Origin of the sequence: Helicobacter sp. NHP19-012, assembly GCF_019703325.1 — a bacterium.
Lineage (GTDB): Bacteria > Campylobacterota > Campylobacteria > Campylobacterales > Helicobacteraceae > Helicobacter > Helicobacter gastrofelis.
Genome location: NZ_AP024819.1, coordinates 115,343 through 227,723, shown reverse-complemented (window position 1 = coordinate 227,723; position 112,381 = coordinate 115,343). Strand labels below are relative to the sequence as shown.

General features: G+C 47.6%; 118 protein-coding genes, 2 tRNA genes and 5 pseudogenes (2 of these 125 cut by a window edge). 62 read left to right on the top strand and 63 right to left on the bottom strand.

Annotation, left to right across the window (positions count from 1 at the left end):
- Positions 1-497, top strand: the 3' portion of a protein-coding gene (gene corA / locus K6J74_RS01145; RefSeq protein WP_221272111.1) for a magnesium/cobalt transporter CorA. It extends 457 nt beyond the left edge of the window; the window shows 497 of its 954 coding nt (coding positions 458-954); its start codon lies off the left edge, out of view; the stop codon is at positions 495-497.
- Here the strand turns inward: corA and K6J74_RS01140 are convergent.
- From K6J74_RS01140 to K6J74_RS01130, 3 genes are read right to left on the bottom strand one after another with little or no spacing between them, the layout of a single operon-like run.
- Positions 494-1,018 (bottom strand): PepSY domain-containing protein, encoded by a 525-nt coding sequence (locus K6J74_RS01140; RefSeq protein ID WP_221272110.1) that lies wholly within the window; start codon positions 1,016-1,018, stop codon positions 494-496. The two genes, corA and K6J74_RS01140, sit on opposite strands and share 4 nt — an antisense overlap.
- A complete protein-coding gene (locus K6J74_RS01135) occupies positions 1,018-2,190 on the bottom strand; it encodes a glutathionylspermidine synthase family protein (protein ID WP_221272109.1) in 1,173 nt (390 codons plus the stop codon). The genes K6J74_RS01140 and K6J74_RS01135 overlap by 1 nt, the downstream gene beginning before the upstream one ends.
- Positions 2,191-2,199: 9 nt before the next feature.
- Positions 2,200-2,922: a UPF0323 family lipoprotein gene (locus K6J74_RS01130; protein WP_221272108.1), complete on the bottom strand. Its 723-nt coding sequence runs from the start codon at positions 2,920-2,922 to the stop codon at positions 2,200-2,202.
- Between the two features lie 54 nt (positions 2,923-2,976).
- On the opposite strand from K6J74_RS01130, the gene rnhB reads away from it, so the two are divergent.
- On the top strand, positions 2,977-3,552 hold the full coding sequence (gene rnhB / locus K6J74_RS01125) for a ribonuclease HII (protein ID WP_221272107.1): 576 nt from the start codon (positions 2,977-2,979) through the stop codon (positions 3,550-3,552).
- Here rnhB and K6J74_RS01120 read toward each other — a convergent pair.
- Positions 3,530-4,243: a sulfite exporter TauE/SafE family protein gene (locus tag K6J74_RS01120; protein ID WP_260321623.1), complete on the bottom strand. Its 714-nt coding sequence runs from the start codon at positions 4,241-4,243 to the stop codon at positions 3,530-3,532. The two genes, rnhB and K6J74_RS01120, sit on opposite strands and share 23 nt — an antisense overlap.
- A gap of 119 nt (positions 4,244-4,362) precedes the next feature.
- Here K6J74_RS01120 and K6J74_RS01115 point away from each other — a divergent pair, with 119 nt between their 5' ends.
- The 3 genes from K6J74_RS01115 (at position 4,363) to rpe (ending at position 6,191) form a co-directional block, all read left to right on the top strand.
- Positions 4,363-5,499, top strand: coding sequence for an FtsW/RodA/SpoVE family cell cycle protein (locus K6J74_RS01115; protein ID WP_221272539.1), 1,137 nt, complete (start codon positions 4,363-4,365; stop codon positions 5,497-5,499).
- Positions 5,461-5,537, top strand: a tRNA-Ile gene (locus tag K6J74_RS01110). Before K6J74_RS01115 ends, K6J74_RS01110 begins: the two co-directional genes overlap by 39 nt.
- 21 nt (positions 5,538-5,558) lie before the next feature.
- A complete protein-coding gene (rpe, locus tag K6J74_RS01105; RefSeq protein WP_221272106.1) occupies positions 5,559-6,191 on the top strand; it encodes a ribulose-phosphate 3-epimerase in 633 nt (210 codons plus the stop codon).
- A 384-nt stretch (positions 6,192-6,575) separates the two neighbouring features.
- On the opposite strand, the gene K6J74_RS01100 is transcribed toward rpe, so the two are convergent.
- Together K6J74_RS01100 and K6J74_RS01095 are read right to left on the bottom strand one after the other, a co-directional pair.
- Positions 6,576-6,746 (bottom strand): methyl-accepting chemotaxis protein, encoded by a 171-nt coding sequence (locus tag K6J74_RS01100; protein WP_221272105.1) that lies wholly within the window; start codon positions 6,744-6,746, stop codon positions 6,576-6,578.
- A gap of 45 nt (positions 6,747-6,791) precedes the next feature.
- A complete protein-coding gene (locus K6J74_RS01095; RefSeq protein ID WP_221272104.1) occupies positions 6,792-9,452 on the bottom strand; it encodes an ATP-dependent Clp protease ATP-binding subunit in 2,661 nt (886 codons plus the stop codon).
- 193 nt (positions 9,453-9,645) lie between these two features.
- Here K6J74_RS01095 and K6J74_RS01090 point away from each other — a divergent pair, with 193 nt between their 5' ends.
- The 10 genes from K6J74_RS01090 (at position 9,646) to K6J74_RS01045 (ending at position 18,571) form a co-directional block, all read left to right on the top strand.
- Positions 9,646-10,686, top strand: a complete 1,041-nt coding sequence (locus tag K6J74_RS01090) for a SurA N-terminal domain-containing protein (RefSeq protein ID WP_260321622.1) — start codon at positions 9,646-9,648, stop codon at positions 10,684-10,686.
- A gap of 12 nt (positions 10,687-10,698) precedes the next feature.
- On the top strand, positions 10,699-11,745 hold the full coding sequence (locus tag K6J74_RS01085) for a tetratricopeptide repeat protein (protein ID WP_221272103.1): 1,047 nt from the start codon (positions 10,699-10,701) through the stop codon (positions 11,743-11,745).
- A 9-nt stretch (positions 11,746-11,754) separates the two neighbouring features.
- Entirely contained in the window at positions 11,755-12,192 is a 438-nt protein-coding gene (rnhA, locus tag K6J74_RS01080; protein WP_221272102.1) for a ribonuclease HI, read from the top strand.
- A complete protein-coding gene (gene rnc, locus K6J74_RS01075) occupies positions 12,186-12,854 on the top strand; it encodes a ribonuclease III (protein WP_221272101.1) in 669 nt (222 codons plus the stop codon). The genes rnhA and rnc overlap by 7 nt, the downstream gene beginning before the upstream one ends.
- Positions 12,851-13,927 (top strand): chorismate synthase, encoded by a 1,077-nt coding sequence (gene aroC / locus K6J74_RS01070; protein WP_221272100.1) that lies wholly within the window; start codon positions 12,851-12,853, stop codon positions 13,925-13,927. Before rnc ends, aroC begins: the two co-directional genes overlap by 4 nt.
- A gap of 35 nt (positions 13,928-13,962) precedes the next feature.
- Complete coding sequence (locus K6J74_RS01065) at positions 13,963-14,463, top strand: DUF2603 domain-containing protein (RefSeq protein WP_221272099.1); 501 nt, start codon at positions 13,963-13,965, stop codon at positions 14,461-14,463.
- Between the two features lie 2 nt (positions 14,464-14,465).
- On the top strand, positions 14,466-15,833 hold the full coding sequence (hemN, locus tag K6J74_RS01060; protein WP_221272098.1) for an oxygen-independent coproporphyrinogen III oxidase: 1,368 nt from the start codon (positions 14,466-14,468) through the stop codon (positions 15,831-15,833).
- Positions 15,834-15,843: 10 nt separating this feature from the next.
- Positions 15,844-17,142, top strand: coding sequence for a (Fe-S)-binding protein (locus K6J74_RS01055; RefSeq protein WP_221272537.1), 1,299 nt, complete (start codon positions 15,844-15,846; stop codon positions 17,140-17,142).
- Between the two features lie 80 nt (positions 17,143-17,222).
- The gene (locus K6J74_RS01050) at positions 17,223-17,951 is read left to right on the top strand and encodes an outer membrane protein (protein ID WP_221272097.1); all 729 of its coding nucleotides are present in this window, start codon (positions 17,223-17,225) and stop codon (positions 17,949-17,951) included.
- A 32-nt stretch (positions 17,952-17,983) separates the two neighbouring features.
- Positions 17,984-18,571 carry a hypothetical protein gene (locus K6J74_RS01045; protein ID WP_221272096.1) on the top strand — a complete coding sequence of 196 codons (588 nt, stop codon included), beginning with the start codon at positions 17,984-17,986 and terminating at the stop codon, positions 18,569-18,571.
- A 70-nt stretch (positions 18,572-18,641) separates the two neighbouring features.
- On the opposite strand, the gene ccoG is transcribed toward K6J74_RS01045, so the two are convergent.
- Positions 18,642-20,075 (bottom strand): cytochrome c oxidase accessory protein CcoG, encoded by a 1,434-nt coding sequence (gene ccoG / locus K6J74_RS01040; RefSeq protein ID WP_221272095.1) that lies wholly within the window; start codon positions 20,073-20,075, stop codon positions 18,642-18,644.
- A gap of 159 nt (positions 20,076-20,234) precedes the next feature.
- Between ccoG and K6J74_RS01035 the strand changes: the two genes are divergently transcribed.
- The 4 genes from K6J74_RS01035 (at position 20,235) to K6J74_RS01020 (ending at position 25,077) form a co-directional block, all read left to right on the top strand.
- Complete coding sequence (locus tag K6J74_RS01035) at positions 20,235-21,404, top strand: MFS transporter (protein ID WP_221272094.1); 1,170 nt, start codon at positions 20,235-20,237, stop codon at positions 21,402-21,404.
- Between the two features lie 35 nt (positions 21,405-21,439).
- Complete coding sequence (locus K6J74_RS01030; protein WP_221272093.1) at positions 21,440-23,044, top strand: ABC-F family ATP-binding cassette domain-containing protein; 1,605 nt, start codon at positions 21,440-21,442, stop codon at positions 23,042-23,044.
- A 12-nt stretch (positions 23,045-23,056) separates the two neighbouring features.
- Complete coding sequence (locus tag K6J74_RS01025) at positions 23,057-24,172, top strand: metallophosphoesterase (protein WP_221272092.1); 1,116 nt, start codon at positions 23,057-23,059, stop codon at positions 24,170-24,172.
- Positions 24,173-24,282: 110 nt separating this feature from the next.
- Positions 24,283-25,077, top strand: a complete 795-nt coding sequence (locus K6J74_RS01020; RefSeq protein WP_221272091.1) for an HpaA family protein — start codon at positions 24,283-24,285, stop codon at positions 25,075-25,077.
- A 531-nt stretch (positions 25,078-25,608) separates the two neighbouring features.
- Here K6J74_RS01020 and K6J74_RS01015 read toward each other — a convergent pair.
- From K6J74_RS01015 to K6J74_RS00955, 13 genes and pseudogenes are all read right to left on the bottom strand, one after another.
- Complete coding sequence (locus K6J74_RS01015; RefSeq protein WP_221272090.1) at positions 25,609-26,061, bottom strand: DMT family transporter; 453 nt, start codon at positions 26,059-26,061, stop codon at positions 25,609-25,611.
- 62 nt (positions 26,062-26,123) lie between these two features.
- On the bottom strand, positions 26,124-26,444 hold the full coding sequence (locus K6J74_RS01010) for a single-stranded-DNA-specific exonuclease (protein ID WP_221272089.1): 321 nt from the start codon (positions 26,442-26,444) through the stop codon (positions 26,124-26,126).
- Complete coding sequence (locus tag K6J74_RS01005; RefSeq protein WP_221272088.1) at positions 26,441-27,745, bottom strand: DHH family phosphoesterase; 1,305 nt, start codon at positions 27,743-27,745, stop codon at positions 26,441-26,443. The genes K6J74_RS01010 and K6J74_RS01005 overlap by 4 nt, the downstream gene beginning before the upstream one ends.
- Complete coding sequence (locus K6J74_RS01000; RefSeq protein ID WP_221272087.1) at positions 27,745-28,473, bottom strand: 7-carboxy-7-deazaguanine synthase QueE; 729 nt, start codon at positions 28,471-28,473, stop codon at positions 27,745-27,747. The genes K6J74_RS01005 and K6J74_RS01000 overlap by 1 nt, the downstream gene beginning before the upstream one ends.
- Positions 28,470-29,096: a 6-pyruvoyl trahydropterin synthase family protein gene (locus tag K6J74_RS00995; RefSeq protein WP_221272086.1), complete on the bottom strand. Its 627-nt coding sequence runs from the start codon at positions 29,094-29,096 to the stop codon at positions 28,470-28,472. Before K6J74_RS00995 ends, K6J74_RS01000 begins: the two co-directional genes overlap by 4 nt.
- Before the next feature lies 1 nt (position 29,097).
- Positions 29,098-29,748 carry a hypothetical protein gene (locus K6J74_RS00990; RefSeq protein WP_221272085.1) on the bottom strand — a complete coding sequence of 217 codons (651 nt, stop codon included), beginning with the start codon at positions 29,746-29,748 and terminating at the stop codon, positions 29,098-29,100.
- 21 nt (positions 29,749-29,769) lie between these two features.
- On the bottom strand, positions 29,770-30,534 hold the full coding sequence (surE, locus tag K6J74_RS00985) for a 5'/3'-nucleotidase SurE (protein ID WP_221272084.1): 765 nt from the start codon (positions 30,532-30,534) through the stop codon (positions 29,770-29,772).
- A pseudogene (locus K6J74_RS08945) lies at positions 30,531-31,444 on the bottom strand (polyprenyl synthetase family protein). The gene surE and the pseudogene K6J74_RS08945 overlap by 4 nt, the downstream one beginning before the upstream one ends.
- Positions 31,431-32,465 (bottom strand): DUF7488 domain-containing protein, encoded by a 1,035-nt coding sequence (locus K6J74_RS00975; protein ID WP_221272083.1) that lies wholly within the window; start codon positions 32,463-32,465, stop codon positions 31,431-31,433. The pseudogene K6J74_RS08945 and the gene K6J74_RS00975 overlap by 14 nt, the downstream one beginning before the upstream one ends.
- Before the next feature lie 27 nt (positions 32,466-32,492).
- Positions 32,493-32,795 carry a YbaB/EbfC family nucleoid-associated protein gene (locus K6J74_RS00970; RefSeq protein WP_221272082.1) on the bottom strand — a complete coding sequence of 101 codons (303 nt, stop codon included), beginning with the start codon at positions 32,793-32,795 and terminating at the stop codon, positions 32,493-32,495.
- On the bottom strand, positions 32,789-33,148 hold the full coding sequence (gene panD / locus K6J74_RS00965) for an aspartate 1-decarboxylase (RefSeq protein ID WP_221272081.1): 360 nt from the start codon (positions 33,146-33,148) through the stop codon (positions 32,789-32,791). The genes K6J74_RS00970 and panD overlap by 7 nt, the downstream gene beginning before the upstream one ends.
- Positions 33,148-35,375 (bottom strand): annotated as a pseudogene (locus tag K6J74_RS00960) (AAA family ATPase). Before K6J74_RS00960 ends, panD begins: the two are co-directional and overlap by 1 nt.
- Positions 35,375-35,791 carry a universal stress protein gene (locus K6J74_RS00955; RefSeq protein WP_221272080.1) on the bottom strand — a complete coding sequence of 139 codons (417 nt, stop codon included), beginning with the start codon at positions 35,789-35,791 and terminating at the stop codon, positions 35,375-35,377. Before K6J74_RS00955 ends, K6J74_RS00960 begins: the two are co-directional and overlap by 1 nt.
- 114 nt (positions 35,792-35,905) lie before the next feature.
- Between K6J74_RS00955 and bioD the strand changes: the two genes are divergently transcribed.
- The 4 genes from bioD (at position 35,906) to cmoA (ending at position 38,752) form a co-directional block, all read left to right on the top strand.
- Positions 35,906-36,565, top strand: coding sequence for a dethiobiotin synthase (gene bioD, locus K6J74_RS00950; protein WP_221272079.1), 660 nt, complete (start codon positions 35,906-35,908; stop codon positions 36,563-36,565).
- Between the two features lie 71 nt (positions 36,566-36,636).
- Positions 36,637-37,278 (top strand): superoxide dismutase [Fe], encoded by a 642-nt coding sequence (gene sodB / locus K6J74_RS00945; protein WP_221272078.1) that lies wholly within the window; start codon positions 36,637-36,639, stop codon positions 37,276-37,278.
- A 2-nt stretch (positions 37,279-37,280) separates the two neighbouring features.
- Positions 37,281-38,057 (top strand): thiazole synthase, encoded by a 777-nt coding sequence (locus K6J74_RS00940; RefSeq protein WP_221272077.1) that lies wholly within the window; start codon positions 37,281-37,283, stop codon positions 38,055-38,057.
- A complete protein-coding gene (gene cmoA, locus K6J74_RS00935; RefSeq protein WP_221272076.1) occupies positions 38,054-38,752 on the top strand; it encodes a carboxy-S-adenosyl-L-methionine synthase CmoA in 699 nt (232 codons plus the stop codon). The genes K6J74_RS00940 and cmoA overlap by 4 nt, the downstream gene beginning before the upstream one ends.
- Here cmoA and K6J74_RS00930 read toward each other — a convergent pair.
- Positions 38,749-39,780: a bifunctional 3,4-dihydroxy-2-butanone 4-phosphate synthase/GTP cyclohydrolase II gene (locus K6J74_RS00930; protein WP_221272075.1), complete on the bottom strand. Its 1,032-nt coding sequence runs from the start codon at positions 39,778-39,780 to the stop codon at positions 38,749-38,751. The genes cmoA and K6J74_RS00930 overlap by 4 nt on opposite strands.
- A gap of 99 nt (positions 39,781-39,879) precedes the next feature.
- Here K6J74_RS00930 and modA point away from each other — a divergent pair, with 99 nt between their 5' ends.
- From modA to K6J74_RS00885, 9 genes are all read left to right on the top strand, one after another.
- A complete protein-coding gene (gene modA, locus K6J74_RS00925) occupies positions 39,880-40,602 on the top strand; it encodes a molybdate ABC transporter substrate-binding protein (RefSeq protein WP_221272074.1) in 723 nt (240 codons plus the stop codon).
- A complete protein-coding gene (gene modB / locus K6J74_RS00920) occupies positions 40,592-41,269 on the top strand; it encodes a molybdate ABC transporter permease subunit (protein WP_221272073.1) in 678 nt (225 codons plus the stop codon). The genes modA and modB overlap by 11 nt, the downstream gene beginning before the upstream one ends.
- 47 nt (positions 41,270-41,316) lie before the next feature.
- Positions 41,317-41,988 (top strand): LPP20 family lipoprotein, encoded by a 672-nt coding sequence (locus tag K6J74_RS00915; RefSeq protein ID WP_221272072.1) that lies wholly within the window; start codon positions 41,317-41,319, stop codon positions 41,986-41,988.
- A gap of 16 nt (positions 41,989-42,004) precedes the next feature.
- A complete protein-coding gene (locus K6J74_RS00910; protein ID WP_260321618.1) occupies positions 42,005-42,628 on the top strand; it encodes an HP0838 family lipoprotein in 624 nt (207 codons plus the stop codon).
- 9 nt (positions 42,629-42,637) lie between these two features.
- Positions 42,638-44,356, top strand: coding sequence for an OmpP1/FadL family transporter (locus tag K6J74_RS00905; protein ID WP_221272071.1), 1,719 nt, complete (start codon positions 42,638-42,640; stop codon positions 44,354-44,356).
- Between the two features lie 66 nt (positions 44,357-44,422).
- Positions 44,423-44,593 (top strand): hypothetical protein, encoded by a 171-nt coding sequence (locus K6J74_RS00900; RefSeq protein WP_221272070.1) that lies wholly within the window; start codon positions 44,423-44,425, stop codon positions 44,591-44,593.
- Between the two features lie 148 nt (positions 44,594-44,741).
- Complete coding sequence (locus K6J74_RS00895; RefSeq protein ID WP_221272069.1) at positions 44,742-45,533, top strand: phosphatidate cytidylyltransferase; 792 nt, start codon at positions 44,742-44,744, stop codon at positions 45,531-45,533.
- Positions 45,530-46,627 (top strand): 1-deoxy-D-xylulose-5-phosphate reductoisomerase, encoded by a 1,098-nt coding sequence (gene dxr / locus K6J74_RS00890; protein WP_221272068.1) that lies wholly within the window; start codon positions 45,530-45,532, stop codon positions 46,625-46,627. Before K6J74_RS00895 ends, dxr begins: the two co-directional genes overlap by 4 nt.
- A gap of 33 nt (positions 46,628-46,660) precedes the next feature.
- Positions 46,661-46,738: transfer RNA gene (locus tag K6J74_RS00885), tRNA-Pro, on the top strand.
- A gap of 97 nt (positions 46,739-46,835) precedes the next feature.
- Here K6J74_RS00885 and K6J74_RS00880 read toward each other — a convergent pair.
- The 4 genes from K6J74_RS00880 to K6J74_RS00870 form a co-directional block, all read right to left on the bottom strand.
- On the bottom strand, positions 46,836-47,042 hold the full coding sequence (locus K6J74_RS00880) for a hypothetical protein (RefSeq protein ID WP_221272067.1): 207 nt from the start codon (positions 47,040-47,042) through the stop codon (positions 46,836-46,838).
- Positions 47,043-47,193: 151 nt separating this feature from the next.
- Positions 47,194-47,328, bottom strand: a complete 135-nt coding sequence (locus K6J74_RS08315) for a hypothetical protein (protein ID WP_260321617.1) — start codon at positions 47,326-47,328, stop codon at positions 47,194-47,196.
- 238 nt (positions 47,329-47,566) lie between these two features.
- Entirely contained in the window at positions 47,567-47,749 is a 183-nt protein-coding gene (locus K6J74_RS00875) for a hypothetical protein (protein WP_015107440.1), read from the bottom strand.
- On the bottom strand, positions 47,725-48,600 hold the full coding sequence (locus tag K6J74_RS00870; protein ID WP_221272066.1) for a class 1 fructose-bisphosphatase: 876 nt from the start codon (positions 48,598-48,600) through the stop codon (positions 47,725-47,727). The genes K6J74_RS00875 and K6J74_RS00870 overlap by 25 nt, the downstream gene beginning before the upstream one ends.
- Positions 48,601-48,637: 37 nt before the next feature.
- Here K6J74_RS00870 and K6J74_RS00865 point away from each other — a divergent pair.
- The 4 genes and pseudogenes from K6J74_RS00865 (at position 48,638) to K6J74_RS00850 (ending at position 52,218) form a co-directional block, all read left to right on the top strand.
- A pseudogene (locus tag K6J74_RS00865) lies at positions 48,638-49,416 on the top strand (LamB/YcsF family protein).
- Positions 49,417-49,441: 25 nt separating this feature from the next.
- Positions 49,442-50,578 (top strand): NRAMP family divalent metal transporter, encoded by a 1,137-nt coding sequence (locus tag K6J74_RS00860; protein ID WP_221272065.1) that lies wholly within the window; start codon positions 49,442-49,444, stop codon positions 50,576-50,578.
- A 1-nt stretch (position 50,579) separates the two neighbouring features.
- Positions 50,580-51,287: a 5-oxoprolinase subunit PxpB gene (gene pxpB / locus K6J74_RS00855; RefSeq protein ID WP_221272064.1), complete on the top strand. Its 708-nt coding sequence runs from the start codon at positions 50,580-50,582 to the stop codon at positions 51,285-51,287.
- Positions 51,280-52,218 (top strand): 5-oxoprolinase subunit C family protein, encoded by a 939-nt coding sequence (locus tag K6J74_RS00850; protein ID WP_221272063.1) that lies wholly within the window; start codon positions 51,280-51,282, stop codon positions 52,216-52,218. Before pxpB ends, K6J74_RS00850 begins: the two co-directional genes overlap by 8 nt.
- On the opposite strand, the gene gpmI is transcribed toward K6J74_RS00850, so the two are convergent.
- Both gpmI and K6J74_RS00840 read right to left on the bottom strand, forming a co-directional pair.
- Positions 52,210-53,679: a 2,3-bisphosphoglycerate-independent phosphoglycerate mutase gene (gene gpmI, locus K6J74_RS00845; RefSeq protein ID WP_221272062.1), complete on the bottom strand. Its 1,470-nt coding sequence runs from the start codon at positions 53,677-53,679 to the stop codon at positions 52,210-52,212. The two genes, K6J74_RS00850 and gpmI, sit on opposite strands and share 9 nt — an antisense overlap.
- A 134-nt stretch (positions 53,680-53,813) precedes the next feature.
- Positions 53,814-54,455 (bottom strand): hypothetical protein, encoded by a 642-nt coding sequence (locus K6J74_RS00840; protein WP_260321616.1) that lies wholly within the window; start codon positions 54,453-54,455, stop codon positions 53,814-53,816.
- A 215-nt stretch (positions 54,456-54,670) separates the two neighbouring features.
- Between K6J74_RS00840 and glyS the strand changes: the two genes are divergently transcribed.
- From glyS to miaA, 16 genes are read left to right on the top strand one after another with little or no spacing between them, the layout of a single operon-like run.
- The gene (gene glyS, locus K6J74_RS00835; RefSeq protein WP_221272061.1) at positions 54,671-56,731 is read left to right on the top strand and encodes a glycine--tRNA ligase subunit beta; all 2,061 of its coding nucleotides are present in this window, start codon (positions 54,671-54,673) and stop codon (positions 56,729-56,731) included.
- Positions 56,732-56,733: 2 nt separating this feature from the next.
- A complete protein-coding gene (locus K6J74_RS00830) occupies positions 56,734-57,993 on the top strand; it encodes a TolC family protein (protein WP_221272060.1) in 1,260 nt (419 codons plus the stop codon).
- Positions 57,990-59,054, top strand: a complete 1,065-nt coding sequence (locus tag K6J74_RS00825; RefSeq protein ID WP_221272059.1) for an efflux RND transporter periplasmic adaptor subunit — start codon at positions 57,990-57,992, stop codon at positions 59,052-59,054. The genes K6J74_RS00830 and K6J74_RS00825 overlap by 4 nt, the downstream gene beginning before the upstream one ends.
- The gene (locus K6J74_RS00820; protein ID WP_221272535.1) at positions 59,054-62,116 is read left to right on the top strand and encodes an efflux RND transporter permease subunit; all 3,063 of its coding nucleotides are present in this window, start codon (positions 59,054-59,056) and stop codon (positions 62,114-62,116) included. The genes K6J74_RS00825 and K6J74_RS00820 overlap by 1 nt, the downstream gene beginning before the upstream one ends.
- A complete protein-coding gene (locus K6J74_RS00815) occupies positions 62,116-62,406 on the top strand; it encodes a DUF3240 domain-containing protein (RefSeq protein WP_221272058.1) in 291 nt (96 codons plus the stop codon). The genes K6J74_RS00820 and K6J74_RS00815 overlap by 1 nt, the downstream gene beginning before the upstream one ends.
- A gap of 35 nt (positions 62,407-62,441) precedes the next feature.
- Entirely contained in the window at positions 62,442-63,374 is a 933-nt protein-coding gene (locus K6J74_RS00810) for an NAD(P)H-dependent glycerol-3-phosphate dehydrogenase (RefSeq protein ID WP_221272057.1), read from the top strand.
- Between the two features lie 10 nt (positions 63,375-63,384).
- Positions 63,385-64,266, top strand: coding sequence for a glycine--tRNA ligase subunit alpha (glyQ, locus tag K6J74_RS00805; RefSeq protein ID WP_221272056.1), 882 nt, complete (start codon positions 63,385-63,387; stop codon positions 64,264-64,266).
- On the top strand, positions 64,259-65,014 hold the full coding sequence (locus K6J74_RS00800; RefSeq protein ID WP_221272055.1) for a Nif3-like dinuclear metal center hexameric protein: 756 nt from the start codon (positions 64,259-64,261) through the stop codon (positions 65,012-65,014). The genes glyQ and K6J74_RS00800 overlap by 8 nt, the downstream gene beginning before the upstream one ends.
- A gap of 1 nt (position 65,015) precedes the next feature.
- On the top strand, positions 65,016-65,732 hold the full coding sequence (locus K6J74_RS00795) for a zinc ribbon domain-containing protein (RefSeq protein ID WP_221272054.1): 717 nt from the start codon (positions 65,016-65,018) through the stop codon (positions 65,730-65,732).
- Between the two features lie 3 nt (positions 65,733-65,735).
- The gene (waaA, locus tag K6J74_RS00790) at positions 65,736-66,920 is read left to right on the top strand and encodes a lipid IV(A) 3-deoxy-D-manno-octulosonic acid transferase (protein WP_221272053.1); all 1,185 of its coding nucleotides are present in this window, start codon (positions 65,736-65,738) and stop codon (positions 66,918-66,920) included.
- On the top strand, positions 66,904-67,662 hold the full coding sequence (locus K6J74_RS00785; RefSeq protein WP_221272052.1) for an RluA family pseudouridine synthase: 759 nt from the start codon (positions 66,904-66,906) through the stop codon (positions 67,660-67,662). Before waaA ends, K6J74_RS00785 begins: the two co-directional genes overlap by 17 nt.
- Positions 67,637-68,482: a prolipoprotein diacylglyceryl transferase gene (lgt, locus tag K6J74_RS00780; protein ID WP_221272051.1), complete on the top strand. Its 846-nt coding sequence runs from the start codon at positions 67,637-67,639 to the stop codon at positions 68,480-68,482. The genes K6J74_RS00785 and lgt overlap by 26 nt, the downstream gene beginning before the upstream one ends.
- Positions 68,483-68,505: 23 nt before the next feature.
- Positions 68,506-68,949 (top strand): nickel-responsive transcriptional regulator NikR, encoded by a 444-nt coding sequence (gene nikR, locus K6J74_RS00775; protein WP_221272050.1) that lies wholly within the window; start codon positions 68,506-68,508, stop codon positions 68,947-68,949.
- On the top strand, positions 68,933-69,532 hold the full coding sequence (gene nadD / locus K6J74_RS00770; protein ID WP_221272049.1) for a nicotinate (nicotinamide) nucleotide adenylyltransferase: 600 nt from the start codon (positions 68,933-68,935) through the stop codon (positions 69,530-69,532). Before nikR ends, nadD begins: the two co-directional genes overlap by 17 nt.
- Complete coding sequence (gene rsfS, locus K6J74_RS00765; protein WP_221272048.1) at positions 69,519-69,839, top strand: ribosome silencing factor; 321 nt, start codon at positions 69,519-69,521, stop codon at positions 69,837-69,839. Before nadD ends, rsfS begins: the two co-directional genes overlap by 14 nt.
- Positions 69,836-70,717 carry a tRNA (adenosine(37)-N6)-dimethylallyltransferase MiaA gene (gene miaA / locus K6J74_RS00760; protein WP_221272047.1) on the top strand — a complete coding sequence of 294 codons (882 nt, stop codon included), beginning with the start codon at positions 69,836-69,838 and terminating at the stop codon, positions 70,715-70,717. Before rsfS ends, miaA begins: the two co-directional genes overlap by 4 nt.
- Here miaA and K6J74_RS00755 read toward each other — a convergent pair.
- From K6J74_RS00755 to K6J74_RS08310, 14 genes are read right to left on the bottom strand one after another with little or no spacing between them, the layout of a single operon-like run.
- Complete coding sequence (locus K6J74_RS00755) at positions 70,698-71,447, bottom strand: carbonic anhydrase (RefSeq protein WP_221272046.1); 750 nt, start codon at positions 71,445-71,447, stop codon at positions 70,698-70,700. The genes miaA and K6J74_RS00755 overlap by 20 nt on opposite strands.
- Entirely contained in the window at positions 71,444-72,010 is a 567-nt protein-coding gene (gene tmk / locus K6J74_RS00750; RefSeq protein ID WP_221272045.1) for a dTMP kinase, read from the bottom strand. The genes K6J74_RS00755 and tmk overlap by 4 nt, the downstream gene beginning before the upstream one ends.
- Entirely contained in the window at positions 72,011-72,484 is a 474-nt protein-coding gene (gene coaD, locus K6J74_RS00745; RefSeq protein ID WP_221272044.1) for a pantetheine-phosphate adenylyltransferase, read from the bottom strand.
- On the bottom strand, positions 72,484-73,044 hold the full coding sequence (locus K6J74_RS00740; RefSeq protein ID WP_221272043.1) for a UbiX family flavin prenyltransferase: 561 nt from the start codon (positions 73,042-73,044) through the stop codon (positions 72,484-72,486). The genes coaD and K6J74_RS00740 overlap by 1 nt, the downstream gene beginning before the upstream one ends.
- The gene (flgA, locus tag K6J74_RS00735) at positions 73,041-73,715 is read right to left on the bottom strand and encodes a flagellar basal body P-ring formation chaperone FlgA (RefSeq protein WP_260321615.1); all 675 of its coding nucleotides are present in this window, start codon (positions 73,713-73,715) and stop codon (positions 73,041-73,043) included. Before flgA ends, K6J74_RS00740 begins: the two co-directional genes overlap by 4 nt.
- Positions 73,712-75,766: an ATP-dependent helicase gene (locus K6J74_RS00730; RefSeq protein WP_221272042.1), complete on the bottom strand. Its 2,055-nt coding sequence runs from the start codon at positions 75,764-75,766 to the stop codon at positions 73,712-73,714. Before K6J74_RS00730 ends, flgA begins: the two co-directional genes overlap by 4 nt.
- Positions 75,763-78,303 carry a tetratricopeptide repeat protein gene (locus tag K6J74_RS00725; protein WP_221272041.1) on the bottom strand — a complete coding sequence of 847 codons (2,541 nt, stop codon included), beginning with the start codon at positions 78,301-78,303 and terminating at the stop codon, positions 75,763-75,765. Before K6J74_RS00725 ends, K6J74_RS00730 begins: the two co-directional genes overlap by 4 nt.
- A 9-nt stretch (positions 78,304-78,312) precedes the next feature.
- A complete protein-coding gene (gene serS / locus K6J74_RS00720; RefSeq protein WP_221272040.1) occupies positions 78,313-79,569 on the bottom strand; it encodes a serine--tRNA ligase in 1,257 nt (418 codons plus the stop codon).
- Positions 79,570-79,578: 9 nt separating this feature from the next.
- Positions 79,579-80,352: a carbon-nitrogen hydrolase family protein gene (locus tag K6J74_RS00715; protein ID WP_221272039.1), complete on the bottom strand. Its 774-nt coding sequence runs from the start codon at positions 80,350-80,352 to the stop codon at positions 79,579-79,581.
- On the bottom strand, positions 80,352-81,113 hold the full coding sequence (gene ubiE, locus K6J74_RS00710) for a bifunctional demethylmenaquinone methyltransferase/2-methoxy-6-polyprenyl-1,4-benzoquinol methylase UbiE (RefSeq protein WP_221272038.1): 762 nt from the start codon (positions 81,111-81,113) through the stop codon (positions 80,352-80,354). Before ubiE ends, K6J74_RS00715 begins: the two co-directional genes overlap by 1 nt.
- Positions 81,113-81,553, bottom strand: a complete 441-nt coding sequence (gene hemJ, locus K6J74_RS00705; RefSeq protein WP_221272037.1) for a protoporphyrinogen oxidase HemJ — start codon at positions 81,551-81,553, stop codon at positions 81,113-81,115. The genes ubiE and hemJ overlap by 1 nt, the downstream gene beginning before the upstream one ends.
- Position 81,554: 1 nt before the next feature.
- On the bottom strand, positions 81,555-82,100 hold the full coding sequence (locus K6J74_RS00700; protein ID WP_221272036.1) for a YigZ family protein: 546 nt from the start codon (positions 82,098-82,100) through the stop codon (positions 81,555-81,557).
- Positions 82,100-82,516: an META domain-containing protein gene (locus K6J74_RS00695; protein ID WP_260321614.1), complete on the bottom strand. Its 417-nt coding sequence runs from the start codon at positions 82,514-82,516 to the stop codon at positions 82,100-82,102. The genes K6J74_RS00700 and K6J74_RS00695 overlap by 1 nt, the downstream gene beginning before the upstream one ends.
- On the bottom strand, positions 82,488-82,769 hold the full coding sequence (locus K6J74_RS08310) for a hypothetical protein (protein WP_260321613.1): 282 nt from the start codon (positions 82,767-82,769) through the stop codon (positions 82,488-82,490). Before K6J74_RS08310 ends, K6J74_RS00695 begins: the two co-directional genes overlap by 29 nt.
- 100 nt (positions 82,770-82,869) lie before the next feature.
- Here K6J74_RS08310 and mraY point away from each other — a divergent pair, with 100 nt between their 5' ends.
- The 4 genes and pseudogenes from mraY to K6J74_RS08840 all read left to right on the top strand — a co-directional run bounded on the left by mraY (position 82,870) and on the right by K6J74_RS08840 (position 89,231).
- A complete protein-coding gene (gene mraY / locus K6J74_RS00690; protein ID WP_221272035.1) occupies positions 82,870-83,931 on the top strand; it encodes a phospho-N-acetylmuramoyl-pentapeptide-transferase in 1,062 nt (353 codons plus the stop codon).
- A 68-nt stretch (positions 83,932-83,999) separates the two neighbouring features.
- Positions 84,000-85,250 (top strand): UDP-N-acetylmuramoyl-L-alanine--D-glutamate ligase, encoded by a 1,251-nt coding sequence (murD, locus tag K6J74_RS00685; protein ID WP_221272034.1) that lies wholly within the window; start codon positions 84,000-84,002, stop codon positions 85,248-85,250.
- A gap of 2 nt (positions 85,251-85,252) precedes the next feature.
- Positions 85,253-87,138, top strand: a pseudogene (locus K6J74_RS00680) (mechanosensitive ion channel family protein).
- Positions 87,139-87,164: 26 nt separating this feature from the next.
- Positions 87,165-89,231, top strand: a complete 2,067-nt coding sequence (locus tag K6J74_RS08840; protein ID WP_221272033.1) for a methyl-accepting chemotaxis protein — start codon at positions 87,165-87,167, stop codon at positions 89,229-89,231.
- 57 nt (positions 89,232-89,288) lie between these two features.
- Here K6J74_RS08840 and rplS read toward each other — a convergent pair whose 3' ends face one another.
- The 5 genes from rplS to rpsP are packed head-to-tail and all read right to left on the bottom strand — an operon-like array spanning position 89,289 to position 91,529.
- On the bottom strand, positions 89,289-89,648 hold the full coding sequence (gene rplS, locus K6J74_RS00670) for a 50S ribosomal protein L19 (protein WP_221272032.1): 360 nt from the start codon (positions 89,646-89,648) through the stop codon (positions 89,289-89,291).
- On the bottom strand, positions 89,645-90,379 hold the full coding sequence (gene trmD, locus K6J74_RS00665) for a tRNA (guanosine(37)-N1)-methyltransferase TrmD (RefSeq protein WP_221272031.1): 735 nt from the start codon (positions 90,377-90,379) through the stop codon (positions 89,645-89,647). Before trmD ends, rplS begins: the two co-directional genes overlap by 4 nt.
- On the bottom strand, positions 90,379-90,942 hold the full coding sequence (gene rimM, locus K6J74_RS00660) for a ribosome maturation factor RimM (protein ID WP_260321612.1): 564 nt from the start codon (positions 90,940-90,942) through the stop codon (positions 90,379-90,381). Before rimM ends, trmD begins: the two co-directional genes overlap by 1 nt.
- On the bottom strand, positions 90,887-91,276 hold the full coding sequence (locus K6J74_RS00655) for a KH domain-containing protein (protein WP_221272030.1): 390 nt from the start codon (positions 91,274-91,276) through the stop codon (positions 90,887-90,889). The genes rimM and K6J74_RS00655 overlap by 56 nt, the downstream gene beginning before the upstream one ends.
- Positions 91,277-91,295: 19 nt before the next feature.
- Positions 91,296-91,529 carry a 30S ribosomal protein S16 gene (rpsP, locus tag K6J74_RS00650; RefSeq protein ID WP_221272029.1) on the bottom strand — a complete coding sequence of 78 codons (234 nt, stop codon included), beginning with the start codon at positions 91,527-91,529 and terminating at the stop codon, positions 91,296-91,298.
- 131 nt (positions 91,530-91,660) lie between these two features.
- Between rpsP and K6J74_RS00645 the strand changes: the two genes are divergently transcribed.
- Entirely contained in the window at positions 91,661-92,713 is a 1,053-nt protein-coding gene (locus K6J74_RS00645) for an NAD(P)-dependent alcohol dehydrogenase (protein ID WP_221272028.1), read from the top strand.
- Between the two features lie 31 nt (positions 92,714-92,744).
- On the opposite strand, the gene K6J74_RS00640 is transcribed toward K6J74_RS00645, so the two are convergent.
- Positions 92,745-93,167, bottom strand: a complete 423-nt coding sequence (locus tag K6J74_RS00640) for a hypothetical protein (protein WP_221272027.1) — start codon at positions 93,165-93,167, stop codon at positions 92,745-92,747.
- A gap of 243 nt (positions 93,168-93,410) precedes the next feature.
- Between K6J74_RS00640 and K6J74_RS00635 the strand changes: the two genes are divergently transcribed.
- The 5 genes from K6J74_RS00635 to K6J74_RS00615 all read left to right on the top strand — a co-directional run bounded on the left by K6J74_RS00635 (position 93,411) and on the right by K6J74_RS00615 (position 96,663).
- The gene (locus K6J74_RS00635; protein ID WP_221272636.1) at positions 93,411-93,719 is read left to right on the top strand and encodes a hypothetical protein; all 309 of its coding nucleotides are present in this window, start codon (positions 93,411-93,413) and stop codon (positions 93,717-93,719) included.
- Positions 93,720-94,152: 433 nt separating this feature from the next.
- Positions 94,153-94,707, top strand: coding sequence for a YceI family protein (locus K6J74_RS00630; RefSeq protein ID WP_053829318.1), 555 nt, complete (start codon positions 94,153-94,155; stop codon positions 94,705-94,707).
- 6 nt (positions 94,708-94,713) lie between these two features.
- Positions 94,714-96,027, top strand: a complete 1,314-nt coding sequence (hemL, locus tag K6J74_RS00625) for a glutamate-1-semialdehyde 2,1-aminomutase (RefSeq protein ID WP_221272026.1) — start codon at positions 94,714-94,716, stop codon at positions 96,025-96,027.
- Positions 96,005-96,277 carry an AtpZ/AtpI family protein gene (locus K6J74_RS00620; protein ID WP_221272025.1) on the top strand — a complete coding sequence of 91 codons (273 nt, stop codon included), beginning with the start codon at positions 96,005-96,007 and terminating at the stop codon, positions 96,275-96,277. Before hemL ends, K6J74_RS00620 begins: the two co-directional genes overlap by 23 nt.
- Positions 96,277-96,663 (top strand): hypothetical protein, encoded by a 387-nt coding sequence (locus K6J74_RS00615; RefSeq protein WP_221272024.1) that lies wholly within the window; start codon positions 96,277-96,279, stop codon positions 96,661-96,663. The genes K6J74_RS00620 and K6J74_RS00615 overlap by 1 nt, the downstream gene beginning before the upstream one ends.
- Here K6J74_RS00615 and K6J74_RS00610 read toward each other — a convergent pair.
- The 16 genes and pseudogenes from K6J74_RS00610 to nuoI form a co-directional block, all read right to left on the bottom strand.
- Positions 96,644-97,483 carry a thiamine-phosphate kinase gene (locus K6J74_RS00610; protein WP_221272023.1) on the bottom strand — a complete coding sequence of 280 codons (840 nt, stop codon included), beginning with the start codon at positions 97,481-97,483 and terminating at the stop codon, positions 96,644-96,646. The two genes, K6J74_RS00615 and K6J74_RS00610, sit on opposite strands and share 20 nt — an antisense overlap.
- Positions 97,483-98,307, bottom strand: coding sequence for a carboxylating nicotinate-nucleotide diphosphorylase (gene nadC, locus K6J74_RS00605; protein WP_221272022.1), 825 nt, complete (start codon positions 98,305-98,307; stop codon positions 97,483-97,485). Before nadC ends, K6J74_RS00610 begins: the two co-directional genes overlap by 1 nt.
- Positions 98,304-98,432: a hypothetical protein gene (locus tag K6J74_RS08300; RefSeq protein WP_260321611.1), complete on the bottom strand. Its 129-nt coding sequence runs from the start codon at positions 98,430-98,432 to the stop codon at positions 98,304-98,306. Before K6J74_RS08300 ends, nadC begins: the two co-directional genes overlap by 4 nt.
- Positions 98,425-99,222 (bottom strand): phosphatidylserine decarboxylase, encoded by a 798-nt coding sequence (locus K6J74_RS00600; RefSeq protein WP_221272021.1) that lies wholly within the window; start codon positions 99,220-99,222, stop codon positions 98,425-98,427. Before K6J74_RS00600 ends, K6J74_RS08300 begins: the two co-directional genes overlap by 8 nt.
- Positions 99,222-99,743 (bottom strand): helix-turn-helix domain-containing protein, encoded by a 522-nt coding sequence (locus K6J74_RS00595; RefSeq protein WP_221272020.1) that lies wholly within the window; start codon positions 99,741-99,743, stop codon positions 99,222-99,224. Before K6J74_RS00595 ends, K6J74_RS00600 begins: the two co-directional genes overlap by 1 nt.
- Positions 99,727-100,275, bottom strand: coding sequence for a hypothetical protein (locus tag K6J74_RS00590; RefSeq protein ID WP_221272019.1), 549 nt, complete (start codon positions 100,273-100,275; stop codon positions 99,727-99,729). Before K6J74_RS00590 ends, K6J74_RS00595 begins: the two co-directional genes overlap by 17 nt.
- Positions 100,266-101,138 carry a menaquinone biosynthesis prenyltransferase MqnP gene (mqnP, locus tag K6J74_RS00585; protein WP_221272018.1) on the bottom strand — a complete coding sequence of 291 codons (873 nt, stop codon included), beginning with the start codon at positions 101,136-101,138 and terminating at the stop codon, positions 100,266-100,268. Before mqnP ends, K6J74_RS00590 begins: the two co-directional genes overlap by 10 nt.
- Positions 101,139-101,174: 36 nt before the next feature.
- Complete coding sequence (locus K6J74_RS00580) at positions 101,175-102,431, bottom strand: ComEC/Rec2 family competence protein (protein ID WP_221272017.1); 1,257 nt, start codon at positions 102,429-102,431, stop codon at positions 101,175-101,177.
- A complete protein-coding gene (dnaB, locus tag K6J74_RS00575) occupies positions 102,415-103,929 on the bottom strand; it encodes a replicative DNA helicase (RefSeq protein ID WP_221272016.1) in 1,515 nt (504 codons plus the stop codon). Before dnaB ends, K6J74_RS00580 begins: the two co-directional genes overlap by 17 nt.
- A gap of 16 nt (positions 103,930-103,945) precedes the next feature.
- On the bottom strand, positions 103,946-106,291 hold the full coding sequence (locus K6J74_RS00570; RefSeq protein ID WP_221272015.1) for a DUF7494 domain-containing protein: 2,346 nt from the start codon (positions 106,289-106,291) through the stop codon (positions 103,946-103,948).
- Entirely contained in the window at positions 106,291-107,736 is a 1,446-nt protein-coding gene (locus K6J74_RS00565; RefSeq protein ID WP_221272014.1) for an NADH-quinone oxidoreductase subunit N, read from the bottom strand. The genes K6J74_RS00570 and K6J74_RS00565 overlap by 1 nt, the downstream gene beginning before the upstream one ends.
- A gap of 9 nt (positions 107,737-107,745) precedes the next feature.
- On the bottom strand, positions 107,746-109,248 hold the full coding sequence (locus K6J74_RS00560; RefSeq protein WP_221272013.1) for a complex I subunit 4 family protein: 1,503 nt from the start codon (positions 109,246-109,248) through the stop codon (positions 107,746-107,748).
- Between the two features lies 1 nt (position 109,249).
- Positions 109,250-111,094 (bottom strand): NADH-quinone oxidoreductase subunit L, encoded by a 1,845-nt coding sequence (gene nuoL / locus K6J74_RS00555; protein WP_221272532.1) that lies wholly within the window; start codon positions 111,092-111,094, stop codon positions 109,250-109,252.
- 13 nt (positions 111,095-111,107) lie between these two features.
- Positions 111,108-111,410 (bottom strand): NADH-quinone oxidoreductase subunit NuoK, encoded by a 303-nt coding sequence (gene nuoK / locus K6J74_RS00550; protein ID WP_221272012.1) that lies wholly within the window; start codon positions 111,408-111,410, stop codon positions 111,108-111,110.
- Positions 111,410-111,934 carry an NADH-quinone oxidoreductase subunit J gene (locus K6J74_RS00545; RefSeq protein WP_221272011.1) on the bottom strand — a complete coding sequence of 175 codons (525 nt, stop codon included), beginning with the start codon at positions 111,932-111,934 and terminating at the stop codon, positions 111,410-111,412. The genes nuoK and K6J74_RS00545 overlap by 1 nt, the downstream gene beginning before the upstream one ends.
- A 202-nt stretch (positions 111,935-112,136) precedes the next feature.
- Positions 112,137-112,381, bottom strand: a pseudogene (nuoI, locus tag K6J74_RS00540) (NADH-quinone oxidoreductase subunit NuoI) (its annotated part continues 406 nt past the right edge of the window); the annotation flags it as partial.

The following is a 112,381-nucleotide window of genomic DNA, read 5'->3' as shown; positions in this document are numbered from 1 at the left end:
ATCGCGAAACTAGTGCCTTAAGAAAACAAATTGTCTTTGATTTAGAAGCTTCTTCGCATGAAGAAACCCTCATCTCTCTCTCTTTCTTGCAAGAGTTTAATATGGAGCTACGCGATTCTCTCTTTGACAAACGGCGGATCATCACGGCACTATTGAAAAGCAATAAAGTGGACAATGAAACCAAAAAAGATTTTAACATCATCATCAAGGACTTTAATTCTTTAGTGGAGTTTAGCACCGCAAACCTCAACGCCCTAGACAACATCCAAAACCTTTTCACCTCCCAGGTCAATGTGGAGCAAAACAAGATCATCAAGCTTTTTACCGTAGCGACTATGGCGATGATGCCTCCCACCTTGATCGGCACCATTTATGGCATGAACTTTGAAGTGATGCCAGAACTGCGTTGGGAGTTTGGCTACCCTATGGCGGTGCTTGCCATGATCGTTTCTACGATCTTGCCTATCTTGTATTTTAAAAAGAAGGGCTGGCTCTAAAGGGCTAGGGCTAAAAGCACGCCTAGGACAATTACCCCTAGCAAAAATGCGCTTAAAATCGAAGCTGTGTTTTTGCGCTTAAAGCCCATGAGTAGTCCACTCACATAAAAGAAACACAAGAACACCCCAAAGATCACGCCAAAGGCTTTTAAAGCCACCCCGGCATGCCCCTTATGCACCTGCATTAAAACCCCCAAAAACGAGCGTTTAATGCTTTGCACTTCGCCCTTTTTGGGGTTAAACGCAATTTCATAGGCGGGTGTGCCGATGATTAGGTCTTCCTTATGTGTCCTAGGCTCCAACTTGCTAGGCAAGGCGATCTTTTGTGCCTTTAAAAACTTAAGTAAAAACTCTAAATCCCCCTTAGTCCCCTTCTCTACATGCCATTTTTTGATCTTTGCCCCGCTATTGGCATTCACGCCAAGTAAAAACGCCACTCCGCTTAGAACAAACAGCAAGGCAAAGGGCAAGAAAAACACACTCGTAAGTGCGTGGAATTTATAAACGCCCTGAAGACGCACTATTGGATGATGTGGCTCACAAATTTAGAAAAATTATCCATCACCAGCCCACCCTTTCTAAAGCCCAGCCCGCACGCCTCGTAGGCATAAAAGACATTGGGTTGGTAGTAAAACTCGCCGACTTTATTTAAAGGGGCAAATTCTTGGTAAATGGGTTTGTGGTTGCCATAAATGCCCTTAGTTTCGTAAACCACGCTCAGATCGGGGTTTAAGATCTGTGTGTTCGCCCCCTCTCTGCCAAAGGCGACTTTGCGCACTTGCTTTTTATTGCGTAAAGGCTCGTAGCTTGTTTCTAAAAGCAGGGGGTGATTAGGGTAACGCTCCCAAAGCAATTTTAAAAACCGCTTGCTTTGGAAAATCAAGGTGTAGGCAGGATTTAAAAAAATCGTGTTTTCATTCTCCATCATGCCTTGCATGAGCAGTGCTAGCTCGGGCTCATCTATGGCGATGTTCTCCCAGGGGATGAGTTTAAAGAGAAACTCGTAATTCACGCCCTCATAAAACACCCCCGTTTCGGCGTTAAACTCCACTTTATCAATGTAGCCAAATTGTGTGTTAAAGCCCGCACTCTTAGCGCACTCTTGTAAAAACCTCGTGGTGCGCTCCTCCTCACTGCTCCCTTGCACGCAGGAGAATAAAATCTTCCAGCCCTCATACTCTTGGCTAAACGCACTAGTGTCTTCTTGCAAGGTGACTAGGCGTTTAAAATTCTCCCCCAAAGCCTCAAAGATGTTGTTAAATTGCAACTCGGCGTTAAAGCCGTTGTGTTTGAGTAACGCCCACTGCACTAAGGCACTCTCATAAAGCATGGTGGGCGTGTCGGCGTTAAACTCCAAAAGTTTAATGGGCTGCCCTTCAAGCCCGCCGGCTAAATCAAAACGCCCGTAAATGTGCCAATGGATGTCATTTTCCCAGCTTTGCTTAATCATAGGCACAATGCTATTAGGAATATCCAGCTCAAAGAAGCGTTCTTGATCGATCACCATTTGTGCCGTTTCCACGCACATGTCATAAAGCTCATTGCACGCCCCGTAGTAAGCGTCTGCCTGTGCTTGGTTGATGGTGATTAAATCCGTGCTGATGTAATCCGTGTTGTCCGGGTCTGTGTGCCACTCTAGCCCGATTTCCTCTAGGGCTTGTTTGCTTAGGGGGTTTAAAGTTTTAACTTGCATGGGTGTCCTTTAAGAGATGTGAGAGCTTCTATGTGAGCCAAAAAATCCGCTTTGCCCGTGCGTGGTGGTTTGTGTGGGAGCGGGAGTTGTGTGTGTGGCTATGGGTCTGGTTTGACTAGAACTGGGGCTTGTGCTGTGGGTTGTGCCGGTGCTTTGGTTTTGGGGACTAAAAAATCCGCTGTGTGTGGGGCTAGCAGGGGGGGGTGATCTAAAGCTGTTTTGGCTACGTTGGTAGGCTTGGGGGGAAGTGTAGTTTCGTTGGGCGTTTTGGTTGTAGTTGGGGTTGTTGAAAAGCTTGTTGCCAATATAACTACCCAAAATCGCCCCGGCGGCACTGCCTAAAATCGCCGCCCCGATGCCAAGCCCAGAGCCACCACCCTCAGCGGGGGGTTTAGTGAGTTGGCTTGTGCCCTTGTCAATTTTCACTTCCTCGTCTTTGATGAGCTTTTGGATCTCCTCATCGCTTAACATGCGCTCTTTGCCTTGTAAGTCGCGCACCACGACCCTAGTTTTATCGCTGGGATATTCCTCAGCGACTTTATAACTCTTATCCGCCTGCTCTTGCAAAATCACAAACGCGCCTTTTTTAATGGGCGTGCCGCTGTTGTTGCTCTGGGGCTTTTGCTCTTGGTTGTTGTCCCCCCCCTTGCACCCGACGAGGGTTACAACCACGAGCGCACTAAGCCCCCCCACAATCGCATAGTCTGAAATCTTTCTAAAAGGTTTTTGCATAGCCATCCTTACTTGTCATAAAGTGCTATGATAGCATGTTTAAAGGGGTTTTCCATGTTGTTAGGCATTGATGAAGCGGGGCGGGGGTGTTTGGCAGGGGCGTTATTTGTGGTGGGGGTTGCTTGCCCCGATAATCTCGCCAGCAATTTTTGCAAACAGGGCTTAAAAGAGAGCAAGCAACTAAGCCGTGCCAAGCGTTTTAGCTGGGCGCAAAAAATCCAAGAGCACCCAGGCATACAAAGCGTGGTGGTATCTAAGAGCGCACAAGAGATAGACGCTAAGGGTCTCAGTTTATGCATGCAAGAAGCCATTAAAAAGATTATTTTAAGCCTATCTGAGATTTTAAATGTTTGCATTGATGGCAACACGCTTTTTAAACTCCACTTCCACCACTTAAAACACTTTCAAGCGGTGGTAAAAGGCGATGATAAAATCCCCCAAATTGCCATGGCTTCTATCCTAGCTAAGGCGCATAAGGATAGAGAAATGCTAGAACTTGACAAACTCTACCCCGCGTACGGCTTTGCTAAAAATTGCGGGTATGGCACGCGCGTCCACGCTGTGGCTTTAGCTAAGCACGGCTACACCCCAATCCACCGCCGCAGCTTTAAGCTAAAAGCTTGTAAGTAGAAATAACCAAGGACAGAGCGTAGGCGCTGATGAGCAAGTAGCGGTGTAGTTGCGCGCTCACTCTGGTGACTAACTTCACACCCACAAGCACGCCTAGCACACTGCCCACCCCTACTAACAGCCCCCATTGCAAGTATTGCCACTCCAAAATGTGGCTTTGGTAAAGCGAAGCCACCCCACTAATAGAGGAAAACACCACAAAAAACAGACTCAAAGGCACGCTTTGCTTGGGGCTAAGCCCTAAGTAGTGGGACAAGAGCGAGACCATCAGCACCCCCCCGCCAATGCCAAGGGAAATGGCGAAAATGCCCGTCAACGCTCCGATCGCCACTAAAATGCACTTGCTTTTGAGATTGAGGACAAAGCCCCTAGCCCGTTTGTCCGCCTCTTTGGATTTTTTTGACTTGAGAAAGAAGCGCAAGAGAGAGTAAAAGGTCATTAAAATAAAGAGCCCGAGCAGGATTTTATGCGGAATGTGGGTTAAAATCACTCCACTAAAGCCCGCCCCAAAAAGCCCGCCAAGCCCCACCCAAAAGCCCACATGCAGGTCCAACAACCCCTTTTTGAAGTTCGCCACACTCCCCACCACAGACGAGCAAGCCATTTGCAAAATGGAAATGCCCACTGCGCTGTCGTAGCCATAGCCAGACAAAAGCATGGCAGGCACAATCACCATCCCCCCCGATGCCAAAAAACCCCGCCATCACCCCCGTAACGCCACCAAGCAATAAAAACAACGCATGCATGACAATGTCCATCTCTAAGCCTTTAAGTTTGTGCTAAAATAACCAAGTACAAAGAAGCGAGCCTATGGTTAACAGAAAGATTTTAACACACTTTGATTTTTTATTGCTTTTTTTTATTGTTCCCCTCATGGGGCTGTCTTTCTTTTTGATTTACGAAGTCAACACCGCCTTAAGCCTCAAGCAAATCCTTTACTTCAGCATGGGGTTTGTGGTCTTTTGGGTGATTTTTTTTATCCCGTTTCGGCAGTTTGACCGCCTTTTCCACTTCTTTTATTGGTTTTGCGTGTTCTTGCTGGTGCTTGTGGCTTTCTTTGGTTCGGTCAAACTGGGTGCCAAACGCTGGCTTACCCTCCCGGGCACTTCCCTTTCTTTACAACCCAGCGAGCCCGTAAAAATCGCCATTTTATTGCTCTTAGCCCATCTAATCAGCACCCACCCCATTCCCCCCGGGGGCTATGGGTGGAAGACCTTTGGCAAGCTCAGTTTGTATATCATCATCCCCACCGCTCTCATTTTAAAGCAACCCGATTTGGGCACGGCCCTTGTGGTGCTCATCATGGGCTTTGGCGTGCTGTTTTTAGCCGGGGTGCATCCTAAAATTTGGATCACCATCGGTTTGGTTTTTGCGATCGCCTCCCCGCTCATTTACAGCTCATTACACGATTACCAAAAAAAACGCCTCCACGACTTCATCGCCGAAAAGCCCAACTACCATGTGCGCCAATCCATCATCGCCATAGGCTCGGGTGGGCTTTTAGGTAAGTCTAAAGAAGAATCCACGCAAGCCAAGCTAAAATTTTTGCCCATTGCCACAAGCGACTTCATCTTTGCCTACTTCGTGGAGCGTTTTGGCTTTTTGGGGGCGTTTTTTCTTTTGGCGTTTTACATGGGTTTTATTTTACACTTCCTCTCGTATTTTAACAGCGACCCCAACGATCGCTTTTTGCAGACCATCACGGGGGGCATTGCGATTTTGCTCTTTGTCTACACGAGCATAAATGTCGCTATGACTTTGGGTTTAGCCCCCGTCGTGGGCTTGCCCTTACCCCTTCTTAGCTATGGTGGGAGTAGCTTTTTAACTTTCATCACCCTCTTTGCGATCTTTGAAAATTTGCTTGCTTTTAAGTTTGGTTTTGGCTATAATCGCCCCTCTCGCAGAGACGGATTCTTAGCTCAGTTGGTCAGAGCATTCGGCTCATAACCGATTGGTCGTAGGTTCGAGCCCTACAGAATCCACCACTTTTTAAGTATAATCCCCCTATGGAAATAGCAGCGAGTATTTTAAGCGCGGATTTTATGGACTTAAGGCAAAGCCTTAAGCAAGTCGACAGTGCGGACTTTTTACACGTCGATGTCATGGACGGGCATTTTGTGCCTAACCTCACCTTTGGCCCCTGTGTCTTGCAAAATTTGAGTCAGTACACAAACACCCCCCTAGACATCCACTTAATGGTGGATAACCCCACCTTTGGCATTGAGCTGTTTAAAGAGCTAAAGCCCGCCTACATCACCATCCACCTAGAGAGCACCCCCCACCTGCATAAGATCATCCACCACATTAAAAATTTGGGCTTTAAAGCGGGGGTGAGCTTGAACCCTGCCACGCCTTTAAATGGGCTGGAATACATCATTGCAGATTTGGACTTGGTGCTGTTTATGAGCGTGAATCCGGGCTTTGGGGGACAGAAGTTCTTGCCCCTAGTGCTGGATAAAATCGCCCACTTTAAACAAAAGTTCCCCACCTACAGCGGCAAAATTGAAGTGGATGGGGGCATCAACGCTAAAAACGCTCTCTTGCTTGCTTCTTACGGAGCAAATTTATTGGTTGTAGGGAGCTACCTTTTTAACCACGAAAACCCCACTTTAGCGTTGCAAGAATTGAAAAGGGCATGAGCCCGAAAGACTTGTATAGTTCTTAAAACAAGCCATGCCCTAGAAGTCTTGGATTTGCCCTTTAAAGACTTTTTGCTCTCTTACGAATACCTCAAGGGTGTGGCTTTCCCATCGCCTACACCACACATTGGAACTCAGTAGTGTTCCTTGTGTATACATTGAAACAAATAAGGTTGTTCCCAAAATCTCTCATTTCGGGCACGGTGCTTAAAAGTTTTTCGAGCCTAGTTTACTGTGAGTATGTCCCCCAAAAATCACCGAGTTAACGGACATCAGCGAGCAGCACCTACGCCACACCCCTTGAGTCTTAGCTGCAAGAGCATTTTAAACCCTAAATATGAACTGGAGTTTTTAAACGCATTTTTGGGGATCAGCATTCCCATCTCACACCGCGCTGATCGCCCGACTCAGCGCCTGCGTGTCGCTCTCAATCCTGCCTAAAGATTTTTGTGTGTGCTTGGTAAGTTTGCACACTTCATTGGACACCGCAAAGCCTCGCTCGTGTTCTTGCGCTCTAGCTGCCCCAAAGGTGGCGTTTAGGGCCAACAATCGCAAACGACCAAAACGCCCCCACCTGTTTGCCTAAAGAAAATGAATGCATTAATGTTCCTCAACCATAATTGAACCGTTTTTCATAACAAACTCAAGGCTTTTGCCTGCCAAATGGGAACTCTCTGCCTCTAAAAGAAACACCGCCAACTTGTCCTCCACTTCCTCATACAATGTTCTTTTGAGCGGACGCGCCCCATAAATGGGGTCAAACCCGCTTTTAGCGATGTATTCTTTTGCCTCGGGGCTTAGGTTAATGCTGATCTCTTTCTCTTTGAGCCGCTCGGCAATTTGGGCAAAGAGTAAATCCACAATTTCAACAATACTTGCCATCTCTAGGGGGTTGAAGATCACGATGTCGTCCAAGCGGTTTAAAAACTCGGGCTTAAAATACGCCTTTAAAGCCTCTTGCACGACTTTTTGCAAGTCGTAAGCCTCGCCCAGCTCTAAAATGTCCTCGCTTTCAATGCCATTAGCTCTTAGTGTTTCTTGTTGTTCTTTTATTTTAGCGTGCGCACTCTGTTGCTCTAAAATCTTGTCGCTGGCGATGTTGCTCGTTAGAATGATGATCGTGTTTTTAAAATCCACCACCACGCCCTTATTGTCTGTTAAACGCCCTTCATCTAAGATTTGCAAGAGCATGTTAAACACCTCCGGGTGTGCCTTTTCAATCTCGTCAAAGAGCACCACGCTATAGGGGCTACGCCTAACGGCCTCAGTGAGCTGCCCCCCCTCTTCATAGCCCACATACCCGGGGGGTGCGCCCACTAAACGGCTGGCGGCGTGTTTTTCCATGTATTCGCTCATATCCAAGCGGATCAAATTTTTTTGGCTGTCAAATAAGAATTTCGCCAAAGTTTTAGCACTCTGGGTTTTACCCACCCCCGTAGGGCCTAAAAATAAAAAACTCCCTATAGGTTTGTTGGGGTCGCTAAGCCCGGCTTTATTGCGCTTGATCGCCCGTGCAATGGCTTTAATCGCATCCTTTTGCCCCACCACGCTTTTAGACAGCTCGTCCTCAATGTGTAAAATCTTTTCCTTTTCCTCTTGCAACATTTTTTGCACGGGGATTTGCGTCCATTGGCTCACCACCCGCGCAATGCCCTCTTTAGTAACTGCCGACTCTAACAAGCTGCCATTGGCTTGCATTTGGGCGAGCTTTTGCTCTAGGGCTGCAACTTCCTTTTCTAAAGTGGGGATTTTGTCGTGGTCGACCTCAGCGGCTTTTCTAAAGTCGGCTTGCTGTTTGGCTAGGAGCGACTCGCGTTTTAAATTCTCAATGGCGTTCTTGCTGGTAGCGATGTCTTTAAAAACTTTCTGCTCGTTGCTAAATTGCACCTCTAGGCGTTGCTTTTCCTCTAGGGCGTTTTGCAATTCTTTTTGAACCACCTTTAAACGCTCGGCATTTGCGCTGCTCTCCTCCATTAAAAGGGCTTGTTTTTCCACTTCTAATTGTTGGATCAGTCTTTTGGTGTGGGCTAGGGCGTAGGGTTCGGATTCAATTTGCATTTTTAACGCTGCCGCCGCCTCGTCGATGAGGTCGATCGCCTTGTCGGGCAAAAAGCGATCGGGGATGTAGCGGCTAGAGAGCTTGGCACTTGCTACTAAAGCACTATCTGTAATGCTGACATTGTGGTGCGCCTCTAGGGTTTCTTTGATCCCCCTTAAAATTTGCAGAGTTTCATTAATGCTAGGCTCGTTTAAGGGGATGGGCTGAAAACGCCGGGTCAGGGCGCTGTCCTTTTCAAAGTATTTTCGATATTCTTTAAGCGTGGTCGCCCCGATGGTGTGTAACTCGCCCCTAGCCAAGGCGGGCTTTAAGATATTTGCCGCGTCCATGCTCCCCTCGCTTGCGCCCGCCCCCACGATGGTGTGGATCTCATCAATGAATAAAATCACATTGCCCGCCTTTTTGACCTCTTCGACCACTTTTTTTAGGCGCTCTTCAAACTCCCCCCGATACTTCGCCCCGGCAATGAGCATGCCCATGTCCAAAACCACCACCCGTTTGTGCTGCAAGGATAGGGGGACTTCCTTTTTAGCGATTCGTTGCGCTAGCCCCTCCACCACTGCGGTTTTACCCACGCCCGGCTCGCCTAATAAAATGGGGTTATTCTTGCTCTTGCGGATTAAAATTTGCATCATCCTCAAAATCTCTTCATCCCGCCCAATCACGGGGTCTAGGGCGTTGTCTAGGGCTTTGGCTGTTAAGTCAATCCCATAGGTTTCAAGGGCTTCTAAAGTCGCGTCGTCATTAGGCTGTTCGATCTTCGCGCCTTTACGCAAACTCTCAAAGGTCTTTACGAGCTCGCTCACATTGACAAACTTGCCAAAATAATTTCTAAACAGCTCTTGATTGGCTTCTATGAAGGTGTCGATCGCTACATAGCTATCCCCCTTTTGCACGGCTAGCCCTAGTCCAGCGTGCAAGGCATCCAGCAAGGATTTACTAACCCCTAAGCCCTGTGCGCTGACATTGGAGCTTTTAGGCAATTTATCCACCAAACTTCTAGCTTCTAACTCTAGGGGGGACTTTTCCACGCCCATTTTCAAAAGGGCTTGGCTCAACAAAGAGTGGGTGTTGGCCAGCAGTGCCCAAAATAAATGGATGGGCTCGATCTCGGGGTTTTTGGCGTGCAAGGCTAAGGAGAGGGCTTGATCTAGGCTCTCTTTTAAATGGTTGGTGAGTTTCTCAAAAACATTAGCAGGCATGTTTGTCCTTTCTTTATTTTGCTTTCTTATTTTAATGGGGTTATTATAACGCCCTTGGGTAATTTTGCGCCTAAACCTTAATCTTGCTCTTAGCCCCACTGCATTATACTTGCCCCTATCATAAAAAAATAAAGAGAAGAATTTGGCCCTTTCACGCAGAAAACACACCCTTAGACCTTTAAAACGGGTTTTTATGTGTCTGTGCCTTGTTTTTTTAAGCCTACACGCTGCGGGTTCTGGCTCGAATGTGGAGTCGGTTACGGGCAAGGGGGTGGGTGGTGCTAAACACAATGCCAAGAGCCTAGATGAGCAGATCAAAAAGGCGTTAAAAAAGCCCGGTCAAGCCACGCAAGTTGCCCCCCAAACCCCCGAAGAGCAAAAACGACAAGAAAGATCCAAATCTATCCAACCTTTTAAAAAACTCCCCCCTGAGGATTTAGTCGAAGAGCGCAAAGACGGCATCGTGGGCGGGATCGCTGTAACAGTGAACAACGATCCAATCACACTTTACCAAATAGAAACCCAAGAGAAAGAAAACCATATCAGTCGGCAGCAAGCAATCAATACCCTAATTATCCAACGCATTCAAGCCCAAGAGATCAAACGCTTGAAAATCGACATCGAGGACGATAAAATTGACGCTGAGATCGAAAATATTGCCAAACATAATGGTATGAGTGTGAACGATTTTATGCGTACTCTAGCTAATGAGGGGATCGACCCCATGCGCTACAGGAAACAGCTCAAAAAACAGCTAGAAACTAGGGAACTTTTGCGCAACATCCTACTTTTCAATGTCAACACGAATAGCGAAACCAAAATGCGTGAGTATTACAACGCCCACAGGGAAGAGTTTAGCGTGCCTAGCGAGGTGTTAACCACCCGTTACACCGCTAAAGACACCAAGACCCTGACCCAAGCCCTAGAGAATAAGGACATTGAAGTGCCCGGGGTGTCTAAGGGCGAGGAAAAGATCAACCTAAAATCCCTAAACCCCCAAATCGCCCAAATGTTTTTATCTACCAAAGAACACACCTTTACGCCTATTCTCAATGCGGGTGGGGGCGATTATGTGTCCTTTTATATCCAGAAAAAACTCGGTAAAGAGGAGGTGTCTTTCAGCCAAGCCCGTGGGTTCATCGCCAATAAGTTGATTGAGGAACAACAAGATAAAATCCTCGCCGAATACTATGAAAAACTACGCGTCAAAGCCAAGATTAAATTTTTGCGTTAGGGCTTATAGGCTGTGGAGCAATTAGCCTTTATCTATAAGGATTCGCTCTTCAGTGTCGCTATTTTGGCGTTTATCATCGGGGGGGTGATTTTAATCGATTATTTGCGCTCTACCCTCACCCATAGACGCAATTTAAAAGCCCTAAATGTCCTGTCCCACTCTTACGCCCAAGTGGAGTTAGCCTTTGAGGTGCAACAACTCTTGCAAAAAGAGCAGGAAAGCCCCCTAGAGGTCTTGGGCTTTAAGACATGGTTCTTTTTAGCTAAACACTACGCCAAGCATGGCAGCAGCGAGCAAGCGATTAAAATTTACCTAGCCTTATTGCCTAAATACCAAGACGAGCGCATCGCTTTGTTGGGGAGCCTTGCCAAGGCGTACATCGATTTGGGCTATGTACAAAAGGCGCGCGACATTTTAACCGAGGTGCTACGCATAGACCCACGCAACACCCACGCCTTGCACTCCATGGTGCAAGTCTATGAAACCTTGTGCGAACCGCAAAAAGCCCTAGAAACTTTGGAGTGTTTGGACGCATTGGGCGAGAGTGGATTGTTAGACAATTACCACTACTTGCAAATGCAAATCCTCATGCAAGAGGATTTGGGCTTGAAAGATCAAAGTGAGGCGATTTTAAAGCTGGGCAAAGAGCAGAATAAACTTTATAAAAGTGCGCTAAAGCATTTAAAAACCCACCACAAAGCCCTTTTTTTGCAAGAAATCGCAGAGGCGACAGAGGGCAGGGCGTTGGTGGATTTGCTTTGGGACATCAAAGAAGGCGAAATCGCCCCCTATTTAGCCAAGTTGCACCCCAGCGTGTTGGAGGTCTTTATCGCCAAGGGTTATGCTAGGGGGCGGTGTGAAACCTTAGAGCTAGAGGTGTTTCGCACCTTGCACGCCGATTACCATTTGGATTTAGATTTTAGCTACCAGTGCATGGCGTGCAAGAGTGTGTCGCCCTTTGAGAGTTACCGCTGTTTGGTGTGCGCAAAAATCGGACCTAAAGAGGTGGTCCTAAATTTAGACAAGCACCTTAGCGACTACAGCGACAATTTAAACTAGGAGGTTCAAATGAAAAGCATTGAAATTTTTTGCGATGGCTCGGCTTTAGGCAATCCCGGCTTTGGGGGTTACTGCTCCATTCTGCGCTACAAGGGCATGGAGAAAATCATTAAAGGCGGGGAGCTTTACACCACGAACAACCGCATGGAACTTAGGGCGGTCATAGAGGCGCTCAAAGTCTTGAAAGAGCCTTGCAATATCCACCTTTACAGCGACTCTATTTATGTGTGTAAGGGCATTAGCGAGTGGCTGAAAATGTGGGTGGCTAAAAAGTTTGCTAAGGTGAAAAATGTGGATCTGTGGCAAGAGTTTTTAAAATTTAAAGGTGCACACGCCATCACCACGCATTGGGTCAAGGGGCATGACGGACACGCCGAGAACGAGCGTTGCGACAAGCTTGCCAAAGAGCAGGCCCTAAGCTACAAACAAAAGGCCAAAGCGTGCTGAAGTTTGCAAACCTCAACTACCACTTCAAAAACGAGAGACTTTTGCAACAAGCCTTAACCCACAGAAGCACGCAATCGCCCACGAACAACGAGAGGCTAGAGTTTTTGGGCGATGCCGTCTTGGATTTGGCGGTGGCGCAGATTCTTTTTGAACGCTTTGAAGACTTGCAAGAGGGGGACTTGTCTAAAATGCGTGCATCTTTAGTCAATGAAAAGGCGTTTTATAAATTAGCGTTGCTTTTAGACTTGCAAAAACACATTGTGGTCTCGCCCGCTGAGGCGCACAACCACGGGCAAAGCAAGCCCTCTATCCTCTCTAGTGCTTTTGAGGCACTGATGGGGGTGGTTTATTTGGAGAGCGGGCTAGAGGTGGTGCGTGCTTTAATGCAGGATTTATTGGATTTGGCTTATCCCGATTTGTCCCTGCAGGCTCTATTCACGGATTATAAAAGTGCCTTGCAAGAGCTCACCCAAGAACGCTTTAAAACCATCCCCACCTATGTGCTCAAAAGCGAAAGCGGGCCCGATCACGCCAAGCAATTTGAAATGCAAATTTTCATTTTAAGCAAGTTGTACGCCACCTGCACGGCTAAGAGCAAGAAAGAGGCACAACAACTCTGTGCCAAAGAGGCGTTTGTCCAGCTTGCAGGGGGCATAGGGTGAACACGCTTGGGCGTTGCTTGCGCTTAAGCACCTTTGGCGAGTCGCACGGGGTGCTAATCGGGGGCGTTTTAGAGGGTGTGCCTGCGGGGCTAAAGATCGATTTAGATGCTTTGCAGGCGGAGGTGAATCGGCGTAAGAGCACGAACGCCTACACCACGCCTAGAAAAGAGGAGGATGTGGTGGAGGTGGTGAGTGGAGTCTTTGAGGGGGTCAGCACGGGCGCGCCCATTGGCTTACTCATTTACAACCGCAATGTCAAGAGCAAGGATTACAGCAACGTTAAAGAGGCCTTTAGGCCCGGGCATGCGGATTTTACGGCCTTAGCGAAGTATGGCGTGCGCGACTACAGAGGTGGGGGGCGCACCTCAGCCAGGGAGAGCGTGGCACGGGTTGCGGGGGGGGCGATCGCCAAAATGCTTTTAAAGGAACTGGGCATTGAGGTGTTTAGCGGGGTTTTTAGTGTGGGTGGCATTGAGGCGCAAAATATAGACTTTAGCCACGCCAAAACCAGCCCCATTTTTAGCCTAGATAAAGACATAGAGCCTACACAACAAGAGGCGATTTTAAAGGCAAAGGCTGAGGGTGATAGCGTGGGGGGTGTGGTTTTGGTGCAAGCCAGCGGGGCGCATTTACTCGGGCTTGGCGAGCCCTTGTATGATAAATTGGATGCACGGCTGGGGGGCGTGTTTATGGGCTTAAATGGGGTCAAGGGGATGTTTATCGGCGAGCCTAGCGTGGCTAGCTTAAGGGGCAGTGCCTACAACGACCCTTTAAGCCCCACAGGTTTTCAAAGTAACCACGCCGGGGGGGTGCTGGGCGGCATAGGTAGTGGGGCGGATTTAGTTATTTGGGTGCATTTCAAGCCCACAGCCAGCATTGCTAAGGCGCAAGACACCATTAATACAAACAACAAGCCCCTAAAATTAGAGTTAAAAGGACGGCACGATCCGTGCATTGCCATTAGGGGGAGCGTGGTTTGTGAAAGCCTTTTGGCGTTGGTCGTGGCGGATTTTGCGCTTTTAAACATGCCCACCAAACTCTCAAGCGTGCGGGCTTTTTATCGGCAAAGGTGAATTTATGCTAAAATAGCCCGAAAAGAGAGGTGCGCATGGCAAGAGCAAAAAGCAAAAAAACCACTGAGGCAGGCATGCAAGACATTTACAGAAGTTTAGAATCCGGGCAAAATAAAGTCCAAGCCAAGCAAATTTCTGCCAAAGAAGTGCTTTTGGAGTTAGAAGAGGGGAGCTTTAACGCCAAAGAGGCGTGGTTTGTCAAAGACGAGCAAGACCAAAAATTCGTGGTGATCCCTGAAGTGCTGTTGCAGCACATTGTGCAAGTCATCCAAAGGGCGTATGAGGACAAGGTCATGGTGGAGTTGGAGCGCGACATGGCGACTTTAACGCCCATTGACTTTGCGGATGCGATGGCGGTGGTGTTTAAGAAGTTAGAGGACTTGAGAGGCAAGGATGGGAGTTTGCCAAAAATCAGCTCGCTTGACTTCGTCAAACAAATTAAAAAGCAACACCCCAATTTGTTTTTCAACCTGCCCGAGTTCTTAGAGAGCAAACGCCAAGAGCTAGACCTTGACAATTTGGCCTTGCCCTTTTAGCCGTGCAAGAGTTAGACTTTCACAAATACGCTTCTTACTCTAAGCCCGGTCCGCGCTACACGAGCTACCCCACCGCCGTGGAGTTCAACCCGAGCTTTCAAGAGGCGGAACTCTTAGAGGCGTTTAAGCGGGCGGATAAACAAATCCCTCTGTCTTTGTACTTCCATTTGCCTTTTTGCAAGAGTGCGTGCTATTTTTGCGCTTGTAGCGTGATTTACACGAATAGCCAAAGCAAGAAGGAACGCTACATTGGGTATTTGGCTAAAGAGCTGGAGCTATTAAGATCCCATTTAGACACGCATAGGGAGGTGGTGCAGCTGCACTTTGGCGGAGGCACGCCCACCTTTTACAACGCCGAGCAGTTAGATCGCATCATTGCAAACATTAAAAATACCTTCTCTAATTTTGCCAAAGACGCGGAACTTAGCTGTGAGATCGACCCGAGGCATTTTAGCCTAGAGCAAATGCAGGTGTTAAAAAAGCACGGCTTTAACCGCTTAAGCTTTGGAGTGCAAGACTTTGACCCACAAGTGCAAGTGGCAGTGAATCGCTTGCAAAGCGTGGATTTGGTGCAAGAGAAGGTGCAAATCGCACGGGATTTTGGGATCACTTCTATTAACTTTGACTTGATTTATGGCTTGCCCTTGCAGACCATTAAAAGTTTTGAAACGACCTTGTTAGAGGTGCTAAGGCTCAACCCCGATCGTTTGGCAGTCTTTAATTACGCCCATGTCCCCTGGGTGAAACACACCATGAAAATCGATCCCAAAACCCTACCCAGCCCACAAGAAAAGCTAGCCTTGTTGCAATTTTTAATCGGGTTCTTAAAAGGGCATGGTTATGAAATGATTGGCATGGACCACTTCGCCAAAAAGGACAACGAGCTGTATTTGGCTCTGCAAAATAAGCAACTTAGACGCAACTTCCAAGGCTACACCACGAAAAAGTTCTCCCAAACCATTGGTGTGGGGGTTACGAGCATTGGCGAGGGGCAAGACTACTACACGCAAAACTTTAAAGACTTGAAACGCTACGAGCAGGCCCTAGATAGTGGGCATTTGCCTGTAGAGCGGGGGGTTAGGCTTAGTGGTGAAGATCGCCTAAGAAAAGAGGTGATCATGCACCTGATGAATAACCTAGAGCTAGATTTTCACAGCATTGAAAAGGCGTTTAACATTGACTTTAAAACACATTTTAAAGACGCGCTAAACGCCCTCAAACCCTACGAACAAGAGGGCCTGGTGGCGATCAGTGAGGGGGGGCTAAAGACCAGCCCCACGGGGGCGATGCTTGTGCGCAACTTAGCCATGGTCTTTGATGCGTATTTGGGGGTGCAAAGTGGCGCACGCCGATTTAGCCAAACACTCTAGCCCTTTTGACATAAATGCTTCTATTCAAGAGGTTACACAAAAATGTGTGAAGTGCGCTAAATGCGTGCCTAGTTGCACCATTTATCGGGTGCATAAGGATGAGAGCACTTCGCCTAGAGGCTTTTTAGACCTCATAGCGCAGGTAAAACAAGAGAGCCTAGAGCTAGATAAAAGCCTTAAAAAAATCTTTGAAAGTTGTTTCTTATGCACCACTTGCGTGCAAGTTTGCCCCTTCCATTTGCCCATAGATTTGATGATTGAAAAAATCCGCCTAGAGAGCACACATAAACACGGGATCACTTGGCATAAAAGGATCTATTTTTATTTGCTAAGACATCCAAGGCTCATGGACATCGTCTTTAGGCTCTGCTACGCCCTAGCCCCTTGCGCCTTTAAACAAGAGGGGGATAAGTTAAAGTGGCGTTTTAAAGGTTCTTTTTCTTGGCAAAAACGGGCGTTTTTCCCCTTTGTGGCTAAGAGTTTTTTACAAACCCATAGGGGCATTATTGCCCCTAAAGCCCCCCTAGAGCCCAAAGAGCCTTTAAGAAAAGTTGGGCTGTTTATCGGTTGTTTGGGCAATTACAATTACCCGCAGGTGGGCGAAAGTCTGTTGTCTTTGCTAGACAAACTCAATTTTAGCGTGGCGATCCCCAAACAAGTTTGTTGCGGTGCGCCGGCGTATTTCACGGGGGATTTTAACACCGCTTGGTTTTTAACCAAACAAAATATAGAGAGCCTAGCCACACTTGCCGCTGAGGTGGAGGCGATTTTAGTGCCCGAGGCGACTTGCATTAGCATGCTTAAGAAAGACTACCAACATTTAATCGAGAGCCTAAAGGACAGCCAAGAGCGCGCCCTTTGGGCTGAAAAGTTTGAGAAGATCCAAGCTAAATTGCAAATGGCATCGCATTTTTTAGCCACACAGACGCCCTTAAGTAGGCATTTAGAAACCAAAGCGCAAAGCCCCATGAGCGTAACCTATCACGATCCTTGCCATGCTAAAAAGGTGCTGGGTATCTACAAAGAGCCTAGAAGTTTGCTTAAAATCAACCACAAAATTGTAGAAATGCAAGAGAGCGACCGCTGTTGTGGCTTTGGGGGAGTTACGATGCAAAGCGAGCATTACAAGCTCAGTTTAAAGGCAGGTGCGCCCAAAGCCCTAGATATTGTCGGCACCAAGGCGCAGGTGGTGAGCGCGGAGTGTTCGGCGTGTCGGGTGCAGTTAAACAACGCTTTAGCACAAATCAACGCCCCCACGCAATTCCTACACCCCCTAGAACTTTTAGACAAAAGCCTAAGTGGAGCGTAGCTTTATTTTTTATAACAGCACATGTTAAAAAAATTATGCTAGAATAGCACAAATTATTTAACTTAAGGAAGAGGATTAAAATGAATAGAAAACTTTACGCCTTTTTGTCGAGTGCTATGGTCTTTGGCGCAACGGGACTACAAGCCGAGAGGAATGCGTGGTTCGTGGGTGCGAGTTATGAATTTGGACAGGTGGGGCAGAAAATCGGAAACCCCGCGCATGGTAAATACCGATTTAGCAGACTGCCCGCGCCCGCAGGCGGTTACTCCAACCTGGCTGTGATGCAAGGTTTGGGCATTAGTGTGGGGTATAAACAATTCTTTGGCAAAAAGAAATGGTTTGGGCTGCGCTACTACGGCTTTATGGACTACGGACATGCGGTCTTTGGGGCAAATGCGTTGGTTAATCAAGGGACACCTAGCAATCCCATATATCACACCTTTGCTAACATAAGCGACATGTTCACCTACGGCGGGGGCATTGACACCCTCTATGATGTCATCAATAAGAAAGATGTGACCTTTGGGTTTTTCTTGGGGGCGGCGATTGCGGGTAACTCTTGGGGCAACACCACAGGCGGGACGCTCCTAAACATCGCCTACCCCGCTACATCTAAACAAGTCCTAGACCCTGCCATTTTCCAATTTCTCTTTAATTTGGGGATGCGCACCACCATTGGCAAACACCAAGAGTTTGACTTTGGGATCAAAATCCCCACGATCAATGACTACTACTTCAACAAAAAGAACTTGTCTGTCGCTTACCGCCGCCAATACAGCTTGTATGTGGGCTACCGCTATAACTTTTAATGCTAAAATACCCCTAAAATAAAAGGGGTAAAATGCCAGAAACACAGCGGTTACAAGCGATCTTGGAAAAGGCTTTGACCGACATTAAAGAGGTCTTAGCCACTAGTTTTGAAGCCCACTTCAGCACTTTGTTGGAAAAAGAAAAACTTGAAATCGAAAAGCAGTTTGCCGCAAGGTTGCAAGAGAAAGATAGGAAAATCTCTAACCAACAAAAGGCATTGTGCGACATCACGACTAAACTCAAAGCCGTGAAAACCGAGCTAGGGCAGCTCAAACAACAAAACAACGAGAAGCAGCGAAATGAGAGCCCCAAAGTGGCGGGCTTAAAAGTCGCCCTAGAGAACCAAAAAAAGTGTATAGAAAGGCTCAAAGCCCGTTTAAAACAAACGGGGCTAGAGGGCGAGAGTGCGGAGGTTGAGGAAAGTGCCTCTAATCTTTTAGAGCTACAAGAGCGCATCGCCCACTTGGAGCAGACCATCAAGGCGCAAAACTATCACATCCAAAGCCAACGCAATTTGATCTTGGGCTATCAAGAACAATTTGAAAATGCCAACCTGCCTTGGGACACCAAAGAATCCCTAAAGGACAAAACAGAGGGCGAAAAAGAGGATAAATCTTAACGCCACCTTGTAGGGGTTTGCCCCACTTAAAAAGGGTCTTTGAATTTACCTTAGTTGAGCTACTAGCCCCCTAGTGAGCTTTAGTTTTAGTGAGCTTTAGCGCACTAGGAACAATAAAAATACTCTCTCGTTGCACGGAGATTTGGGGGTTATCCACGCTGTAGGCTTTCACCACAATGGGTAAAATCTCTTTTTTGGCATGTGTTACATCGTGTTTCTCGTAGGCTTCTTTGGCAATTTTTAAAGGCATGCGCAGGATCACCACGACCTTGAGTTTGCCCTGTGGCTCAATGCTTAGAGTGTTTTTGGGGCGCACGATGCTGATGTTTGGATCGTCCACATTAAAGGTATAGGCATGCGCTCTATTGCTTGTGTTTTGGAACAAAAAGACATAGCCATTGTCCACAAAATCGCTGTGGATCGCATAAAGTTGCCCCCCATGCGTGATATCTAAAAGCATGGAAGCCTTTTTAAACGAGCCGACAATCAAAGCCCCCACGACCATTAAGAGCACGCCCACATAGGCGATGGTCTTTGACCGCCATAACTTCACCTTGCTATGCGTGTTTGTGGCGTTTGTGGAAGACCATTGGATCAAACTCGGCTTGTTTAATTTATCCATCGTTACCGTGCAAGCGTCCACGCACTCTAGGCAGTTGATGCACTCTAATTGCATGCCTTTTCTAATGTCAATGTGCGTGGGGCAGACCAACACGCAATGGTTGCAACTCACGCATTCGTTGGTTTTGTTGCGCTTTTGGGGCAAACTAGGGATTTTTACATTGTTTTCATCGTAAATCGCCCCGCCCCTTGTGCTGTCGTAAATAGGATTAAGCGTATCATCATCAAACAGCACGCTTTGCACCCGTGCATAGGGGCATAGATAGATACAAAAACGCTCTTTGACCACCACAATGTCAAAGAACACCACCGCACTTAAAACCGCCCAAATGCCAATGAGCAGGGCGTTGTCGGCAGGGTGGGCTAGGTGGCTAAAGAACTCATGGGGGGGGACAAAGTAGAACAATAACACTGCCATCGACATAATGGGCACGGGGGCAAAGAGAAAAAGCCCAACAATCTTTTTAAGCCGATTGCTCGGGGTTTTGGGCGTGGGGCGTTGCTTGTTGCTGATCTTAGCGTGCAAGCCTAGAATCTTAGTTTCAATCAAATCTCTGTGGATCGTTCTAAAGATCGTTTGCGGACAACCCCACCCACACCACACCCGCCCAAGCATAGAAGTGATGAAAAAGATGAATATAAAGAGAAAAATCACCAAGAAAGGCATTAAATACATTTCTTGTGCGCTGTAAATCTTGCCAAGCAAATGGATTTGTCTATGCTCGAAAGAGATTAAAAAGACTTGCCCCTCACCTATATGGATAAAGGGCACACCGATCGCAAAAATAGTTATGACGATCGCCACTATATAGCGTTTTAAACGGAAAGACTGGCGGAAATAATGGCTTTTGTCCGCCCCTTTTACAGAGTTCTGTAAATCCATTGTATAAAAATCCTTATTGGAGCAATAGGCGCATGGTAGCAAAGATTGTTTAAGGATGATTAAATGTTTTGGGGTGTTTCTTAGGATTAGCTAGATTGTGTTAGAATGCCCGCTTATCCATCTATCCAATTTATCCATCGATTTTTTTGGAGGTGTGCGATGCGGCATTATTTAAGGATTGTGTCTTTACTTGCCCTATCCAGCTTTTGCTTAGGTGTAGCGGAGTTTTTGGTTTCAGGGATTTTACCTAAACTTAGTGGCTTTTATGGGGTGTCGGTGAGCGAGGCGGGCAACTTAGCCACGCTTTACGCCCTAGGTGTGGTGATCGGCGCACCCATTGTGAGCGTGCTGATCTCGCGTTTCAACTACCGCAACCAGCTCATTTTCACCCTAGGGGTTTTTGCCCTCTCCAACGCTTTAATGTTCTTTAGCCACAGCTTTATGAGTGCGCTCATCGCCCGCTTTATCGGGGGATTAATGCACGGCTTGTTCTTTGTGATCGCCACGCTTGTGTGCCTTAAAGCCGCCCCCAAGTCTAAAACCAGCATGGCGATGAGTCTTATGGCAAGCGGGCTCACCGTGGCTTTAGTTACGGGCGTGCCTTTGGGGATTTTGGTGGCAAAGCACTTCGGGCTACTAGCCCCCTTTTTATTGGTGGCTTTTTTGGCTGCTGTGGCTGCGCTTTTGGCGTTGTTTGTCTTGCCCAAATTTTCTAGCAAGCCGGCTAACTTTAAAAACCTGGGGGTGGCTTTTAACTTCCCCCCCCTATACAAGGGCTTTTTAGTTACGGCTTTTTCGTGTGGGTCTATGTTTGTGGTTTATATCTACATGCGTGTCTTACTTGAAAAACACGGCTTTAGTGTTGAAAGCATTACCAATATTTACCTTTACTACGGCGTGGCGGCGATGCTGGGCAATCTCTTTGGGGGCAAGCTCACGGATTTAAGGGGCTCGTTTGCCGCCCTGCGTTTTTTGCTTAGCATGCAAGTGTTCGCCTTGGTTGCGATGAGTTTTAGTTACCATTTGCCTAAGCCCGTTGTGGCGTTTAACGCCATGGCCTTTGGATTCTTTGGCTTTGCGTGCATTGCGCCTTTAAAAATGCTAAGCGGTCATTTAGCCCGCACCTTCACGCCAGACACGCCTAACAGCACGATCGCGCTCAATGAAGCCTCGTTCAATGTGGGGATCACCTTTGCGTCTTTGATGGGCGGACTCGTGGCGCGCTATATCAGCATTGACATGAACGGCATTTGCGCCGCCTTGTTTGCTTTAAGTGCCTTTAGTTTCTTAAGTTTTGGGCTCAAAAAAGCCTATTTTCACCAAAAATAGCTATACTTGAAGCAAAAATACACAGGACTTTATTGATGTTACAAACAACCCAACTTGGCATGCGTTATGCCACTAAAAAACTTTTTGAAAATGTCAATCTCAAACTAGACGCACACAAACGCTACGGGCTCATCGGGGCAAATGGGGCGGGCAAAAGCACCTTTTTAAAGATTTTAGCCGGACAGATCGAGCCTAGCAGCGGAGAAGTGAGCGTCAATGCAGGGCTAAAATTAGGGGTGCTAGGCCAAGATCAATACGCTTTTGAAGAGTTTAGCTTAAAAGATGCGGTTTTAATGGGGAATAAAATTTTATACAACGCCCTAAAAGAGAAAGAAAAACTCTACACAGAGGCGGACTTGAGCGATGATAAGGTCAATGCCCGCCTAGCCGATCTAGAAATGATCTGCGTGCAAGAAGACCCCTTGTATGAATGCGAAGTGGTGGTGGAGAAAATTTTGGAGGATTTGGGTATCCCAGCACACCGCCACAACGACTTAATGAAAAGCCTGCCTAGCAGCGATAAATTTAAAATCCTTTTAGCCCAAGTGCTTTTCCCCAAGCCCGATATTTTACTCTTAGACGAGCCTACAAACAACCTAGATTTAAACGCCATTGCATGGCTAGAAGAGAATTTAAAACGCCACGAGGGGACAATGGTGATCATCAGCCACGATCGCCACTTTTTAAACGCCGTCTGCACCCATATTTTAGATTTAGACTTTGGCACGCTCAGGGAGTTTAGCGGCAATTATGATGATTGGTACATTGCTTCTACTTTGATTGCCAAACAAAAAGAGGCGGAGCGCAATAAAAAGCTTAAAGAAAAAGAGGAGCTAGAGCGTTTCATCGCCCGCTTTTCAGCCAATGCGAGCAAGGCGCGCCAAGCCACCAGCCGCCAAAAGCAATTAGACAAGCTAGACATACAAAGCATAGAAGTTTCGTCTAGACGCGATCCGAGCATTCTTTTTAAACCAAGCCGCACGATCGGCAACGAAGCTTTAGAGTGCAACCACGTTTCTAAGGCCTATGGGGATTTAGCGGTGCTTAAAAATGTGAGCCTAAAAATCGCCCCTAAAGATAAAATCGCCTTGATCGGGCCTAATGGCGTGGGTAAAAGCACGCTGTGTAAAATTTTGGTGGAGGAAATGCGTCCAGATAGTGGGGGCGTGAAGTGGGGGGCAACGGTGCAAAGGGGCTACTTCCCCCAAGATGTGAGCGAGAGCATCCAAGGGGAGGAAAGCCTATATCAATGGCTCTTTAACTTCAATAAAAAGATTGAAAGCGGCGAGGTGAGAAACGCTTTAGGGCGGATGCTCTTTAGTGGCGCGGAGCAAGAAAAAAGCGTGAGTGCCTTAAGCGGGGGCGAGAAACACCGCATGGTTTTATCCAAACTCATGCTAGAAAAGGGCAATTTTTTAGTGCTCGATGAGCCCACCAACCATTTAGACCTAGAGGCGATCATTGCTTTAGGCGAAGCCCTTTATAAATTTGAGGGGGCGGTGATTTGCGTAAGCCACGATAGAGAGCTTATCAGCGCTTATGCGAATCGAATTATTGAGCTTGTCCCCACAAACAAGGGCGCAAAAGTGATCGACTTTAAGGGGAGTTATGAAGAGTATTTGGCCAGCAAGGGGGCTTAGTGCGGTGATTAAATGCACACCTCTTTTACAATCATCTTTTTAGCTGTCTTTTTGTTGCTCAATGGCTTTAATTATGTGCGTTTAAAGAAATTTACCTACCCCTCTTTACGCTTGATCCCCATCGCTCTGTATGTTTTTGAAATTGTCTTTTTATTTATACAGCGCAGGATGATCCCTAATGTCTTCGGGGAATTTAGGATTGTCTTGTATGCCATAGGTGGGATTAGCATGGCCACCAGCTTTATCATGGCGTGCCTCTTGCTCTTACATCTGCTGATCCTCAAAACCACGCCCCAAAATACCGACCTTAAGAGGCGACAAGCCATTAAAAAATTCTTTGATCTAGGCGTGATTTTTTGGCTCTTTAGCTCAATCACTAAGGGCTTTTACAACGCAACCCATCTTGTGATCACAAAACGCCGTGTCAAGCTTAAGAATTTAAAACAAGCCCTCCATCTAGCCATGATCAGCGATGCACATATAGGTCCGTATCTTAAAAAAGATTACTTGCGACAAATTGTCGATCGCATCAATGCCCTTAACCCAGATATAGTCGTGATTGTGGGGGATTTAGCGGATTTAAGGGCTAAGTTGGTGCAAGAGGATTTAGCGCCGCTTAAAGACATCCAATCCAAGCACGGCGTGTATTATGTGCTAGGCAACCACGAGTATTACCACGGGGCGACCGCTCTCATTGAGGTGTTTAAAAGACACCATATACGCGTCTTGCAAAATGAGAGCGTCCAAGTAGCTGGGCTTAATTTAATGGGGGTGAATGATCTCATGGGGTATCGCTTTAAACATTTTGAGCCCGATTTTAAGACTCCATTTACCCAAATCAACCCCAATCTACCCAGTGTTTTACTCTCCCACCAACCCAAATCCCTCACACATTTAAAGCAAAAACCCGACTTGCTTTTATGCGGACACACCCATGCAGGGCAAATCTTCCCCTTTAGCCTCTTGGTGTGGCTGGATCAAAAATATCTCTACGGCCATTACCATTTAAAAGATTGCCAGATGATCGTGAGCAGCGGTTGTGGCTTTTGGGGACCCCCTGTGCGTATCCTCACCAAGAGCGAAATCGTGTCCATCCATCTAGAACCTGAAAATCAAGCTAGGGTTTAGAAGTTGTGCGGCAGCCCGGCAAGTCGGGGCTTTTTAGCCCGGTTTAAACTTAAATTATTGATTAATAACTTACAATATCTAGTTTCTAACCATCTCAAATGGGGGATTTTATGCAAAAACACATAAAGGGCATTTTATCAACACTCATGGGGATCTCCCTAGCACTCTCAGGCTGTGCAACAGACACGGGAACACAAGCCGCAAGCAACCAACCACACGCAAAGAGCGCAACTCCTATCAACTTTAACTACCCCATCCACATTGGCCAAGAGCCTCCAAATGACCACATCACCGCCATTTTAACCCCGCATATCCAAGCTGATGAAAATGTCCAACCTTACATCGCAAAATTCCAAAACGCCCTAGCCACACAGGTCCAAGAGATTCTCCAAAGAAAAGGCTACACCGTTATACGCATTGCATCCGCCAAGGATTTTACACCCACACAAAAAAATGTCATCTACTCTCTATTAAAAATCAAGGGGTGGATAGGCATTTTAGAAGAGACTAACATTGACACCAAAAACCCACAAGATCCCAACACGCAAACACAAGCAGCGCAGAGCGCGGGGGCGGTGATTTTACAATTCATTGAGCCCAAAACAGGGCGCACAACCCACAACATCGCCATCAATATCGGCGCAGAACACGCCATCACTTACTCCAACTTTCAAGAATCGGTCATCTTAAGTGGGTTTGCGGGGGCTGGCTCTGTCAGTCTCGGCGACACTGCAAACAATGCAAACGATGCCGACTTGGGTGGCCCTATGGATAAAAATCATGACGATGCTGTCCATAGGATTCTCAATAAGGTGTATAAAGTGGTGTTAGAAAGAGTGATCTCTTGGGCGCAACACTCTAATCTAAAGCAATACAGGCAAGTGATCGATCAGATTAGAAAATAAATTGAGTCAACACAGCTAAACCAAGCAGGTTAAGCAAGGCGCAAGCCGTGCCAAAAATCCTAAAGTCCCTACTTGCCATGCTAAACCCCCAAAACCCTTAATAAGCCATGTTTACCCCTTTAGATGTTATTGTCCGCCCACAACAAGGATATAAAAGTGATGGTTTCTAAGGAGAGTCTAGGGAGTGTTAACAAGTCTTGGGGTTTGACAAGGCTTGTCTTTTTTGAGTATTTACATTATGGCAAGTTAGGTTGGTGGCGGCGGTGGATTTATCCCACTTGGCGGCTTTTATTTGTATGGTCCAATAGGACACACAAGTTTTTCCAAAGAAGAGACGGATTTATGGTTAAAACTCCGTTACCAAGCCATGCAACACAAATTAGTGCCATGTAGCGTTTTATGCGCTTCAATGAGTGTCGGGCAATTTTAATTTTGTCCTATATGTGGTGTGCTAGCACTAAAAGCATAGATAACCAAAAGGCGATTAATTCGATTGGGCTCAAAGTTGGAGATTTGCAAATCTAACCCCCATTATTTAAAAATATCCTTATAAAAAAAGACCACAATCCCAGAAATGATGAGTGTGAGGCCTAGAAGTTTAAATAGGCTGATGGTTTTTTGCGCCAAGCCAAAAGCCCCAATGGAGTCTAAGAATAAGCCCATACACAACTGCCCCACGAGTAAAAAGACGAGCATGGGGGCTAGCCCAATTTTGGGTGCGCTGGTGATGGTCGTAAACACCACAAAAGCCCCCAAAAGACCACCGATAAACTTCCACCACTCTTGATGGAATAAGAGTTTTAGAGTATCGCTGCCCATTTGGTGAAACACCCTTACTAAGACTAAGAGACATAAAGTCCCCACCAAAAACGAAAAGAACGCCGCAAAGACACTTACACCCCCCATATCTCTAGCTAAAGCCGCGTTGATGGGGGCTTGCAAAGCGAGGGCCATGCCGGCTAAGAGTGCAAAAATATAAAACATTAACAACCCCTTAATTGTGTGTATAAGGAGACCTTAACATTTGAACTTTAAATAAATTTTAATCAAATTTTCATCTCTAGGCATTTTAATTCCTTGTCAAAGGGGTCAAATTCACCCACTAAAGTTAGGGAGCTTTGGGGGCGAAAGTGGATATGGTGCTCCTTAGGGCAAAACCACCACTTACACACCAACAGGGCGGTGTGATCCTCTAAGATGAGCTCTACATGCTGCTTGGTGCGCCCCAAAAAACGCCACGATTTTAAGGGGGCGCAAACCTCAAATAAAGGCGTGGGATTGCCCACCCCATAAGGCTCGCCCTTGGCATAAAGCTCTAAAAACTCAGTATTGAAAAACACTTCTAAATGGGGGGCTTTAAAGGTCATAGCGTGCTTAAAATCTCTAGGGCGTGCTTAAAGTCATCTTGGGTTTCAAACACAAGCCCGCAGGCTTGCTTATGCCCCCCGCCTTGAACGCTCACGCCCTGCTCTTTTAATTGGGCTAAGGCTTGCATTAAATCCGTCTCTTTAGAGCGCAAGGACACTTCTATGCTTGTGTTTTCAAACCGCCAACACAAAGACAGCTTGCCCCCCATTTCTAAGAATTGGTTAGCGAGCATGCCTAAAACCCCTCTAGGGATTTGCCCGCCCGCATAGATGAGTGCGCCTTTTTGTGTGGGTTGTAGGTTTTTTTTAATCTCTTGGATACACTCTTTGCGTTTTTGATTGGTCTGCACTAAAAGCACGGCGTAAGTAGGGTTAGCCTCCCTTGTGGCGAGTAAATCCACGACTAAATTGCAATGGCAAAAGCCCTCAATGCCATCGAGCCGCCCCACGGCATTGATCAAGGGGATGATGTCCCACGCTAGGGTGCTTAGTTTATAGGGGTTTTGGTATTTTTGGGCTAAGTATAGGGCTTTGAGTGAATTTGGCATGGCGCTCTTTAGGGTGTGGTCCATGCGCTGCACCAGTTGGCGGTTGTAGGGCATACTTAAATCCATCATGTCGCCTATGGTGCTAAGCCCGGCTAAGACTTGTAAATATTGCAAATGGTCTAGGCGCATTTTCACCTTGGTGTGCTTGGCATAGGCGAGCAAGAGCAAATACCCCACGCACGCCCCGCTAATGCCTTTAAAGGGATGCTTGTCGCCTAAAAGTGGATGCACAAAGGCATCGCAAGCGGGGATACGCCCCTCCAAAAATTCGTGGTGATCGCTTAAGATTAAAGGCGTGTTGTGGGCGTGTAAAAAGGCGCACACCTCATCGGGGATGGTTGCCCCATTGTCTATGGTGATGAATAGACTATCCTTAAAGTTTAGGGGCTTGCCCCCTAAGCTTTGCCCTTTAGCGTTGTAGTGGATTTTCACTAAGCGTTCTTGATGGGCGTAGGCTTGTAAGAGTTCTACGCTCATGCCATAGCTGTCTATGTTGCGTCTGGGGATGATGTAATTGACTTTGGGGTAGTGCAGCACCTCTTTAAAGAAGTATAGGGCTAGGGCTGTCCCGCTCATGCCATCGCAATCGTAATCCCCCCCGATAATGATTTGCCTTTGCTCTTTTAAGGCGTGGGCTAAAAGCTCTAACGCCTTGTGCCCCTCGCCCATTTCTAGCACACTATCAAGGCTAAATTTATGCGTGCCGTCCTCTTTGCTAATGCTCTCAATGTGCGCCCTAAATGCCTCTAACATTAGCGCCCCGGTGTGTTGCCCCAAAGCTGTATGTGTAGCCTTTGGCCTAAAGAGTAGCCATGCGCTAAACACACGGCCACTAAACTCTCTAAACCCTCTTGTAAGCTCTCTTGATCTGTGGCTAGGGGCATGAGATAGACTAAGGGGGGCTTTTTAAAATGCAACCTTTTTAGCAAGGCTTGCACTTCTTGTATATCTTCAGGGCTTTTTAGCACGAATTTAAACACCACTTCTAGGGCGTTGTCTAAGATGTGTTGCAAGGGCTTTAGGGGGGTTTGCTCGCCACTAAAGGCCAACTTGGGGCTTAGGGTAAAGTGCAGAGAATCTAAGGGCGGGCTAAAGTCAAACAACACACTCCCATTACTCTCAACCCAAAGTTCATGCCCTTTTGTCTGCAAAATTTGCAACGCCTCTAGCAAAATAGGGTTTTTAAAATGCAGGCTTGGCTCACCCCCGGTGAGCACGATTAAAGGCAAGTGTTTAGAGTTAAAGGCGGGGAGTTTGTCTAAAAGCTCTTTGGCACTCTTTAGATATTGCCATTTAGAATTGGGGCGCACAGCGTAGATACTATCACAGCCCACAAGCTCTTGCCCCTCAATATTTGCCTTCACTCCAAAGCCCACGCATTTAAAATTGCACCCCCCTAAGCGGATAAACACACTCGGTTGCCCCACACAAGAGCCCTCGCCCTGCAAGCTGTAAAAGATTTCTACTAGGGGTAGGCTCATATTTGGGCTAGGGGTAGGGGGCTAGAGAAGGGTTTTTTAGGCATGACTTGGGCGTTTTCTTTGGCTTGGTGGTAATTTAAAAGCTGCTCTAAGAGTTTTGGATTTGGCATGTCTTTTAAAACGGCGGGGGAAAACACCACGCCCTCTAAAGAGATTGCCCCCATTAAGTCGGGGTTACTTAAATCCTCTGCCTCACTTTGGGCGTAGCCATAGCTGGTTTCATGCACTCTCACAGAGCAGACTTTCACCGCCTCGTTGTTATGTAGTTCTGTTGCCTCTAAAATCGCGCTGATGAAAAGGTGGAACATTAAAGCGTAATGCTCGGCACTTGGGTTAAAGCTTAGTTTCACATGGCGTTCGCAAGTGTCCATGATAAAACTTTGGAAGCCTACGGCTTCTTTGTCCCAAAAATGGTGGGCGTGGTCAAATGCGTCAACGAAGCTGGCGATTTCATTTTTAAAAATCCCAAAATCTAAGGCCATGCCCGCTCTGTCTAGCTTGTGTGCTTTTAAAAAGACTTCCACTTGGTAGTTATGTCCGTGTATGCTCGTGGCGCACCGCCTAGAAGTGCAGTTACGCACGATGTGGCTCGCACAGAAGTTAAACAAACGGCGGATTTGCATTTTAACGCCTATAGCAGGGCTGGTAAATGGGGAGTTGGTGGTAGTAGCGGTAATGCTCCGACCTGGTGAAGTCTATGCGCCCGATGGTGTTAGAGATGAGCTCTTCATACAAGCGGTCATACCCGCAGGTGTTCCCGCTCACACTCCCGTCAATGTAAAGCACCCGTTTATTGATGACATTGTCCCACCAGTCTAAAATAAAATGCGACCCAGCCAACATTTTAGAATACGCCGAAAAGCCATTGATGGCGTAGTAGTCTGTGGGGATTTTGGCGCAATAAAATTGCCCTTCATGCCAATAACAATGGTTGCTCTTAGCTCTGTCTATGAGGGTGTAGTGGTAGGCGAGCACAGGCACGGCAGAGATGTTACGCACCACTTGGGCGTAAATGACATTTTTGGCTTTAGAGGCGGGGTATTCTTGCATGCTAAAGACATTGTAAAAACCGAGCTCTTGCAAGTCGTAGATGATGAGCTGGATGTAAAAGGAGGTTACCATGTCCTCCTTGTTGTAGACCACCACCGTGGGCGAGCTGACATTAAAGATATACCCCCCACGCACCTCAGAGAAATAGCCCATGTTCAAGCGGTGGCAACCACTAAAGAGAAAGACTATAGGCAACAACCACAAAAAAAGGTGTTTTGTTTTCATAAACCCCATTCTACTATAAGTTTAGGCAAACCAGCCTTGCAAACCCTCTAAATCGGCGTAACTTGTCATGTTCAGCGTGATGGGTGTGATGGACACAAAGCCCTCTTTTAGGGCTTTAAAATCGCTCATTGTCCCCTCTCTTTCCTCCCAACGCAAGGGATTGACCCCCATCCAGCAATACTGCTTGCCCTTGGGATCTTGCTTGCAGTGGATATTGTTGGCATACAAGCGGATGCCCTGCTGTGTGATTTTCACCCCCTTAAAATGCGGGCTTTGGGGGACATTGACATTTAAAAACTTACGCCCCTTTAGGGGGTATTCTTTTAAGCAATGCTCTACAAGTTTTAAGGCAATTTCTTTAGCTAGGGCAAAATCAAATTGGCTAAAGAGTTTGCGCTCTTTGATGTATTGCGACAAGGCGATGGAGGGGATATTGTGGATCGTGCCCTCAATCGCCCCGGCAACGGTGCCTGAGTAGAGCACATCCTCGCCCATGTTCGAGCCGTGGTTAATCCCTGAGATGAGTAAATCAAAGGGGCGTTTGGCAATGGATAAAGCCAAACACACGCAATCTGTGGGCGTGCCATCGTCCACGCGGTAATACCCATCCCCCATTTGCTCCAAGCGCAAGGGCAGGGTGGTTGTAACCCCATGTCCGCAGGCGGATTTTTCATTTTTAGGGGCGACCACCAAGATCTCAGCGATGGGTTCTAGCGCCTCCTTGAGTACTAAAAGCCCCCTTGCCTCATAGCCATCATCGTTTGTGAGTAAAATATAAGGCTTCATGCCAAGCTCTCCAGCAAATGCGTTAAATACCCTTTCAGGGCGGGGGGCAGCTGTGCTAGCCTCTCTAAAAGTTGCGCTTGTAAAGTGCTTAAATACCCCCTAGCCCCCTCTAGCCCGAGCAAGCGCACATAGGTGTTTTTCAAGCCATCAGCATGCGTGCTTTTGCCCGATTGCTCAGGGCTTTGGGTGGCATCGATGATGTCATCACGCACTTGAAAAAACAACCCCATTAACAGCCCAAAATTAAAAAGGGTTTGCGTTAAATCTTTAGGGGTCTTGCTAAACTCTTGGGCAATGAGCGCGCCCATTTTAAGGCTGGCGGCAATGAGTTTACCCGTCTTTAGGGTGTGTAATTTCTCTAATTGTGCTTGCTCCAACTCCTGCCCCTCAAAGTGGCAATCTAGGGCTTGGCCTAGCACCATGCCCCTAACCCCCCACATTGTGCTAGAGTCGCCACTAAGCGCACCTTTAGGGGGCTTGAGAGTTTGGCACTTACGATGAGCTCAAAGGCGTAGGTGTTTAAACCATCGCCCACAAGCGTAGCTGTGGTTTCGTTGTAGGTGGTGTGTAGGGTGGGATGACCGCGACGCAGGGGGGAGTTGTCCATGCAAGGTAAATCATCGTGGATAAGCGAGTAAGTATGCAATACCTCTAGGGCTAGGGCGATGGGGTGGGCTTGTTGTATGCGCTTACTTGAGCGCACAAAGGCGCACACAACAGCTAATAAAAGCTTGGGTCTAAAGCGTTTGCCCCCATTTAAAAGCATCTCCCAAAGGGCGGTTTCAAATTTAAAAGAGGGATCAAAAGGAGGGTCAAAGTCTTGTAATTTTGGTTTTGGCTTACTCGCGACAAGATACGCCTCAAAGGCGGCGCACACCTCGTTAAACAAGCGCAAATCACAAGCGGACATAGAACTCAAATCCATTTCTTAAAACTAACATTTCAATCCTCCCCTGCATGTAGGCGTGGCTTAAAGCGCGGCGCAGAGCGGCAAGCTTGGCACTAAAGCTCACGCCGGCGGGGGCTATGGGTCTGCGGTTGATCCATACGAGCTTATCGCCCACATGCAAGAGCTTAAAATCGTGGGGGCGGCTCTTGTTGATGGTTTGGATGACAAAATGTGGGCTTAGCCGGATGCCAAAGCGCTCCAAAAAGCTATCAGGCAACAAAAACCCCCCATAGCGTTTATCCACCCTCACTTGTAAAGCCCTCAAACGCCCCCCCCGTAAAACCTGCACGCTGGCGCGCTCCTGGTAGGCTAAATTACTCACCACCCATTCAAACTCCCGCACATTGTTGATGTTGCGCCCATTGATATTGGTGATTTTGTCCTGCTCTAAAAAAGGGTTGTTTGGAAAAAAAGGATCGATGCTCTCGACCACCACGCCCCCCCTTTGGCGCACCCTCACCCCGATGTCGCCATAATAGGGCGACTTTTGGCGTAAAAAGCGTTTGATGTAGCGCGCCTCTATAAAACCCCCGCCCACCCCTACACCATAAATTTGATAGCAAATATTGCTCACCACCCCATTAGCCGCCACAGGGGTAGAAAACTTGGCGAAGTCTAAAAACCCCTCTTGGCGTTTGACAATGCGCCCGGGAGTGGCTCTGTCTGTGCTGATACTTGCTAAGGGGTGGGTGTAGGCACGCTCGTCGATGTCTAAGAGATTGTAGGCAAACTCGGTAGGGGGGGTTTTGAGTAAGTAAAAGCCGATGAAGGGGTCTGCTTTTAAAATTTTCGCCCCCTTGGGGAGTTTGCCATGGGCAAAGGACACTTGCCCACCTTTCCAAAACAAGGACACACTGCCCGAATGGCTCGCCCTTTTGTAATAGCCCTCACAATGCGAGAAGTCATAGCCTTGAAGGGCATTTAAAAAGAGAGCCAATAGCCCTAAAAAAGCAAGCAAAAAGCGTTTTCGTGCGTGGGGCATTAGGCGGCTTTAATCCACACCAAAACCCTATTTGGCAAAGGGGTTGATCCCCCCGAGCATGCCAAAGGCGGCGTTTTTTCTTGCGTCCTCCACTTGTTTATACGCCTCATTAAGCGCGCTCATTAAGTAGATTTGCAAGGCTTCTTTATCCTCAAGCAAACCATCGTCTATAAAAATGTCTAAGAGCTCGCCCGCCCCATTAAACTTCACCTTCACAAGCCCGCCCCCGCTCTTGGCCTCAAAGGTGGTTTCCTTGCTCTTGTTCTCCATTTCTTTAATCTGCTCTTGCAAGCTGGAGAGCAAACCGCCAAATTGGCTAAAATCTAACATGAAATATCCTTCTTGGGGGCGTTGTTGTGGTCCACAAACACGATGTGAGGCTTGTGGTTTGGTAAGTCCTCTAAGGGAAGCGACACATAGGCGACAATGATCACAAGGTCGCCCTTTTGCACTAAGCGGCTTGCCGCCCCATTGATACACACTTCATAGCCCGCGCCCTCAATGACATAGGTGCTAAAGCGCGCTCCGTTGTTGATGTTTAAAATATCCACCTTCATGAAGGGGGCAAGTTTAGAGGCTTTTAACAAGTCCGCGCCTAGAGTGATCGAGCCTTCGTAATTTAAATTCGCATCCGTAACCACCGCGCGGTGGATTTTGCTATACAGGGCTTGGATGAGCGGCATTAGGGCGTTTTCGTGGTTTGGCGCAGTTTGCGGGTTTTGCTCGTGTTTTTGAGCGTTAGTTGCATTTCTTGGTTGCGCCATGTGAATTTCGCACTCCCCCCCTCTTTAAGCCCACCAAAGAGCAGCGCATCGCTCAGTTTCACCTTGATATGCTGATGGACTAATTTTTCCACAATGCGTGCGCCTAGGGGGTCTTTTTGGCATAAAGTGGCGAGGTAGTTAATGGCGGATTTATCCACCGCAAGGCTGATGTTACGAGGGGCAAGCATGGCCTCGATTTTCTTGCACTCTTTTTGCACCACGCATTCCAAATGCGCCAAGTCTAGGGGTTTGAAGGTTAAAATCGCATCCAGTCTTGAGCGCAGTTCAGGGCTTAAAATTTCTTTGAGGGCGTTTTGGTAGCGGTGGGCGTTGTCCTCTAAAAAGCCCAACTTGCCTAAAGCTTGGCTGCCGGCATTGGAGGTTAAAATTAAAATGGTGTGGCTAAAGTCGCTCTTGCGCCCGGTGTTGTCGGTGAGGGTCGCATCGTCTGTGATTTGCAAAAGCAGGTCGTAGACATTGGGGTGCGCCTTTTCGATCTCGTCTAAAAGCAGCACACAACGAGGGTGCTTTCTAATGGCATTCACCAACAGCCCGCCCTGCTCAAAGCCCACATACCCCGAGGGCGCACCGATGAGCTTAGAAATGCTGTGCGGTTCTTTATACTCGCTCATGTCAAAGCGTTCTAAATGCAAGTGTAGGTGCTTGGCTAGGGCTTTGGCTAGCTCGGTTTTACCCACCCCACTAGGGCCTACGAATAAGAAACTTGCCACGGGTTTTCTTGCCCCCGCCAAACCCGAAGCGTGGATTTTAATGGTTTCCACCAAGCGGGCGATCGCCTGATCTTGGGCGAAGACTTCTTTTTTGAGTTGGTCCTCTAGCCCTTTGAGGCGGTTTTTCTTCTCGGGGCTGATGTGGGCTTTGGGGATGTCTATTTTAAAAGACAGCACATTTTCAATGTCGTTTTTAGAAATGGTGGGGGGGGGGCTGCTTGGGGCGTAGATTTTCTTAAACGAGCCGGCCATGTCCATTAAATCGATCGCCTTGTCGGGTAAAAAGTTTTCGTGCAAATAATGCACGGACAAATCCACGCAAGCCTTTAGGGCTTCTTTGCTGTATTTGACCTTGTGGTGGCGCTCGTAGTAGCTCGAGATGTCCTCTAAGATGCCATAGCAATCCTCTTTAGAGGGCTCTAAGATGTCAATTTTACTAAAGCGGCGGCAAAAGGCTTTGTCCTTTTCGAGCACCGCTCTAAACTCGTCAAAGGTGGTCGCGCCAATGCAGCTTAAAGAGCCATCAGCGAGCATAGGCTTTAAGATGTTTGCCCCATCAAGTGCCCCTGCGCTTGAAGCCCCCGCCCCTAGCACGGTGTGGATTTCATCGATGAATAAAATACTTCCCTTGTCCCGTTGTAATTCTTTTAGGGTCTTTTTGAGGCGTTTTTCAAATTCGCCTCTATACTTGCTCCCTGCGACCATCGCACTCAAATCTAGGGCGTAAATGGTGCGCCCTGATAAAAATGGGGGGACTTCTTGGTTGGCGATTTTCAAGGCCAACCCCTCAGCAATGGCGGTTTTGCCCACGCCCGGCTCGCCCACCAAGAGGGGGTTGTTTTTCTTGCGCCGCCCCAAGACCTCGATGACTTTTTGGATCTCCACTTCTCTATGTGAAACGGGGTCGATGGCGTGCTTGGAGGCGAGGGCGTTTAAATCCCGGGCGAACTTCCTTAAAGCGGAGGTTTTCTCTTTGGAGAAGGTTAAGGGGGGTTGTTCTAGGATTTTAGGACCATCAATGCCATAGGTTTTTAGGATTTCGGTGGCATAGCAAGGGATTTTCTCCACCATGAGCCACAGCAAATCCTGCACATCTAGCACCTTGTGGGGCATTTCTTTGGCGTAGCGGCTTAGGGCCTGAAGCAGGCGGTTTAAATGCTCGTCATTTACGGGAGTTTTGCCATGCCCCTCTGGGGCGTTTTCATAGGTGGGGATGTTCTCGGTGAGGTGGTTTTGGGTGAGTTGCTTCGCCTCCTCTATGTCTAAATCCAAACGCCTTAAAAAGCCTTGCACCTCTTTGTCATTGAGCATAATAAAAACAAATGCTCGGGGGTGATGTAGCGGTGTGAGAGCTTGCTCGCTAGGGCCATCGCCGCATTTAATAAGCGGTTGAGTCTTGTGGTGATGGGAGGCATTACTTTGCCACCAACACAGGGATGGGGGAATTGTCAATGAAACTATTTTGGTGTGAGCCAAAGAGGCGGTAGAACATGGACGACTCGCTCGCCCCGATGACGAGTAAGTCAAAGCTAGGTGCCATTTCTAGGATAATATCCACGGGGTTGCCCATTTTCAACGCTGTCTCGCAAGAAATGCCCTGTTGGGCGAACAGCTCCGTGAACTCATCGATAAGGTGTTTGGATTGCTCGTCCTCAGCCACCTCGGTTTGGCTGTAGTTCATGATCCCACTCTCGGGGTAAATCAACACTTCGGGACTGACATGCACCAAGGTGAAATGCACTTCCTTCATCTTAGAAAACAGCCTAATTGCCGCATCCACCCCGCTTCTGCACTCTTGCGTATCGCTGATCCCAAAAAGCACTCTAAGCATGGCAAATCCTCACACAGAATTTAGCTCCATTATAGAAAAGTTAAGCTAAAAGTATCGTTATGAGCATTTGTATTATAATACCCCACTACCAAAACCCACAAACAAGGATACCCAATGCATCGCCCAATTTTTATTAGCGCCACCAATACAGATGTGGGCAAGACCACCATGGCCCTTAAACTCGCTCAACTTTACAACGACAAAGGCATTAAAACCCTACTTACCAAGCCCATTGAAACAGGCATCAACACCCAAGAAAAAAGCGATGCCGACTTATTCTTAGAAACAAACCAGCAAATCGACCCCGATTTAATCTTAGACGACATTAGTTTTTACCGCTATGTGCTCGCGGCTAGCCCCTTTGTAGCGACGCGCTTTGAGCCCCACCTACCCCTCATAGAGTTTAAATACATTGAAAAAAGGCTTAAAACCCTGCAAGAAAGATGCGACCTGCTCATCATTGAAGGTGTGGGGGGCTTGCTCGTGCCCCTAGATGAAAAGGTGCGGATTGTGGATTTAGCCCTCTACCTTAAGGCAAAATTGCTACTAGTGAGTGGAAGCAAACTTGGCATGTTAAATGACCTCTTGTTAAACCTGCACTACCTCAGCGCAAATAAAATCCCTTGCCAAATCGCCATCAACATGCTCGACAACCGCGCCTACTACCAAACCAGTAAGCCCTATGTGGATTATCTTAACAACAACTTAAAAGAGCCCATTTTAGTTTTTCAAGAGCAGCAAGACCTGCTTTTAAACCGCCTCTTAGAATCTTAAATAAGCCTTGTTTATCAAAATGTTATGAAAATGACTATAATAGCCCCCTAACTCAAATTCAAGGAGAAAACATGTTTGTTTTAAGAGATTTGCCCTACAGCAAGGATAGCATGGGAGATTTTCTAAGCCCCACCGCCTTTGACTACCACCACGGCAAGCACCACCAAACTTATGTCAACAACCTCAACAACCTCGTCAAGGACACGGAGTTTAAAGACAGTTGTTTATTCACTATTCTCACTAAGTCTAGCGGAGGGGTGTTTAACAACGCCGCGCAAATCTACAACCACGATTTTTATTGGGACTGCCTAAGCCCTAAAGCCACCGAAATGAGCGAAGAACTCAAACACGCCATCACCACTGATTACGGCTCACTCGAAGCCTTTAAGGAGGCCTTCATTAAAAGTGCCACCACGCTCTTTGGCTCCGGGTGGAATTGGGCGGTGTATAACCCTGCGACAAGCAAAATTGAAATCGTGCAAACCAGCAACGCCCACACCCCTGTAACCGAGCAAAAAGTCCCCCTTCTAGTCGTGGATGTGTGGGAACACGCCTACTACATCGATCACAAAAACGCCCGCCCCGTGTATTTGGAGAAATTCTACGAACACATCAACTGGGCGTTTGTGTCCGAGTGTTTAGAGTGGGCAAAAAAGGAAGGTTTGGGCTCTGTGGATTATTACATCAACCAAATCGTGCATAAGAAAGCCTAGCCGTGCAAGACCCCCTCATCATCGGCTCTAAGACCTTTGCCTCCCGCCTCATTGTAGGCAGCGGCAAGTATAAAGACTTTGCCACCACCAAAGAAGCGACCTTAGCTAGCGGGGCGGACATGCTCACCGTGGCGGTGAGAAGGGTAAACATCACCGACCCCAATAGCGAAAACCTGCTAGACACCTTTAAAGACACGCACATCAGCTTTTTACCCAACTCCGCCGGCTGTGTCAACGCCAAAGAAGCCATTGCGCTTTTTAGGCTTGTTAAAGAAGCAACGGGGATTGATTTTATTAAGCTTGAAATCATCGGCGATCAGCGCACGCTCTATCCCGACACTCTAGAGACTCTAGAGGCGTGTAAAATCCTTGCCAAAGACGGCTTTTGTGTGCTTGCCTACAGCAATGACGACCCCGTCATGGCTAAAAAGCTAGAAGATGCGGGCGCGAGTGCCGTGATGCCTTTAGCCTCACCCATTGGCAGCGGGCTTGGGATACAAAATCGCTACAACATCGGTTTCATCAAGGAAGCGGTGAGTGTGCCTGTGATTGTGGATGCGGGCGTGGGCTGTGCCTCGGACGCAAGCATTGCGATGGAGCTAGGCGCGGATGGGGTTTTAACCAACTCTGCCATCGCTCTAGCCAAAGACCCTGTTTTAATGGCAAAGAGCATGAAGCACGCCGTTTTAGCCGGGCGCCAAAGCTATCTAGCCGGACGAATCCCTAAAAAAGCCTATGCCAGTCCTAGCTCTCCCGTCTTTGGGCTCGCCCAACTTTGAAAGACACCCTTTTTTGTGCCCCCCTGCCTAAACGCTTTGAGTTTGATAGCCAAGTGGCGGGCATGTTTGATGACATGCTCACTAGAAGCATCCCCCACTACCAAGAAACCTTGAAACTTGCCAGCCACTTTGTGGCGCAGGATTTGGTGGGCGTGGTTTATGATTTGGGTTGTTCTACGGGCAATTTTTTAGCCACGCTTGCGCCCCTACTGCCCGCTGACACCTCCTTAGTGGGCGTAGACAATGCGCCCAGCATGCTAGAAAAGGCAAGAGAAAAATTAAAGGCCCCCAATATCACCTTTCGCTGTGAAGATCTCTTAAACACCCCCTTAGAGAACGCGGGGGCTATCGTCTTGCTCTACACCTTGCAATTTGTCCGTCCCTTGCAACGCCAAGCCTTGATCGAGCGCATTTTTACCGCTCTAAGACCCGGGGGGGTGCTCCTTGTGGCGGAAAAAATGATGAGCTTGGATCGCATTTTAGATAAGCAAATGGTCGAACTCTACTACCTTTACAAGCAAGCGCAAGGTTATAGCCTGAATGAAATCAGCTTTAAACGAGAAGCCTTAGAAAATGTCCTTGTGCCCTACAGCTTGCAAGAGAACATGGCCCTCATGGAGCAAGCGGGCTTTAAGCATGTGGAAGTGCTGTTTAAGTGGGTGAATTTTGGGCTGCTTTATGCACGCAAAACTTAGGGGCAAATCGCCTCTAATAAATCCAAATCAAAGCCCTTTAGAGCGGTGTACTCGGGGCGATCTTGCGTGGTAAGAAGCCTAAAGCATTTGATGCCAAGGCTCTTTAGCACCAGTGCCCCGATGCCAAAGTTTTTCAGCGTGTCGTGCACTTTAGCCTGCGGGTCAATGAAGATCAGCACCCCACCCTCAAGCTGCAGCCGCTCCACCACCCGCATAAAAAAGCCGTAGTTTGCTGCATGGCTCAAGAGCTCGCGATCGCTCCTAATGATGTGGAAACGCACCAAAGGGGCATCGCTTAGGTTGCCAAATTGGTAGACAAAGTGTTTGCGCTTTAAATGGTCTAAAAACACCAGTCCCTTGCAAGCCACGCCTGCCAAGTAGGCGGGCGACTCCTCCACAAGGTTTAATAAGTTTTCGCTCTGCAGGCGATAACTCACAATATCGGAAACATATAAAATCTTTAGCTCGTGGGTTTTGGCAAAGTCTAGCAGGAATTTATCCCCCCTCTTTGCCATAGAGCCATCTTCTTTCATGATCTCGCAAATCACGCTGACTGGCTTTAGCCCCGCTAATTTGCATAGATCCACGCTCGCCTCTGTGTGCCCTGTGCGCACCAACACCCCTTCTTCTTTGGCAATCAGGGGGAAAATATGCCCCGGGCGCACAAAGTCGGCGGGGCTGCTGTGCTCTTTACACAGTAGCTCAATGGTGAGTGAGCGCTCATAGGCGGAAATGCCCGTTTTGGCGGCCTTTGCGTCAATGGAGATCGTAAAGGCCGTTTCGTGTTTGGAATCGTTGTGGCTCACCATGGGTTTTAAATCAAATTTGCTCGCGATCTCTTGGGTGAGGGCCACACAAATGAGCCCCCTGGCGTATTTTGCCATGAAGTTGATCTTCTCAGGGCTGGTGAAAATGCCTGCCATCACCAAATCCCCCTCGTTTTCGCGATCCTCGTCGTCCATTAAAATCACCAACTCCCCATTTTTGAGGGCGTTGATCGCCTGCTCCACTCTCTCTAAATTTGTCATGCACTCCCTTTAGGCTAAATCGAGCATTGTAGCACAACTCAATATTTGTCTGTATGAGCTTATAATTAGAGTTATAATTTTCACATAGAAAGGATTTATATGCGTTTGTTCATTTTCGCTTTGTTGATGTGTTCTTGCTTTGGAGCACAGATCAAGATTGCGGCGGCAGCAAATTTAAGCCAAGCCCTAAAGGCGATCAAAACCGCGTTTTTAAAGCAACACCCCAAGGATAAAGTTTTAATCAGCTTTGGTTCTTCAGGGCAGTTGTTTAACCAAATCACCCAAGGCGCGCCCTATGATTTGTTCATCAGTGCCGATAAAGCCCGCCCCCTACGATTGGTGCGAGGCGGCTACACCTCTTACCCCGTGCAAGTCTATGCTAGAGGGGTTTTGGTGCTTTGGAGCGCAACTAAGCCGGTCAAATCCTTAGACGCGCTGCGCGATTCTTACGACCATTTGGCCATCGCCAACCCCACCCTTGCTCCCTATGGACGCGCAGGCATGGAAGTGTTGAAAAAATTGCGCCTTGCCGACACTTTGCAGCTTAAGATCGCCGAGGCCAACTCCGTGGGGCAGGCAACCTCCTATGTTGCTAGTCAAGCCGCACAGCTAGGCTTTAGCGCCCTCTCTTTAATGGATAAAAAGGCGCATTATTTCGTCATACCCCAAGAGTATTACAGCCCCATAGAGCAAGCAATGGTGCTCACTAAATGGGGCGGGGGCAAAAAATTAGCCAAAGAATTTGAAAGTTTCATTTTAAGCGCCAAAGGGCAAGCCCTTTTAAAAGCCTATGGCTATTTGATCGCCCCCTTTGACAACTGATTTCATCGCCACGCTCGCCCTCACCTTCAAGTTGGCGGGCCTCACGACCTTGATTTTATACCCCATCGGGCTAGCTTTGGGGGCGTATTTGGCGTTTAAAGACGGGGTGTTCAAACTTTTGGTGGAAACCTTAACTTGGATGCCTTTAGTCTTGCCTCCCACGGTGCTAGGCTTTTATCTTTTGGTGCTCTTTGCGCCCACAAGCCCCCTGGGGGCGTTTTTGCAAAAGTTTCACATCCGTTTTGTTTTTAGCTTTAGCGGTTTGGTGCTTGCCAGCGTCATTTTCTCTTTACCCTTTATGGTAAACCCCATCCAAAACGCCCTAAAGGGTTTGCCAAAGTCGCTAAAAGAAGCCAGCTACACGCTGGGCAAAGGCAAAATTTTTACTTTCTTTCGGGTGCTTTTACCCAACATTAAGCCCGCCCTACTCATGGCAGCCACCATGACTTTTGCGCACACCATAGGCGAGTTTGGGGTGGTCATGATGGTGGGGGGCGGGCTTGAAGGGCAAACAAAAGTGGCAAGCATCGCCATTTACACCCAAGCTGAAGCAAATAATTTTTCCCTAGCCAATCAGTATGCCCTCACTTTAAGCATTTTGAGCTTTACACTCCTTTTTGGCACACTCCTTCTTCAAAAACGCTGGCAAGCTTTTTACAAATTTTAGGGTTTTTGTGTTAGAATGGGGGCTTAAATCATTTAAAGGTTTGTGTGATGAAGCAAGAAGCGAATTTGGCGTTCGGCGTTGGTGCTTTAAAGAAAGCCGCCTCTTTGTGCCTATCCGTTGGATTGGTTGCAGGATTTGTAGGGTGTGGTTGGTTTAAAAAGCCCGGTGTTACGCAGCTCATCCCACCCTCAGCCACAGGCTTACAAGCCCCCATTTACCCCCCCACGACTTTTAACAATGGGCGCAGCCCCCGTTCCATGCCCGTTTTTCCCAAACCCGCCTCCTCTTCTCCACAGATCGAAACTCGCTTTGACAATTCCTCCCAGAGCGTTGCGCCTTCTGCTGGTGAGAGTGCCATGATCACCAACACTCCGATCCTCACCCCTACTAATATCATCGAACTTAGCGCAGTGGGGATGGGTGTCGCACCCGAATCAACCATTTCACCCTCTCAGGCTTTGGCTCTAGCCAAAAGGGCGGCGATTGTGGATGGTTACCGCCAACTAGGCGAAAAAATGTATGGGATCCGCGTGAATGCGACCGACACGGTCAAGGACATGATTTTACAAAACTCTGTGATTAAAACAAAAGTCAATGCCTTGATCCGCAACGCCGAGATCACCGAAACGATCTACAAAGACGGGCTTTGCCAAGTGAGCATGGAGCTCAAATTGGACGGGCGCATTTGGTATAATGTCTTTAACCGCGCACGCGGATAGGGCAGTGGGCTAGATTTTGCGCTGGGGTGCTTTGTGGGGGCGGTTGTTAGCCATTGGGTTTCTTGGCTTTCTTGTGAGTGCTTGCCACCACCAACCCAAACCTAAAAAACCCCATAGGTCTCATAAGTCCCATAAACCTCATAAGCCCCATAAAAAACTTTTCATTAAAAAGAGTTATGCCCAGCGCGAAAGAGAACAAGAAGCCAAGATCAAGCAAGAGTTAGAAAAATTCAAGCTCATTTACATCTACACGCCTGTATTGCGTTTTTATGACTACGGCACAATCGGGCGCACCAAAGAGGGGGATTTGGAGTTGGTGCTCTACAAACTCAGCCACCGTTTTGGCGACATTGTCATCAAAAAAAACTACATCTGTTTTTCGGGCACTTGCACGGCGAAGTGGAGCGCAGCTAGGGATATGTTTGGCAAGGTGAGCTATGGCGACCTTTTTGACGACATAGTCCTAGGGCGGGATATTTTTCAAGGCATCGGCAAGCAGATCGCCCCCAATGGCACGCTCATCCAACGCTTTGTGGAAAACGGGCAACTCATCTACTACGAGCGCACCTTTGGAAAAATCTTGTTCCAAAACATGACCACCGGCACGGCCGTGGTGATCGAGCAATACCACCCACAGTAGGGAGCTTGTTTGCGTTTACGCTTTTTATGCCCTCTTTTACCGGTGTCTTTGGTGGCAAATGGATTTCAAATCTCCGAACAAAGCCTCAATGGCACGGCTTTAGGCTCGGCGTATGTCGCCGGGGCTAGGGGGGCAGACGCGAGCTATTACAACCCAGCAAACATGGGCTTTGCCAACGATTGGGGGGAGAATCGTAGCGAATTTGAAGTAACCAGCACGGTCATTAATATCCCCGCTTTTAAGTTTATGGTGCCTAGCAGCAACCAAGGTTTATATTCCATCACAAGCCTTAAAATGGGGGGTCCGGAAAACTATGAGGGTATCATCAACATTTTGGGGGCTGGAGGGGTCGCCAAGTCAGCTGCTGACACGCTCATCAATGGGGGTTGGAAAGCCCTAAATGAATTTATCGGTAATCTAGAAAACCTCACTAAACAAAAAGTCTATACGGTGGCTTCCATGCCAAGCAACCAAGTGGTGCCCGGCTGGACAGGCACGACAAATTTTATCCTGCCTAAATTTTTTTATAAAAGCCGCACACACAATGGTTTCACCTTTGGGGGGAGCTTTACCGCCCCCTCAGGGCTTGGCATGAAGTGGCACGGACCCGGGGGAGAGTTCTTGCGCGATGTTTTTATCATGATGGTCGAGCTTGCCCCCAGCATCAGCTACACCATTAAAAACCGCTTTTCTGTGGGCGTGGCGGGGCGCGGGCTTTATGCCACGGGCAGTTTTAACAACACTGTGTATGTGCCCTTACACGGCGCATCTGTGCTTAAGGGTAGCCAAATTGTGGGTTTGCCTAACAATGTCTTTAGCCAGCAAGTGCCCGCTAGCATGCGCAATAAGCTTGCTAGCATTGGCTACCAACCTGCTATGGCTTGCACGGCTGAGATGAACCAAAATTCCCCCACCTGCGAGGCTTATTACTATGGGCTTAAGCAAATCATGGAAGATAGTGGGCTCACACAAGCCGACTCTAATCTCTATGGGACTTCTCAGGTCGTGCAACAGAGCAATGGCAGTGCGTGGAGCGGGGGCTATAGGGCAGCGGCGAGCATGCGCGTGTTTGACAATGGCATGTTCTCTGTGGTCTATAACAGCAGCGTTACCTTTAACATGCACGGGAATTTGACCGCCCTCACCGAGCTAGGTCCAAGTTTAGGGAATGTGCTCACACGGGGGCATTTAAACATCAATGTGTCCTTGCCCGAAATGATCGACATCGCCTACGCCCACGAGTTTTTTAAGCACCATTTGCGCCTTGAGGGGGTGTATCGGCGCACTTTTTGGTCGCAGGGCAATAAATTCTTAGTCACCCCCGACTTTGCCAATGCGAGTTATCAGGGCATCGGGGGCACCGTGCAATATCTAAATTCAGCCACCCTCAAAAAAATGGTCGGCTTGGCAGATTTTAGTGGGGTGATGAACATGGGGGCGGGCTGGCGCGACACCAACACCTTTAGGTTAGGGGCGACTTATATGGGGCGATCTTTGCGCCTTATGGGGGCGTTTAGTTACGACCAAGCCCCTAGCCCCCAAGAGGCGATTGGCATTCCCGACTCCAATGGCTACACCATCGCCTTTGGAGCGAAATACAACTTTAGGGGCTTTGACATCGGCTGGGGGGGGACTTTCACCTTTAAAAGCAACCGCAACAGCTACTACCAATCTAACGATTTAGGACAATTGCGTATTTTCTCCGCATCTTTAGGCTACCGCTGGTAGTTTTAAACAAACTACAAGTCCTTTTACTCTACAATGAAAATTTTATTTTATTTTTCAAGGATTGCTATGTCGCAGCCGAGTATCAGCCGCTACATCCCTTGGATAGGGTTTATGGGTGGTTTTGTGTTAGCGATGTCTGCCCATTTGGAGAGCATACAGCAGAGTCTAAATGCGCCCAAGCTAGACATTGCAGAGTTGCCTTTTGTTGCCGCCATTGTGTTTTTAATGGGCGTGTGATAGATGCGTGGGCGATTTAAGCTTGTTACCACCACTCTCAACACCACGACAGCGGTCGTGTTTCTAGCTATGGTTAAAGTGGGTTTTTGGGTTTTGATCGGTGCTTTTGATTATGTCTTGGTTTTACTTTTGTGTACTAAGGATTGCCATGAAGCTTAAATCAAAATTTTTAGGGGAAAAGGCGCGTTACATCACAGGGGCGGTCTTACTTCTTTTAGCCATTGTGGTGCTTTCTTTAAACTCTATGTGGGTGTTTTGGGCAGTGCTTGGGATCGCCTATTTAATTGGGGGGCATGAGGCTCTACAAATTTACCAAAAAATTTATGGTTCTACGCCTAGTGTGTGGCACTATGTAGGCTTAATTTTTGTGTGGTTTTTAGTCTATTTAACCCCCCCCGTTGAAAGCGTGTTCTTTGTGGGCATGTTCATAATCGGGTATTTGGCTTATCGGGCTTTAGATGTGAGCCATGCCTTAGTCTTTCTTTACCCCACATTACCCTTTGTCTACATTTTGGCTTTGTTTAAAGGATTTGGGGTAATGGCGGTGGTGTGGCTCGTGGTGGTGGTGGTATCAACCGATGTAGGGGCGTATTTTGGCGGCCGGCTTTTTGGCAATACCCCCCTAAGCCCCTCTTCTCCTAAAAAGACTTTTGAGGGGGCGTTCATTGGGTTCATGTTGGCTAGTGTGGTGGGGGGACTGGTGGGGCTAAAGTATATGGGTTTTCTCTACGCTTTTGTTGCAAGTGCCATCATGGCAATCAGTGCGATTTGGGGCGACCTATATGAAAGCTCCTTAAAAAGGCGAGCCAACATCAAAGACAGCGGGAATATTTTACCCGGGCATGGGGGGGTGTTGGACCGCTTGGATGCCATGTTTTTTGCTGCTGTGAGTTTGCACTTTTTGCTGCGCACCAAGGCAACCCTAGAAGTGTCTTTATGATCATTTTAGGTAGCACAGGCTCAGTAGGGCGACAAGCTCTAGAAGTGGCGCAATTTTTTAACTTGCCCATAGAGGCGTTAAGTGCGGGGCGCAATGTGGAATTATTAAATGCCCAAATCGCTACACATAAGCCCAAAAAAATCGCTATCTTAGATGAAAAAGACTACCCTCACCTAAAAGCCCCCACGGGCACAGAAGTCTTTATCGGGGCAGAGGGGATTGCCCAAATGGTGGTGAGTTCTAAAAGTGAACTCGTGTTGAATGCTCTTGTAGGCTTTGGGGGGCTTGAGCCTAGTCTATGCGCTGTGAGGGCAGGTAAAACTTTAGCTTTAGCCAATAAAGAATCGTTGGTAGTGGGTGGGTGGCTCTTAAAGGACGCACAAATTTTGCCCATTGACAGCGAACACTTTGCCCTCCACTCTTTGCTTAAAAACACGCCAAAAGAATGCATAGATGCTTTATTTTTAACCGCTAGTGGAGGGGCTTTGCGCGACACTCCCCTAGAGCAAATCGCACACCAAAGCCTTAGCGAAGTGCTTAAACATCCCAACTGGCAAATGGGAATAGACATCACAATCAACTCTGCAAGCATGATCAATAAACTTTTTGAGGTCTTAGAAGCATATTGGCTCTTTGGAGGACTCAAAGTGGAGGCATGCATTGAGCGCAGCTCTTGTGTGCATGCGCTTGTGCGCTTTAAAGACCAAAGCTGGCACGCCCAACTTAGTCAGCCAGACATGCGCCTACCCATTATCCATGCTTTAAGCCCCAAAAATGCTCTAAATGCCCCTATGAAACCCTTAGATTTATTTAACACTTCGCTAAACTTTGAACCCATCGATTTGATCAGGTATCCCCTTTGGGGCTTTAAAAATTTGTTATTACAACAGCCAAAACTAGGTGTTGTGCTGAATGCCAGCAATGAAGAAGCTCTAAAAGCCTTTAAAACGGGGGGCATTTCTTTTGGAAAAATGAGGACATTGGTAGCACAAAGTTTAGAGCACTTTAAAGACAATCTACCCCCCTTAGAGAGTTTAGAGCAAATCAAATCTTTGGATTTGCAAGTGCGAAACTTTGTACGAAACTTAAGTTAAAGTTAATCTTGTTTGGATAGAATTAGCCCTTTACGGAGTATGGCGCAGTCTGATTAGCGCGCACCCTTGGGGTGGGTGAGGTCGTGGGTTTGAATCCCGCTACTCCGACCATTTTTCCTTCATAGACCCGTTTAAGATGTTTTTTAGCTATTCTTTATATGTATCAGTTTGTAAGGTTTATAATGCCTTTAACCCGGCTTGCATTGCCTTACTTTTTCCCTCTAATGAGAGGTCTTTCGTAGTTGATGTCATCGTCTTGGTCTTGCTGTGCACCTTGCTGTGCACTTTGTGTAGGGGCTTTTTTCGCTGTGGTAGATTTGCTAGGTGCTGCGCTTTTGGTGGGGGTGCTTTGGCTTGTGCAAGCTGTCATTAAAAGAGCGGTGCAAAAGGTAGCATACAAAATATGTTTTTTCATGATCTTTTCCTTTATCAATTTTAAACCCGCCATTATAGCACGCTTTTAGCCAAAGCCCTACCATTTGACTAGTTAGCAAATTATAAGTGTGGCAACTTTTTATACCGATATGTTTTTTATGAATCCTTCCACATTGGCTTGGAGTTCTCGTTTACTCCGGGGCATTAGGTTTTTGACATAGGAAGCCTACGAGTTGCTCCACGAACTGCCCGCAAGCACCAACCCCTAAAAAGCCCACCTGCATTTTGTATTTGTCAATGAAGTTAAAAAGGTAATCTGCCCCCACTTATAGCCCGCATTGAGGCTAAAGCATGCATATTGCTCATCCCCGAGGTGTAACCGCTCAAGGCAAAAGGCCACGCCTCATTGGCATACACCTCCCAGAAATGGTGGTTTTTACTAAGGTGTATTGCAAACCGCCCGACACATACACGCCATTTCTCTTAGCCAACGCCACGCTAGCCAAAGCACACAACACCCCATACCAAGCCCGAACCTCTTCATAAACATCAAAAATCCTTTAACTAAAAATCAAAATTACCCTGCTGGCCTTTGTTCATGCTTGCATACACGCTGGCAACATAAGCTTTTCTATCCGCACACTCTAAAGTCAAGCTGCAACGCAGACAAGAGCCTACACCCTTGCGCTCTTGGCAAGCCTGCACCTTTTGTTTCAATTCATCTAGTTTTTGTTCAAACGCATCCACTGCTTTAGTGCCTCCATTTCCTCTTTTGAGCCTAGAAAACACGGGCTTTTGTCGTGCAGACTGTTTAAGGGGGTGTTTAAGATATTTTGCACGCCATCAAAGCTAAGGCCCCCCGCCTTTTCAACCACAAAGGCTAAAGGATAGACCTCAAAGAGTTTACGCAACTTGCCTAAGGGGGCATCTTGGGTGGCGGGGTAGCAAAAGAGCCCCCCCTCTTTGCTGAGTAAGTGATGGACATCGGCGACCATGCTCCCGCTGTAGCGCAGGCGGTAGCCCTGCTTGAAAAACGACATTAAAAATTCCACATAATCAGGGCTAAAGTGCTGCCAGCTGCCCCCTGGGGCAATGTTCTTGCCCTTGTCTTTCAACTCAAAGCATTTCTTGCTATGCCACGCGTGGCTACCTTCATCAAAAACCTCATGCACCACACCCTGTGTGCTTGCCACCACCAACTCTAACTTCGCTCCATATAGAATATACGCCCCCATTTGAATATGGTGTGCCATATTTGGCTCAGCAAAACCCAAAGCAGGGCGGGCATACACCCCAAAAATGCTCCCCACTAGAAAATTTGCCCCCACCACGCTAGAGCCATCGAGCGGATCAAAGGCGATTAAAAAATCTCCCTGCTCTTTATACTGCGCCTCTTGCCTCTCCTCACTCATCACGCCCCCTATGCTTGGCACTTGCATCAGGGCATCAAAAATGAGTTGATCCACCGCCACATCCACGGCGAGTTGTAAATCTGCTGTGGGGTTTTTATGCGCGGTGTAGTGGGTGTCGCCCTGCTTGATGGCTTGATACACTTTGGGGGCGAGGGCTTGCAGAGCCTGCACAATCGGGGTTAGCATTTTCTTGTCCTTTAGAATTTCGTGTTATCATTCTAACATGGATTGCGTGGATTTAAACAGCGACATGGGCGAGGGCTTTGGGGTGTACCGCTTGGGCGATGACACCGCCATCATGGAGTTTGTCAGCAGCGTAAATTTGGCTTGTGGCTGGCATGCGAGCGACCCGTTGATCATGCAAGAAATGGTGGGTCTTGCTCAAAAATCAAACCTAGGGCTGGGCGCACACCCGGTTATCCTGACTTACTAGGCTTTGGGCGGCGCCATTTGAATATCAGTCCTAAAGAAGCTAGGGTTTATACCCTCTATCAAGTGGGCGCACTCTTTGCCTTTGCCAAAGCACAGAAAACCCCCTTGCAACATGTCAAATTGCACGGGAGTTTTTATAACCAAGCCGCCTATGATCTCAAACTCGCTTTGGAGGTGCTTAAGGGGATCAGAGACTTTGACCCCCATTTAATTGTGCTCGCGCCCAGCCTTAGCCCTATGGCAAAGTTGGGGCAGGACATGGGTTTAAAAATCGCTGAAGAAGTCTTTGCCGACAGGCACTACTTAGACGATGGGCGGCTGGTGCCAAGAGACCACCCAAAAGCCTTTGTCAGTGATTTAAACGAAGCCCTAATGCGCGTGGTTTGCATGGCAAAAGAGCGCAAGGTGCAAACCATCAGCGGCAAGAGCATAGACATCGTGGCTGACTCCATTTGCGTACATGGTGACAATCCCCAAGCGGTGTGGCTAGCCATGCAAATCAGAGAAGTTTTGCTAAAAAACGGGGTAGCCATCAAACCTCTAGGAGAGTTCATAAGGGGGACGCATTAGCCACTTACTCGGAGCAGCTTTTTTAATGGCGACCTCAGCGGTGGGCCCGGGCTTTCTTACCCAAAGCGCGCAATTTACCCAGGAGCTCAAAAGTGCTTTTGCCTGCGCGATCCTCATCGCCACCCTAGCCTCTTTGATCGCCCAGCTCAATGTGTGGCGGGTGCTTGCAGTAGCCAATCAAAGGGGGCAAGAGATTGCCAGCACCCTAGTGCCCGGGCTTGGAGCATTTTTAGCCTTTTTAATTTGTCTAGGGGGGTTGGTTTTTAACATTGGCAATGTGGGCGGGGTGGCGTTGGGCTTGCAGGTATTGGTCGGACTGAATTTAAAAAGTGGGGCTGGGCTTGGGGCGTGTTTAGCCATTTTTGTGTTTCTCTTCAAGCGGGCGATGCTTTTCATGGATAAAATGACGCAAATTTTAGGGGTGTTGATGGTGGCACTGATGGTTTTTGTCGCCCTGCATGCCAAAGCCCCCCTGGCGCAAGTCTTGAAAGAGAGCCTACACCCGAGCCACTTTTCTATGGTGGCGGTGTTGACTTTAATCGGGGGCACCGTGGGGGGGTACATCATTTTCTCGGGCGGGCATCGGCTTTTGGATGCTGGGGTTTGTGGTGCTCATCACTTAAAAGAAGTGGATTTAGCCGCCTATTTAGGCATCTTTGTGGCAACTTTAGTGAGGGGGCTGTTGTTCTTGGTGATTTTAGGGGTGGTTGAGAGGGGAGTAGTGCTAAATCCTGCCAATCCCGCTCTTAGTGCCTTTGAGTCCTTTGGGGGGTGGGGACGGGTGGTTTTTGGCGTGGTGTTTTTAGCCGCAAGCCTCACCTCCATTGTGGGCGCGGCTTACACGAGTGTGTCGTTTTTAAAGAACTTAAGCTGGGTGAGGCGGCAGGAGAACACTTGGGTGGTGGGCTTTATCGGTGTGTCGGCTCTCATCTTTTTGGGCATAGGCAAACCCGCCACGCTCCTAATCGCCGCTGGGGCACTCAATGGGCTGATTTTGCCCCTAACTCTAGCCCTCATGCTCATCGCCGCCAAGAGCCCTAAAATCGTGGGCACTTACAAGCACCCCCCCATCTTAAACGTGCTGGGCTGGGTGGTGGTGGGCTTTAGTGGCTATTGGGGGCTGCTCTCTTTAAAACCGCTCTTCAAACTCTTTGGGGCTTAAAGTGGAGTTTAAACCCTGCGCTGAGGATGCTTTGTTGATCACCTTGGGCGATCTGATTGAACCTAGCCTCAATGCCAAGGTGCGCTTGTTGTGTGAAAAATTAAAGGTGCAAAGGTTACAAGGGGTGCTAGAGATTGTGCCCGCCTATGCCTCGTTGCTTGTGGTGTATGACCCCTTCATTTGCTCTTATACCCACTTGGTGGAGCAGGTGCAAGCCTTGAGCCTAGAGCTCTCTACACAAGAGGAGCAAGAGGTGTATTTGGTGGAAGTGCCCGCCTGCTATGAGCTAGGGCTGGATTTACAAAGCGTGGCAGAACAAACGGGTTTAAGCGTGGCGCAGGTGATAGAAAGGCACAGCGGGCGGGATTACTTGGTGTATTGTTTGGGTTTTTTGCCCGGCTTTGTTTATTTGGGTGGGCTAGACCCTGCGCTCAAACTGCCCCGCCTTGCCACGCCTAGATTAGAAGTGGCTGCGGGCTCCATTGGCATTGCCAACGAACAAACGGGCATTTACCCCATCGCTAGCCCGGCCGGCTGGCATATCCTCGCTAAAACCCCCATCAGTCTTTATCAGCCCAACAACGAACCCCCCGTCTCTATTTTTGCCGGCGATTATGTCCGCTACAAGCCCATTAGTCTCAAAGAGTTTCAAAATAGCCCACACACCCTAAAGCGCACCCTTGTGCCAAAGGATAGCCTGCATGCCTAGTGTGCGGGTGTTAAAAGCGGGGCTAAGCACCACTATCCAAGACTTGGGGCGGGTGGGCTATCTTGCACTAGGTATCCCTATAAGCGGGGCGATGGATCCCTTTAGCGCATGTGTGGCAAATTGGTTAGTGGGCAATGCCAAAGAGCAAGCCCTTTTAGAAATGACCTACACGGGCGACACCCTAGAGTTTTTAAAGCCCATGCAAATTGCCCTTACTGGGGCAAATTTAAGTCCTAAACTCAATGGGGCGCAGATTTCTAATTGGGAGTCTTATGCCGTGCAAGCAGGCGATATTTTAGAATTTGGCCAGCTTGTGAGTGGGGCTAGGGCGTATTTGGCTTTGAGCGGGGGGGTGCAAGTGCCCCTAGTGCAGGGTAGCAGAGCAACTTACATACGCGCGAAAATCGGGGGCTTTTTGGGGCGCACGCTGCAAAGGGGCGATGAGATATTTACACTCCCAAGCCCTCCGCAACAAAAACGCTTGTTACCAAAGAAGCACCGCCCCCTTTATACCAAAGAAACGAGCCTGCCCGCCCTCTTAGGCACAGAGGCGCACTATTTTAGTCTGCAGAGTGTGCGCCGCTTTTTCCACTCCACCTACACGATCACAAAAAGAGCCGATCGCATGGGCATTTGTTTAGAGGGAATAGCCCTCGAGCGGCGTTTGTTAAAAGAGCTGGTGTCTAACCCCCTGGTTCTGGGCAGCGTGCAAGTGCCAAACAGCGGGCAGCCTATCGTTTTAATGGCAGATAGGCAAACCTTGGGGGGCTATCCAAAAATTGCCACCCTACTTAAAGAAAGCGTGGTTGCCCTCGCCCAAATGCTGCCCGGGCACAAGGTGCATTTCATCCCCATCAAATTAGAGCAGGCGCAAGAGAGATACAAGGCCTTTTATGAAAACCTTGCTAGGGTGCAAGAGCTTTTAAAATAAAGCGGGGTCCATGCTACTAGGGATTTCTAAGTCCATGAGTTTTAACACGCTGGCGGCGACATTGTTTAAGCCACCGTTTTTCAGGCGTTTGACCCCATGCCCCATCACAAAACAATAGACCTCATAGGTGGTGTGGTTGGTGAGTACCTGCTCGCCTTCTTGCATGTGTTCGCAGTTGCCATGGTCGCTGGTGAGCACTAGGGCGTAATCTAACTCCTTGGCCAGTTGCACAATTTGCCCTAGTGCCTTATCCACCGCCGCCACTGCCGCCACCGCCGCTTTAAAATTGCCCGTGTGCCCCACCATGTCCCCATTGGCAAAATTGACGATGATTAAATCCTTGCCCTTTTGCATGTGTTCGCAGACGGCATTAGCCACGCCAAAGGCACTCATCTCAGGACAGAGGTCGTAGGTTTTAACCTTGGGGCTTTCGATCAAAATCCGCTCTTCGTTTTTAAAAGGCTCTTCCACCCCACCATTGATAAAAAAGCTCACATGGGCGTATTTCTCGGTTTCGGCAATGTGCGCTTGGCTTAGCCCCGCATCTGCCACCACTTGGGCTAAAGTGTGGGTGATGTTGGGTTTTTCAAAGAGCACGGGGTAGGTAAAGTCGGGGCTGTAGCTTGTCATTGTGGCGATGTAAAGCTCTGGAGGGGCTTTAAAGCCCTCTAGTTCCTCACTCCCCCCCAAAGCTTGGGCTAATTGGCGCATGCGATCGCTTCTAAAGTTAATGCAAACCACCCCCTCGCCATCAAACATGCCCGTGTAGGTGGCAAAGCTAGCCGGCTCGATGAATTCGTCAGTGATCCCTCGAAAATACATTTCTTTAATGTAGCGATCGGGACCAAAGTCTGTTTTATTGGCGGCGTGCACGATGCAGTTATAAGCCTTTAGCAGCCGCTCGTAGCGTTTGTCGCGATCCATAGCAAAGAAACGCCCCGATAGGCTAGCGATGCGGATGTTTTCGCTACAAATGGAAGTGATGTGTTCTAAATAGCCCAATGCGCTTTGGGGCAGAGTGTCGCGCCCATCGGTGATGAGATGCAACCACACTTTTTTACCAAGTCTTTCTAAGAGCAAGGCCATGCTGGTGAAGTGCTGGATGTGCGCATGCACCCCCCCATCACTCATCAATCCAACAACATGCACCACTTTGGCGTGATCAGTTACGCTCTTTAAGGCGGGGTTGTCCTCAATGTCCCCTGCTGCAAATGCCTTAGAAATGCGCACCAAGTCCTGGTAGAGCACCCGCCCCGCCCCCATGCACATGTGCCCCACCTCCGAGTTGCCCATTTGCCCTTCGGGTAGCCCTACACTGAGGCCATGCGTTTTGAGCAGGCTATGGGGAACATGCTCAAAGAGCCAATCGTAGGTGGGCTTTTTGGCCGCCATAAAGGCGTTGCCTTCAGGGTTGGGGTTGTGCCCGATCCCATCCGTGATGATTAGGAGGGTCTTTTGCATTTAAAACACCGGCGATTCTTGCATCAAGATGATTTTATTGGCATCCTTGCTGTTTTTAGGCGTTTTGCCCGTGTGGGTTTTATCCCTAGGTTCGGTGTATTTAGGTGCGCTCTGGTGCGCTCTGGTGGTTGGTTTTAGCTTGTGGTGGGGGTGGGGGTTGTAGTGCTTTTTGGGGTGTGGTGGGGCTTTGGGGTGGGAGCGATTTGGGGTTCGGGTTGCATTTGCGCCACCTCCTTGCTCGCATGTGCATATTTTGTATACTCGGTGGTTTGTAGAGGTGCAGCTCGGGTTTCATCCACGCTCTCTTCTAAGGTGGGCATCATGCCTTGCAAGGTTTTGATTTTGGCGACGATGTCTTGGTAATACTCATCGGCAATTTGGTCAATGCGTTCGTTTTTTTGCCAGCGTAAACCCTTGTAGTAGGACTTGATCATGTCCTTTAAATCCCCCTTATGGATGCGCTTCCAACTAATCAAGGTGTCTAGGGCAACTCTAGAGGCGAAGTTTTTATCTTTAATGAGCAAATCCCCATACACGCTTTGCATAAAACGGGTGTCGCGCTCGTTGTAAAGCTTAAGCACATCGGGAATATAGGCATGGTAAATGCCTGCACTCGGGTCGCTAAAATCCACCCGATACATGCCCGCGCAAGACTCTTTCCACGCAATGGCGGCTAACTCGTAGCCCAAATTATCTTTAAAACCGTAGCGGTAGGCATACACCAAAATGCGTTTTTGCGCAAGGCTAAATTTATGCGGATCCACACACTCAGCCAAAGACACCTTCTTTTTTACCTGATCTGCGATCAGGGCGTTAGGCAAAAAAAGACAAGCTAACAAGGCTAACGAAAAAAAACGGACCCTTTTTAAAACCGCTCGGCACACGCATTGCATAACAAACCTCTTAAGAGTTTTTCATTGTGATTTTGCTATAATTGTAGCAGAAGTAACCCTTGAACACCATAAAAACCACCTTTCACATAGGAGTCTACTTGGACCAAGCCCTCCTTGTTGAAATCTTGTTAGAAGAGTTGCCCGCTAAGCCCCTTTTGCAAGAATTCCCCCACATGCTAGACAAATGGCAAACCCTTTTAAGCGCACACGACTTAAGCACCGATACCAGGTTGCACTACACCCCCACAAGGCTTGTGTTGCATGCCCCAAATTTCCCCACCCACACGCCCACAAGCACACAAGAGTTTTTCGGTCCGCCTGTGGCTGTGGGTGTAACAGACAATGCCCTAAACGCCATAGGGCAAGGCTTTTACACAAAATTGAACTTGGAAGTGCCTCGTATGTGGCAAACAGCCACAAAAAATAATAAAGAAGTTTTATACGCTTGCATGCAAATTGCGCCCAAGCCCACAACTCCCCTCCTAGACAGCCTCATTTTAAACTTCTTGCAAGCCCTAGACTTTGGCAAAAGCATGGCGTGGGGGGAGGTCAAAGCCCGCTTTATCCGCCCCGTGCATAATATTTGCGTGCTTTTTGGCAGTGATGAAGTCCCCTTGCCCCTTTGCCAAGAAACCTTTTTATGCACCACAAAGCGCGCCACAAAATTGCACTTCTCCAAAGGCTTTGGCTGGCACAAAACCCCTAACATAGACGCTTATTTTGACACCTTAGAACAAGGTAAAGTCATTTTAGACCCCAAAGCTCGAGAAGTGAAAATCTTAAACGAAATCCACGCCCTAGAACAAGAGCATGGGTTTAAGGTGCAAGTGGATAGCGATTTGCTCGCCGAAGTCGTGGCGATCACAAGCTACCCCACCGCCCTTTATGGCAAATTTGACCCCACATTTTTAAGCCTACCCCCTGAAATCACCACCACCTCCATGCAAGAGCACCAACGCTACTTTGCCATTTTTAAAGAGGGGGTTTTGCACGCGGGCTTTATTGTAGTCGGCAACACGCCCTTAGACAACCCTACCGACTTTAAAGACATTGTGGCGGGCAATGAAAAGGTGCTAAAAGCACGCCTTAGCGATGCCATGTTTTTTTATGAAAACGACTTGAAAAGCCCCTTTAGACCGCAAAATACAGGCTTAGAACAAATCGCCTTTGTGCAAGGGCTAGGCACACTCGCTAGCAAAGTCCAAAGGGAGCAAACGATCGGGCAAGCCCTCGCACAAAAATACGCCCCAAATTTACAAGAAGACTTAAAAGAAGCCTTGAGTTTGTCTAAGCTCGACCTGCTTAGCGAAGTGGTCTATGAATTTCCCGAATTACAAGGGATCATGGGGGGCTATTACGCCAAAGCCAAGGGCTACAAAGAGAGCGTTTGCACCGCCCTAAAAGAGCAATACCTCCCAAGTGCCGAAAACGCCCCCTTGCCCTCTAGTCTTTTGGGGGCGTTGGTGTCTTTAAGCCACAAATTCGATAGCCTCTTAGCCCTTTTTAGCGTGGGGAAAATCCCCACAGGCTCTAAAGACCCCTTTGCCTTGCGCCGCGCGTGCAATGGCATTTTACGCATTTGTTTGCATTTCAATTTGCCTCTTGATTTGCAAATAGACACCCAAGAGCTGGCTAAAAATTATCAAAGTTTTAACACCGCCCTTTTAAGGGATTTTGCGCTAGAACGCCTAAGCCACATTTTAGAGAACATCCCCGGTTATAGCCTAAATATTTATAAGGCCGTGCTCTCAGGCATCGCCCAAAGCCAAGGGGCTTATGAAGTCTGCCAAATCGCCCAAAAGGTTCAAGCTTTAGCCACTTTCTTAGAAACTACGCAAACTAGGGAATTTGTGGCGGTGTTTAAAAGGGTGGCAAACATCACACAAAATTATAAGCCAGATTTAGAGCCCAGCCCAAAACTCTTTAAAGACCCTAGCGAACACGCCCTTTACAACGCTTTTTATGCTTTGCAAGCTAGAAAGTTCAAGGATTATTTAGAGCAACTACACGCCCTGTTTGCGCTTAAAGAGCCTTTGGAAGTGTTTTTTGACAATGTGCTTGTCAATGACCCCGATTTGGCTGTGCAGAACAACCGCAAAAGCCTACTAGGGGCGATTTATCGGGCATTTTTAGGCATTGCGGAAGCCAAAGAATTGTAGGCATGCGCTTAGCTTTGTTGTTGTGGGGGTTGTGGCTCGCAGCTTTAAGTGGGCGCAGTTTCACTTTAGCCGAGTTTTTTAAGCGGGTGGAGCGCAACTCTATGGAGCTCATCCAAAAAAAGGCAACTTTTATCAGCCTCTTAGAAGAGCAAAAATCCACCAATGCGTGGGACTTTCCTTACATCTCCAATGAAACCTCTATGGTGCGCAACTACCAAGGTATTGCAGAAGCCCAACCCCGCACGGTTTTAATGATCACGCCAAAGTTGCCGTGGGTTAGCCGTCTCTTAGCGCGCAGTTTATCCATTAAGAATGTGCAATACCGCAAGAGCTATGAACTCAGCCGTAATTTAGCTTTCATTGGGGCAAAAAGGCTGTATCTTAACTACATTTTAAACATCGAAAAACACAACATTTACGCTAGACGCGAACAAATCTTCCACTCCCAACTCGATGCGGCAAAAGCAAAAGTCGCCGCGGGGAGCATGTCTAAAAAAGACTACATCAACTTTAAAAACTCTTATTTGGAGTCCAAACTCGCTAAAATCAATATGGAAACACTCATCATTAACCAAGAGCGCACCTTAAACACCATGCTTGCCATCGTCGATCCGATCGGGCAGAACGCCCGTTTTTCTAGCTTTGTGGATCAAGAGCACCAAATTAAAATCCCTGAGTTGAAGTTTGAGTATGTGCATTTGGGCGAACAGGCGCTAGAAAGGGTTTTACAGCACTCTTTATATGTGCAAGTGTTGGATCTGACCGCCAAGGACTACCGTGTCAATGCGAATTTAGCTAATCGGGATGTTTTTCATAATTTTGAATTTGGTTTGGGGACAGAAAGCTATAACTCAGCCACCAATTTGTCGATGGAATTTTACATCCCCCTACCCATAACGCCCAAAAATATCCATTTGAAGCGCAAGTTTATGGCGTTGGAAAACGGCGCACGGGCGCAAAACGAAGTGATGAAGCGCAACATCCACATCAACGTCAACGCCTATTTAGACCAATTACAAACCAAAGAACGCTACATTAAAATCCAAATCGATGCGATCGACAATAAGGCAAAACTCATGGAAATGGGACGGGTTGCCTACGAGGCGCAAAAAATCGGGCTCTTTGAATATCTTTTTTACCAAAATGCCTACATGGACGCACTGATTGCTCTAGCTGAGGCGCGGATTGAATATGTCAATATCACCGCTCTTTTGGAGGAAACTTTGGGCCAAACCCTCACACGCATAGGGAATGTGTATTGAAAGCTTTCATTTTTCTTTTGTGCTTTTGTGCGTTGCAGGCTTATGAAGAGATTGCACTAACTCCCAAACAAATTGAAAGTTTGGGGCTTAAGGTGGTGTCTTTGGATCAAAAATTTGCCACACGCGGTCTGCCCTTCAGTGCCGCCATCGATTTTAATAACCTCAACCTCAAACACACCGTGATCCAAAGCCTAAGCTTCAACGCCACAGTCGTGGCGATTTACAAAAACGAGGGCGAGTTCGTGCATAGGGGCGATCTCATCTGCGAGATCAGCTCCATTGATTTGAGCAACCTTTACTTTGAGTTGCAAAACAACCAAAACAAATTAAAGGTCGCTTTAGATGTCAGCACTAAAGACCACGAACTTTACAAGCAGGGTGTGATCGCCAAGAGGGAATACCAAAACAGCTTTTTAATCAGCGAAGAGATGAGCCTTAAGGTGCGCCAACTCGAAACGACCTTTGCCAATTTTGGCATCGATCCTAAAGACCCTTTAGGGCTGTATGGGTTTCGAATCATCGCCCGCAACAGCGGAATTCTCTCCATCGCCCCCAAAGTCTTAGGCGAAAAGATACTGCCTTTCACGACCTACATCCGCATTTCAGAGAATAACGACCTCATCGCCCGCATAAAACTCCCCGTGAGCTTGTCGCGCTACATCAAGCGCGGGTCGCAGGTGTTCGACCAAATGGGCAACGCCATTGGTAAAATCCAAAGCATATCCGTTGTGCTAGACAAAAGCTCCAACACCATTTTGGCCACCGCCCGCATCGAGGCAGGCAATTTCCATGTGGGCGAGACGACCGATGTCTACATTGAGGGGGCAAAACCCAAAAATTCGCTTTTTATCCCCTCCAGTGCCGTCATTAAAAACGACCAAGATTATTTGATTTTCGTGCGCACAAAAAAGGGTTTCATGCCCACTGCAGTGCGGGTCATTGAAGAGCGCAACCATGTCTTTGTCATCAGCAGTAAAAACATCAACCCGCATGCCAAAGTCGCCACGGGGGCTTTGGTGAGCTTAAAGGGCATTGTCAATAACTTAGGGGACGACGATTGATGCTAGCCTCTCTCATTGAATTTGCCCTAAGACAGCGTGTGGTTGTGCTCATTTGTGCCTTTTTGCTCTTGCTCTTTGGGCTTTACAGCTTTTTTACCACCCCCATAGATGCCTTTCCCGACATGTCTCCTACGCAGGTAAAGATCGTGTTAAAACTGCCGGGCAGTTCGCCCGAAGAGATGGAAAACAATGTCGTCCGCCCTTTGGAGTTAGAGTTGCTAGGGTTAAAGGGGGAGAAGTCCTTAAGGAGCACTTCTAAGTATTCCGTGTGCGACATCACGATCGACTTTGACGACAACATGGACATTTATTTAGCCCGTAACATTGTGAATGAAAAACTTTCCTTAGTGTTGCCCGACTTGCCCCCCGATTTAGAAGGGGGGATGGAGCCCATTGTAACCCCCCTATCTGACATCTTAATGTTTACGATCGATGGCAATTTGGACGACATTGACAAAAGGCAGTTATTAGACTTTCTCATCAAGCCCATGCTGCGCACGATCCCCGGGATTGCCGATGTCAATTCCATCGGGGGGTTTAGCCGTGCTTTTGTGGTGGTACCCGACTTCGACGACATGGCAAGGCTGGGCATTTCTATCAGCGATTTAGAGCACACCCTAGAGGCGAATTTAAGCAACAGCGGAGCGGGGCGGGTCGATCGCGATGGTGAAACCTACTTGGTTAAAATCCAAACCATCGCCCTAACCCCTGAGGAGATTGGCGACATCACCATCTCCACCAAAAAGGGCTTTTTACACATTAGGGATTTTGCTAAAGTCATTGTATCCTCACGCACAAGACTGGGCTTTGTCACGAAAAACGGGATCGGTGAAACCACAGAGGGGCTCGTGCTTTCGCTCAAAGGGGCAAACTCCAGCACCATCATTAAAGCCGTGCGTGCCAAACTAGACAAGGAGATCAAGCCCTTACTGCCCGCCGGCGTGCACACGCACATCTTTTACGACAGATCCGAATTTACAAAAAAAGCCATCAGCACCGTTACAAAAACCTTGATTGAAGCCATTGTACTCATCATCATCACGCTATTTTTATTCTTGGGTAATTTCCGCGCGAGCATCGCTGTGGGTGTGATCTTGCCCTTGAGTTTAAGTGTGGCGTTCATTCTCATCAAGCTCAACCACATGACCTTAAATTTAATGAGTTTGGGTGGGCTCATCATCGCCATAGGCATGCTCATCGACTCGGCGGTGGTGGTGGTGGAAAACGCCTTTGAAAAATTAAGCACCCACACCAGCACCACGAAACTCCACACCATTTACCGCTCCTCTAAAGAGATTGCCGTGTCCGTGGTGAGCGGGGTCATCATCATTATTGTGTTTTTCGTGCCCATCATGTCCTTAGAGGGCATTGAGGGCAAAATGTTTGTGCCCCTAGCCACTAGCATTGTGTTTGCGCTCTTGGGGACTTTGGTTTTAGCCATCACTGTGGTTCCGGTGATTAGCTCTATGGTGCTTAAAGTGCAGGCGCACAAAGAAACCCCACTCACGCGCTTTTTTTATTGGCTTTACACGCCCACTTTGCAATTTGCCCTCAAAAATCCCAAAACCATGCTCATCGGGGCGCTTATTTTTTTAGTATCTAGTCTGTCTCTTTTCCCCTTTGTAGGCAAGACCTTTATGCCAAACTTAGATGAGGGCAGTAGTGTTTTAAGTGTGCACACGGTGCCCTCCATCTCACTCGACCAATCTAAGGATTTGGTTTTACGCATTGAAAAGACCATTAAAGACAAGGTCAAAGAGGTGAAAATGATCGTGGCACGCACGGGCTCAGACGAGCTAGGACTGGACTTAGACGGGCTTAATCACACCGACATGTTCATCTCCTACCTCCCCAAAGAGCAATGGAGCGTGAAGACCAAGCAAGAGTTGCTAGACAAGATTTTGGCAAGCTTGCAGGATTACAAGGGGATCAACTTCGCTTTCACCCAGCCCATTGAAATGCGCGTGTCTGAAATGCTCACCGGCGTTAGAGGGGACTTGGCGATTAAAGTCTTTGGCGACGACATCGAAAAGCTCAATGACTTGAGTGCCCAGATTGTGGAGGTGATTAAAGGCATCAAGGGCTCGGACGAGGTGTTTACAACCCTAAATAAGGGTGTGAATTATCTGTATGTCACGCCAGATAGGGACTCTATGGCAAATGTAGGTATCACTAGCGATGAGTTTGCTAAGTTTTTGAAATCCGCCCTAGAGGGCATCGTTGTGGAGTACATCCCCACGGGCATTTCACGCACCCCGGTCATCATCCGCCAAAACAAGGACATCGCCTCGAATGCCACTTTATTAAAAAGCCTTGAGATGACTTCTAATAGAGGTTTTGCCGTGCCGATCACTTCTATTGCGAACATTACAGAAGTTGATGGTCCCGTGGCGATTGTGCGCGAAAACAGCAAGAGGGTGAGCGTGGTTCGAAGCAATGTCGTGGGGCGGGACTTGGGCGGTTTCGTGCAAGAGGCGCGCCAAAAGATCGCTGAAAAGGTGCAACTGCCCCCAAACTACTACATCACCTACGGCGGGCAGTTTGAAAACCAAGAGCGGGCAAACAAACGCCTAGCCACCGTGATCCCCTTAAGCATTTTAGTGATTTTCTTTATTTTATTTTTCACCTTTAAAAGCGTGCCTTTATCGCTACTCATTTTATTAAATGTCCCCTTTGCGATCACAGGCGGACTTATTGCCCTTTTTGCCAGCCATGAATACATCTCAGTGCCTGCCAGCGTGGGTTTCATCGCGCTCTTTGGGATTGCAGTGTTAAATGGTGTGGTGATGGTAGGCTATTTTAGAGAGCTACTAAGGCAAGGTAAGAGCATAGAAGAGGTTGTGTTTGAGGGGGCTAAAAGGCGTTTGCGCCCCGTGTTAATGACCGCGTGCATTGCCGGGCTAGGCTTAATCCCCTTGTTGCTCTCCCATGGCGTGGGCTCAGAAGTGCAAAAGCCCTTAGCGATCGTGGTTTTAGGCGGACTTGCCACTTCGAGCATTTTAACGCTCCTGCTCTTGCCCCCGATGTTCATGCTTTTAGCGAAAAAATTAAAAGTGGTGTGATGGTTTTAGTGGAGATTTATGCGGACTTGGCGATCAAGGATATGATCGTGGATCACTTGTTCGCCCACGGGCATGAGGATTTTTACTTTGGGGAGTGTTTTGCCTACGCCACTTCTACGCTGTTAAAAAGCGAGAAGGAGCAGGTGAGCGGACGCAAGGACTATGGGCTCTTTAAGCTCTATTTAGAAGAGGAGCGGGCGGACATGTTAGCTAGGCAAATGCAAGCCTTGAGTAAAGAGGCGACTTTGTATTTAATCCCCCTTGGGGCAATCTCCACACCCCTAGCTTAGAACATGCTAGAATAGGCATTTTTGAAAGGATGGCTATGCGCGTTGCGGTTTTTGGCGGAGGGGCATGGGGACGGGCTTTAGCCTTTGCTTTGGGGCATAAAAACTCCATCCAAATCGTTTCAAGACAGGATTTAACGCCCTTACTCATGCCCTTAAACAAAGACTTAGTGCTAAAGGGGCACGAGCCCATCACGCAATGTGTGTTACAAGAGGCGTTAGAGGCGGATTTATTTGTCATTGCCATCAGCGTACAGCATTTGAGGGCGTGGTTTGAAAGGGCAAAACTGCCCCCCCACTCTCGGGTGTTGATCGCCGCTAAGGGGGTTGAGATCGGGGGGTGTTTTGTGAGCCAAATTGCCGAGGCGTTTTTAGACAGCCAAAACATTTGTTATTTGGCAGGCCCTAGCTTTGCTAAAGAGATTGTGGCAAGCTTGCCCTGTGCTTTAGCGATACACTCCAACAATGCCACGCTGGCTAGTGCCTATGCTAGCTGTTTGCCCACCTTCATCCGCTCTTACATCCACGAGGACATTAGGGGAGCTGAGATCGCCGGGGCATATAAAAATGTGATCGCTATCGCCGCTGGGGTGTGCGATGGGCTGGAGTTAGGGCAGGGGGCTAAGGCGAGTTTGCTCTCAAGGGGGCTTGTGGAAATGAGCCGTTTTGGGGCACATTTTGGGGGCAAAATGGAAACTTTTTTAGGCTTGTCTGGGGCGGGGGATTTGTTTTTAACCGCCAATTCTGTGCTTTCACGCAATTACCGCGTAGGGCTAGGCATCGCCGCTTGCAAGCCCTTAGCCACGATTATAGAAGAGTTGCAAGAAGTCGCTGAGGGGATCAAAACCACCAAAGCCATCGTGCAAATCGCCACAAGGGAGAGTATCCACGCCCCCATTGCTAAAGAATTAGACCTGCTTTTAGAGGGCAAGAACCCCCTAGAGAGCATGACCGCCTTAATCAAACGCTAAGGATAACGCCGTGCTGACCTTTTCAAATATTTTATTGAAATTGCAAGAGTTTTGGGCGAAACAGGGTTGCACCCTTTTACAGCCCTATGACATCCCGGCAGGGGCGGGGACTTTCCACCCTGCCACCTTGCTAAGGAGTTTAGACTCCACCCCGTGGAGCGTGGCCTATGTCGCCCCTTCACGCCGTCCCACAGACGGGCGTTATGGCGAGAACCCTAACCGCTTAGGCAGTTACTACCAATTTCAAGTCTTAATCAAGCCAAGCCCCTTAAATATCCAAGAGCTGTATTTACAAAGTTTGCAGGCTCTAGGCATTGACTTTAGTAAGCACGACATCCGCTTTGTGGAGGACAACTGGGAGTCGCCCACTTTGGGGGCGTGGGGGCTAGGCTGGGAGGTGTGGCTTGATGGCATGGAGATCACGCAATTTACCTACTTTCAGCAAGTGGGCTCGATTGCTTGCAGCCCCACGCCCATAGAAATCACCTATGGCGTGGAGAGGTTAGCGACTTATATCCAGCAAGTCGATTCGGTGCTAGACATTGTTTGGACGCTTAAAGATAACAAGCCCGTGTATTATAAAGAGGTGCATTTGGAGGGCGAGTTTGAGTTTAGCCATTACCATTTCACGCATGCCAATTTAGACTTTTTGCAAGCTAGCTTTGAAAACAACCAAGCCGAAGCCAAGCGTTGCTTAGAGCAAAACCTGCCCCTAGTGGCTTACGACTTTGTGATGCTCTCTAGCCATTTTTTTAATGTACTAGACGCTAGAAAGGCGTTGTCTGTGGCTAAACGCCAAGAGTGCATTTTAAAAATTAGAGAGCTTGCCAAAGCCTGTGCCTTGTTATACAAAGAGCAAGAGCCAGAGAGGTTAGCCCGCCTAAATGCTTAAGTTAAACGAACTTCTTGCCTTTTTAGACCAGCTAAGCCCCTTTGCTTTGCAAGAGAGTTGGGATAATGGGGGGCTGAATTTAGGCAGTTTGCATGCTGCGTATGAAAACATCGCCATCGCCCTAGAGCTCACTTTAGAGTTAGTGCAAGAGTTGCCCCCTAAAAGCGTGGTGCTCACTCACCACCCCCTATTTTTTAGACCCTTTAAAAACTTCAACCCCAGCCTTTACCCGGCTAACATCGCCACCTTGTTGTTACAAAAATCTTGTGCCCTTGTAGCCCTACACACGAATTTTGACAAGACCCATTTAAACCCCTACTTTGCCAAAACTCTAGGCTTTAGCCACACCAAAGAGGAGGGCATGGCATTAGTGGCTGACATTGCCCCCATAAGCCTAGAGGACTTAGCCACGCAAGTACAAGAGCGTTTAAACCTGCCCTATGTGCGTCTAGCAGACGCTAAAACCAAAATTAAGCGTGTGGCTGTGGTGTGTGGGGCGGGCTGTGGGGTTTTACACGAGCTTAAAGAGCCCCCTAGCAATCTTTGCCTCATCACGGGCGACATCAAGCACCACGATGCCATGCAGGCTCTCAGTGTGGGGGTTTCGCTCTTAGAAGTCCCCCATTATGAGAGCGAAAAGTTTTTTGTACCCTTGCTGAAAGACTTGCTAGAGCCCTACATTTTGCAATCTCAAGTAAAGTGTGTTAGACTACTCGATTGTAAAAATCCATTTATACTTAAGGTTTGACATGAACGCCCACTTAGTGCAGTTGATCCAAATTGCCAAGTTAGATAAAGACATTGAAGCTTTAGAGCCCTTGATTAAAGCCAAGAGAGCCGACTTAGACAAAGCCCTAGCCACAAGACAGAAAAAGCAGGCAGAATACGCCTTGCTTGAAGAAGAAAAAGGCAGTTTGCACCTACAAATCCAAAAGAACGAACAAGCCTTGTACGAAACCAACGCCAAAGTCGATAGCATCCAAAAAAAGATTTCTCAAGTCAAAAGCGAAAGAGAGTTACGCTCTCTAGGCATTGAAGAGGACATCACCAAAGAACGGGCGAACCAAGCCAACAAAGAGATCGAACGCTTGCAGATAGAGAGCGCGCATAAGAGCAAGCTGCAGGAAACCTTACAAAGTGCCTTAGAGGATTTGGAGCAAGAGATCGCCACGCTCGAGCAGAAAGTGGAGACAGAAACTGCCGAGATTAAAGAGCAACAGCAAAGAATCTTCCAAGAAAAGCAAGATTTAACCTTGAAAATGGACCATAAACTCATCGCCTTCTATGAGAAAATCCGCCGTTGGGCGGGCAACACCTGCGTTGTGAGTGTGAAAAAGCAAGCTTGTGGGGGGTGCTTTATCCGTATTAATGATCGCACCTATGCCGAGGTTTTAAGCAGCAGCGACATTTTGACTTGCCCGCATTGTGGTAGGATTTTATACATAGACACCGCACAATCCGCTTAAGGTTTGGCTTTTTTTAAGTTTGTGTATTTAACGCTCTTGTCTGTGGGGCATTTGTGCGCCACGCCCTTTTTAGCCCTCTTTAGCCTCAAGGCAAAATACCGCCACTCACTCAAGGCGCGCTTTTTTGCTAGGAGATATGCCCTAAGCTTTAAGCCCCGCTTATGGCTGCACGCTTGCTCTTTAGGCGAGGTGAAGTCCTTAGAGTGTTTGCTAAATGCCTTTAAGGACACGCCCACACTCTTAACCACCACCACGCAAACGGGCTACAACCACGCCCAAAAATTGGCCAAAGATCACCACAATCTCCAAGCGCACTTTTTACTCTTTGAAACCTTGTTATTTCTATGGTGCAAGGATTTAGATGAGTTAAAAGCCCTTGTGGTAACAGAGGCGGAGCTGTGGTTTCAACTCTTTGCTGTGGCAAAGTCTGTGGGCGCAAAGACCTTTTTAATCAACGCCCGCATTTCTAGCCGCTCCTACCCCAAATACAAACGCTTCAAGCCCTTTTACACTGCCCTTTTTAAAAACATTGATTTTATCTACGCCCAAAGTGTGCTAGACAAAGAGAGGTTAGAAAGCTTAGGAGCAAAAACACTTTGTGTTTTCCCCCACACTAAGTTATTCAACCCCCCCATTTGCACCAAAAATTACCCCAAACTTAAAAACTTAAGCATTGTGGGGGCGAGCACCCACGCTAGCGAAGAGGCACTGATTGTAGAGGCGTTTTTAAGCTTAGACGAGTCGGCACAGCTCATTTTAGTCCCCCGCCACCCCGAACGCTTTAAAGAAGTGCGAAGCTATTTAGAAAAGCACCCCAAACTTAAAGGTGATTTTAGCTGTTTTTCTAGGGGCTTGAGGTGGGATAGTCGGGTGCTTCTCATTGACGCTTTGGGCGAGCTGATTAACTTTTATGCGATCGCGGATATTGTTATTTTGGGCGGGGCGTTTGCCCCCATTGGCGGGCACAACCCCCTAGAACCTGCTTACTTTGGGGTAAAGCTCATCAGTGGGACGCATATCTTTAACCAAGAGGCGTTGTTTGCCTGCGTGCAGAATTTTTATTTGGTGCAAGAAAACGAATTAGCCCCCACTTTGGCAAACCACGCCACGCTAAAGCACAGCAAAATAGACACCCACGAGCAAGAACTCCAAACTTTAATCAAGGCAATTAATGTTACAGGCGTATAAGGTTTTGGCTAAACAGCTTACAATCTCGCATAAAGAGGCTAAAAGGCTCATCGACAAAGGTCTAGTGAGCGTAGCCGGGCAAAGGCTCAAATTAGCTAGAGCGCTTATCGCCTCAAATGCCCCCTTAAGCGTCTTAAAGTGTGAAAGTCAGGTTTTAGCCAAAGAGACAGAGTTTCTAGCCTTGAATAAAGCCCAAAATGTGTCTAGTTTTGAATTAGAGCGCACCCACAAGCCCTACCAACTTTGCCACCGCTTAGACCAAAGCACAAGCGGCGTTTTATTGTTGGGTTTGGGGGAGTTTTATAAAAAAGCCCTAGAGGCGTTTAAAGAGCGCAAGGTGTATAAAGAGTATTTGGCTTTAGTGCAAGGGGTGTTAGATAAACCTTTAAGCGTGTCAAAGAATTTAAGCGTGCAAAAAAGCCACACAGAGGATAAAAAGGGCTTTGTGCGGGCGTTTGTGGATAAAAAGGGCAAGAGGGCACTTACGCACATCACCCCCATTAAGACAATCGGGCAAATGACTTTATTAAAAGTGGTGATAGAAACGGGAGTAACGCACCAAATTAGGGCGCATTTAGCCCACCTCAAACACCCCATTGTGGGCGACATTTTCTACGGCGCAAAGCCTAATCAATATTTTTTCTTACACGCTTTTAAATTAGAGCTATTAGGGCTAAAATTTCAAGCCCCCCTACCCCCTTACTTCAAGGATTGCTGTGAGTTACTGGAACACGATTTATAGCCATTTTAGCCCCATTGCTTTTCATCTCTTTTCTATCCCCGTGCATTGGTATGGGCTCGCCTATGTGAGCGCGCTCGTTGTCGCCTTTTTTCTCGCCAAGAGGGCACTAAAGACAGACCCCGCGCGCTTTCCCATTAGCCAAACAAACTTTGAGAGCTATTTTTTATACGCTGAGGTGGGCGTAGTGTTGGGGGCAAGGCTGGGCTACATTCTCATTTACGACCCCAACACGCTTTACTACCTCAAAGCCCCATGGCAAATTTTTAACCCCTTTTACAACGGGGAGTTTATCGGTATTAGAGGCATGAGCTATCACGGCGGGCTTGTGGGTTTTTTGGTGGCTTCGTGGGTCTTTAGCAAGGTGAAAAAGCAAAACTTCTTAATTTACTTGGATTTGATCGCCGTGAGTTTGCCCCTAGCCTATGTCTTTGGGCGCATTGGTAACTTTTTAAACCAAGAGCTCTTTGGGCGGGTTGTGCCCAAGGGCGATATTTTTGGCGAGAAAATAGGCATTTTAGTGGGTGGGGTGTTGCGTTACCCCAGTCAGCTCATAGAGGCATTTTTAGAGGGCTTTTGTGTGTTCTTGGTGATTTGTGTGGCTAGGCATTACAGCAAAACGCATGGCATGCTCATGGTGGTGTATGGCTTTGCTTATGCGTGTGCGCGGTTTGTGGCAGAGTATTTTAGAGAAGCGGATGCACAGCTGGGTTATTATGTGTGGCATTTAAGCATGGGGCAGATTTTGAGTTTTTGTATGGTGCTGGTGTCCTTGGGGCTGTGGGGCTTTATCAAACTTGATAAATCCGCCCAAATGCGCTAAAATGGGGCTTTTTAGGGAGTGCAATGGAAAACAAAGAAGATGCGATCATTAGGTTTTCGGTGTCCTTACAACAAAATCTTTTAGATGAGCTAGACAACCGCATCATTAAAAACGGCTACTCATCTAGGTCCGAGCTCGTGCGCGACATGATTAGAGAGCGCCTTGTAGAGGACAGCTGGTCTAGGGCAGATAGCGAGGACAAAGGCTTGATTGTGGCGGTTGTGGTGCTCATTTACGATCACCACCAACGAGAGCTCAACCAGCGCATGATCGACATCCAACACGAGAGCCACATCAGCATTTTATGCACCACGCATGTGCATTTGGATGCGCACAACTGCCTAGAAACCATTATCTTAAGGGGCAAGCCGGCAGACATCATGCACTTGCATTTAGAAATCGGGGGGCTTAAGGGCGTGAAATTCTCCAAGCTCACCAAAGCATCGAGTTTTGAGTCCAACACCTAAGCCCACCATTGCGCTGTATGGGGGCAGCTTTGACCCCCCCCACATCGCCCATTTAGAGGTGATTTACCAAACTTTAGCCAGTTTCACCCTAGATAGGTTGTTTGTCCTAGTCGCCCACCAAAACCCCTTTAAAAAGCCCCCCGCCTTCACGCCCAAGCAACGCTTGCTGTGGATGCAAGAACTCTTAAGGGGGGTGGATAAAGTCGTGGTGAGCGATTATGAAATCAAACAAAACCGCCCCGTGCCCACCATTGAGAGCGTGCGCCATTTTCACCAAACCTACACCCCCCAAAAACTCTACTTTGTCATGGGCACGGACAATGTGGTGGGCTTAAAGGATTGGGAGGGCTACACGGAGCTTATCAACCTTGTACATTTTATTTTGGTGCAAAGGCAGGGCTACCCCTTGAGCACGCCCCCAAGTTTCACCCACTCGTTTTTATCTCTTGAAAACATCAAATGCCCTATTTCATCCACACAGATTAAAGCCGTGCTTGCCAAACACCAAATCTCCCCCCACCTGCCCCCCTTGGTGCAAGAGGGGGTGCTGACAACTTTTAAGGAAGACCATGAGAATTGCTAGAATCGTCGCCTTGCTTGAGGAGAAGAAGGCGGAAAATGTCGCCACCTTTGATTTAAGAGAGCAAGACTATATTACCGAGCATGTGGTGATCGCCACCGCTCTAGCGGGCAAGCACGCCCTAGCCCTGCTCGATCACCTCAAAACCACGCTCAAACCCCTAGGTGAAACCTTTTACGCCGTAGATGAAAGCAATGAGGAGTGGATCATCATTGACTTGGGCGACATTATGGTGCATATTTTCACCCAGAATTATAGAGAGCGTTTTGATTTAGACGGGTTTTTAAAGACCTATAACAAGCCCCATTGAAAATCATTGCCATCATCGGGGCGAGTGGGAGCGGGAAGAGTGCATTAGGGCTAGAGATCGCTTTGTGCTTAAATACCCCCATTGTATCCTTAGATTCGCTTAGTGTCTACAAAGAGCTAGACATTGCCAGTGCCAAACCAAGCCCACAAGAGCTAGCCCTTGTCAAGCACTACGGCGTGAATGTCCTTAAAATCCCCCAAAAGAACAATGCCCAAGTCTTTAAAGCCGAGCTTGAAAGGGCTATGTTAGAACACGAACAACTCTTGATTGTAGGCGGGAGTGGGTTTTATTTAAAATCCGTGATCGAGGGCTTGAGCCCACAGCCCACACTCAGCCAAGAGCAAGAGCAAGAGATTTTAGAGCAAATCAAAGCCCTAAAAGACCCCCACGCCTTTTTAGCTAAAATTGACCCCACCTACGCCAAGCACGCCACAGACCCTTATCGCACCGCCCAGGGGCTAAAACTCTACTTTGCCACCAACACCCCCCCAAGCCTTTATTTTAAAGAGCACCCCAAAGAACCCTTTAAGCACCCCATTGAGATTTTTGTTTTAGCCCTAGACAAGCCCACCCTGTACGCACAGATCGCCAAACGCACAAAGTGCATGTTAAAAAGGGGCATGGTGCAAGAGATTGAAACCTTAGCTCAAAAGTACGGCACGCACCACCAACCCTTTAAAGCCATAGGACCTAAAGAGTGCTTGCAATATTTAAGGGGAGAAATTAAGGCGACAGAGCTAGAAAGCCTCATCACCACGCACACTTGCCAGCTGGCTAAACGCCAAATGACCTTCAACAAGGGTTTTAAAAACGCACAATTCTTGCCCTCCTTCAAGCTCAAACAAGCGATTTTGCGCCTTAATGCTCCCGCACAATAGCCGAACTTTTAACAATCACGCGGTTATAGTCTTTTTGTAAGGGGCGTTGGTTGGGCTTGTTGTGCATGATTTTTTTAATGCCTTCAAATTGCTGGGGCGAGAGGCTTAAGGTTTCCTCAAGGACAAACCAAGTCACGCCCTCTGTGCAAGGGGGTGTTGTGAGCGAACCGTTGAAGTGGTAGTAGTGGATCGTGTCTGGCAAAAGTTTTTCTAAGGCGAGGGGTTTGGGGGGTGTTTTGTATGTATAAGCGTTTAAGAGAGGCGTTAAGAAGGGATTTTCTTGCCCAATTGTAAAGCCAATCCCCACCACCAATAAACGCCCTTGAGCGTCTTTATGCACTAGGTGCATGCTCAAGGGTTGGCGCTTGCCATGGATGGCAAATTCCATAGGGATATGGAAGTGCAGATTCACTAGGTTATACTTGTGATCTCTGTAGATAATAGAATCTTTGGGGTGGGCAAACTTAGCCACAAAAGTGTGGTGTGCATAGTCGATCGAAGTGGGGGCTGTGCTGTGGTAGTTAAAGACAAAATTTTCTTTGTCGGGTGCATGGTAGTAATGTTCGATATTGATGGGAGATTGGTTTTTCCCCGCCTTACAAACCGCATAGTCTTTATGTAATTTATCCCAGTGTTTAGCCCCCGTATGGGCTTCATAGCTCCAATGCTCTGCCCCTAAAGCCATGGGCAAACTTAAAGATAAACCGATGAGAAATAAACTTGTTTTCATAACCGTTTAAGCCTTTCTAAAATGTTTTTATTTAAACTCTTTGGGTCTTGGCTTGCGTCTAGGGTGTGGGTTTTGAGCCCCAAAAGTTGGCAAGCTTGCAACAAACGCTCTTGGGTGTGCTCTAAAAACTCTAGCCCCTTGGATTCGATAAAGTCGTGGGTTTTGGTGTGCATCCGCTCTTTTAAGGCTTTAGGATGTAGTTTTAGCAAAAATACACAATCGGGCAACACTTCTAACAAGCCGTGTAAGCGGTGTAATTCTAGGGCTTGTTCTATTGGGTAAGGGGCGTAGGCCAGCCCTGAGATGAGGGAGCGGTCGCTAAAGATGAGTTTATTTGCATTGGGCTTTAGCACCTCCTCTAAGTGCAAAGCCCGATCGGCTAGGAACAATAAAAACTGCGTAGGTGGGCTTAAATTCTCATGCAAGACCTTTTGGCGTAGGGCTTGCCCTAACTTAGTGCCCCCCGGCTCTTTGGTAAAAAGTGCATGCGGGTAGGCTTCTTTAAGTAGGGCAATTTGCGTGCTCTTGCCGCTCGTGTCTACCCCTTCTAAAGCGACATACATCTAAAACCTTTGGTTGATGAAGTCTAACACAAGGGGGGGGATTAGGTGGGCGATTTGCCCCTTGTGGCTTAGGATTGAGCGCACCACAGACGAGCTGATGAAGGCGTTTTGCAAAGCGGGCATGAAAAAAAGGGTTTCAAGCTCGGGGTTTAAAGATTTATTGGCATAACCCATTTGAAACTCAAATTCAAAATCGCTCACCGCTCTAAGCCCTCTTATGATCCACTTACAGCTATAAGACTTCGCTAAATCGCATAACAGCCCCTCAAAGGCGAGGCATTGGACATTGTCTAAAGACTTCGTGGCAAGTTGCAACATTTCTAATCGCTCTGGCAAGCTAAACATGGGGTTTTTTACGCTGGATTTTGCCACCGCCACAATTAGGGGGTTAAACAAGTTTGCCCCTTTTTTGATGATGTCTAAATGCCCGTTGGTGATGGGATCAAAGGTCCCCGGATAAATAGCCGGGTGCATTAAACCCCCCACCTTGGGTATAAGTCGTGTTCGATCCCTAAAGAATCAAACCACTTACCCACTAAAAACAGCTCCATGCTCTCTAGGTCCTTAGGTTTGGTGTAGTAGGTGAGTAAGGGGGGGGCGATGATCGCCCCCGTCTGCGCTAATTTTAAAAGGTTTTCAAGAGCGATAGAGTGCAGGGGCAACTCCCTAGGGGCGATTAAAAGCTTTTTCTGCTCTTTTAAGGCGACTGAAGCCGTGCGTGTGAGTAGGTCATCGCAAATGCCATGGGCAATTTTGCTAAAGGTGTTGAGGCTGGCTGGGATCACCGCCATCGCATCTACGTTGAAACTGCCCGAAGAGATGGGCGCGTCTATCTCGTGGTGCTTGTAAAGGGTGTAGGGGCGTTTCAACTCTTTTAATTTGTCTGTAAAATTTAACTCCATTTCCGCTAGCACAACTTTCTTAGCATGCGCACTGAGCACAATGAATAACTCCACTCCAAGCGGCAAGTTTTCCACAAACCGCCACGCCAAATTAACCCCGCTCGCCCCACTCACGCCTAAGACTAACTTCACAGCACCTCCCCTTTTAAAAACCCCGTGATTTTCACCTGCACGACTTTTTTACTCTCCACATTTAACGCTTGGATCACTTGATCCAAAACTCCATTTTCTAAGGCTTGCAAAGAAGTTTCTAAAGAGATCGCCCCCTCTCTTAGCGTGGCGTGGAAAATCTCGTGCTTGTAAACTAAAATTTGTGCCCCGACTTTGTCGATGCTTAAAAGCGTGTTGGCGGCTAAGAAACTCCTTGCACTAGAGTTATTGATGTAAGACGAGTCGATGGGCATGGCAAAAAAGCGGGTGAAGGGGACACTCACTTGGTAGGTGTTGCTGGGGTCTAGGTTTTGGTCTTTTCTTAACATGCTCTTGCTCTTATAGACCTGGATCGTGGCTTTGATTTTATAGCGCACCCACACGCTTTGGTTTTGTAGACTTAAATGCAACAAGCCCTCTTGGCTCAAAAATTGGGGAGTGCGCAGCTGTAGGTTTAAATCCTGTGGGCTTTTGGCGCGTTTTAAAATTTGCTCTAAAGTGGCGGGGTTACCGCTGGCAAGGCTTACTTGCACCGCTTGGATTTTCAAGGGGTATTTGGCGTAAAAGTTATTGTAGGCTTGCCTGATCGCTTGCTCTAAAAGCCCCTCAGCCATTAGGGGCAAACTGAGTAGGATAAAAAGTAAGAGCCTCAAAGCACGATCTTTTTAACAGAGTTTGGTCTAAGCCACACAAGTCCATGCGTGAAGAAGACTTGCAAGTGCCCCTCTTCAATGTGTTTAATCAAGCCAAAGCCATAGTGGGAGTGGTGCACGCAATCGCCCACATGTAGAATGGGGGCGGGGGCTAATTTGGCTTCTTCCACAAAACGGGATGGGCTCAAATTGACTTGCTTTTGCCTAAAATACGCGCGCTCTTTAGTGCTACAAATATAAAATTCTTCCTTCGCTCTTGTGATGGCGACATAGCCTAAACGGCGCTCTTCTTCAATGTCCGCCTCCTTTGTGCCATAGGGGAAAAAGCCCTCTTCAAAGCCCACGAGAAAAACCACGCTAAACTCCAAACCTTTAGAGGCATGCACGGTCATGCACTTGACCCCCTTAGAATTTTTTGAATGGATGGCTGGAGTTTCTAACACGCTCTGGTCTAAAAAATCTTGCACGGATACACAGCTCTCTAATGCTAAAGATTCAGTCACAAAGTCTAAAAACATGGTTTTTAAAGCTTGTAAGCGTTCTAAAACTTCCTCATCTGTTTGTTCTCCATCGTCCATGTAGGCGTAGGCGTTAAAAAGCTCTAGAGCTTGCTTAGGTTTGCTTAGGTGCGTGGCTTGGAGGGATAGGGCATCTAAAAGGGTGAAAAACTCTTGTAAGCGAGCATGGGCTTTACTGGGGAGTCCTTGGAGCAAATGGGATTGATAAGCCTTAGCGATGCTACAAGCATTTTGCGCGCAAATGCATTGGATTTTTTCTACACTACCCTTGCCCAACCCTTTAACTTTGCTAAGCAAGCGCAAAAGTGCGCTGTCGTCATGGGGGTTAGCCAGCGTGCGCAAATAGGCGAGGCGGTCTTTAATTTCGGCGCGCTCAAAAAAGCCCGTCTGTCCCACAAGAGTGTAGGGGATTTTAGCTTGGCGTAGGGTTTTTTCAATGTCTTCAGCAAGGCAATTAAAGCGGTAAAGGATGGCGATTTCCTCATAGGGGATTCCCTTAGCGGCGCATTCTAGGATTTTTTTAAGGATAAAGCCTTGTTCTTCTAAGGTGTTTGGGAAATGCTTCGCTTTTATGGTGTGTGCACCCCCTTGGCTCTTTTGGCTAAATAAGGTCTTTTGGTGGCGGTATTGGTTATGGGCGATGAGTTCGTTTGCGCAGCTAAGGATTTCAGGGGTGGAGCGGTAATTTTGCTCGAGTTTGATGACCTTAGCTCTGGGGAATCGGTTCTGAAAGTCTAAAATATTGCTGATGTCTGCCCCCCTAAAGCCGTAAATGCTTTGGTCGTCATCACCCACCACGCACAAGTTTTCGTGGGTGCTGCAAAGTTGTTTTAAAAGTTTGAATTGCAAGGGGTTGGTGTCTTGGTACTCATCTACAGAGATGTATTGGTAATACTCGCTGATTTGGCGCGCCAGTGTAGGCGTTTCTTCTAAGATGAGATGGGGCAGTGCGATGAGGTCGTCATAATCCACCCAATTTTGTTTTTCTAAATATTCTCCATAAGCCCTAAACGCTTTTTTGACATCGGGGTAGCAATCTTCCCATTTGATGAGGTGGTTTTTGATCCGCAAAAAATTTTTAAATAAATGACCGAGAAAGTGAGAATCGTCTTGCCATGGAAAATTACTATTGTTTTTGTAGGGGAGCAAAATGTGTTTGAGTTCTTTTTTAAGTTCTTCGGGTTTTTTGACAATAAAGTCTTTTGTGCGCCCCAACACTCCCATGTATTTTCTCAAAAAAGCGCAACCAAAGCTGTGGAAAGTGCTGAGTTTGAGTTTATAAGGTTTGTGCTGTGTGCCGAGCAATGCCATCGCCCTCTCTTGCATTTCATGGGCGGCTTTTTTGGTGAAGGTTAAAGTGAGCGTGTTTTCAGGGCGCACCCCCACAGAGCCGATGAGGTAAGCTAGGCGGGTGGTTAGAGTCTTGGTTTTACCGCTGCCTGCTCCGGCTAAAATCAATAAGGGTCCGTCAATATGGAGCACAGCTTCTCTTTGGGCAGAGTTTAGAGGGGCAAGTAGACTTTGGGCATTCATGGCAAATCTTGGGCGTTTGTGGGTGCTCTTAAATAGAAATCAAAATAAGAAGAGTGAAAATCATGGGCTTTAATCGCACCAAAATTATTTAAGCTAGCCTCTAAATTACCAACTCTTTGGTAAAGCAGTCCCAAGCCATAGCGCACATCGTAATTGCCCGGATCCATGCTCTTGCCAATCTCTAACAACAAGGCGGCATCGTCAAAGCGTTTTAAAGCAATGTAGGATAGACTCGCCAATTCGTAAACCTCCATTTCGTGATCGCCCAGCTTGTCGATGAGGGCGTTGTAAATCCCTATGGATTTTTCATACTGCTTTTGGAAAATGTGGAGCAAGCCGAGCATGCGCAATAAATCTGTGCTCATCTCTTGGTTGTTTGAAGCACTTAAGCGGGCGTTGAGCTCCTCCTCCTCTTGGTTTAAAAGCCCTGTGATGAAGCCCATGTAGATATACATCTTGCGTGCCAAAAGCGGACCATGTATGAGTTCCTCAAAGTTCGTCTTTTTGTTGGTTAAAAAGGCATAAGCCCCAAGCATTTGGCGGATATCGGCGTGGTATTTAAGCATCATCTCATAAAACACACTTGTGAGCATGTTTTTGGGGCGCATTTTTTTTAGGGCGGCGAAGTTTTTCACTAGTCTTTGTTTGTTATGGGTGCGGTTGGCATAGGCTACGCCTAAGGCGTAGTAAATGCTCAAAGGTCGCTTAGCCTTTTGCATCCAGTTCAAATCATCATCGGTCGCCCCGTTTAAATAAGAGAGGAAAGAACTTAAAAAGGCATGCCTTGTGGGATCACTAAACTTCAAAGTTTGGAAATCCAAAGTGATTTGTTTGAGTAGGGCACTAGGGTCGCGGTAATCTAGGCGTGTGCTCATGACAGCAAAAATACCAGCGAGGACATTTTTAGGATCGAGGTGGTAAGCCTTTTTAAAGTGGAATCTGGCTTTATGGAAGTTCTCTAGCTGGGCGTAGATTAGACCCGTGTCGTAATGTGCCACAGAGCTGTTAGGATTATCTTCTAACGAGAGTTCAAACTCTTTAAGCGCTAGGCGTAAGTGAAAGAGGCTCAGGTGCTTGATCCCGGCGATCATGTGTCGGTCGGCAAGGCTACCATATTTACCATTTTCTAAAAAATTGACTGCCCCTGTAAAGTCCTGACTCCCACTGCTATCCACAAAAAACACCCCCTCTTGGATCGCACCCAAGGCACTTTTAATATTGACTAATTTGTAGGGAGCGTAGTAAAACAATACCCGATCGATGGGCAGTCCGGGTCCATCTTTAAAATTTCTACTCCAAAAATCCTTGCGGATGGTGTTCATGTCAAAAAAATACGCATTAGGAGATGGCTCAATTGGGTAAGTGTCCGTTAGAATCTTTTCTTGGTGTTTGCTTTTATTGATGTCGTATAAAAGAGCCTTTAAGATGTCTTGCACGGCACCAAAATCCCCCAATTTGAGTGCGATGAGCTCTAAAGCCACTAGCACATCTTTATCTTCCTTGTAGCGTTCGTTGTAGCGTTGCAGGTATTCAATCGCCTGTTCGTAATCGCCCATGCGCGCATAGAGCAAGCCCAAAGCCTTGTTATCTCTGGGAGTAGCGGTAGCACTCAGTTGTGTGATAGCGCTGGCTTCGTCTCCAAAGAGCAAATATATCTTAGCCGCCAAGCGTTGCCTATCCCCGTTGAATAAATCGGAGTTGGGGTTGGTTAAGGCAGATAGGGTTTCAAAGTAATGCCCTCCGTAGTAAAGAGTCAGGGCATAGACATAGGAGTAAATGGGCTGTTTTTCTATTTCTGACATGTTGTCCACGGCCACTTTTAAATAGCGGGTGTAAAGATCCATATTGTTGATATAAAAGGCAGCAGCCATTGCGTCAATGGCATCCACACTATCATTACCCTTAATCGCTAAAGCATCATTAAAAGCCTGTAAGGCTCCTGCATAGTCGTGCTTACGCATTCTAATCACCCCTAGATTGTGGTTAGCAATGCTCGATGAAATGTTGGAGATGTTGCTAAAAACCTGCAAAGATTCATCGATTTGCCCATGGTTGTAGAGGATTTCAGCCTTTTTAATCAAAGTGTTGACTTGCTCTTCATTGCTTAGGGGGATGCGGCTACTCTCTTTTAAAGTGGGCAAGTTATCTAAAATCGAATTCTCGCTCTTCTCCACTTGCACGAGTTTACTAAGTTGTTGTTCGGTGTTTTTGCTCAGTTTTTTTTCATGGTGTTCTTCATGGGCAACAAAGCTTGTGATGAGTGCACCCACAACGATTAAGACCACAAGGCCCGTCCCACCCAAAACAGAGAAGTATAGTCTAGGGTAGCTATGCAAGCGGACTAAAAACTCTTTGGGGCTTTTAGCGTTGAAAAGGGAGTTTTCTTTGTTAAAAAATTTTTTAATCTGGTCTAAAAAGGCAGAGAATTTATTTTTACTCTTGCTTTTGTTTTGTTCCCCCTCTACAAGGTCACTAGGGTCATTTTTTCGGTTAGTTGTCTTATTTTTTTGGGGTTGCTCTTGATTTTCATCCACCATACCAAACCTTTAGAATGTGCTAGGCAAGTAGGGCAACAACACTTTAGGGATTTTAATGTGCCCATCTTGTTCTTGGTGGTTTTCCATCAAAGCCACCAAAGTGCGCCCCACTGCCAAAGACGAGCCGTTTAAAGTGTGCACGAAAGTATTCTTTTTGTTCTCTTTGTAGCGGATTTTGGCGCGTCTGGCTTGAAAATCCCTAGTGTTACTCACTGAGCTAATCTCTCTATAGCAATTTTGCCCGGGTAGCCACACCTCAATATCGATTGTGTTGCTTGCACTAAAACCGATGTCCCCGCTGCAAAGTTGCATGAATCTATGGGGCAATTCTAGGGCTTTTAAAATCCCACTTGCGGTTTCTAACATCTTAGCTTGCATGGCATCGCTCTCTTTAGGGTGGGTGATCGCCACTAACTCCACTTTGTCAAATTGATGCTGGCGGATAATGCCCCTTGTGTCCTTGCCCGCGCTGCCCGCCTCTTTACGAAAACACGGCGTGCAAGCGGTCATTAAAATGGGCAATTCTTCGGCAGTTAAAATCTCATCGGCGTATAAATTCGTAAGGCTCACTTCAGAAGTGGGGATCAAATACAAATCCTCCTCTTGCACCTTGAATAAATCCTCTTTAAACTTGGGTAATTGCCCCGTGCCAAAGAGGGTTTGGGTATTCACCAAAATGGGGGGGCTCACGATTTCAAAGCCCGCTTTGTAGTTGTAATCGAGCATAAAATTTAAAAGCGCGCGGCTTAAAAGCGCACCTTCTTTTCTTAGCACACTAAAGCGGCTTTGTGCAATCTTTACGCCCCTTTCAAACTCAATCCAGCCATTTTCTTGGGCGAGTTCGTGGTGTTCTTTGGGCGTAAAGCTAAAGGTTTTTGGTTCTAACACCCTCTTAATCTCTACATTGTCGTTTTCATCTTTGCCAAAGGGCGTGATGGGGTCTAGTAGGTTGGGGATAGTGTGTAAAAGTGCGTCTAGCTCCTCTTCTAGTGTGTTGGTGTGGGCGACTAGGTCTGCGATCTTGACTTTGTTCGCCTCTAGGGCGTTTTTTAACTCTTGTGCCTTTGCGGGGTCGTCCTTGTAGGTGAAAAAGAGTTTAGAGCTTTTGTTTTGGAACTCTTGGGCTTGCTCGAGCTCTTGTTTCTTGGCTTTGTAGGCGATGAGTTGTTCTTTTAGAGTTTCTAAAATTGTGGGGTCTAAAAAGCGTTTGGCTAAATTTTCTTGCACGCCCTCAAAATCGCTAAGTAGTCGTTTTTTATCAATCATCATCTCTCCTTAATTTGGGGGACGAAAGCCCCACTCCTTAGCCCATGCCTGCAAATACGCCTTATGCACCTCCAAGTGCAACACCCCCAAATCCCCCTCTAAACTGCTGGCGATATTGCCATTTGGCAGGGCGATCAAACTATCCCCATAGAAACGCCATGGGATGTTTTGGTTTTCACGCACCATACCGATACGATTTGCCCTAGCCACCAGCATAGAGTTACAAAATGCCCTTGAGCGCAAGACACAGCGCCAACGCTCAAACGACTCAAAGGTGCTAGCCGTGCTAACCAACACTACCTCTACTCCCGCCTCTTGCAAAGCCACCCAAAGCCTATCAAAATGCAGTTCATACCCAAAGAGTGGGGCGATTTTAATCCCCTCAATTTCTAGGATCGGGGGGGTTTTAAAGGCGGTGGGCTGTGGGTTGGCAAAAAAGCTAGCCTCCCCCCAGTGTTCAAAATTCACTAAGCGTTGTTGGCTGTAAAATTGCGTGTCCTGTGGGCTGATTAAAGCAATGTGTTTCAACAAGCCCTGCTCTTTTAATAAGACAAGCGGGACACTAAAGGTGATTTGGTGTTTGGCACTTAAGAGCTGTAATTGTTCTAGGCGGGCTTGGCTGTGGCTGTCGATCTTCTCGGGGGCTAGACTTAAGAGCTCCAAGAAAAAGGGAGTCGCGGCATACTCGGGCAAAACCACCACCGCATTTGGGGGCATTTGGCGCACGCTCTTTTGGATGAACTCCCACTCAAAACTAGCCATTTGTAGTAGAAATAAATGCATTAGAGTTTCACCGCAAAAATGCCCGACACACTTTTATACATGTAGTGGCTCTTTTGGACGACCTCTAAGCCCACATCACTAAGTTCCTCTTCTAGCTCATCTGCGCTGATGAACCTTTCAATGGATTTTGGCAAATAGGCGTAGGCTTTGTAATTCCAGCTAACAAGCATCCCCACAAAGGGCAGGATTTTAGAAGTGTAGATGTGCGCCAAGTAGCCCAAAATCCCCTTTTTATCTTGGCGCATAAACTCAAGCACCAACAACACCCCCCCTTTTTTTAGCACCCTAGTAAACTCTTTTAACGCCTCTTTGCGCTCCACGACATTACGCAGCCCATAGGCGATGGAGAGCAAATCCACGCTATTATCAGCTAAGGTGCGTAAGTTTTTTGCTTCCAAACAATCTAGGCGGATACGGGCGTTTTGGTTAAAGGGGCTTGCGGCGATTTTTTGCTCGGCTAGGCGCAACATTTCCGCAGACGGGTCGATCCCACACACGCTTGCCACGCTTCCCTTACACGCAGCGATTCTCTCCAAAACACACAACAACATATCCGCTGTTCCGCAGGCAATGTCTGCCACGCTTAAACCCTGTAAATCCCCTCGAAAGGCGTAAACATGGCGCAGGGCCTCTTGCACGCTCTCTTTGCGCCATTTGTGGTCCTGCTTAAAACTGACGACTTTATTTGCGGTGTCGTAGGTTTTGGCGATGGAGTCGAACATGCCGATGATTTGCTGTTGCTTGTCTGTGGGCTTTGCCATTAAAAGAATTTCCCCACCACCGCAAACACAATCACCGCCATGCACGCGGTCGGCACTTCATTCATCACCCTAAAAAAGCGCGAACTTTTATAAGTCCCCTCGTTTTTGAGCGCGCGCATCCACTTGCGGCACATAAAGTGAAAATGCAAAAGCAAGAGCACAAAGAGCAGTTTTAAATGCACCCAACCATAGTGGAATAAATCTAGCCCGCCCAAAATATAAAACAACCCTAAACCACTAAGGATGCTTAACACCATGGCGGGCGTGGCAATGCCGTTGAACAAGCGCGCCTCTTGCACCCGCACCACCGCTACAAACTCGGGCTTGTCGTGGTTTTCTCTGTGGTAGACGAACAAACGGGGCAAGTAAAGCAAAGCTGCCATCCACGAGATGACGGCTAAGATATGCACGATTTTAAGCCACAGATACAGGGTTTGCATGTCAATGTCCTAGTGCCTTTTCTAAAAGATGGGGTGCGCCGATCAAATCCACCCACGCCCCCGTGCTTTGGGTTTCCTTCACCACCACCTGCACGCCATACTTTAGCCCCCTTGCCCTTAGAGCCTCTAGGGCATTTAAGCCCACCCATTCGCAAATGTGTATCGGCACGATGAAGGGCTCGCATTTGGCTTGCTCTAAGCAAAGCTCTAAAGCCAGCCCATAGGCTTTCATCAGCCCGCCCACGCCTAAAAGCACCCCCCCAAAGTAGCGCACCACGAAGATCGCCACATTGATCAAATCCTCACGGCGCAGCATGTCCAATAGGGGTTTGGTGCTGTTTCTTGGTTCTCTATCCTCGTGCAAGGCTTCTTTTAGGGTGTTGTCCTCTAAATAGCGGTAGGCGTAAACGATGTGGCGGGCTTTGAAGTGTTCTTGTTGCAGTTGCTTTAAAGTGGGGCTAAAGGCGTGCATGGGCACGAGAAAGCCTAAAAAGATCGAGCCTTTGATTTGGTGTTTGGAAGTGGGGGCGTTTAATAGGCTTTGCATCAGTGCTGCATGTAGATTTTCATTGTGGGGCTTTCGAGCAGAAGCGTGTTCTTGCCCCTTGTGATGTTAAAAACGCCCTTCAAATGGTTGTAAAACGCCAACTCAAATGCCATCAATTTCTCATTCCCACAAACTTTTCTGGCGATCCCCTTGTCGTCTAAGACAAGGTGATCATCATCCCTAAAGTTATAGCTAAAAAAGTACTTGTTACAGTAAACCATGCCATAGGCCCTTAGCTGCCGTTGGTCAAACTCTATATGCCCCATAGGGCTTCTCACCAGCGTAGGGGGCTTTTGGGTTTGGTCGCGTTTAATGTCGCTCTCTAAATGCTTCATGTCTTTTTTGATCATGGACGCATCGGGAGAGATGTCCTTGGTGTCTAAGTTCTTAATGCGCTGTTCTAACTCGGCTTGCAAGAGTTCTAGCTTGTCTTTGGGGGGTTCTTAGAGTTGCTTTGGGGTTGGGGGGTTGGGGTTGGGGGTGCTGCGCTTCCTCTATCAAGTCTTTAAAGTCAAAGGTTTGCCCATCCAACACCACCCGTACAATCTGGTATTGGTTGTGGCTGAAGTTTTTATTAAAAAAGCGCACCAACACACAACCGGTCAAGAGCACAGACAAGCCCACCATAGACAATAAAAAATGTGCTCTAAAGCCCCTCACAAACCGCACGCCAAACTCCTTCACACAGATAAATCCCTATTATATTCCAACTTGGTATAAAAGTAGCTTTATGTTATAATTGCGCCTTAATTTACCCTAAAGTTTGGAGATGCTCTACTACCTCTACCCTCTTTTGCACATTAATTTATTTCAGTATTTGACTTTCCGCTCAGGGATGGCGTTTTTTTTAAGTTTCTTTGGCTGTGTCTTTGTGATGCCTAAATTCATCGCATGGGCAAAGGCAAAAAAAGCAAACCAACCCATATCGGTTTATATCCCCCACCAAAACAAGCAAAACACCCCCACCATGGGCGGAGTGGTCTTTATAGCCACCACTTTAGTGGCTGCGCTTTTAACCGCTCGGCTTGACAATCTCTTCGTGCTTTTAGGGCTTTTTACCCTTGTGGGCTTTGGGCTCATCGGGGTGCAAGATGACTACACCAAAATCAGCCGCAAGAGCAATGCCGGCGTGACCTCGCGCTATAAATTTGGCATGTTAGCTTTGCTTGCTTTTTTTATTACCCTCGCCCTCTTAGGGCTCATGCAAAACAAAGACCTTTACTTCCCCTTTTTAAAACACCCCATTTTTTCTTTTGAAGGGCATAATCTCTTGCTTGTGGGCTTTTGGATGTTGGTGTTCCTCTCCACCTCTAATGCCGTGAATTTGACAGACGGGCTAGACGGGCTAGCCACGGTGCCGAGCATTTGCGTGCTTGTGAGCCTTAGCGTGTTTATTTATGTCGTGGGCAATGCCGAGTTTAGTAAATACCTACTCTATCCAAAGGTGAGCCACAGCGGAGAGGTCATGGTCGTGGCGATGGCTTTAGTGGGCGCGCTCTTAGGGTTTTTATGGTTTAACTCCTTTCCGGCAGAGGTGTTTATGGGCGATAGTGGGAGCTTAAGCATTGGGGGGTTCATCGCCTACATGGCAATCCTTACAAACAATGAAATCCTTTTAATTTTAATGGGCTCTGTCTTTGTGCTTGAGGCAGGTTCGGTGATTTTACAGGTTACCAGCTACAAGACCCGCAAAAAGCGCATTTTCCGCATGGCACCTTTGCACCACCATTTTGAATCCAAGGGCTGGCCCGAGAATAAAATCATTTTGCGCTTTTGGATCATCGCCCTTTTGAGTAATATCGTGGCTCTGCTTAGTTTAAAAGTGCGCTAAATTAGCGTTAAGTTATCCTAGTGTGCTATCCTAGCCTTTATTGATTGACTTTATTTCGAAGGCTTTTAATGATCTCTTTGCTTGGATATGGACAAACAAATAGAGCTTTTGCCGCCTATTTGCACCGCAAGAACATCCCCTATTGCATTTATGATGATCATGTGCTGACCCCCTCGCTAGACACCAACCAGCAAAAGTGGCTACCCTCTAAAATGTTTAACCCTTACACTTCTAATTTAGAGCTTGTGAGCCCGGGCATTCCTTTCAACCACCCCCTCGTGGTGGCTAGCAAGCACCTTTGTAGCGAATACGACTACATCAAACGGCTTTGGGAGAGTAACCGCAAAGACCCCCTGCCGACCACGATTTTTATCAGCGGGACCAATGGCAAGACCACGACCACAAAAATGTTAGGACTCTTGCTCAAAAATGCCCAAGTGGGGGGCAATATCGGCACGCCTTTAATCCAGCTCTACACTAAAAGTTTAGAGCTAAAACCCCCTTACACCTGGGTGCTTGAAACCAGTTCTTTCACTCTGCACTACACCAACCACTTGAGCCCACAAACCTATGTTCTCCTCCCCCTAGCCCAAGACCACTTAAGTTGGCATGGCAATTATGAAAACTATGTGGCGGCAAAGTTAAAACCCTTGAGCCTAATGGGCGCACACACCCACGCCTTTTTGCACGCTCCACTCAAAGACCACCCCCTCGTGCACGCCACAAAGACAGAGAGCATTTTTTATGAAAACTCCAAAGATTTGGCGCAAAAAATGGGGCTAGACGCTTCGAAGTTGCGCTTTAAAGAACCCTTTTTGCTCGATGCCCTCTTGGCTTTGAGTGCCGCAAAATTACACACGGGCGTTGCCGATTACGACTTGCTAAATAGCTATGCGATCCAACCCCACCGCATCGAGATTTTTACAGATAAAGGTGGCAATACTTGGGTGGATGACAGCAAGGCGACCAATGTAGACGCAACCCTGAAAGCCTTAGAGCGTTTTCAAGACAACTACATACACTTGATTTTAGGTGGGGACACAAAGGGCGTGGATTTAAAACCTTTGTTTGAAGCGCTTTCAAACCTACAAGCGGAGGTTTATGCCATAGGGGTGAGCGCGCCTGCGATCATGCAAATGGCTGAGGAACACAACATCCCCGCCCACTTATGCCGTAAAATCGAAGTGGCGGTGCAAGAGATCAAGAAAAATTTAAAGCAAGGCGACATCGGCATGCTCTCTCCCAGTGCGGCAAGCTTAGATCAATTCGCCTCTTACAAGCACAGAGGGGATGCTTTTAAACAATGTGTTTTGGAGTGAACATGCGTTTTATTGCTTTGCTTTTTTTAGTGGTTTTTGTGGGGTTTGGGCGGGCTGAAACCCACGAGGGTGGGGACTTAGATTTAGTGGATTTGCACCTTTTATTAAAGCAAATCAACCAGCTAAACCAAGTCATCACCCGCTACCAAAAAGACCCCAGCAAGCACACGGAAGTTTCTTTATACAGCGACCAAAGAAACGAGTTGATGCACACTTTTGCATTGCAACTTTTAAACACACGGGAGCGGATTGGCATCAATATTGAAGAAAACGAAAAACAACAGCACGCTTTACAAAAGGCACTTTTAAAAAGCAGTAAAAGCAACGACATTTACACTTACTTTACAGACACGCTCCAACTCAAAAACCTAGAAGTTGAAGCGGACATGTATGGCTTTTTAAAAAAATCCGCACCTCCACCGACTTTTTTAGCCAAGAGAAAGACATTAAGTCTATCAGCGCCTCTTATTTAATCAAGCTAGAAACTTATGCAGCCAAAACCTACGCTGTTCCGGATCGCTTGGAAGACATCAAAAAGCACGAACTGCAAAGTGCCCTAGAGCAGTATAAAATCAAGTTACAAACCTACATCGATGTGTTGCGCTACATCCAACAACACCCTAAAGATGTCCTTGCCAAGAGCGTTATTTTTAACATCAACATGCAATGGGTATTAGAGCGCATCGCCGGGGCGATTAACCACATTTTCCCCGACATGAACGGCTTACAAAATGCTAAAATCTTGCTCTCTTTAGGGCTCTTGGCGTTCTTGCTCGCTTTGCGCCAGCTTGTAACAGCCCTCTTTGTCAAAGCCCTTGATTATTGTGTGCGCTTTACCCGTAAGAATGCCAACATCAACATCCAAGAAAAAATCCGCAACAGCATTCTAGCCCCCATCTCCACTTTTTTATTCATCTACAGCTTTGACATCTCTATAGACATTCTCTACTACCCCCACCCTGCCCCTGCACGCTTTGATATGTATTTAGGCGTGGTGTATATCTTGCTTGTTGCATGGTTGGTGATCGCTCTATTTAAAGCCTATGGGGCGGCGATTTTAGCCACTCTAGCCTCGCGCAAAAATGGTTTTCGTAAAGAAGTCGTTAACTTGATCTTAAAGATCGCCTACTTCTTTATCTTTGTCCTCACGATTTTGGGAGTGCTCAAACAACTAGGCTTTAATATCTCTACGATCATCGCTTCTCTTGGTATCGGCGGATTAGCGGTGGCTTTGGCGGTTAAAGACATGTTGGCTAATTTCTTTGCCTCTGTGATTTTGCTCTTAGACAATTCTTTTAACCAAGGCGACTGGATTGTGTGTGGCGATGTGGAGGGTACGGTTGTGGAAATGGGGCTTAGACGCACCACAATTAGAGGGTTTGACAATGCCCTTTTCTTTGTGCCTAACTCCGAATTGGCGGGCAAATTTGTGCGCAACTGGAGTCGCCGTAAAATGGGGCGACGCATTAAAATGATTGTAGGGGTTACTTATAGTTCCTCGCAAGAAGCCCTACAAAAATGCGTTTTGGGGATTAGAAACATGCTCTTAGAACACCCCCGCATTGCCAAAGGCGACGATTTAGACAAGATCTCCAAACAACAACTCAGCGAGCACCACGAATACCTCATGGACCGCCAAAATATTGTCTCTGTCAATGATTTAATGGGTTACAAGGCGGATTTATTTGTGTATGTGGATAGTTTTGGAGATAGTTCTATTAATATTTTCATCTATTGCTTTTCTAAAAGCATTGCTTGGGAGGAGTGGCTTGCCACTAAAGAGGATGTGATTTTTAAAATCATGGGAGTGGTGGAAGAGTGTGGCTTGAGTTTTGCTTTCCCCTCACAAAGTATCTATATTGAAAGCATGCCAGCACCCCATGTTTAATCTATACCCAATAGCGGAGGACATTTATGTCGTTTCTTAAAAACCTCAAACTAGGTGCTAAAACAGCCTTAGCCATTTCTTCTATCTTAGTTTTATCGTTCTTGGCTTTGGGGGCGTATTACATCAAGGAAATCACCCGCGTTCTAGTTAGAAGTGCGAACGACACGGTGAAAGTGCGGGCTATCAGCCAAGCGATCAACATTTCCCTAGAACTCAAAAATGTGAGAGAATCCTTGAGCGACTACGCCGACTATTTTTCAGGGGATGGCTACACCTTCATTAGAAACTCCAATGGGGCAGAGATCATAGACAATATCCGCAAGCTATGCACCCATAACGAGTTTGTGCGGGGCGCATATTTGGTGTTGGTTAAAGACGGCAAACCCTTATTCAGTTACGAGGTGTCCCAACAACACAACCATGACTTGTTCATAGAAAGAAATGGCATCAATGTTCTTAAATCCCCCCTTGTCGCCAAAGTGATCCAAACACAAGCCCTAAACCGCACAAGTAGCGAGATGACAACCTTATCTGGTGGGGCTACATACTTTGGTTTCACCATGGCTGCCCCTATTTTTGATCAGAACCACCAGTTAAGGGCTGTTGTCGCCGTCTTTGTGAGCTTTGATTACATCCAAGGACGCTACTTCCCCCAAAATATAGGGGAAAATGGATTTTTAGTGGGTTCAAGAGATCGTATTTTTGCCATCAACCGCAACCACAAATTGCAAGGGCAGTCCTTCACAAAAATCATGCAAGCCAAAGAGGCGCGGGTTGTCGTGGATTTTAGAAGAAACGGGCAACCGGGCCAGAGTCTTATCACCTCCTTTTACTCCGATGTTTTGCACGAAGATATTATTTTATCTTTGCATGTCTTTAGACCCTACGGGCAGCTCATGGACCGCAATTGGGTGGTGGGCTCTGCCATTACAAAAAAGAAGGTTTATAGCCATGTACGCCATGTGCAGCTTGCCATCCTTGCCATTGGGCTTATATCTCTCATCGTAGCCATCGTTGTGATGGTTTTTTACATCCGTTTGCAAATCGTGGCGCGTATCCATAGAGTGATGAACACACTCACCAGTTTTTTTAGACTCTTAAACCACGAAGAAGATGTTGAATTGAAGGTTTATCACTCCAGCCAAAACGATGAACTCGGCTGGATGCTAAACTCCATTAGCTCCAACATCACCAAAATCCAACAGGTTTTCCATAATGACAATGCCGCCGTTGTGGAAACCACAGAATTAGCCCTAGATATGCAAAAGGGCATCATTGTCGCTAAAGAAGCGCAAAGCAAGGCAAACACCCCCAAACTCTCCGAACTCATCAAGGTAATGCACTCTATGGTTGAAAACTTAGAGAAAAAAGTGGGCTCGGATTTGAATAAAATTTTATCAGTGGTGCATGCCTACCAAAATTTGGATTTTACCCCCCAAATTGAAAATGCAAAGGGTGAGATTGAAATGTCCGTCAATCAACTAGGTTCCGAGATCATCGATATGTTAAACACCTCTCTAGCTTTTGCCAACCAGCTCAACACCAAAGCCCTAGATTTAAAAGAGAGCATGGAAAAACTCTCTTCTAGCTCGACTAAACAATCTGCCGAAATCAAACAAGCCACACAGAACATTGAGGGAATCACGCAAAACATCACCGATGTGAGTGCAAAGAGCGATGAGATGATCGCCCAAAGCCAAGACATTAAAAGTATTGTGGAAATCATTAGAGATATTGCCGATCAAACGAACTTATTAGCTCTAAACGCCGCCATTGAAGCCGCTAGAGCAGGTGAGCATGGACGGGGATTTGCAGTCGTGGCTGATGAAGTGAGAAAACTTGCCGAGCGCACCCAAAAATCCTTGAGCGAGATTGAAAGCAATATCAACATATTACTTCAAAGCATTGCTGACAACTCGACAGCCATTAAAGCGCAAGCCTCCGCAGTGCTAGACATCAATAAATCTATGGGGCAATTTGATGCGAGCTTGACACATAACTTAAAAATCGCCCAAAATTGTTTAGGCATCAGCCAAGAGATCGAACACATCGCTAGCGATATTTTAGAAGACACGGGTAAGAAAAAGTTTTAAAGAGGGGAGGGGCGAGCCCCCAAAATCTGTAAGCTAAAAGACTAAAAACGGGGAGTTTTAAGCTGGCTTACGCACTTCCCTAATGCGCGCAGCTTTGCCCTTTTTGTGGCGCAAGTAGTAGAGTTTGGCGCGGCGCACCCGCCCCACCCTTAAAACCTCAATGCTCACTAAACTTGCCGAGTAAAGAGGAAAAATCCGCTCCACGCCCACGCCGTTCGCACCGATTTTACGGACGCAAAAGGTCTTGCCGACCCCATTACCCCTTAAGGCGATGCAAACGCCCTCAAAGTTTTGGGTACGCATTTTATCGCCCTCTTGGATACGGATGCCAAGACGCAGAGTGTCGCCGGCTTTAAAGTGGGGGGGTTGTGCCTTGATTTGAGCGTCCTCAAAGGATTGCAAATAGCGGTTTTTCATTTGGATGAACCTTTCTTGTTGTTTTGGCAGAACTTCTGCAAAGACCTATCTAAGCAATAAAGGGGGGGACGAAAATATTTAGTCCTTTGGATAGATAAATCGTGCATAATCCCCCCTATTTTGGCATGGTTACCCTTTGAATACGCTGAAATAGTCGGCATTTGCGTACAGCTGGGCTTTTTGGCTAGGTTATAGGTGTTGGCAAAGTTGGGGGCTTCTAAGAGATTTTGGCTAAAACTCTCTTTCTCTAGCGAGTGGGCGTTGCCTAAAGTCCCCTTTAAAAGCCGCGCCACGCTATCGCACACACACAAGGCGGGCAACTCCCCGCCTGTGAGCACGAAATCCCCCACGCTAAAGACCTCATCGGCGTGCGTTTCTATCAAGCGTTCATCAAAGCCATCGTAACGGCCACAGATAAGGATTAGGTGTTGGTGGGTGGCAAGCCTTTGTGCGTCTTGTTGCGTGTAGGGCTTGCCCACAGGGCTTAAGAAAATCACATGTCCCTTTTCTAGGCTCTCTAGGGCGTTTTCCACCATGTAGGGGTCTAAAATTTGCCCCGCTCCCCCGCCCACTAGGGGGAAGTCCGCCCGTTTAAATTTATGGGGCGAAAAGGGGCGCATGTCCACCAAATCAAGGCTAAAAATGCCCTGCGCTAAGGCTCTTTTTAAAATGGAGTCCTCAAAGTAAAAAGAGAGTAAGTTAGGGAACAGACTAAGGATGCTAAAGCGCATTAACTCTCCTCTAACAGCCCTAAAGCATCTTTAGTGTGGATACGCCTAGCCTTTAAGTCTGTGCCCACAATATAGCGGGGGATGTAGGGGATTAAAAATTTTTTAGTGGGGGCTTGCACCTGCAAATAATCCACCCCTGCTAGACTCTCCACCCCCAAAACCACACCCAAGACATCGCCCTCCTCCACCACTTCTAGCCCCACTAATTGAAACGCCAAAAACTCCCCCTCTTGCAACTTGCAAAGCCTTAGCGTCTCTTCCTCACTCATTTTAAGGGTACTGCCTGTAAGCTCTTGCGCTTGTTCTCTTGTGCTCACCCCCTCTAAGAACAGCAAAGAGGTTTTAGGCTCGTAGGCGTGGATTTGGTAAGTTTGGGAGGGCTTTAGGGGGCTAGAGACCTGCACACTTGCCCCTAAAGTTAAACACTCCAAACAATTACTTTGTAGATTGAGTTTGAGCCCGCCCTTTAAGCCCACAGCCCTCCCAAGCAGCCCCACAACCAAGAGATTAGAGCACATAGGGGTTTTTAGCTGCCACGACCACGATTTTATAGCTAAAGCCATCCTTTGCCTTGACCCCAGAGATAAAGGCTTTGAGCGCGCTCACCATTTTGCCATCCTTGCCGATCACCCGCCCCATGTCCAGCGGATTGGCGTGGATACAAACCTCCTTAACCCCCGGCTCGATGAGGCGCACCTGCACCTGCAAGACCTGCGGGTAGGTTACAATCTTTTTACAATACTCGGCGACAAAAATCTCAATGGGGTAACCTTGGTTTTCTTGGGGGTTGGGGGCTTCTTTAGGGTTTGTTGGGGCTTGCTCTGTGTCTATTTGGGGGGATTCTTGGGGGTGGCTCTCCTCCACAAGGTTTTCTAAATCGTCTTGTGGCTCTGGCATGTGCACCCCCTCCCCAAGCTTAGGCTTGTTGTTTAGAGAGTTTTTCCACCCTCTCGCTCATTTTCGCCCCCACGCTTTTCCAATAATCTAGCCTTGCATGGTCGATTTGCACCACTTTGGGGTTGGTCAAGGGGTTGTAATACCCAATGGATTCGATCCAACCCCCATCGCGGCGTTTGCGTGAGTCTGTAACCACAATGCGGTAAAAGGGCTTTTTCTTGCGTCCAGTGCGGGTAAGTCGTACAATTGTCATGGCGTTCCTTATCATTTGTTGCAAATTTTCCATTATAGTGCTTTTTTCTAAAAGAAAGCTTTGTTTAAGCAAAATCCCCATTGTCTTTTATTTTGCTACAATAAGGGCTCATTCTAACACAAAGGATTCTCATGTCTGCACGCATTGAAGCTAAAGGTTTTGCAATCCATTCTAAAGAGGGCAAATTTGCCGAACACCACTTCACCCGCCACGCTGTGGGTGAAAAAGATGTGTTGATTGATATTCATTACTGCGGGATTTGCCACAGCGACATCCACTCTGCCTACAGCGAGTGGCATGACGGCATCTACCCTATGATCCCCGGTCATGAAATTGCGGGTGTGGTTAAGGAAGTGGGCGCACAGGCACGCAGGTTTAAAGTGGGGGATAAAGTGGGTGTGGGTTGTTTTGTCAATTCTTGTAAAGAGTGTGCCCCTTGCAGTGATCACCACGAACAATTTTGCAAAAAAGCGGTGTTCACCTACGATTGCAAGGACTATTTTCACAATGACGAGCCCCACATGGGAGGGTATTCTAATTGTATTGTGGTGGATGAAGACTACATCATCCGTGTCCCCCACGATGCGCCCCTAGAAAAAGTCGCCCCCCTGCTCTGTGCGGGCATCACCACCTACTCCCCTTTAAAATTCTCCAGTGTTAAAGAAGGCTCAAAAGTGGGCATTGCTGGCTTTGGCGGGCTGGGGCATATGGGCTTGAAATACGCCTTGGCAATGGGGGCTGAAGTGAGCGTGATCGGGCGTAGCGAGGCTAAAAAAGAAATGGCGTTAAAAATGGGCGCAAAACACTATTACAGCGATGTCAAAGACGCAAAGGGGGCTAATTTGGATCTCATCATCTCCACCATCCCCACCCCTTACAACATGGCAGATTATTTAAATGTGCTCGCCTATGGGGGTGAATTTGCCATTGTGGGCTTGCCTCCAAGAGACAAACCCATCACCCTCAGCGCCTCTAACTTTGTGTGGCATGCCAATAAAAAAGTCTATGGCTCACTCATTGGAGGGATTAAAGAAACCCAAGAAATGCTAGACTTTTCTGTTTTGCACAACATTTACCCCGAAATTGAGCTGGTTACAGGCAAAGATATTGACAGAGTGTATTACGATCTCACCCACTCCAACGCTCAATTTCGCCATGTCATTGACATGAAAAAGTCGTTTTAGACTTCGCTAGCCTCCTTGGGAGCTTAGGGGGCTAGTAAAGCGTTACATGCTCGGGTTTACAAAAGAGCACGAGCTCTTTACCATCGTTAAGGCGGTATAGGTCGATGTGCCCCTGATCCAAGATAAAATCCACACCGCAATCGCTCACCGCCACCTCCACACGCACCATGCGTTCCTCTTTGGGATCGCGCTTCATGGTTAAAATCCGCCCCGTGAACGCCATAGGATCTAGGATCAGTCGCTGTGTGAAGTTGGGGATCAGCACTTCTAGAACCTTTAAAATGATGGTGATGTCATCATCAATTTTGCAACTCTCCACCTCCGAATGCATGCACTTGGCTTGCACCACGACATCCTTAGCTTCAAAGTGTATGCGCCAACGCCCTTGTCCCCTTTCATGCAAAGAAATCTTGCCTCGGATGCGGTTTTTTACATAAAGACTTGCACTTGGCATAATTTTCCTTCTTAAGCATTGATTTTAAGAGTTTAGCAAAATATAAACAACTGCGATCGGTAAGATAAGCAAATATTTGGGTGTTTGGCGTTTTTACACAGAAATTTATATTTCTGCTAAATAGAAATTTACTTTAAAAACACCATTTTTAGCCGATCTAGGGGTCTATTTTATCTTGTAAGGAGTTTTTTATGCGTAGCCGTTCTTTGTTTGTGAAATGGGGGGGGGGCGATAGCCGCTCTCTTGCTTGTGGGTTGCACCACTAAGATTGCGAGCATCAACCCAAATCAGCCTATGACAGGGCATGTCAATCCCGTGCTTGGATATGCTTGTAATAATTTCACTTGGCCCTATGGTAAGGCAGATGACTTGAAGCAACAAGCCTTGCAACAAGCCCAAAATCAAGCAAATCGTTTTGCTGAAACAGCGGGGGCGAAGGAAGGCGAGTTGATCAATGTTACGGTCAAAAAAGAGATGTGGCCTTGGTTTTGGTGGCTCTTGGGTTCTAAGTGTGTAAAAGTGGAAGGCTACGCACGCCCCAAAGCGGATTAGCAAACTTAAGTTCTCGCCCCAAGAGAGACTCATAAAAGGACTAACCCTCTTACCGCTCTAGCACTTAGGGGCATGCGCCCCTTGGGGGCAGTTGGGGGCAATGTCTTAAAAATCTCAAGTTGATTGTAAATGGCTTGGGGGATTTTAAGCGGTGCGCTGTGGCAACTTTAAAGACTGCACACACAAACCTGATTTTTTCAAAAACCTCTAACACCCAAGTTTCCCCCTCCAAAAGAGCAACTTTAAAAACGCTCGTGCTCTGTATTTCCATATACACAATTTTAACGCAGAACCTCTTATTTCTAGGGGGTGTGTTTGTTTTTGCGTATTTTTACGCCACTTTGAGGGGGCTGTGCGTCAAGACAGCCTAAAAGCCCTTAAAAAATCTTGTTTTCATGCTATCATGGGTGGGTCTAAATTTTAAGGAGAAGCAATGAAAAGATTAGCAATCGGCATGTTTTTGGCTTATGGTTTAATGCACGCGGCGAGCCTAGACACGAGCAAGGCGAGCATGGAGTTTACGGCGTTTAAAACGGCGCACAAGGCGGGCGTGAAGGGGACTTTTGACCATGTGGTTTATAAATTTGGTAAGGACACCTCCAGCATCGCCAAAACCCTAGATAAGGCGAGCGCAACCATCAATGCCGATCAGTTGGATCTGCACGATGCAACTAAAACTAAAAATGTCAAAGAAGCGTTTTTTGATCTCTTTAAAGACAAAACCCTCAAAGTTATTTTTAGAAATGTGGTGGAGGGCGACAAACAAGGCACGATTTTAGCTAGTGTGCGCATGAATGGCAAAAGCGTGAAAGTGCCCATGAGCTATAAAATTGAAAACAAAGAATTGGTCGCTACGGGCGTGCTCGATATTTTAGAATTTGGTTTGAGCAACGAGTTTAAAGAACTTGCTAAAAAATGCAGTGCACAGCATGAAAAACTCACTTGGTCGCAAGTAGAAATCAGCTTTAAAGCCCCCGTTAAAGAATAGGCAACAATGACGAAAAAAGAGTTGGAGCACCCGCTCTTGCACAGCATCAACGATTTTAACGAAGCCAAACAGGTGATTGTGGGAGGGGTGAACTCCCCCGTGCGGGCGTTTAAGAGTGTCGGGGGCGTGCCCCCCTTTATCTTTAAGGGGCGAGGGTTCTCCCTCTTTGATGTGGATGGCAACACCTATGTGGATTTCGTGCAGAGTTGGGGGCCCCTGCTCTTTGGGCATGCCGACCCTGAAATTGAAGAGCAAGTCATTAATACGCTGCAAAAGGGCTTAAGCTTTGGTGCGCCCACTGAGCTAGAAACCACTTTGGCAAAAAAGATTGTGGTGGGCTATGAGGGCGTGGAGAAGGTGCGCTTAGTTAGCAGCGGCACAGAAGCCACGATGAGCGCGATCCGCCTCGCAAGGGCATTTAGCGGTAAGGACGACATTTTAAAGTTTGAGGGCTGTTACCACGGGCACAGCGACAGCTTGCTGGTGAGCGCAGGCAGTGGATGCGCTACCTTTGGCAACCCTTCATCTTTAGGCGTGCCCCACGACTTTAGCAAACACACCCTAGTCGCCCGCTACAACGATTTAGACTCGGTTAGGGCGTGCTTTGAGGCGGGCAATGTGGGCTGTGTGATCATTGAGCCCATTGCGGGCAATATGGGGCTTGTGCCCGCTACGCTCGAGTTTTTACAAGGCTTGCAAGAGCTTTGCAAAGAGAGGGGGGCGGTGTTGATCTTTGATGAGGTGATGAGCGGCTTTAGGGCGAGTGCCAGTGGTTCGCAGGGCTTGCACCATTTAGTCCCCGACTTGGTAACTTTTGGCAAGGTCATTGGGGGCGGACTACCCCTAGCCTGCTTTGGCGGACGGCAAGACATCATGGACTTGCTCGCCCCTGTGGGTGGGGTGTATCAAGCCGGGACTTTAAGCGGCAATCCCGTAGCGGTGGCAGCAGGTATTGTGGCGTTGGAGAAAATCAAACGACAGCCCAAGCTGTATGAACGCCTAGAGAAGCTAGCTAATCAGTTTTGCGAAGGGCTAAGACAAGCGGCACACGCTTGCGGTTTTGCTTTGCAAACCTGCGTTAGGGGGAGTATGTTTGGATTTTTCTTTAGCCAAAAGCAAGTGTCAAACTTTGAAGATGCTAAGCAGTCTAACACTGCCCTTTATGCGCAGTTTCACCAAAAAATGCTACAAAAGGGCGTGTATCTGCCCGCCTCCGCCTTTGAAACAAGCTTCATCTGTAGCCCGATGGACGCACCCATCATTGAAGCCTGCTTAGGCAAGGCGCAAGCAAGTTTTTATGAGCTCCAACACGGAGTCTAAACCCAAATTTAAACCCGTGGTGGAGGGGGCGAACGCCTTGAGCCTTGGCATTTCTATTGTTGTGGCTCTCTTGCTTGGCATTGGGGCAGGCTATGGCTTGGTGAAACTAACGGGCGTTTCTTGGCTCTTTTGGCTAGGCGTGGCTTGGGGCGTGGGGGCTGCGATTTTAAATGTCTACAAAGCCTACAAACAAGCTAAAAAAGAGCTAGACGAGCTGGCAAACGACCCTAAATACAAACCCCTAACCTGATGTGCTCTTATCTGTGCGCCTTGCTCTTACTGGGCTTTAATGCGCTGTGTGCCGGGGGGGTGTTTTGCTTCTTTGGCGCGCTAGGGGTGCTGAGCTTTGAAGTGGCGTTTTTAAGCTTCTTATTGATTTTACTTGCCGGCTATCAACAACTGAAAAACAAACTACAAAGCACCAAAGAGCCCATGCCTTCTAAGTTCTTTGCCTTTGGTTTGGGGCTACAAATCTCATTAGGCTGGCTAAAAATCCTTGCCTACGGGGTGTTTTTAGGGGGGTTATTTGGCTTGCTAGAGCTGAAACTCTTAGTGCCCGTGGCGTACTTCGTGGGGCTTGGGGCGTGCTTGGTGGGCGTGGTGGTCTTGCAAGCCCTTAGGCGTGCCAAATCTTAGGGCGGTAATGTGAAAGCCCATAAGCCACTACCCCCACAAAGTTTAGCCGCACGCGGTGTTGCTTAGCGCGTCTCATTAAGGTCAGCTTGTGCCTAGGGGGCACGCTTAAGAGCAGTTCATACTCCTCTCCGCTCAAATAGGCTTTGTTGTGGGGTTTATATAGTTTGCATGCTAATTTATTCAGTTTGGATAAGCGGTTGCACTCGGCTAAAAGCCCGTCTGAAATGTCAAGCCCGGCATGCACGAAGGGGCGCGCGCTTAAAATGAAGGGCAGGAGGTTTTGTAGATTTGGGCGGGCAAATTTGGATTTAGGCGACACCCTGCCCCCCCTTAAAAGAGCCCTTAAGTCCTTATCGCTTTGCCCAAGTGTGCCCGTATGCACCAATAAATCCCTAGGGCGTATTTTAATGCGCTCTAAAGGCTTGGCACTCTTAGCGATTAAAGTAACGCTTAGGCTCAAATGCGCCCCCAGCGTGGTGTCCCCGCCCACAATTTTAATCTTAAACTCTTGACACGCCCGAGCTATCCCTGCGACTAGTTGCCTCATCTCGGCTAACTTGCACCCCCTAGCAAGTTGCACGCCCAGCAAAGCGTATTTAGGGCAAGCTGCCATGGCAATGGCATCCGAGATATTCACACACATGGCTTTATACCCGATTTGGGTGTAACTTAACCACCCCCGTTTAAAATGCACCCCCTCGCTAAACATGTCGAGCATGTAAAGGGCTTTAGAGGTATCTAACAACACCGCGTCATCGCCCAGCCCCCACACCACCCCGCTTTGCGCAAGGGTGTTTAAAAAGCTTGTTTCTAAATCCACTAAATTTTAAAGCTAAAATCCACCCACACCGCTTGGTGGATGAGCGCACCGCTGCTAATGGCATCCACTCCACTTTTGGCGTAGGCTTGCACGCTTTCTTCAGTGATGTTTCCGCTTGCCTCCAAGAGCACTAGGGGGTAATTTTTATTGCGCTCGGCTACGACCTCTTTAATGCTCTCAATGTCCATGTTGTCGCACATGACAATGTCCGCCCCCGCCTGCATGGCATCACACGCCATGGCAACGGTGCTTGCCTCGATCTCGATCTTAGCCGTCCATGGGATTTCTTGGCGGGCTTTGGCGATGAAGGCGTGTAAATCCCCGATGTGGGCTAAATGCGTGTCTTTCACCATTAAAGCGTCATCTAGCCCTATGCGGTGGTTCTTTGCGCCCCCGTTTCTCACCGAATACTTTTCAAACACCCTTAAAAGCGGGCGGGTTTTGCGCGTGTCTAATAGGCTGATGGGTAAGCCTTGAAGAAGGCGCACAAAGCCTGCCGTCTTGGTAGCGATCCCACTGCTGTGTTGCAAAATGTTTAAGAGCACCCGCTCAATCTGCAAGAGCTGCCGCCAATCTCCAAAGACTTCTAATAAAATTTGTTTAGGGTTGAAACTCTCTTTGTCTTGGATTTTCCACGCATATTTTAATCCAAACATCTCTAGCAATTCAGTGGCGTAAACTTGCCCTGAGAACACCCCGCGATCTTTAGAGAGCACCGCCGCCTGCACCTCTTTAGCCTCCACCAAGCGGGCGAACAAATCCCCTGCGCCCAAGTCCTCTGCTAAGCAATCCTTTAAAAACGCTTGTATCTGTAAATCTTTCATGACAGCTCCATCATTTTATCTAGGGCGGCCTTCGCCCATTTAGCCACGCTACCCTTTTGGTAAAAATGCACCACCAAGAGCGCGTCTAAATCCTTTAAAAGTTGCTTGATTTGGGCACTACCCATGCAGTGCGCCTATGGGCGTGGAGAAGAGCACCTTTTGCCCCATACTTGCGTTTAACGCCACATGAGGCACAAAGAGCACAATCGTAGAGCCCATTTCAAAACGCCCCAATTCTGCGCCCTTTTTAAGCGCAATGGGGGGGTTGTAGGTGTAGATTTGGGGCTTCTTGTGTATTTTGGCGTTGGTGTGGATGTGCATGTCAAAATTCAACACAATCTGCCCCACATTGAGTGCGCCCACCGCCACGAAGTATAAAACCTGCCCCCTAGAGTCTTTAGCCACCACCACCACCCGTTCGTTGCGGATGAAGAGCTTTTGGTGTTTCTTTAAGGCGGGGGTATTTACGGGCAAAAGCTCTCCGCAAAAGTGGCGCACCTCTGTAATTTCTAAATCACAAGGGGCGTGGAAGCGGTGGTAATCTTTGGGCGATAAATAGAAGTTGCAATAGCTGTAGTTTTCTAATTGCTCTCCCTTGCCCAGTAGTTCATTAACCCGATAGCTCATGCCCTTAATCTGTAGGGCTAAATTGTCTTGCACCGCCCCGCAAGTGCTGATGGTGCTGTCGCAAGGGGCGATGAGGACATTGGGGTTAGCGTCAATGGGGCGGGGGGTGGCTAAAGCCCTTATAAAAAGGGCGTTTAAAGTGGGGTAGCTTTTAAGGGGGGCAAAGCCGCCTAAATCGATGTTAAAAAGGCGGACATAAATAGAATTGATGAGCCATTGAACGGGGGGGATGAAAGCGCACCTAGAAAACTTGCCAAAGAGTTTTGAAAGGGTGTTGCTCTGTGCCACTATTGCAAATCCGCCAATTTCAATACAAACTCAATCTGCCCCTTGCTGATGCGCAATTCTTTGGCGATGGAGTCGATGCTATGCCCCTCTTGAAAAAGCTGAATGACCCGCTTTTCGTCAATGTCATCGCTGCCCGGGGTGAAGTGCCCGAGCTCTTTAAATTTATTCTCCAGCACGATGATTTTTTCCTCCAAATAGTCCCTATCCTTGTGCATGGTGTCTTGAATTTCTTGCAAATGGTTGTAGAGATTAGTTAGGTTCGTGTTTAAGTTCGTGTTGACCTCGTTTTTAACATTGGTGCTGATGTTGGAGGCGTTAAACTCGGCTTGCATTTCGTTTTCTTGTATCCACTTGCGGATTTTGTAAATCTCTTGGTTGATGGTGTCTAGGGCTTTTTCGAGTTGCTTGGTTTTGCTCGCAAACTCTTTGTCTTTCAAGTGGCTGTAGGTGACCAAACACACAAACACCAAAACCACCCCTCCCCCCGCAATCCACAGAACTTCATTAAAGCTCAAGTCCATGCATAGCCTTTCTTTCATTTAAACTTTCTAATTCGCTTTGGGCGATGTGGCTATCCCACTCTTTAATGTCGTTCGCGTGCATGCGCTCCACACTTAGTAGCATGGGCGTAAATGCCCTAGCCACAAAGCCCAGCCTTTTATAAGGGGTTTTGGGTAGTTTTGTGCGCATGTAATACAGCTCCCCCTCTTTTAACCCCACGCTCTTAACGCCCAAAATCCCATGCCCTAGCACGCCAATCACCCCCACCCCCTCCAAGGGCAAGTAGACCCTATCCTGCTCGTGCAAATACCGCTCAATGCGCTCTAATTTTTGGTAAATCTCGCTTAGGGCTTTAAAAATGATGTCCTCGCGATCTTTGCCATAAAAAACCTCCCACGGGGCACTAAAGCCCCCCTCGCTTTGGCCTAGTTGCAAATACTCGCTTTCGTGTTCGGGCTTTAAAGGGGCAAATTCTAAAGGCAGAGCCACCGCTACAAGGCGGGTGTAAAAGCCAAATTCCACGCAAGCGCGCTTGCACGCCTCTAAATCCAAGCCAAGCCCCTATCCACGACGATAAAACCCAAAAACACCACCCCCAAATACCCATTCGTCACAAAAAACGCCTTGGGGATATTCCTAAAGTCTTTGAGCACTAGCCACTGCTCGTAAATCAAAATCATAAGGCACACGCCTACACCTAGCCAAGCCACGCCCCCTAAGTGCGCGCTTTTGGCAAAGAGAGCCCAAAAGAGCACGGCTAAAATGTGGCACGCCCTAGACACCCACAGCGTGGTTTGTGCGCCAAAGATTGCGGGCACCGAGTAAAGCCCCTCTTGTTTGTCAAACTCCATGTCTTGCAGGGAGTAGAGCAAGTCAAAACCCGCCACCCAAAACGCCACCCCCAAAGCCAGCCACAAGCTCCAAAGCGGAATTGTGCCTAGCACCGCCACCACGCCCGCAATGGGCGCAAGCCCCAAGCACACGCCCAGCACTAAATGCGCCAAATAGCTAAAGCGTTTCATGTAAGAATAGCCCGCTAAAATCGCCAAAAAGGGCAGGGAGAGTTTAAAGGCAAGGGCATTGATGGCATAGCTCACACCCACAAAGCCTAAAGCATTTGCCACACAAAACACCCGCAAAGTGGTGAGCGAAATGCGCCCATCCACGCTCGGGCGGTTCTTGGTGCGCTCGTTTTTAATGTCGAATTTGCGATCGGCTAAGCGGTTAAAGCCCATGGCAAAGTTGCGCGCAAAGAGCAAGGCCAAAGCGCATAGAAACAAAGTCTGCACGCCCTCAACAAAGCCCAAATGCGCCTGCAAGCCCGCCACCACAAGGGCGATTAAAATAAACATACCTGAAAATATGGTGTGCTCGATCGCCACCAAATAGCCTAAAAGCTTGAGCTTTTCTAACATTAAAACCTCTTTAAAAGCCCCTATTCTAACATAAAATTACAAAATCAACAGATAGAGCAAAAAGCCCACCCCCACTACGCCCACCCCCACCCACGCCCAAAAGAAACGCATAGCTAAAAGCGACAAGCCCACATAGGCGCATAAAAACCAAGCGGGGGTGAAAAAACTTTTTAAATGCAAGGGCAAGCGCACCAAAGAGAGCAAGTAGGGGTCTAATAATCCACCTAAATGCAGGGCGTGCAAGATCAAAACCGAGGGGAAAAACACCACGAACACGAAAGAGAGCAAAATGATGCCAAGTTGCGTAGCCCCAAAGGGGGCAAAGAAAAAATGCACTAAGGGCAACATTAAAATAAAAATGCCGGCATTAAAGAGCAGGGCGTAGAGCCATGCGGGCATTTTGGGCATGTATTTGATAAAGAGAAAGATATAAAACACCCCGCCCACAGACAGCCAAAATCCGGCGGAGCGCACCAAATTAGGGAATAAGGCAAGGCAAAGAAGCGCGCTTAAGCCCAAGAGCCAAAAGCTCACAAGCTCCAACCCTCCATAGACCAAGACAAAGCCCAAGAGTGCCATGACATATGCCCTTAAAAAAGCGGGTTGGAAGTGCAGTAAGATTAAATACCCAAAGAGAGCCATTAACACCACGGCCATTAGATCAAAATAGCGGTTTCTGTAGGGGAAATAGCGTTGTTGCAAAAATTTATAAGGCGGGCTTAGTAGGTAAAAGAAAAACGCGCTCAGCAAGCCTAAATGAAACCCGCTGATGGCAATTAAGGGGCTTACCCCAAAACCCACGACCACCTGCCTTAAGCGTTGGTCCAAAGGGTCGGCTAAAAATAAAGTCCTATAAAAGTTAGCCATGAGCAGGTTTTGGTGCTGTTTGTTGATGAAGGCGCGCCAGGGGGCGGTGGGGTCGCTTTTGTTTTCTAGGGAGAGTTTCAAGGTGTGAAAATAGCAATTTTTAAGAAACTGCCAAAAGGAACACCGCCCCATTTTGCCCCACGCGCGCACGAAGTGGTGGGTTAAGTCCTTGATGTCCTCTTCACTCGTGATGTAAAAGTGGTTGTTGTGCGTGTCTTGTAGTTTCAACACAAAATGGCCATTTTTAGGATATTGTAACAACACTTGAGCGTGCAACTCTAGGGGTTTCTTGCTTAAAAAGACTTTGTATTGTTGGTGCTTCACACCAAAAGAGAGGGCGCATAAACTGAGCAACAACAGCAAGGCAAAAATCTTTTCTTTTGGGCTTTGCAGAAGGGGGATGGGGTTATTAGAAGGGGCAATCATCGCCCCATCCACCATCTATGGGGTTTGGCATGTTAAAGTTGCTTGGCATGCCATCGCCCATGTTGATGTTTGTGGGCGTTTGATCACCCTGTGGCTCTTCTCCCTCTTTGGGGATGTCGCTAAAGCGAGTGTAAATCTTGTCAAAATGGACTTTCACCGTGCCAGTCCCCCCATTGCGGTTTTTGGCTAAAATTATTTCGGCTTGCTCCTTTTCGTAGCGCAGACTGTCTTGCAATGCATTAAATTTTTTCTCTAAATTCTTTGCCTCCTCCACCTTGCCTTCCTTGCGCAACTTCGCTACTCTGTCATTGTGTTCTCTGTGCTTATACACCGCATCGCGGTAAAGAAACAAGACTTGATCGGCGTCTTGCTCGATCGCTCCACTTTCTTTTAAATCCGACAAAATCGGGCGTTTGTCCTCTCTGCTCTCTAGTAAGCGGTTGAGCTGTGACAGAGCAATGATGGGGATATTAAGCTCTCTAGCCAAAATCTTTAGCTCCCGGCTGATTTTGGCGATTTGCTCGTGGCGGCTGTCCTCCCCATCGCCCCTCATGAGCTGCAAATAGTCAATGATCGCTAGGGCAATTTCGGGGTGTTCGTGCTTGAGTTTACGCAACTTAGAGCGGGCTTGGCGGATGTTTAACAGCCCGGCATCATCTATGTAAAGCGGTTTATCGTAGATTTGTTGTGTGTGTTTGGTGAGCCTCTCCCACTCATCTTCGCTTAAATTGCCATTTTTGATGTTGTGTAGGTGTAAATTCGTGTAGCAAGAGAGCATGCGCATCATGAGTTGCTCTGCCCCCATCTCTATGCTAAAAATTGCCACGCCTTGGTTGTGGTTTAAGGTGGTTTTGGCAAAGTTGAGCACTAGGCTAGTCTTTCCCATGCTCGGGCGTGCCCCAATGATGATTAAATCACCGGGCGAAAAACCCCCCGTGAGTTCATTGAGCTTTAAAAACCCCGTGTCTAGCCCTATGAGTTTTTCATTGCCCCTAGCTTTCGCCTCCGCAATCATTTTCAAGGTGTCTTTCAATACCTTAGCCATGTCCTTAAAGCCCGTTTCTACATTGTCCAAAGAGATTTGATAAACCTTGCGCTCAATGCTGTCTAGGATGTCTGCGGTGGGGCGGTCTTGTTGGCACAGCTCACGGATTTGCAGGGCTAGGCGCATTAAATGCCGTTTTGTGGAAGCCTCTTTGATGGCGTGGATATAGCTTCTTAAATCCGCTAGGGGATTTGTTTGCATCACCAAAGCCAAAGCGTCTAGGACTTGTGGATTGCCCTGTGCCTTTTTCTCTAAAAACATGGCACTTATGGGCTTTTGCTCGGCGTGTAGCTGACTGCAATACTCAAAGAGCTTGCCATGGGCGGGGCTAGAAAAGTCCTCACTTTTAAGCTGACTAGAAAAGTCCTCAAATTGTTGGCTGTCTAATAGGGCGGAGAGCACCACCCTTTCCATCAAAATCAAGTCATCATCGGTGTGTGAAGTTTCTAACATAGTGCTGCTTATTGACCTACTTTAATAAATTTAGAGCTTGTTGGCATAAGTCTTTCCAAGCTGAAGATTGTTTAATGGCAACGCAAGCTTGGAAGGTCTTTTTAGCTCCCTCTTTGTCGTTCTTTTGGCGCTGTAAGGTCGCCTTGTTATAAAGGGCGCGTTGGCGTTCTTTAGGCTCAAGCTTTAGGGTTAGGAGGGCATCGCTTTGTTGCAAAGCTTCTTGGATTTTGCCCCCTCTGCTTAGTGCGCTGATGAGCTGGTTTTGGGCATAGGGAGTGTAGCTGTTATTTTCGTAGCGCCTTTGCAAGGCAAGAAGGCTTTTAGCGTAAAGTTCTAAAGTTGTAGGGTTATTCTTGCCCCGCTGCTCGCTCTCTAAAAGCAAGGCATACACTTCAATCATCCGCTCATCATCCTTAAATTCTTTTTGTAATTGGCTATAGATTTTAAAAGCTTCTTGGGGGTTATTGGTTTTCATATAGTCTAAAAATACGGTGAAGGCGATGTCGTAGTACTTGGGCTGTTTTTTAAGATTGGCTAAAGTCAATGCATCCTTAGCCGCCAGTAAAGAGTTTTGGTAGTCATTTAAAGCGTAGAGGTTGCGCCCCTGTCTATAAAGCCAAGGGAGTTTGTCAATGGGTTTATCTTTTATAGCTGTGGTTGAAAAAATAGCGGCTTTGTCGTAAAGGGCATTTTCATACAAACAATCAAAGGCTTCGATTTGTTCTTCATCGTTAAAGCCGTGTGGATTGATTTTATCCATACGCACTAAGTAAGCACTAAAGCTTTTACAATCGGCCTCTTTTAGGGCTTGACGCTCTTGTTGCAATAGGGCTTCTTGCATAGCTGGGGAGTCTTTAGGGAGTCCCATATTTAAAACTTGGCTGTAGTAGTGGCGCTCTAAGAGCAATTTAGCCTTATACTCTAGGGCTTTTCGGTGCTCTTTAGAGGTTTTGGGGTAATCTTTTAAAACTTGGTTGTAGCGATCTAACTTTTCTTTATAATCCCCACGCATAGCAAACAAGACTTGCTCATCTCTAGCTTTAACCAAGGCGATGTGGACCACATTGGTGTAGTTGTCTAGGTATTCTAAATTCGCAAAGTGGGCTTCGTTGGGTTGGTTGTTTTTAGCGTAGAGAAAGCCCAACTCAAAAGCAGCCTTTTCTTGGATAGTCTTATCGCTATCATCGTGGGAAAGCAAAGTGGCGATTTTAATGGCTGGACTGAAAATGGATTGTGTTTTTAGAGCAATGAGTAGATCGTAGGATTGGCTTGGGTGTTTCGTGAAGTACTCAGGGTTGCCATAGATGATTTTATTTAAAATCAAGGTGGCGTTCTTGCCTCCATTGTCTACATCAAAAGACCCCCAACTAAAGGCGATTTGGCTCGCACTCTCAATGTCCTTAGCCTCACTATATGCCTTTTGAAAGAGGGTGAGTGCACCAGAGCGATCCCCGCCACTAGCGGCTTGCTCGGCTAAATGCATTTGGGCTAGGGGGGTGTAGCGGCTGTCTGGGTATTCATCAATGATGCGCTTGTAGGCTCTGGTGGCTTGGATGGTGTAGTTGATTTGGCTATAGGCATTGCCCAACAAATAGAGAACATAGGGGATTTTGGGGTCTGAGGAGTAGAGTTTGATCCACTGCGTGGCGATTTGTGTTGTTAGGTCTTGCTTTTTTTTGAGTGCACTCAAGGCGACAATCTCGTAAAAATACAAGTCTTTCTTAAAAATGCTATTGGGGTAAAGCCTAAAGATCCGACTAATGGCTTCTAAGCCCTCCAAGTAGTCGCCATTTTTAATGAGTTGTTTTAAGGCTAAATACTCTTCTAAGTCTTGACCTTTGGAGTAGGTTAGGGGTCTATTGTCGACATCTAATTCTTGGATATAGGGGGTTTGCGCCCCGTTTATGAGAATAGGAAAATTTAACCCCACATTGCTAGGGGCTCTGGGGTCTTTGGGGGTCAAAAACGGCAGTTGCTTGTAAAAGCCCACCACTTGCCACACCTTAGAAATTTTGAGTTGGAGTTTTTGTATGGGGATGCTCTGTTTGTAGTCGTAGGGGAGCGCAAATAAGGCTTCTTGGAATTTGGGTCTAATGTGTAAATGGAAAATAAAATTTTTTATTTCGTAGGACACTTTAAAAAACTCTGTTTTAAAGGGCATGAAACCGATCTTAGGCACGGACGCAATTGTGCAAGTGATCTCTACTCTAGGGTATTTAATGAATTCGCAGGCGAAAGGTTTATCGTTTTTAAGGGTCAAGGTGGCGAAATTGGAGTCCTTCTCCCGCCCCTTGGTTACGCTCAAATCAAGGGCGTGCAAAAAGGGCAAGAAGGCGCAAAAAAGGGCAAATAGGCGCAACATCAAGCTTGGCTAGAGTTTAAATAAAGGCGCAGCACAAAGATAGAGAACACGCACAAGAATGCCATCGCAGTGCTGACGCTATAAAGGGCAGGAGTGGCGTTTGTGGCGAGGGTGGTGCCTGGGGTCTTAAAAAACATCGCCACAAGCAAGCGTAGGTAATACACCGCACTCACCGCACTATTGAGCACCATCACAATGGGTAAAAAGACTTGGTGTTGGTTAATCACCTGCTCTAAAACCATCACCTTGCCCCAAAACATGGAAAAAGGCGGAATACCGGCTAAGGAACATAAGAAAATTGCGCTTAAGATCGCTAAAAGGGGTTTGGTTTGGATGAGCCCGTTAAAACGATCATAGGGGTAGGTGTAGGTGTTTTGTTTCGCGTCCTCTTGGTTGGTTACCATCCACAAAATCGCAAACGCCCCGATATTGGTGATTAAAAACAAGAGCCAATAGCCAAACAACGCCCCCGCGCCACCTGCCACGCACGCTAAGGCAAAACCCGTATGCGAGATCGAGCTATAAGCCATCATGCGCTTGACATCTTTTTGCAAGAGCGCCATAGCATTGGGGATTGTGATTGTGAGCGCAATGAGAGCCGTGTAAAGGTTTTCAATGACAAAGGATTCAGTATTCATAAAGGCGTAAAGCACCCTTAACATCACCACTAGCCCCGCCATTTTGGGGACAATGGAGATGAAGCCGGCAAAAACGGGGCTATTGCCCTCGTAGATGTCGGGCATCCAAGTATGAAAGGGCACTAAGGACACCTTAAAGCCGATCGCCCCTAGCATGCACGCCAAAGCGACAAAGAATAGGGGTAGGGCTTTGGGCTCGTGGTGGAAAAACACGCTCCTTAGCCCATCGCCCACCCCGCTTAAGTCTAAATGCCCCGTGAGTAGGTAGAGCAAAGCCACACCCAGCACAAAGAACACCCCCGCTAAGACACTCATAGTGAAGTATTTCACCGCCGCTTCTAGCCCCGTTTGTTTGCCATTAAGTGCCATAAGAACACACATCGCCAAAGATGCGCTCTCTAGCCCCAAGAAAATCAAGAGCAAATGATCGGTAGAAACCATGAGCGTGAAGCCGCCCACCATAAAAAGGTAAAGGGGGTAAAACTCGGGGGTTTCAAACTCGCTAAATTTCTCTTTGCTTAGGGCTAAGAGCAGCAGGAGCAAGCTTGCTAGGGCGATGAAAAGCTGCCCACTCAAAGACGCACCATCGGTTAAGAAGTCGCCCACGCTATCTGTGGGGGGGTTGTAAAAGGCGATCCACAGCACGCTAAAGGCAAGGATCAGCCCGGCGATTGCCACGCTTAAAGGTTTAGAAAAGCCCCTGACATTTAAGAGCAGCAAGAAAACCCCGCCCCCTACGCACAGAAATAGGGGCATTAACACTTGTAGGTCTAACTCGGGCATGAGAGATGAGATCAAGGGATTCATTGTCTTTCCTTAGGCATTGATGCGCCCTTGTAGGCTTTCTAAGAGCACTTGCACGCTTTGCTCAATGGGAGCAAGCAGCGGTTTAGGGTAAATGCCTAAAAAGAGCACCGCCGCCACCAAGAGAGCCAAAACGCTTTTTTCAGCACAGCTTAAGGGGCTTAGGGCTTTGGCTTTTTTAAGGGTATAGAAGCCTTGCGGCTCTGCACCATAGAACACCTTTTTATACAACACTAGCATATAAATAGCGGATAAAATAATGGTCGTCCCCGCTAAAAACGCTATAAACGGAGAGCTTTTAAAAAAGCCAAGTAGGCTTAAAAACTCACCCACAAAGCCGCTTGTAAGGGGCATGCCCACATTGGCTAAGAGAAGCACCATGAAAAACGCCGCATACGCCGGCATAGAGTGTGCCACGCCCTTAAAGGCGACAATCTTGCTAGAATTGCAGCGATCCAAGAGCACCCCCACCAAGATAAACAGCCCGGCACTCACTAGCCCGTGCGAGAACATGGTAAAGACAGCACCCCCCACGCCCTCGACATTCAAGGCGTAAAGCCCAAGCAAAGCCACGCCCATATGCGACATGGAGCTGTAGGCAATCAAGCGTTTCATTTCTTTTTGTGCGCTCGCCAAAAGCCCCCCATAAAGCACCATTAAAAGGGCTAAGACGCTTAGGGGCAAGAAGTAATGCAAGATCACATTAGGGAATAAGGGGAGTAAGAAGCGCACCATCGCATAAGTCCCCATTTTTAAGAGCAAAGCCGAAAGCACGGCAGAGCCTACTACGGGGGCGTTGCCATAAGCGTAGGGCAACCAGTTGTGGAAGGGGAAAATGGGGATTTTCACCGCAATGCCCACAAAGAAGGCGATAAACACCCAAAGGCGTACTTTGGGGGGCAACATGACGCTGTTAAAGGTTTCTAAATCAAAGTTAAAGGGGGTGTCTAGGGCAAGGCTGCAGGCATGGGCGTAATATAAAATGGCTAAGAGCATGAAAAGCGAAGCCAAAAAGGTGTAAAGGAAGAATTTAAGCCCTGAATAGACTTTGGGCCCTACGCCATAACGCCCGATCATATAAAGCACGGGCAAGAGCGACACCTCCCAAAAGACATAAAAGAAAATGAGATTAAGGGAAGTGAAAACTCCCATTAAAATGCCCTCTAAGAGCAAGATACAAATCAGCATGTCTTTTATGTGCTTACTCACATACAGGGCGAGCAAGAATAAAATGAAGGCGGTCAGCACCAATAGGATTAAAGAAATCCCATCCACGCCTACATGGTAGTTGATCCCTGCTTGCTTGACAAGGTCGGCAAACTCTTCAAATTGCAACACCCCCGTGTCCTTGTCAAAGAGCACCCACAGCCCCACAACAAGGGCGAGCTCAAGGGCGGTTACCAACACCCCATAGGGCTTGGCGTGCTTTTCGCTCAAGCCAAATAGGGGCAAGCACGCCACAATGGGGAAGAAAATCAACACGCTTAAAAAGTGGTGGGGCAAAAGTGCGTCCATACTAACTCCAAAAACTTAACATTGTGATAAAAATGATCGCCACGACCCCAAAAGCCATGAGCCTAAGTGCCCCGCTCAAATTGCCGCTTTGTAGGGGGGTTAGCATTTGCCCGATTAAAGTGGGGATTTTGGCAATGGTATCCACAAAGGCATCGAGCATACGCACTTCAATTTTACGCCACACCCAAAAAGCAAGGCTTAAAAACGCCTTAGAGATCGCCCCATACAGAGCCGGGATATAGTATTGGTTTAAAAGCAGGCGGTAGAAAAAGCCGCCTTCTTTATTGCCAAAGTCCTTTTTATACTTTTGCACGGCGTAAGCAATGGAGAGCAACACCCCAATGGTGGTGAGAGCCAATAAGAGCAATTTAGGCACGGGGTAATCGGCAAAAGAAGGCACTTTGATCGCTTGGGAAACAAAATGAAAAAACCCATGCTCAAAAAAGCCCGCCACCACCGCTAAAATCGCTAAGGGGAGCATCGCCCATAACATAAAGCTAGGGGCTTCGTGGGGGTGCTCGATTGTATGCACTTTGGGGGCAAAGAACACGAGCATTAAGAGCCTAAAACTATAAAAGGCGGTGAAAAGCGCGCCTACGAGTAGAGCTAAGAAGAGCCCGTGGTGTCCTGTAGCAAAGGCGACTTCTAGGATTTTATCCTTAGAGAAAAAGCCAGCAAAGGGGTAGAGCCCACACAGGGCTAGCGAAGCAAGCCCCATTAAAATGGCGGTGGTTTTTAAAGGCTTATACAGCCCGCCCATTTTGCTAATGTCTAGCTCATCGTGCATGGCGTGCATGACATTGCCCGCCCCCAAGAACAGCAAGGCTTTAAAAAAGGCGTGGGTGAAAAGGTGAAACAAGGCAATCCAGTAAGCCCCAAGCCCTGCACCCACGAACATATAACCCAGCTGTGAGAGTGTGGAGTACGCCACAATGCGTTTTAAATCTTTATTCACTAACGCCATGCTGGCCCCAAAGAGTGCCACAAACGCCCCCAAGCAGGCAATACCATAGCCCAATTCAGGCAAGGCACTATACAAGGGGTGGGCGCGAATGACTAGATACACCCCAGCGGTAACCATAGTGGCGGCGTGGATTAAAGCGGATACAGGTGTGGGCCCCTCCATCGCATTGGCTAGCCAAGTGTGTAGGGGGAACTGGGCGGATTTACCCACCGCCCCAATGAAGAGCAAGAGCCCGATACAAAAGAGCGTGTGCGGATTAGTGTTTGCGATATTGGCAAAAACCACGCTGTATTGCAATGAGCCAAAAGTCCATTGCACCAGCAAAATCCCCATGAGCATGCCTAAATCGGCGATGCGGTTCATCACAAAGGCTTCAATGGACGCATTGTTGGCACTCTCTTTATGATACCAAAAGCCAATGAGTAAATAAGAGCAAAGCCCCACGCCCTCCCAGCCCACAAACAGCCCCAAGAAGTTATCGCTAAGCACCAAGACAAGCATAGAAAAGACAAAGCCAGAGAGATAGCTAAAGTAGCGGTTATAGCCCTTGTCGTGTAGCATATAGCCGATTGAATACACATGCACCAAGAAGGACACTAAAGTAACCACCACAATCATCACAGCACCAATAGAGTCTAGCCCAAAAGAAAACTTGACGCTAAAGCCCCCGAGCGTGATCCAGTCAAACAACACTGCTTGTACGCTTTGGTGGTGTAGGCTTAAATTCAATAAATACAACGCCCCTAAAAAGGACAGCCCCAGCAGGCTAGAATTCACCACCCCCACTTGCAAGCTTTTAGGGCAAGTGCCAAAAAGCCCAGCATAAAGGGCCCCAAGCAAGGGCAAGAGCAACACCGCCTCCAACACCAAAGACGCACACATGCTCTCTTGCATACTAGCCCCTCATGCGTGCTAGAGTGTCTATGTCTAGGCTTTTGTGTTTTCTGTGCCACAAAATCACAAGCCCTAGCCCCACCGCCACTTCAGCCGCCGCCACCGCCACCATAAACAAAGCGAAAATCTGCCCGTCTATGTTTTTTAGGGCGTGGGCGGTTGCCACAAAGGCGACATTGATGGCATTTAGCATGATTTCTGTAGAGAAAAAGAGCATTAAGATATTCTTGCGTCTTAGCATGCCAAAGAGCCCTACGCTAAAGAGCAGAGCCGAAAAGACTAAATAATGCGACAGGGTAACCATCAACGATCCTTTGTAGGGCTTTTTTTAAGGGCACTTGCCATCGCCCCGACTAGGGCGACTAAGAGCATGAACGCCCCCACTTCAAAGGCGACTAGGTATTTAGTGAAAAGCACATACCCAATGAGCTTGGTGTTTGAAGTGTTTAAGTCGGGGTTTAAGCTCTCTTGTAGGCTGTGGGCGTAATGCGAGATAAAGGGCGCGCCTAAAAGTGCCACCAGCACTAGGGCTAGGGCAATGGCAAGCAGGGCAGGGATTTTAGGGGCGTGTTTTCTCTCTTGCACCTCTTTGGACGCATTCAAAAAGAGCATGCCAAAGGCATACATCACCACCACCGCCCCCACATAGACTAAGATTTGCACCACGCCTAAAAACTCCGCGTCCAAGAGAAAGAAAAAGGCAGACACAAACACCATAGCCGCTGCTAGCGAAGTCATGGCGTATAAAATGTTTGTGGTTGTTACCACCACAAACGCCATGCCTAAAGTCAAAGCGGCGAAGAAGTAAAAGGCAAGGGTTTCAAGCATGGCTCTCCTCCTTCTCTTTTTTCTCTTTACCCTCTGTTGCCCCCTCTTTATTCTCTTGTGTCTCTTGTGCTTCTTTAGTGGCTTGTGCCTCTTTTGCCTCTTTAGCTCCAGCTTCCTTCGTCTCTTTTACCCCCTCTTTTTTCTCTTGCACGCCTTTAGCCTCAGCCTCCCCTTTTACCTCTCCCTTCACTTCTTTTACCTCTTTGGCTTCTTTTGTTTTTTTAGCCTCCTCTTTTTTGCCCTCATCTTTGGTCTCTTCTTCTTTCTCTTCTTTTAGGGCGTAATCTAGGGGGGTTTGGGCTAAGCGTTCATTAGCGTTTGTGCTAGGCGCACCAAAGCCCATGAACTCTTGGTGGGTATGGTTTTTGGCACTTTCTATGTCGGTTAGAAACTCTGCCTTGCCTCCAAATTGGGAGCGTTGCACGCTGCTGTTTTCAAAGCGTTGCC

What these genes read in the sequence shown, in the direction of transcription:
- K6J74_RS01135 (WP_221272109.1), bottom strand. Translation starts at nt 2,190, where the DNA reads ATGCAAGTTAAAACTTTAAACCCCCTAAGCAAACAAGCCCTAGAGGAA.
- K6J74_RS01130 (WP_221272108.1), bottom strand. Translation starts at nt 2,922, where the DNA reads ATGCAAAAACCTTTTAGAAAGATTTCAGACTATGCGATTGTGGGGGGG.
- rnhB (WP_221272107.1), top strand. Translation starts at nt 2,977, where the DNA reads ATGTTGTTAGGCATTGATGAAGCGGGGCGGGGGTGTTTGGCAGGGGCG.
- K6J74_RS01115 (WP_221272539.1), top strand. Translation starts at nt 4,363, where the DNA reads ATGGTTAACAGAAAGATTTTAACACACTTTGATTTTTTATTGCTTTTT.
- rpe (WP_221272106.1), top strand. Translation starts at nt 5,559, where the DNA reads ATGGAAATAGCAGCGAGTATTTTAAGCGCGGATTTTATGGACTTAAGG.
- K6J74_RS01095 (WP_221272104.1), bottom strand. Translation starts at nt 9,452, where the DNA reads ATGCCTGCTAATGTTTTTGAGAAACTCACCAACCATTTAAAAGAGAGC.
- K6J74_RS01090 (WP_260321622.1), top strand. Translation starts at nt 9,646, where the DNA reads ATGTGTCTGTGCCTTGTTTTTTTAAGCCTACACGCTGCGGGTTCTGGC.
- rnhA (WP_221272102.1), top strand. Translation starts at nt 11,755, where the DNA reads ATGAAAAGCATTGAAATTTTTTGCGATGGCTCGGCTTTAGGCAATCCC.
- K6J74_RS01065 (WP_221272099.1), top strand. Translation starts at nt 13,963, where the DNA reads ATGGCAAGAGCAAAAAGCAAAAAAACCACTGAGGCAGGCATGCAAGAC.
- K6J74_RS01050 (WP_221272097.1), top strand. Translation starts at nt 17,223, where the DNA reads ATGAATAGAAAACTTTACGCCTTTTTGTCGAGTGCTATGGTCTTTGGC.
- K6J74_RS01045 (WP_221272096.1), top strand. Translation starts at nt 17,984, where the DNA reads ATGCCAGAAACACAGCGGTTACAAGCGATCTTGGAAAAGGCTTTGACC.
- ccoG (WP_221272095.1), bottom strand. Translation starts at nt 20,075, where the DNA reads ATGGATTTACAGAACTCTGTAAAAGGGGCGGACAAAAGCCATTATTTC.
- K6J74_RS01035 (WP_221272094.1), top strand. Translation starts at nt 20,235, where the DNA reads ATGCGGCATTATTTAAGGATTGTGTCTTTACTTGCCCTATCCAGCTTT.
- K6J74_RS01030 (WP_221272093.1), top strand. Translation starts at nt 21,440, where the DNA reads ATGTTACAAACAACCCAACTTGGCATGCGTTATGCCACTAAAAAACTT.
- K6J74_RS01025 (WP_221272092.1), top strand. Translation starts at nt 23,057, where the DNA reads ATGCACACCTCTTTTACAATCATCTTTTTAGCTGTCTTTTTGTTGCTC.
- K6J74_RS01020 (WP_221272091.1), top strand. Translation starts at nt 24,283, where the DNA reads ATGCAAAAACACATAAAGGGCATTTTATCAACACTCATGGGGATCTCC.
- K6J74_RS01015 (WP_221272090.1), bottom strand. Translation starts at nt 26,061, where the DNA reads ATGTTTTATATTTTTGCACTCTTAGCCGGCATGGCCCTCGCTTTGCAA.
- K6J74_RS01010 (WP_221272089.1), bottom strand. Translation starts at nt 26,444, where the DNA reads ATGACCTTTAAAGCCCCCCATTTAGAAGTGTTTTTCAATACTGAGTTT.
- K6J74_RS01005 (WP_221272088.1), bottom strand. Translation starts at nt 27,745, where the DNA reads ATGTTAGAGGCATTTAGGGCGCACATTGAGAGCATTAGCAAAGAGGAC.
- K6J74_RS01000 (WP_221272087.1), bottom strand. Translation starts at nt 28,473, where the DNA reads ATGAGCCTACCCCTAGTAGAAATCTTTTACAGCTTGCAGGGCGAGGGC.
- K6J74_RS00995 (WP_221272086.1), bottom strand. Translation starts at nt 29,096, where the DNA reads ATGCAAATCCGCCGTTTGTTTAACTTCTGTGCGAGCCACATCGTGCGT.
- K6J74_RS00990 (WP_221272085.1), bottom strand. Translation starts at nt 29,748, where the DNA reads ATGAAAACAAAACACCTTTTTTTGTGGTTGTTGCCTATAGTCTTTCTC.
- surE (WP_221272084.1), bottom strand. Translation starts at nt 30,534, where the DNA reads ATGAAGCCTTATATTTTACTCACAAACGATGATGGCTATGAGGCAAGG.
- K6J74_RS00975 (WP_221272083.1), bottom strand. Translation starts at nt 32,465, where the DNA reads ATGCCCCACGCACGAAAACGCTTTTTGCTTGCTTTTTTAGGGCTATTG.
- K6J74_RS00970 (WP_221272082.1), bottom strand. Translation starts at nt 32,795, where the DNA reads ATGTTAGATTTTAGCCAATTTGGCGGTTTGCTCTCCAGCTTGCAAGAG.
- panD (WP_221272081.1), bottom strand. Translation starts at nt 33,148, where the DNA reads ATGCCGCTCATCCAAGCCCTGTATAGCAAAATCCACCGCGCGGTGGTT.
- K6J74_RS00955 (WP_221272080.1), bottom strand. Translation starts at nt 35,791, where the DNA reads ATGCTTAGAGTGCTTTTTGGGATCAGCGATACGCAAGAGTGCAGAAGC.
- bioD (WP_221272079.1), top strand. Translation starts at nt 35,906, where the DNA reads ATGCATCGCCCAATTTTTATTAGCGCCACCAATACAGATGTGGGCAAG.
- sodB (WP_221272078.1), top strand. Translation starts at nt 36,637, where the DNA reads ATGTTTGTTTTAAGAGATTTGCCCTACAGCAAGGATAGCATGGGAGAT.
- K6J74_RS00930 (WP_221272075.1), bottom strand. Translation starts at nt 39,780, where the DNA reads ATGACAAATTTAGAGAGAGTGGAGCAGGCGATCAACGCCCTCAAAAAT.
- modA (WP_221272074.1), top strand. Translation starts at nt 39,880, where the DNA reads ATGCGTTTGTTCATTTTCGCTTTGTTGATGTGTTCTTGCTTTGGAGCA.
- K6J74_RS00915 (WP_221272072.1), top strand. Translation starts at nt 41,317, where the DNA reads ATGAAGCAAGAAGCGAATTTGGCGTTCGGCGTTGGTGCTTTAAAGAAA.
- K6J74_RS00900 (WP_221272070.1), top strand. Translation starts at nt 44,423, where the DNA reads ATGTCGCAGCCGAGTATCAGCCGCTACATCCCTTGGATAGGGTTTATG.
- K6J74_RS00895 (WP_221272069.1), top strand. Translation starts at nt 44,742, where the DNA reads ATGAAGCTTAAATCAAAATTTTTAGGGGAAAAGGCGCGTTACATCACA.
- dxr (WP_221272068.1), top strand. Translation starts at nt 45,530, where the DNA reads ATGATCATTTTAGGTAGCACAGGCTCAGTAGGGCGACAAGCTCTAGAA.
- K6J74_RS00880 (WP_221272067.1), bottom strand. Translation starts at nt 47,042, where the DNA reads ATGAAAAAACATATTTTGTATGCTACCTTTTGCACCGCTCTTTTAATG.
- K6J74_RS00870 (WP_221272066.1), bottom strand. Translation starts at nt 48,600, where the DNA reads ATGCTAACCCCGATTGTGCAGGCTCTGCAAGCCCTCGCCCCCAAAGTG.
- K6J74_RS00860 (WP_221272065.1), top strand. Translation starts at nt 49,442, where the DNA reads ATGGCGACCTCAGCGGTGGGCCCGGGCTTTCTTACCCAAAGCGCGCAA.
- K6J74_RS00850 (WP_221272063.1), top strand. Translation starts at nt 51,280, where the DNA reads ATGCCTAGTGTGCGGGTGTTAAAAGCGGGGCTAAGCACCACTATCCAA.
- gpmI (WP_221272062.1), bottom strand. Translation starts at nt 53,679, where the DNA reads ATGCAAAAGACCCTCCTAATCATCACGGATGGGATCGGGCACAACCCC.
- K6J74_RS00830 (WP_221272060.1), top strand. Translation starts at nt 56,734, where the DNA reads ATGCGCTTAGCTTTGTTGTTGTGGGGGTTGTGGCTCGCAGCTTTAAGT.
- K6J74_RS00820 (WP_221272535.1), top strand. Translation starts at nt 59,054, where the DNA reads ATGCTAGCCTCTCTCATTGAATTTGCCCTAAGACAGCGTGTGGTTGTG.
- K6J74_RS00815 (WP_221272058.1), top strand. Translation starts at nt 62,116, where the DNA reads ATGGTTTTAGTGGAGATTTATGCGGACTTGGCGATCAAGGATATGATC.
- K6J74_RS00810 (WP_221272057.1), top strand. Translation starts at nt 62,442, where the DNA reads ATGCGCGTTGCGGTTTTTGGCGGAGGGGCATGGGGACGGGCTTTAGCC.
- K6J74_RS00800 (WP_221272055.1), top strand. Translation starts at nt 64,259, where the DNA reads ATGCTTAAGTTAAACGAACTTCTTGCCTTTTTAGACCAGCTAAGCCCC.
- K6J74_RS00795 (WP_221272054.1), top strand. Translation starts at nt 65,016, where the DNA reads ATGAACGCCCACTTAGTGCAGTTGATCCAAATTGCCAAGTTAGATAAA.
- K6J74_RS00785 (WP_221272052.1), top strand. Translation starts at nt 66,904, where the DNA reads ATGTTACAGGCGTATAAGGTTTTGGCTAAACAGCTTACAATCTCGCAT.
- nikR (WP_221272050.1), top strand. Translation starts at nt 68,506, where the DNA reads ATGGAAAACAAAGAAGATGCGATCATTAGGTTTTCGGTGTCCTTACAA.
- rsfS (WP_221272048.1), top strand. Translation starts at nt 69,519, where the DNA reads ATGAGAATTGCTAGAATCGTCGCCTTGCTTGAGGAGAAGAAGGCGGAA.
- K6J74_RS00755 (WP_221272046.1), bottom strand. Translation starts at nt 71,447, where the DNA reads ATGAAAACAAGTTTATTTCTCATCGGTTTATCTTTAAGTTTGCCCATG.
- tmk (WP_221272045.1), bottom strand. Translation starts at nt 72,010, where the DNA reads ATGTATGTCGCTTTAGAAGGGGTAGACACGAGCGGCAAGAGCACGCAA.
- coaD (WP_221272044.1), bottom strand. Translation starts at nt 72,484, where the DNA reads ATGCACCCGGCTATTTATCCGGGGACCTTTGATCCCATCACCAACGGG.
- K6J74_RS00730 (WP_221272042.1), bottom strand. Translation starts at nt 75,766, where the DNA reads ATGAATGCCCAAAGTCTACTTGCCCCTCTAAACTCTGCCCAAAGAGAA.
- K6J74_RS00725 (WP_221272041.1), bottom strand. Translation starts at nt 78,303, where the DNA reads ATGGTGGATGAAAATCAAGAGCAACCCCAAAAAAATAAGACAACTAAC.
- serS (WP_221272040.1), bottom strand. Translation starts at nt 79,569, where the DNA reads ATGATTGATAAAAAACGACTACTTAGCGATTTTGAGGGCGTGCAAGAA.
- K6J74_RS00715 (WP_221272039.1), bottom strand. Translation starts at nt 80,352, where the DNA reads ATGCATTTATTTCTACTACAAATGGCTAGTTTTGAGTGGGAGTTCATC.
- ubiE (WP_221272038.1), bottom strand. Translation starts at nt 81,113, where the DNA reads ATGGCAAAGCCCACAGACAAGCAACAGCAAATCATCGGCATGTTCGAC.
- hemJ (WP_221272037.1), bottom strand. Translation starts at nt 81,553, where the DNA reads ATGCAAACCCTGTATCTGTGGCTTAAAATCGTGCATATCTTAGCCGTC.
- K6J74_RS00700 (WP_221272036.1), bottom strand. Translation starts at nt 82,100, where the DNA reads ATGCAAAGCCTATTAAACGCCCCCACTTCCAAACACCAAATCAAAGGC.
- mraY (WP_221272035.1), top strand. Translation starts at nt 82,870, where the DNA reads ATGCTCTACTACCTCTACCCTCTTTTGCACATTAATTTATTTCAGTAT.
- murD (WP_221272034.1), top strand. Translation starts at nt 84,000, where the DNA reads ATGATCTCTTTGCTTGGATATGGACAAACAAATAGAGCTTTTGCCGCC.
- K6J74_RS08840 (WP_221272033.1), top strand. Translation starts at nt 87,165, where the DNA reads ATGTCGTTTCTTAAAAACCTCAAACTAGGTGCTAAAACAGCCTTAGCC.
- rplS (WP_221272032.1), bottom strand. Translation starts at nt 89,648, where the DNA reads ATGAAAAACCGCTATTTGCAATCCTTTGAGGACGCTCAAATCAAGGCA.
- trmD (WP_221272031.1), bottom strand. Translation starts at nt 90,379, where the DNA reads ATGCGCTTTAGCATCCTTAGTCTGTTCCCTAACTTACTCTCTTTTTAC.
- rimM (WP_260321612.1), bottom strand. Translation starts at nt 90,942, where the DNA reads ATGGCTTTAGCTATAAAATCGTGGTCGTGGCAGCTAAAAACCCCTATG.
- K6J74_RS00655 (WP_221272030.1), bottom strand. Translation starts at nt 91,276, where the DNA reads ATGCCAGAGCCACAAGACGATTTAGAAAACCTTGTGGAGGAGAGCCAC.
- rpsP (WP_221272029.1), bottom strand. Translation starts at nt 91,529, where the DNA reads ATGACAATTGTACGACTTACCCGCACTGGACGCAAGAAAAAGCCCTTT.
- K6J74_RS00645 (WP_221272028.1), top strand. Translation starts at nt 91,661, where the DNA reads ATGTCTGCACGCATTGAAGCTAAAGGTTTTGCAATCCATTCTAAAGAG.
- K6J74_RS00640 (WP_221272027.1), bottom strand. Translation starts at nt 93,167, where the DNA reads ATGCCAAGTGCAAGTCTTTATGTAAAAAACCGCATCCGAGGCAAGATT.
- K6J74_RS00630 (WP_053829318.1), top strand. Translation starts at nt 94,153, where the DNA reads ATGAAAAGATTAGCAATCGGCATGTTTTTGGCTTATGGTTTAATGCAC.
- hemL (WP_221272026.1), top strand. Translation starts at nt 94,714, where the DNA reads ATGACGAAAAAAGAGTTGGAGCACCCGCTCTTGCACAGCATCAACGAT.
- K6J74_RS00620 (WP_221272025.1), top strand. Translation starts at nt 96,005, where the DNA reads ATGAGCTCCAACACGGAGTCTAAACCCAAATTTAAACCCGTGGTGGAG.
- K6J74_RS00615 (WP_221272024.1), top strand. Translation starts at nt 96,277, where the DNA reads ATGTGCTCTTATCTGTGCGCCTTGCTCTTACTGGGCTTTAATGCGCTG.
- nadC (WP_221272022.1), bottom strand. Translation starts at nt 98,307, where the DNA reads ATGAAAGATTTACAGATACAAGCGTTTTTAAAGGATTGCTTAGCAGAG.
- K6J74_RS08300 (WP_260321611.1), bottom strand. Translation starts at nt 98,432, where the DNA reads ATGGGTAGTGCCCAAATCAAGCAACTTTTAAAGGATTTAGACGCGCTC.
- K6J74_RS00595 (WP_221272020.1), bottom strand. Translation starts at nt 99,743, where the DNA reads ATGGACTTGAGCTTTAATGAAGTTCTGTGGATTGCGGGGGGAGGGGTG.
- mqnP (WP_221272018.1), bottom strand. Translation starts at nt 101,138, where the DNA reads ATGTTAGAAAAGCTCAAGCTTTTAGGCTATTTGGTGGCGATCGAGCAC.
- K6J74_RS00580 (WP_221272017.1), bottom strand. Translation starts at nt 102,431, where the DNA reads ATGATTGCCCCTTCTAATAACCCCATCCCCCTTCTGCAAAGCCCAAAA.
- dnaB (WP_221272016.1), bottom strand. Translation starts at nt 103,929, where the DNA reads ATGTTAGAAACTTCACACACCGATGATGACTTGATTTTGATGGAAAGG.
- K6J74_RS00570 (WP_221272015.1), bottom strand. Translation starts at nt 106,291, where the DNA reads ATGTTGCGCCTATTTGCCCTTTTTTGCGCCTTCTTGCCCTTTTTGCAC.
- K6J74_RS00565 (WP_221272014.1), bottom strand. Translation starts at nt 107,736, where the DNA reads ATGAATCCCTTGATCTCATCTCTCATGCCCGAGTTAGACCTACAAGTG.
- K6J74_RS00560 (WP_221272013.1), bottom strand. Translation starts at nt 109,248, where the DNA reads ATGGACGCACTTTTGCCCCACCACTTTTTAAGCGTGTTGATTTTCTTC.
- nuoL (WP_221272532.1), bottom strand. Translation starts at nt 111,094, where the DNA reads ATGTGTGCGTCTTTGGTGTTGGAGGCGGTGTTGCTCTTGCCCTTGCTT.
- nuoK (WP_221272012.1), bottom strand. Translation starts at nt 111,410, where the DNA reads ATGGTTACCCTGTCGCATTATTTAGTCTTTTCGGCTCTGCTCTTTAGC.
- K6J74_RS00545 (WP_221272011.1), bottom strand. Translation starts at nt 111,934, where the DNA reads ATGCTTGAAACCCTTGCCTTTTACTTCTTCGCCGCTTTGACTTTAGGC.